The 115343-nt window shown below is 71.1% G+C and carries 102 protein-coding genes and 1 tRNA gene (2 of these 103 cut by a window edge); 58 read left to right on the top strand and 45 right to left on the bottom strand.

What is annotated here, in order from left to right; translation table 11 throughout:
* The 7 genes from AB0D53_RS00735 to ligD all read right to left on the bottom strand — a co-directional run.
* On the bottom strand, positions 1-1191 hold the 5' portion of the coding sequence (locus tag AB0D53_RS00735; protein WP_362437950.1) for a penicillin-binding transpeptidase domain-containing protein. Its footprint begins 267 nt before the window's first position; 1191 of the gene's 1458 nt are visible here — the first part of the coding sequence; its start codon is at positions 1189-1191; the stop codon falls past the left edge of the window.
* The gene (locus AB0D53_RS00730) at positions 1188-2567 is read right to left on the bottom strand and encodes an FtsW/RodA/SpoVE family cell cycle protein (RefSeq protein ID WP_362437947.1); all 1380 of its coding nucleotides are present in this window, start codon (positions 2565-2567) and stop codon (positions 1188-1190) included. The genes AB0D53_RS00735 and AB0D53_RS00730 overlap by 4 nt, the downstream gene beginning before the upstream one ends.
* A gap of 83 nt (positions 2568-2650) precedes the next feature.
* Complete coding sequence (locus AB0D53_RS00725; RefSeq protein WP_362438788.1) at positions 2651-3874, bottom strand: sensor histidine kinase; 1224 nt, start codon at positions 3872-3874, stop codon at positions 2651-2653.
* 98 nt (positions 3875-3972) lie between these two features.
* Positions 3973-4752 (bottom strand): hypothetical protein, encoded by a 780-nt coding sequence (locus AB0D53_RS00720; protein WP_362437944.1) that lies wholly within the window; start codon positions 4750-4752, stop codon positions 3973-3975.
* 182 nt (positions 4753-4934) lie between these two features.
* Positions 4935-5258: a zinc-ribbon domain-containing protein gene (locus AB0D53_RS00715; RefSeq protein WP_362437941.1), complete on the bottom strand. Its 324-nt coding sequence runs from the start codon at positions 5256-5258 to the stop codon at positions 4935-4937.
* A complete protein-coding gene (locus AB0D53_RS00710; RefSeq protein WP_362437938.1) occupies positions 5255-7420 on the bottom strand; it encodes a PBS lyase in 2166 nt (721 codons plus the stop codon). The genes AB0D53_RS00715 and AB0D53_RS00710 overlap by 4 nt, the downstream gene beginning before the upstream one ends.
* Before the next feature lie 203 nt (positions 7421-7623).
* Complete coding sequence (gene ligD, locus AB0D53_RS00705) at positions 7624-8520, bottom strand: non-homologous end-joining DNA ligase (protein ID WP_362437935.1); 897 nt, start codon at positions 8518-8520, stop codon at positions 7624-7626.
* Between the two features lie 61 nt (positions 8521-8581).
* On the opposite strand from ligD, the gene AB0D53_RS00700 reads away from it, so the two are divergent.
* The gene (locus AB0D53_RS00700; RefSeq protein ID WP_362437932.1) at positions 8582-9661 is read left to right on the top strand and encodes a Ku protein; all 1080 of its coding nucleotides are present in this window, start codon (positions 8582-8584) and stop codon (positions 9659-9661) included.
* A gap of 176 nt (positions 9662-9837) precedes the next feature.
* Here the strand turns inward: AB0D53_RS00700 and AB0D53_RS00695 are convergent, their stop codons facing one another.
* Together AB0D53_RS00695 and AB0D53_RS00690 are read right to left on the bottom strand one after the other, a co-directional pair.
* Complete coding sequence (locus AB0D53_RS00695; protein ID WP_362437929.1) at positions 9838-11799, bottom strand: S53 family peptidase; 1962 nt, start codon at positions 11797-11799, stop codon at positions 9838-9840.
* Positions 11800-12011: 212 nt separating this feature from the next.
* The gene (locus AB0D53_RS00690; protein WP_362437926.1) at positions 12012-13499 is read right to left on the bottom strand and encodes a hypothetical protein; all 1488 of its coding nucleotides are present in this window, start codon (positions 13497-13499) and stop codon (positions 12012-12014) included.
* 624 nt (positions 13500-14123) lie between these two features.
* Between AB0D53_RS00690 and AB0D53_RS00685 the strand changes: the two genes are divergently transcribed.
* The gene (locus AB0D53_RS00685) at positions 14124-14504 is read left to right on the top strand and encodes a hypothetical protein (RefSeq protein ID WP_362437923.1); all 381 of its coding nucleotides are present in this window, start codon (positions 14124-14126) and stop codon (positions 14502-14504) included.
* 70 nt (positions 14505-14574) lie between these two features.
* Here AB0D53_RS00685 and AB0D53_RS00680 read toward each other — a convergent pair whose 3' ends face one another.
* The 6 genes from AB0D53_RS00680 to AB0D53_RS00655 all read right to left on the bottom strand — a co-directional run bounded on the left by AB0D53_RS00680 (position 14575) and on the right by AB0D53_RS00655 (position 20625).
* Positions 14575-15972 carry an MFS transporter gene (locus AB0D53_RS00680; RefSeq protein WP_362437920.1) on the bottom strand — a complete coding sequence of 466 codons (1398 nt, stop codon included), beginning with the start codon at positions 15970-15972 and terminating at the stop codon, positions 14575-14577.
* A 3-nt stretch (positions 15973-15975) separates the two neighbouring features.
* The gene (locus tag AB0D53_RS00675; RefSeq protein ID WP_362437917.1) at positions 15976-16833 is read right to left on the bottom strand and encodes an ABC transporter ATP-binding protein; all 858 of its coding nucleotides are present in this window, start codon (positions 16831-16833) and stop codon (positions 15976-15978) included.
* Positions 16823-17953 (bottom strand): iron ABC transporter permease, encoded by a 1131-nt coding sequence (locus AB0D53_RS00670; RefSeq protein WP_362437914.1) that lies wholly within the window; start codon positions 17951-17953, stop codon positions 16823-16825. Before AB0D53_RS00670 ends, AB0D53_RS00675 begins: the two co-directional genes overlap by 11 nt.
* The gene (locus AB0D53_RS00665; RefSeq protein WP_362437911.1) at positions 17950-18978 is read right to left on the bottom strand and encodes an ABC transporter substrate-binding protein; all 1029 of its coding nucleotides are present in this window, start codon (positions 18976-18978) and stop codon (positions 17950-17952) included. Before AB0D53_RS00665 ends, AB0D53_RS00670 begins: the two co-directional genes overlap by 4 nt.
* 175 nt (positions 18979-19153) lie before the next feature.
* The gene (locus AB0D53_RS00660) at positions 19154-20194 is read right to left on the bottom strand and encodes an AraC family transcriptional regulator (protein ID WP_362437908.1); all 1041 of its coding nucleotides are present in this window, start codon (positions 20192-20194) and stop codon (positions 19154-19156) included.
* A 359-nt stretch (positions 20195-20553) separates the two neighbouring features.
* Positions 20554-20625, bottom strand: a tRNA-Arg gene (locus tag AB0D53_RS00655).
* A gap of 239 nt (positions 20626-20864) precedes the next feature.
* Here AB0D53_RS00655 and AB0D53_RS00650 point away from each other — a divergent pair.
* The 25 genes from AB0D53_RS00650 to AB0D53_RS00530 all read left to right on the top strand — a co-directional run bounded on the left by AB0D53_RS00650 (position 20865) and on the right by AB0D53_RS00530 (position 46741).
* The gene (locus AB0D53_RS00650) at positions 20865-21278 is read left to right on the top strand and encodes a response regulator (protein ID WP_362437905.1); all 414 of its coding nucleotides are present in this window, start codon (positions 20865-20867) and stop codon (positions 21276-21278) included.
* Between the two features lie 55 nt (positions 21279-21333).
* Entirely contained in the window at positions 21334-22332 is a 999-nt protein-coding gene (gene nrtL / locus AB0D53_RS00645) for an ArgS-related anticodon-binding protein NrtL (protein WP_362437902.1), read from the top strand.
* 21 nt (positions 22333-22353) lie between these two features.
* Positions 22354-23745, top strand: a complete 1392-nt coding sequence (gene lysA / locus AB0D53_RS00640) for a diaminopimelate decarboxylase (protein ID WP_362437899.1) — start codon at positions 22354-22356, stop codon at positions 23743-23745.
* Positions 23746-23840: 95 nt separating this feature from the next.
* Positions 23841-25190, top strand: coding sequence for a homoserine dehydrogenase (locus tag AB0D53_RS00635; RefSeq protein ID WP_362437896.1), 1350 nt, complete (start codon positions 23841-23843; stop codon positions 25188-25190).
* A 6-nt stretch (positions 25191-25196) separates the two neighbouring features.
* A complete protein-coding gene (gene thrC, locus AB0D53_RS00630) occupies positions 25197-26267 on the top strand; it encodes a threonine synthase (RefSeq protein WP_362437893.1) in 1071 nt (356 codons plus the stop codon).
* Positions 26268-26577: 310 nt separating this feature from the next.
* Complete coding sequence (thrB, locus tag AB0D53_RS00625) at positions 26578-27495, top strand: homoserine kinase (RefSeq protein WP_362437890.1); 918 nt, start codon at positions 26578-26580, stop codon at positions 27493-27495.
* 385 nt (positions 27496-27880) lie between these two features.
* Complete coding sequence (gene rho, locus AB0D53_RS00620; protein ID WP_362437887.1) at positions 27881-29893, top strand: transcription termination factor Rho; 2013 nt, start codon at positions 27881-27883, stop codon at positions 29891-29893.
* A gap of 411 nt (positions 29894-30304) precedes the next feature.
* The gene (locus AB0D53_RS00615) at positions 30305-31408 is read left to right on the top strand and encodes an LCP family protein (RefSeq protein ID WP_362437884.1); all 1104 of its coding nucleotides are present in this window, start codon (positions 30305-30307) and stop codon (positions 31406-31408) included.
* 142 nt (positions 31409-31550) lie between these two features.
* On the top strand, positions 31551-31775 hold the full coding sequence (rpmE, locus tag AB0D53_RS00610) for a 50S ribosomal protein L31 (protein WP_073214489.1): 225 nt from the start codon (positions 31551-31553) through the stop codon (positions 31773-31775).
* A gap of 155 nt (positions 31776-31930) precedes the next feature.
* The gene (gene prfA / locus AB0D53_RS00605) at positions 31931-33007 is read left to right on the top strand and encodes a peptide chain release factor 1 (protein ID WP_362437880.1); all 1077 of its coding nucleotides are present in this window, start codon (positions 31931-31933) and stop codon (positions 33005-33007) included.
* Between the two features lie 40 nt (positions 33008-33047).
* Complete coding sequence (gene prmC, locus AB0D53_RS00600) at positions 33048-33893, top strand: peptide chain release factor N(5)-glutamine methyltransferase (RefSeq protein ID WP_362437877.1); 846 nt, start codon at positions 33048-33050, stop codon at positions 33891-33893.
* Positions 33894-33957: 64 nt separating this feature from the next.
* Complete coding sequence (locus AB0D53_RS00595) at positions 33958-34605, top strand: L-threonylcarbamoyladenylate synthase (RefSeq protein ID WP_327244332.1); 648 nt, start codon at positions 33958-33960, stop codon at positions 34603-34605.
* Positions 34602-35243, top strand: coding sequence for a protein-tyrosine-phosphatase (locus tag AB0D53_RS00590; RefSeq protein WP_329814011.1), 642 nt, complete (start codon positions 34602-34604; stop codon positions 35241-35243). Before AB0D53_RS00595 ends, AB0D53_RS00590 begins: the two co-directional genes overlap by 4 nt.
* Before the next feature lie 133 nt (positions 35244-35376).
* Positions 35377-36642: a serine hydroxymethyltransferase gene (glyA, locus tag AB0D53_RS00585; protein ID WP_362437872.1), complete on the top strand. Its 1266-nt coding sequence runs from the start codon at positions 35377-35379 to the stop codon at positions 36640-36642.
* Positions 36643-36762: 120 nt separating this feature from the next.
* Positions 36763-38148, top strand: coding sequence for an MraY family glycosyltransferase (locus AB0D53_RS00580; protein ID WP_362437869.1), 1386 nt, complete (start codon positions 36763-36765; stop codon positions 38146-38148).
* Between the two features lie 263 nt (positions 38149-38411).
* Positions 38412-38849, top strand: a complete 438-nt coding sequence (locus AB0D53_RS00575) for a hypothetical protein (RefSeq protein WP_259931898.1) — start codon at positions 38412-38414, stop codon at positions 38847-38849.
* A gap of 210 nt (positions 38850-39059) precedes the next feature.
* Entirely contained in the window at positions 39060-39896 is an 837-nt protein-coding gene (atpB, locus tag AB0D53_RS00570; protein WP_362438785.1) for a F0F1 ATP synthase subunit A, read from the top strand.
* Positions 39897-39969: 73 nt separating this feature from the next.
* Entirely contained in the window at positions 39970-40200 is a 231-nt protein-coding gene (gene atpE, locus AB0D53_RS00565; protein WP_250967599.1) for an ATP synthase F0 subunit C, read from the top strand.
* A gap of 42 nt (positions 40201-40242) precedes the next feature.
* Positions 40243-40785, top strand: coding sequence for a F0F1 ATP synthase subunit B (locus tag AB0D53_RS00560; RefSeq protein ID WP_360927007.1), 543 nt, complete (start codon positions 40243-40245; stop codon positions 40783-40785).
* Entirely contained in the window at positions 40782-41597 is an 816-nt protein-coding gene (locus AB0D53_RS00555; protein WP_362437863.1) for a F0F1 ATP synthase subunit delta, read from the top strand. Before AB0D53_RS00560 ends, AB0D53_RS00555 begins: the two co-directional genes overlap by 4 nt.
* Before the next feature lie 138 nt (positions 41598-41735).
* Positions 41736-43307, top strand: a complete 1572-nt coding sequence (gene atpA, locus AB0D53_RS00550; protein ID WP_329814007.1) for a F0F1 ATP synthase subunit alpha — start codon at positions 41736-41738, stop codon at positions 43305-43307.
* A 3-nt stretch (positions 43308-43310) separates the two neighbouring features.
* The gene (locus AB0D53_RS00545) at positions 43311-44225 is read left to right on the top strand and encodes a F0F1 ATP synthase subunit gamma (RefSeq protein ID WP_362437859.1); all 915 of its coding nucleotides are present in this window, start codon (positions 43311-43313) and stop codon (positions 44223-44225) included.
* Entirely contained in the window at positions 44225-45667 is a 1443-nt protein-coding gene (gene atpD / locus AB0D53_RS00540; RefSeq protein ID WP_362437856.1) for a F0F1 ATP synthase subunit beta, read from the top strand. Before AB0D53_RS00545 ends, atpD begins: the two co-directional genes overlap by 1 nt.
* A gap of 111 nt (positions 45668-45778) precedes the next feature.
* The gene (locus AB0D53_RS00535; protein ID WP_329814005.1) at positions 45779-46153 is read left to right on the top strand and encodes a F0F1 ATP synthase subunit epsilon; all 375 of its coding nucleotides are present in this window, start codon (positions 45779-45781) and stop codon (positions 46151-46153) included.
* A 141-nt stretch (positions 46154-46294) separates the two neighbouring features.
* Positions 46295-46741: a DUF2550 domain-containing protein gene (locus AB0D53_RS00530; RefSeq protein WP_362438782.1), complete on the top strand. Its 447-nt coding sequence runs from the start codon at positions 46295-46297 to the stop codon at positions 46739-46741.
* Here the strand turns inward: AB0D53_RS00530 and AB0D53_RS00525 are convergent.
* The 4 genes from AB0D53_RS00525 to AB0D53_RS00510 form a co-directional block, all read right to left on the bottom strand.
* Positions 46738-47169, bottom strand: coding sequence for a nuclear transport factor 2 family protein (locus AB0D53_RS00525; protein WP_362437852.1), 432 nt, complete (start codon positions 47167-47169; stop codon positions 46738-46740). The two genes, AB0D53_RS00530 and AB0D53_RS00525, sit on opposite strands and share 4 nt — an antisense overlap.
* Positions 47170-47327: 158 nt before the next feature.
* Positions 47328-49205 (bottom strand): glycoside hydrolase family 18 chitinase, encoded by a 1878-nt coding sequence (locus AB0D53_RS00520; RefSeq protein WP_362437849.1) that lies wholly within the window; start codon positions 49203-49205, stop codon positions 47328-47330.
* A gap of 169 nt (positions 49206-49374) precedes the next feature.
* Complete coding sequence (locus AB0D53_RS00515) at positions 49375-50025, bottom strand: response regulator transcription factor (protein WP_362437846.1); 651 nt, start codon at positions 50023-50025, stop codon at positions 49375-49377.
* Positions 50022-51215 (bottom strand): histidine kinase, encoded by a 1194-nt coding sequence (locus AB0D53_RS00510; RefSeq protein WP_362437843.1) that lies wholly within the window; start codon positions 51213-51215, stop codon positions 50022-50024. The genes AB0D53_RS00515 and AB0D53_RS00510 overlap by 4 nt, the downstream gene beginning before the upstream one ends.
* 151 nt (positions 51216-51366) lie before the next feature.
* Here AB0D53_RS00510 and AB0D53_RS00505 point away from each other — a divergent pair, with 151 nt between their 5' ends.
* Positions 51367-51909, top strand: coding sequence for a hypothetical protein (locus tag AB0D53_RS00505; RefSeq protein ID WP_362437840.1), 543 nt, complete (start codon positions 51367-51369; stop codon positions 51907-51909).
* 54 nt (positions 51910-51963) lie between these two features.
* Here the strand turns inward: AB0D53_RS00505 and AB0D53_RS00500 are convergent, their stop codons facing one another.
* From AB0D53_RS00500 to AB0D53_RS00490, 3 genes are read right to left on the bottom strand one after another with little or no spacing between them, the layout of a single operon-like run.
* The gene (locus AB0D53_RS00500) at positions 51964-52536 is read right to left on the bottom strand and encodes a cob(I)yrinic acid a,c-diamide adenosyltransferase (RefSeq protein WP_362437837.1); all 573 of its coding nucleotides are present in this window, start codon (positions 52534-52536) and stop codon (positions 51964-51966) included.
* A 9-nt stretch (positions 52537-52545) separates the two neighbouring features.
* Positions 52546-53295, bottom strand: coding sequence for an ABC transporter permease (locus tag AB0D53_RS00495; RefSeq protein WP_362437834.1), 750 nt, complete (start codon positions 53293-53295; stop codon positions 52546-52548).
* Positions 53295-54086, bottom strand: a complete 792-nt coding sequence (locus tag AB0D53_RS00490) for an ATP-binding cassette domain-containing protein (RefSeq protein WP_362437831.1) — start codon at positions 54084-54086, stop codon at positions 53295-53297. The genes AB0D53_RS00495 and AB0D53_RS00490 overlap by 1 nt, the downstream gene beginning before the upstream one ends.
* A gap of 83 nt (positions 54087-54169) precedes the next feature.
* On the opposite strand from AB0D53_RS00490, the gene AB0D53_RS00485 reads away from it, so the two are divergent.
* From AB0D53_RS00485 to AB0D53_RS00470, 4 genes are all read left to right on the top strand, one after another.
* Positions 54170-54811 carry a TetR/AcrR family transcriptional regulator gene (locus AB0D53_RS00485; protein WP_329814951.1) on the top strand — a complete coding sequence of 214 codons (642 nt, stop codon included), beginning with the start codon at positions 54170-54172 and terminating at the stop codon, positions 54809-54811.
* A 165-nt stretch (positions 54812-54976) separates the two neighbouring features.
* Positions 54977-55825 (top strand): 3-hydroxyacyl-CoA dehydrogenase family protein, encoded by an 849-nt coding sequence (locus tag AB0D53_RS00480; RefSeq protein ID WP_266426553.1) that lies wholly within the window; start codon positions 54977-54979, stop codon positions 55823-55825.
* Between the two features lie 236 nt (positions 55826-56061).
* Positions 56062-56385 carry an STAS domain-containing protein gene (locus AB0D53_RS00475; RefSeq protein ID WP_072486732.1) on the top strand — a complete coding sequence of 108 codons (324 nt, stop codon included), beginning with the start codon at positions 56062-56064 and terminating at the stop codon, positions 56383-56385.
* Positions 56386-56599: 214 nt separating this feature from the next.
* Entirely contained in the window at positions 56600-59077 is a 2478-nt protein-coding gene (locus AB0D53_RS00470; RefSeq protein WP_362437826.1) for an ATP-binding protein, read from the top strand.
* A gap of 72 nt (positions 59078-59149) precedes the next feature.
* On the opposite strand, the gene nucS is transcribed toward AB0D53_RS00470, so the two are convergent.
* Positions 59150-59821 (bottom strand): endonuclease NucS, encoded by a 672-nt coding sequence (gene nucS / locus AB0D53_RS00465; protein ID WP_362437823.1) that lies wholly within the window; start codon positions 59819-59821, stop codon positions 59150-59152.
* 270 nt (positions 59822-60091) lie between these two features.
* On the opposite strand from nucS, the gene AB0D53_RS00460 reads away from it, so the two are divergent.
* Complete coding sequence (locus AB0D53_RS00460; RefSeq protein ID WP_072486734.1) at positions 60092-60484, top strand: SCO5389 family protein; 393 nt, start codon at positions 60092-60094, stop codon at positions 60482-60484.
* 101 nt (positions 60485-60585) lie between these two features.
* On the opposite strand, the gene AB0D53_RS00455 is transcribed toward AB0D53_RS00460, so the two are convergent.
* The gene (locus AB0D53_RS00455; protein ID WP_362437820.1) at positions 60586-61629 is read right to left on the bottom strand and encodes an LLM class flavin-dependent oxidoreductase; all 1044 of its coding nucleotides are present in this window, start codon (positions 61627-61629) and stop codon (positions 60586-60588) included.
* Between the two features lie 211 nt (positions 61630-61840).
* Here AB0D53_RS00455 and AB0D53_RS00450 point away from each other — a divergent pair, with 211 nt between their 5' ends.
* Entirely contained in the window at positions 61841-62170 is a 330-nt protein-coding gene (locus tag AB0D53_RS00450; RefSeq protein WP_329814956.1) for an ATP/GTP-binding protein, read from the top strand.
* 36 nt (positions 62171-62206) lie between these two features.
* Here the strand turns inward: AB0D53_RS00450 and AB0D53_RS00445 are convergent, their stop codons facing one another.
* The 7 genes from AB0D53_RS00445 to mce all read right to left on the bottom strand — a co-directional run bounded on the left by AB0D53_RS00445 (position 62207) and on the right by mce (position 71827).
* Positions 62207-63079 (bottom strand): ABC transporter permease subunit, encoded by an 873-nt coding sequence (locus AB0D53_RS00445; RefSeq protein ID WP_362437816.1) that lies wholly within the window; start codon positions 63077-63079, stop codon positions 62207-62209.
* The gene (locus AB0D53_RS00440; protein ID WP_362437813.1) at positions 63076-64203 is read right to left on the bottom strand and encodes an ABC transporter ATP-binding protein; all 1128 of its coding nucleotides are present in this window, start codon (positions 64201-64203) and stop codon (positions 63076-63078) included. The genes AB0D53_RS00445 and AB0D53_RS00440 overlap by 4 nt, the downstream gene beginning before the upstream one ends.
* Before the next feature lie 144 nt (positions 64204-64347).
* A complete protein-coding gene (locus AB0D53_RS00435) occupies positions 64348-65127 on the bottom strand; it encodes an ABC transporter permease (RefSeq protein ID WP_362437810.1) in 780 nt (259 codons plus the stop codon).
* 5 nt (positions 65128-65132) lie between these two features.
* Positions 65133-66125 (bottom strand): ATP-binding cassette domain-containing protein, encoded by a 993-nt coding sequence (locus AB0D53_RS00430; RefSeq protein ID WP_362437807.1) that lies wholly within the window; start codon positions 66123-66125, stop codon positions 65133-65135.
* An 86-nt stretch (positions 66126-66211) separates the two neighbouring features.
* Positions 66212-67150, bottom strand: a complete 939-nt coding sequence (locus AB0D53_RS00425) for a cellulose-binding protein (protein ID WP_072486740.1) — start codon at positions 67148-67150, stop codon at positions 66212-66214.
* A gap of 184 nt (positions 67151-67334) precedes the next feature.
* Positions 67335-71195: a polarized growth protein Scy gene (gene scy, locus AB0D53_RS00420; RefSeq protein ID WP_362437804.1), complete on the bottom strand. Its 3861-nt coding sequence runs from the start codon at positions 71193-71195 to the stop codon at positions 67335-67337.
* Between the two features lie 203 nt (positions 71196-71398).
* On the bottom strand, positions 71399-71827 hold the full coding sequence (mce, locus tag AB0D53_RS00415) for a methylmalonyl-CoA epimerase (RefSeq protein WP_362437801.1): 429 nt from the start codon (positions 71825-71827) through the stop codon (positions 71399-71401).
* A gap of 134 nt (positions 71828-71961) precedes the next feature.
* Here mce and AB0D53_RS00410 point away from each other — a divergent pair, with 134 nt between their 5' ends.
* From AB0D53_RS00410 to AB0D53_RS00395, 4 genes are all read left to right on the top strand, one after another.
* Positions 71962-73164, top strand: a complete 1203-nt coding sequence (locus tag AB0D53_RS00410; RefSeq protein ID WP_362437798.1) for an acetyl-CoA C-acetyltransferase — start codon at positions 71962-71964, stop codon at positions 73162-73164.
* A 50-nt stretch (positions 73165-73214) separates the two neighbouring features.
* Positions 73215-74174, top strand: coding sequence for a methylmalonyl Co-A mutase-associated GTPase MeaB (gene meaB / locus AB0D53_RS00405; RefSeq protein WP_362437795.1), 960 nt, complete (start codon positions 73215-73217; stop codon positions 74172-74174).
* Between the two features lie 312 nt (positions 74175-74486).
* Complete coding sequence (locus AB0D53_RS00400; protein WP_362437792.1) at positions 74487-76985, top strand: protein kinase; 2499 nt, start codon at positions 74487-74489, stop codon at positions 76983-76985.
* Positions 76986-77020: 35 nt separating this feature from the next.
* On the top strand, positions 77021-79315 hold the full coding sequence (locus AB0D53_RS00395) for a serine/threonine-protein kinase (protein WP_362437789.1): 2295 nt from the start codon (positions 77021-77023) through the stop codon (positions 79313-79315).
* Here AB0D53_RS00395 and AB0D53_RS00390 read toward each other — a convergent pair.
* Positions 79303-79926: a PepSY domain-containing protein gene (locus tag AB0D53_RS00390; protein WP_362437786.1), complete on the bottom strand. Its 624-nt coding sequence runs from the start codon at positions 79924-79926 to the stop codon at positions 79303-79305. The genes AB0D53_RS00395 and AB0D53_RS00390 overlap by 13 nt on opposite strands.
* A gap of 119 nt (positions 79927-80045) precedes the next feature.
* On the opposite strand from AB0D53_RS00390, the gene AB0D53_RS00385 reads away from it, so the two are divergent.
* Positions 80046-80708, top strand: coding sequence for a response regulator transcription factor (locus AB0D53_RS00385; protein ID WP_362437783.1), 663 nt, complete (start codon positions 80046-80048; stop codon positions 80706-80708).
* A complete protein-coding gene (locus AB0D53_RS00380; protein WP_362437780.1) occupies positions 80705-82171 on the top strand; it encodes a HAMP domain-containing sensor histidine kinase in 1467 nt (488 codons plus the stop codon). The genes AB0D53_RS00385 and AB0D53_RS00380 overlap by 4 nt, the downstream gene beginning before the upstream one ends.
* Before the next feature lie 60 nt (positions 82172-82231).
* On the opposite strand, the gene AB0D53_RS00375 is transcribed toward AB0D53_RS00380, so the two are convergent.
* The 4 genes from AB0D53_RS00375 to AB0D53_RS00360 form a co-directional block, all read right to left on the bottom strand.
* Positions 82232-82708 (bottom strand): MarR family transcriptional regulator, encoded by a 477-nt coding sequence (locus tag AB0D53_RS00375; protein WP_362437777.1) that lies wholly within the window; start codon positions 82706-82708, stop codon positions 82232-82234.
* Between the two features lie 125 nt (positions 82709-82833).
* Entirely contained in the window at positions 82834-83598 is a 765-nt protein-coding gene (locus tag AB0D53_RS00370; protein WP_362437774.1) for an AIM24 family protein, read from the bottom strand.
* The gene (locus AB0D53_RS00365) at positions 83595-84245 is read right to left on the bottom strand and encodes an AIM24 family protein (protein ID WP_362437771.1); all 651 of its coding nucleotides are present in this window, start codon (positions 84243-84245) and stop codon (positions 83595-83597) included. Before AB0D53_RS00365 ends, AB0D53_RS00370 begins: the two co-directional genes overlap by 4 nt.
* A complete protein-coding gene (locus AB0D53_RS00360) occupies positions 84245-84877 on the bottom strand; it encodes an AIM24 family protein (RefSeq protein ID WP_362438779.1) in 633 nt (210 codons plus the stop codon). The genes AB0D53_RS00365 and AB0D53_RS00360 overlap by 1 nt, the downstream gene beginning before the upstream one ends.
* A 235-nt stretch (positions 84878-85112) precedes the next feature.
* Between AB0D53_RS00360 and AB0D53_RS00355 the strand changes: the two genes are divergently transcribed.
* Positions 85113-85460: a DUF3817 domain-containing protein gene (locus AB0D53_RS00355; protein ID WP_362437768.1), complete on the top strand. Its 348-nt coding sequence runs from the start codon at positions 85113-85115 to the stop codon at positions 85458-85460.
* Entirely contained in the window at positions 85457-85750 is a 294-nt protein-coding gene (locus AB0D53_RS00350) for an MTH1187 family thiamine-binding protein (RefSeq protein ID WP_030971479.1), read from the top strand. Before AB0D53_RS00355 ends, AB0D53_RS00350 begins: the two co-directional genes overlap by 4 nt.
* Before the next feature lie 57 nt (positions 85751-85807).
* On the opposite strand, the gene AB0D53_RS00345 is transcribed toward AB0D53_RS00350, so the two are convergent.
* Complete coding sequence (locus AB0D53_RS00345; protein WP_362437764.1) at positions 85808-86806, bottom strand: DUF5937 family protein; 999 nt, start codon at positions 86804-86806, stop codon at positions 85808-85810.
* A gap of 73 nt (positions 86807-86879) precedes the next feature.
* On the opposite strand from AB0D53_RS00345, the gene AB0D53_RS00340 reads away from it, so the two are divergent.
* The 4 genes from AB0D53_RS00340 (at position 86880) to AB0D53_RS00325 (ending at position 91103) form a co-directional block, all read left to right on the top strand.
* On the top strand, positions 86880-88364 hold the full coding sequence (locus AB0D53_RS00340) for an MFS transporter (RefSeq protein ID WP_362437761.1): 1485 nt from the start codon (positions 86880-86882) through the stop codon (positions 88362-88364).
* Between the two features lie 10 nt (positions 88365-88374).
* On the top strand, positions 88375-88884 hold the full coding sequence (locus AB0D53_RS00335; RefSeq protein ID WP_329815038.1) for a MarR family transcriptional regulator: 510 nt from the start codon (positions 88375-88377) through the stop codon (positions 88882-88884).
* Positions 88885-88969: 85 nt separating this feature from the next.
* A complete protein-coding gene (locus tag AB0D53_RS00330; RefSeq protein ID WP_072486761.1) occupies positions 88970-89302 on the top strand; it encodes a DUF3817 domain-containing protein in 333 nt (110 codons plus the stop codon).
* Positions 89303-89402: 100 nt separating this feature from the next.
* Complete coding sequence (locus AB0D53_RS00325) at positions 89403-91103, top strand: methylmalonyl-CoA mutase family protein (RefSeq protein WP_362437756.1); 1701 nt, start codon at positions 89403-89405, stop codon at positions 91101-91103.
* Between the two features lie 9 nt (positions 91104-91112).
* Here AB0D53_RS00325 and AB0D53_RS00320 read toward each other — a convergent pair whose 3' ends face one another.
* A complete protein-coding gene (locus tag AB0D53_RS00320) occupies positions 91113-91742 on the bottom strand; it encodes a TetR/AcrR family transcriptional regulator (protein WP_362437753.1) in 630 nt (209 codons plus the stop codon).
* A gap of 317 nt (positions 91743-92059) precedes the next feature.
* Here AB0D53_RS00320 and AB0D53_RS00315 point away from each other — a divergent pair, with 317 nt between their 5' ends.
* From AB0D53_RS00315 to AB0D53_RS00300, 4 genes are all read left to right on the top strand, one after another.
* Positions 92060-93034, top strand: a complete 975-nt coding sequence (locus tag AB0D53_RS00315) for a tetratricopeptide repeat protein (RefSeq protein ID WP_362437750.1) — start codon at positions 92060-92062, stop codon at positions 93032-93034.
* Positions 93035-93633: 599 nt separating this feature from the next.
* Positions 93634-94275 carry a DUF6230 family protein gene (locus AB0D53_RS00310; RefSeq protein WP_362437747.1) on the top strand — a complete coding sequence of 214 codons (642 nt, stop codon included), beginning with the start codon at positions 93634-93636 and terminating at the stop codon, positions 94273-94275.
* Between the two features lie 94 nt (positions 94276-94369).
* Positions 94370-94945, top strand: a complete 576-nt coding sequence (locus AB0D53_RS00305) for a DUF6114 domain-containing protein (protein ID WP_362437744.1) — start codon at positions 94370-94372, stop codon at positions 94943-94945.
* Complete coding sequence (locus AB0D53_RS00300) at positions 94935-96197, top strand: hypothetical protein (RefSeq protein ID WP_362437741.1); 1263 nt, start codon at positions 94935-94937, stop codon at positions 96195-96197. The genes AB0D53_RS00305 and AB0D53_RS00300 overlap by 11 nt, the downstream gene beginning before the upstream one ends.
* 83 nt (positions 96198-96280) lie before the next feature.
* On the opposite strand, the gene pyk is transcribed toward AB0D53_RS00300, so the two are convergent.
* The 3 genes from pyk to pta all read right to left on the bottom strand — a co-directional run bounded on the left by pyk (position 96281) and on the right by pta (position 101134).
* Positions 96281-97711, bottom strand: a complete 1431-nt coding sequence (gene pyk, locus AB0D53_RS00295; RefSeq protein ID WP_362437738.1) for a pyruvate kinase — start codon at positions 97709-97711, stop codon at positions 96281-96283.
* A gap of 74 nt (positions 97712-97785) precedes the next feature.
* On the bottom strand, positions 97786-99057 hold the full coding sequence (locus AB0D53_RS00290) for an acetate kinase (protein WP_362437735.1): 1272 nt from the start codon (positions 99055-99057) through the stop codon (positions 97786-97788).
* Positions 99058-99061: 4 nt separating this feature from the next.
* Positions 99062-101134: a phosphate acetyltransferase gene (gene pta, locus AB0D53_RS00285; RefSeq protein WP_362437732.1), complete on the bottom strand. Its 2073-nt coding sequence runs from the start codon at positions 101132-101134 to the stop codon at positions 99062-99064.
* Between the two features lie 220 nt (positions 101135-101354).
* On the opposite strand from pta, the gene AB0D53_RS00280 reads away from it, so the two are divergent.
* Both AB0D53_RS00280 and AB0D53_RS00275 read left to right on the top strand, forming a co-directional pair.
* On the top strand, positions 101355-102380 hold the full coding sequence (locus AB0D53_RS00280) for an ATP-dependent 6-phosphofructokinase (RefSeq protein ID WP_329814985.1): 1026 nt from the start codon (positions 101355-101357) through the stop codon (positions 102378-102380).
* Positions 102381-102608: 228 nt separating this feature from the next.
* Positions 102609-103616, top strand: a complete 1008-nt coding sequence (locus AB0D53_RS00275; RefSeq protein ID WP_362437727.1) for a helix-turn-helix domain-containing protein — start codon at positions 102609-102611, stop codon at positions 103614-103616.
* A 25-nt stretch (positions 103617-103641) separates the two neighbouring features.
* Here AB0D53_RS00275 and AB0D53_RS00270 read toward each other — a convergent pair whose 3' ends face one another.
* Entirely contained in the window at positions 103642-104280 is a 639-nt protein-coding gene (locus AB0D53_RS00270) for a helix-turn-helix domain-containing protein (RefSeq protein WP_362438776.1), read from the bottom strand.
* A gap of 283 nt (positions 104281-104563) precedes the next feature.
* On the opposite strand from AB0D53_RS00270, the gene AB0D53_RS00265 reads away from it, so the two are divergent.
* Together AB0D53_RS00265 and AB0D53_RS00260 are read left to right on the top strand one after the other, a co-directional pair.
* Positions 104564-105145 carry a hypothetical protein gene (locus tag AB0D53_RS00265; RefSeq protein ID WP_362437724.1) on the top strand — a complete coding sequence of 194 codons (582 nt, stop codon included), beginning with the start codon at positions 104564-104566 and terminating at the stop codon, positions 105143-105145.
* 6 nt (positions 105146-105151) lie between these two features.
* Complete coding sequence (locus AB0D53_RS00260; RefSeq protein ID WP_362437721.1) at positions 105152-108070, top strand: M56 family metallopeptidase; 2919 nt, start codon at positions 105152-105154, stop codon at positions 108068-108070.
* Between the two features lie 63 nt (positions 108071-108133).
* On the opposite strand, the gene AB0D53_RS00255 is transcribed toward AB0D53_RS00260, so the two are convergent.
* The gene (locus AB0D53_RS00255) at positions 108134-108808 is read right to left on the bottom strand and encodes a response regulator (RefSeq protein WP_329814989.1); all 675 of its coding nucleotides are present in this window, start codon (positions 108806-108808) and stop codon (positions 108134-108136) included.
* On the bottom strand, positions 108805-110496 hold the full coding sequence (locus AB0D53_RS00250; RefSeq protein ID WP_362437716.1) for a sensor histidine kinase: 1692 nt from the start codon (positions 110494-110496) through the stop codon (positions 108805-108807). The genes AB0D53_RS00255 and AB0D53_RS00250 overlap by 4 nt, the downstream gene beginning before the upstream one ends.
* Positions 110497-110670: 174 nt before the next feature.
* Between AB0D53_RS00250 and AB0D53_RS00245 the strand changes: the two genes are divergently transcribed.
* The 4 genes from AB0D53_RS00245 to AB0D53_RS00230 all read left to right on the top strand — a co-directional run bounded on the left by AB0D53_RS00245 (position 110671) and on the right by AB0D53_RS00230 (position 113612).
* Entirely contained in the window at positions 110671-112023 is a 1353-nt protein-coding gene (locus AB0D53_RS00245) for a cation:dicarboxylase symporter family transporter (RefSeq protein WP_362437713.1), read from the top strand.
* A 98-nt stretch (positions 112024-112121) separates the two neighbouring features.
* Positions 112122-112526, top strand: a complete 405-nt coding sequence (locus AB0D53_RS00240) for a MerR family transcriptional regulator (protein WP_329814992.1) — start codon at positions 112122-112124, stop codon at positions 112524-112526.
* A gap of 3 nt (positions 112527-112529) precedes the next feature.
* Positions 112530-112871 carry a thioredoxin gene (gene trxA, locus AB0D53_RS00235; protein ID WP_362437709.1) on the top strand — a complete coding sequence of 114 codons (342 nt, stop codon included), beginning with the start codon at positions 112530-112532 and terminating at the stop codon, positions 112869-112871.
* Positions 112872-113009: 138 nt separating this feature from the next.
* Entirely contained in the window at positions 113010-113612 is a 603-nt protein-coding gene (locus tag AB0D53_RS00230; RefSeq protein ID WP_362437706.1) for a hypothetical protein, read from the top strand.
* Between the two features lie 55 nt (positions 113613-113667).
* Here AB0D53_RS00230 and glgB read toward each other — a convergent pair whose 3' ends face one another.
* Positions 113668-115343 carry the 3' portion of a 1,4-alpha-glucan branching enzyme gene (glgB, locus tag AB0D53_RS00225; protein WP_362437703.1) on the bottom strand. It continues 658 nt past the right edge of the window, so the window shows 1676 of its 2334 coding nt (coding positions 659-2334); the start codon falls outside the window, past its right edge; it ends in the stop codon at positions 113668-113670.

Raw genomic sequence — 115343 nt, 5'->3', positions numbered from 1 at the left:
GTCGACCATCATCCTCCGCAGCTCCATCGCCGTCCGCTGGTTCATCGCCTGGTGGTAGGTGTGCGAGCCGTTCTGGTGGACGGTCGTACCGCCGTGCGTGGTCGTACGGTCCACCAGATACGGGTACTTGAGGTCGCCACCGTTGGCCACGGCGGACGCCACCATCGCCATCTGGAGCGGTGTCGCCGTCGTGTCGAACTGCCCGATCGACGACAGCGCCAGCTGGTCCTTGCTCATCTCGGTGTCGAAGTTGCTCTTCGCCACCCCCGAGGGGATCTTCAGCCCGGTGTCGTTGAAGCCGAACTTCCGCACCGCGTCCACCATGGAGTCGAGCCCGACCCGCACCCCCAGGTCCGCCATCACCGTGTTGCAGGAGATCCGGATCGCCTCGGCGAGCGAGGCGTTCTCGCAGCCGTGCGCCTCGTTGGGCAGCGTGGTCGACGTACCGGGCAGCACGTACGGGGACGGGGTGCCGGTGTCCGCGTCGGGATCGGTGACGACATCCGCGTCGAGCGCCGCCGCCGCCGTCACGATCTTGAAGGTGGAGCCCGGGGGATAGGTCTGCCGGATCGCCCGGTTGAGCATCGGCTGGCTCTTCGAGGCGTTCAGCCGCGCCCAGGCGTCGGTGACGGACGAACCGGTGCCCGCGAGCAGGCCGGGATCGTACGAGGGGGTCGAGACCAGTGCCAGGATCTTCCCGGTGGACGGTTCGACGGCGGCGACCGCGCCCCGTCGGCCGCCGAGCCCCTCGAAGGCGGCGCGCTGCATCGAGTCCTTGACGGTCGTGACGACATTGCCGCCGGGCTGTCGGCTGCGGGTGATCTCGTTCCACAGCGGGAGCGGGGCGAGCATCGAGTCGGTGCCGGAGAGGATGGAGTCCTCGGCGTTCTCGATCAGCGTCGTGCCGTACGTCTGCGAGGCGTAGCCGGTCACCGGCGCGTACAGCGGGCCGTTGAGGTACGTGCGCTCGTACGCGAGCTGCTCGCCGGTGTCCTTCGAACCGGTCACGGACCTGCCGCCGACCATGATGTTGCCGCGCTTCTGGTCGTAACGGGCGATCGTCAGACGGCGGTTGGCGGGATTGTTGTCCAGGCTGTCGGCTTCCAGGACCTGGATGCGGGCGGCGTTCAGCAGCAGTGCCACGAGCAGCACCAGAAGGAGCGCGGCGGCCCGGCGGATGTAGCGGATCACCGCTCTCCCTCCGTGACCGCCGCGATGATCCCGGTCTCCGCGTGGCCGGGCTGCGGTCTGCGGGCCTGGTCGCTGACCCGGATCAGCAGCGCCACGATGATCCAGTTGGTGACGACGGACGAACCGCCCTGGGCGAGGAACGGCATCGCCATGCCGGTCAGCGGGATAAGCCCCATCACCCCGCCCGCGATCACGAACACCTGGAGCGCCAGGATCGAGGCGAGACCGATCGAGAGCAGCCGCCCGAAGGGGTCGCGCAGGGCGAGGCCGGCCCGGTAGCCGCGGGCCACCAGCAGCGCGTACAGCAGGAAGATCGCGGTCAGACCGGTCAGCCCGAGCTCCTCGCCCGCCGTCGCCAGGATGAAGTCCGACTTGGCGGCGAAGCCGATGAGGATGGAGTGGCCGAGGCCGAGCCCCGTGCCGAGCATCCCGCCCGCGGCGAACGCGAACAGCGACTGGGCGAGCTGTCCGGGGCCCTGACCGGCGGCGATGGAGGCGAACGGGTCGAGCCAGTCCTGGACCCGGCTGTGCACATGCGGTTCGAAGGAGCCGACGACGAACGCGCCGACCGCGGCGAGCAGCAGCCCCACCGCGATCCACCCGGTCCGGCCGGTGGCCACGTACAGCATGATCACGAACAGGCCGAAGAAGAGCAGCGAGGTGCCCAGGTCGCGTTCCAGGACCAGTACGCCGACGCTGAGCAGCCAGATGGCCACGATCGGGCCGAGCACCCGGCCGGTGGGCAGCTGGAGCCTCCAGATCCGGCGGCCGGTGTAGGCGAGCGCGTTGCGGTTCGCGGCGAGGTACGCGGCGAAGAAGACGGCGAGCAGGATCTTGGCGAACTCGCCCGGCTGGAAGGAGAATCCGCCGACCCGGATCCAGATCTTGGCGCCGTTCACCGCGGGGAAGAAGATCGGCACGATCATCAGGACCAGGGCGGTGGCCACCGAGAGGTACGCGTACCGCTGGAGCACCCGGTGGTCGCGCAGGAAGACCACCACCGCGATGAACAGCGCCACACCGAGCGTCGACCAGACCAGCTGGGTGGGGGCCGCCTGGTCCTTCGGCGTCTCCAGGTCGAGCCGGTAGATCAGCACCAGGCCGAGCCCGTTGAGCAGTACGGCGATGGGCAGCAGCAGCGGATCGGCGTACGGGGCGCGGAAGCGGACCGCGAGATGGGCGAGCAGGGCGAGCAGTCCCAGGCCCGCGCCGTAGCCGGCCACATCGGGCGGGACCGCCTGGTTCTTGGCCAGACCGACGGCGGCGTAGCCGTAGACGGGGATGAGGACGGCCCCGATGAGGAGCAACAGCTCGACTCCGCGCCGCTTGGGCAGCCGTAGATCGGGCGGGGGTGCGTCCGCCGTCGTTGCGGTCATGCCAGGCAACGTAGCAAGAGCTGGTGCGTATTTCCCTTATGTCGTAGCAAGTATGTCCGATGGCCTGCCTCGGACGAGAGAGCTCAGGGCGTGGGCTCCGGCTCCCCGTCGTCCGGCTCCGGGTACTCGGGCAGGGTCACCTGGGCCATCGCCCCGCCGTCCGGGGCGTTGCGGAACACCAGTCCGGCGCCGATCATCGCGGCCTGACCGGCGGCGATGGTCAGCCCGAGGCCGTGGCCCCGGCCTCCGCCCTCGGTACGGAACCGCTGCGGACCGTCGGCCGGCAGATAGTCCGGGAACCCCGGTCCGTGGTCGCGCACGGTCACCACCGGCCCGTCGACCGTCAGCACCACCGGGGGCCGGCCGTGCCGGTGCGCGTTGCTGATCAGATTGCCCAGCACCCGCTCCAGACGCCGTCTGTCGGTCTCCACGCGCAGGTGCGCGGTGCGCTCCGGGTGCCCGACCCGGATCGCGGTGGCGGTCCCGGACGCACGCACCACCCGTTCCACGAGCGGCACCAGTTCGTACACGTCGAGATCGGCCGCTTCGCTGCGGGCGTCGAGCCGGGAGATCTCCAGCAGATCCTCCGTCAGCGCCCGCATCGTCCGGACCCGGTCCCGTACCAGCTCGGACGGCCGCCCCGGCGGCAGCAGCTCGGCGGCGGCCGACAGACCGGTCAGCGGGGTGCGGAGCTCGTGCGCCACATCGGCGGTGAAGCGCTGCTCGGTCTGCAGTTTGCGCTGGAGCGTGGACGCCATGGTGTCCAGCGCCCCGGCCACGATCGCGACCTCGTCCTGCGGGCGCGAGGGGTCCGCCGTACGCGGGTCGCGGACCCGGGCGTCGAGATCACCGGCACTGATCCGGCGGGCCACCTGGGCCGTCTGGTGCAGCCGCCGGGTGACCCGGGTGACCGCGAAGGCGCCGACCAGCAGGGTGGCGCCGATGGCCAGCAGGGAGGAGCCGACGATCGCCCCGTCGAGGCTGTCGATGGTGCGGGCGCTCTGGCTGTAGTCCACCTGCGTGGCCAGTGCCCGGCCGTCCGCCGGGGTCGCCGCCCACATGGCCGGACGCCCGTCGTACTCGCCGACGACCGTGCCGCGCCGGCCGCTCGTGGCCAGGGCGCGCAGGGCGGCGGGCAGCCCCGGCGGATCGATCCCGGAACCCGGCGGCAGCGCCTCGCCCGTCTCGTACGCGGTGGTGACGTCCGTCAGCCGGGACAGGGCTTTCTCACGGGCCTGGCCGACGGTCTGGCGGGTCACCTCGCTGTGGACCAGCACGCCCAGCAGGGCGGCGAGGGCACAGCACATCACGGAGATGAAGACGGCCGACTTCCAGGTGAGCGTCGCGGCCCAGGAAGGCACCCGCGGCCGAAGCCCCGACCGGCGTCCGCCCGCGCCGGGCCCGCTCACCGGCGCTCCGCGGAGACACCGGCGGACGGCGTCGCGGTGGGGCCGGTGGGCGCGACGGGCGCCGCGCTCGGCGCGGCGGTCGTGAGCTGCGGGCGCGGCGCCCGGGACGGCGGGATCCGCTGGATCTCGTCCTGGGTCGGCAGCATCGCGCGCTGGCGGGCGTCCCAGGTCCAGGCGGTGCGGTACTCGTACCCCGCGATCGCCGACGGTGCCCGCATGATCAGGTCCCGGCCGGCCAGCTCGACGCTGATCACGGCGTCCGAGGTGGACAGGATCCGGGTCAGCCCGCCCGCCTCCGGCATGTAGACCCGCACGGAGAGCTGGTGGTCGGGGAGCCGGATGCCGAGCACCAGATCGTCCCTGCCGTCGCCGGTCAGATCGCGGTAGTACGGCCGGAGCACGGGGCACGAGGCCGGATCGGTCCGGCAGGCGTTGATCTGGCGTACGGTCTCGGCGGGCAGGTCGGCCGTGCCGCTGGACCGGTTGGGCCGGGCCCGCAGACCGGCCTGCACCACCGCCACCGGATTCAGCCGGTGCACATCGCCGTCCGGTACCTCGATCCCGGGAATGCGCGCGGTCTCGCCCTCGCCGTAGTCGTACGGCGCGGCGGAGGCGGGCGGCAGCTCGGGCCAGAGCCGGGCGGGCCCGACCGCGGTCGGGGTGGGTCCGGCGCTCCGCAGCCCGCCGCCGTTGCCGCAGCCGGTCAGCAGTGCCACGCCGACGGCGGCCCCGAGGGCCGCCGCCGTACGGCGGCGCACCCGGCGAAGCGGACGCATGACTCCCTCCCTTCCGAGGTCCAGACCCTATGAGCCTATTCGGAAGGAAGTCTGTAATGCCTATTTAGTACGGGCAGGGGCGTTCGTTTCGGCGACGACGTCCGCCTCGGCGACGACGTCCGCCTCGGCGACGACGTCCGCCTCGGCGACGACGTCCGTCCCGGTCACGACGGAGGCGCGTGTCAGCTCTGGTAGGGATTCCGGCCCTGCGCGTCCGGCGCGTACCCCGGCTGACCCTGCGGCTGCCCGTACGGGTTGCCCTGCTGCGAGGCCGCGTGCTGCGCCAGCAACTGCTCGGCCTGCTCCTTCGGGATCTGCTGCTCCCCGCCGCAGAAGGTGCACTGGGTCGCGAACTTCGTGGAGAAGGGGAAGAGCGGCACGAAGAACAGCGTGAACTTGGTGACCCTCTTGCGCAGCGTGTGCGCGGCCGGGTTGCCGCACCAGCCGCAGACCAGCGTGAGTATGGCCAGTTGGTACAGGTAGCCTCGCGTACCGAAAATGATCATGGTGTGGGTCCCTTCCCCGTATTCCGCAGAAGCGCCTGGCGGCAGAGCGCCAGCAGCTTTTCGTCCTCGTAGGTGTCGTGGCTGCCGAACACACCGTCCATCGCGTTGTGACGGCGTACGGAGGTGAGTTCGGCGCGCAGAACGCGTGCCGCATCCGACCCTGCACCAGCGGCACCCATCCGCGCCAGGCCTTCCGCCACCCGGACGCGCACATGATGGTTCTTCTCCCAGTCCGCCAGGAGCACGGGCACGGACTCGTCGGCCCGACCGGACACCTCCCACAGCGCGACCGCCGCGTCGATCCGCAGCCACTGCTCCTCGTGCCCCAGCAGCGCCCGCAGCCGCGGTGCGACCACTGCCGCCCGTGACCCGAGCCCGCCCAGCGCGTTCACCGCGGAGCGGACCTCATGGACGCGCTCCGCCCCCAGCCCGTCGATGAGCACCGGCAGCACCGCGCCGGCATCCCCCTCGACCGCCCACAGGGCCTTCGCGACCTCGGTCGCCGAAGCGGCCCCGGGACTCCGCAGCAGCGCCCGCAGCTCCGGCACGGCACCGCGCGCCGCCGGCCCGAACGCACCGAGCGCCCGCAGCGCCGCCGTGCGCACCCACTCGCCCCGGTACTCCGGCACCCCGTGCAGCACCCGCAGCACCTCCGGCACCGCCTCGTCGGCCCGCAGCACGGCCAGGGCGGTGAGCAGCGGGCCCGCCCGGTCGTGCGCCCGCTCGTCGAGCGGGACCTCGCCGAGCCTGCGGCGCAGTACCCCGGAGAGCGGGGCCGCCGCCGCCCCCAGGTACCCGATGGCGAACCCCACGTCGTGCGGTACCTCGGGCCGCTCCAGCGCGGCGGCCAGCGCGGGCACGGCACGGGCGTCGCCCAGCCTGGCCAGCGCCTTCACCGCACTGCCCAGCGCCGGCGGGCCGCTCGGCCAGTCCTGCACCCAGGCCCCGGGATCGGCCGCCACCCGCGCCGCCAGCGCGTCGGCGGCGGGCGCGGCGAGCCCGAACAGCTCCTCCAGCACATGGGAGGCCGCCTCGGCCAACAGCGGATCAGGGGTGGCGAGCTGCTCGCCGACCAGCCGGACGAGCTCCTCGTACGAGCCCCGCCAGACCCGGATCAGCCCACTGCTCATCCGGAGCGCGTCGATCCGCTGCCGGCGGTCCGGGCTGCGCAGCTGGTCCGTCAGCAGCGCCGTCCGCTCGGCGACCCGGTCGTCCAGCCCGACGTGCAGCGTGCGCAGCAGATCCGCCGTCCACGGGGCGGCGGGCGCCGGGACCTCCTCGCCGGACAGTGCCCGCACCTGGCCCACCCGGGTCACCGGCGCGACCCGCTCCTCGGCGGGCGGCTCACCGGCCGCGTCCGGGTACGCCTCGACGGCCGCGACCGCCTCGGCCTGGGCGTCCACCGCCGGGGCCGCCCCGGACCGGCGCGCGGGCACCGAACGCAGCTGCCGCAGCAGCCCCGTCACCACCCGCACCACATCGCCGGGCAGGGCGTCCGGCGCGCACCGGGCCAGCTGGGCCAGCGCCGCCAGCCGCAGCCCCGGCGGGAAGCCCTCGCCCGCCAGCCGGCTCAGCCAGGCCGCAGCCTCCCCGGCCAGCAGCCGGTGGCGCAGGGCGAGCCGCCCCGCCGCCTCGACCAGCGCGAGCCGCACCTCTTCGTCCGGCTCGATCGGCAGCCGCTCCCGCAGCAGCGCGAGAACCCGGTCCGGATGGCCGTGGAGCGCGGCGAGCGCCAGCGGCGCGCAGAGCCGTACCCCCGGGTCCTCGTCGGTCATCAGCTCGAAGAACACCCCGGCGCCCGCGGTGACGGCGGTCGCCGCCATCGCGTAGTTGGCCGCGCCCTCGATCTCGTCCTCGTCGATCTCGTCCTCGTCGTCCTCGTCCAGATCGATGCCGCCGATGCTGGTGAGCAGCTCGACGATGCTGCCCCGGTCCTGGATCCCCGGATCCGCGACCAGCTCGAAGAGGAAAGGAATGCTGGCCAGCGTGCAGGCGTACACATCACCCTGGTGGTGAACCGCCCCGTACATCCCGTCCAGCGCCTGTTCGCGCTCCGCCGGATCGGCGGACGCCAGCCCCCGCAGCATCGCGGGCACATCACCGGCCGGTCCGTAGGCATGCTCCATCGAGGCCCAGTCGACCTCGTCGATCCCAGCGAACACCCCATCGCCTCCCCACGCATTTCAACGAAGCAGTGTCTGCGAGGAGTGTGCACCACGGGTCGGACGATCCGCCCTCCACATGCGGTCTTTTCCTGGCGAGCATGACAAACGCCCATGCCATACGCTATCGGCGGACCGATGCGAAAGGGCCATTCTTCGGTGGCGGAATGTCAGAAAGGCTCCTGCGCAGCCCTGTTGATGGACTAACGCGCCTCCGGCAGGCGCCCGGCCCCGTCCGGATCGGCCAGCGGCCCGAGCAGATCCCCGTACCGCTCCAGCCGCGCCCCCATCCCGTCCGCCAGGAAGACCAGCTCCCCGGGGGCCCGGCACTCCTCGATCTCCGCCCAGGTGACGGGCGCGGAGACGGTCGGCTCGGGCCGGGCCCGCAGGGTGTACGGGGTGGCGGTGGTCTTCGACGCCGCGTTCTGGCTGAAATCGACGAACACCTTCCCCGGCCGCAGCGCCCGTTTCATCCGGTGCACGACCAGGTCCCCGAGTTCCTGCTCCGCCTGGACGGCCAGCCCCTTCGCGTAGGCCGACACCCGGTCGGCGGGGGTCGGCTCCAGCGGAACGAGCAGATGCAGTCCCTTCGACCCGGACGTCTTCCCGTACGCGCACAGCCCGTCCGCCGCCAGCCGCCCGCGCAGCCACAGCGCCACCGCGCAGCACTCCACCACGGTCGCGGGCGCGCCCGGATCCAGGTCGAACACCATCCGGTCGGCGATCCCGGGCGCACCGGCCCGCCACTGCGGGGTGTGGAACTCCACCACCAGATTGGCCGCCCACATCAGCGAGGCCAGATCCCCCACGACCACCTGCCTGGCCTTCCTGTCCTCGTGGTGCGGCACCGGGGTGGTCCGTACCCAGGACGGCGTACCCGGGGGCGGATTCTTGGTGAAGAAGCGCTGCCCGTCCGGCCCGTCCGGATAGCGCAGGAAGGAGACGGGCCGGTTGTCCAGATGGGTCAGCAGGGGCCCCGCGGCGGTGGCCGCGTAGTAGTGCAGCACCTCGCCCTTGGTGGTACCGGTGGCCGGATACAGCACCTTGTCGAGATTGCTGAGCGCCAGCCGCCGCCCCGCCACCTCTGTGATCGGCGTCATACGATAAGAATCACATGATTTACGGACCCATAGGTATCTATGCGGACACAAGGGGTGAACGGTGAGATCCATATGGAACGGCGCCATCTCATTCGGGCTGGTCAGCATCCCGATCAAGCTGGTCAACGCCACCGAGAACCACTCGGTCTCCTTCCGCCAGATCCACCTCGCCGACGGTGGCCGGATCCGCTACCGCAAGGTCTGCGAACTCGACGAGCAGGAGGTCACCGCCGCCGAGATCGGGAAGGCGTACGAGGAGCCCGACGGTTCGATGATCCCCATCACCGACGAGGACCTCGGCTCGCTTCCGCTGCCCACGGCCAGGACGATCGAGATCGTGGCCTTCGTGCCGGCCGCCTCGATCGACCCGCTCCAGATGGACGCGGCGTACTACCTCTCCGCCAACGGGGTCCCGGCGGCCAAGCCGTACATCCTGCTCCGTGAGGCGCTGAAGCGGAGCCGGAAGGTCGCCGTGGCGAAGTACGCGCTGCGCGGCCGCGAACGGCTCGGCATGCTGCGGGTGGTCGACGATGTGATCGCCATGCACGGCCTGCTCTGGCCGGACGAGATCCGCAGCCCCGAGGGCGTCGCCCCTCAGACCGAGGTCAAGGTCCGCGACGCCGAGCTCGACCTGGCCGACGCGCTGATGGACACCCTCGGCGAGGTCGACATGGATTCGCTCCACGACGACTACCGCGAGGCGGTCGAGGAGCTCATCGCCGCGAAGGCGGAGGGCCGGACGCTGGAGCCGGCCGGGCCGGACGACTCCGGCGGCAAGGTCATCGACCTGATCGCGGCCCTGGAGAGCAGCGTCCGGGCGGCGAAGGAGGCCCGGGGCGAGGAGCCGGAGGCCGGCGAGGAGCCGGCGAACGCCCAGGTGGCCGAGGTCACCTCGCTCACCGGCCGCAAGAAGTCCGGCGGCACCGGGGCGAAGAAGAAGGCCGCGGCGTCCGCCAAGAAGGCGGCCGCGGCCAAGAAGTCCGCGTCGAGCCGGGCACCCGCCAAGAAGACCGCCGCCCGGTCGACGAAGAAGCCGGCCGAGAGGACCGGCGCCGGGACAGCGGCGAAGAGGACCACCGCGAAGTCGGACCCGAAACGGGCGGCGAAGAAGACGGCCCCACGCAAGCGCGCCTCGGCGTGAGGCGACGAAGAAGACGGCCTCCGGTGAGCGCGCCTCGGCGTGAGGCGGCGAAGAAGACGGCCTCCGGTAAGCGCGCCTCGGCGTGAGCCGGGGCCCGGCCCCGACGGGCGCGCACACGGCCGACGGCCGCCCCGGAGGCAGGACCCCGGGACGGCCGTCGGCACCGGACCGGTGGCTCAGTGCCTGCGGAACGGGAAGCGGTACGAGTTCACGTAACCGGCCGCCGGAGTCCCGACACCCGTCACGTCGTCGTACCCCTTGACCGCCTTGAGCGAGGCGTCCTTGCCGAGGCTGCGCAGCGACGTCAGCAGGCCGTCCGCCCCGTCCACGCCGTTGGCGTAGTCGACCCGGACCACCGCGAGATCGCGGTTCGGGCCCAGCGGGTGGTCGGTGACGTCGTGGTACGCCTTCGAGCCGTACCGGGCGTAGATCGCCGGGTTGGCGAAGCCGATCGGCAGCCCGTGCCGGGCCTGCTGCGCGAGCGCCTGGACACCGGCGATGACCGGCGCGGCCAGCGACGTACCGCCGATGCGGTACTCGTCGTAACCGAGCGAGCCGTCGGGCAGCGTCTGGGTCTGGCCGACCAGGAAGCCGGTGTTCGGGTCGGCGACGGCCGCGATGTCCGGGGCCGTGCGCATCCGCTGCTTTCCGTTGGCCCGCGCGAGCGAGTCGGGCACGACACCGCGCTGGTAGAACGGCTGCTTCACGGACGAGCTGGTGCCGCCGCCCGCGCCGGAGGTGTACGCGCCCGGGAAGCCGTCCCAGCTCTTCCCGTCCTCGGAGAGGCTCGACTTGAGCGTTCCCCAGCCGGTCTCCCACTGGTACTTGTCGTTCTTGCCGACCGCCAGCGCGGTGCCGCCGACGGAGGTCACCCAGGCGGAGTTGGACGGTACGTCGATCTGCTTCGTGCCGGTCGAGGCGACGTTGTCGCCGTCGTCGCCGGAGGAGAAGTAGAAGCCGATGCCCTCGATCGCGCCCATCTTGAAGATCTGGTCGTACGCGGCCGCGATGTCCGGCGTCTCATTGGCCTCGACGTCGCCCCAGGAGTTGGAGACGATGTCGGCGAGCCGGTGGTCGACGACCTTGTTCAGCGAGTCCAGCAGATCGGCGTCGTAGCAGGAGGCGCCGCCCACGTACACGATGTCGGCCGCGGGGGCGACCGCGTGCACGGCCTCCACGTCGAGGGTCTCCTCGCCGTACCAGCCGGAGGCCCCGCACTCCTCGGTCCTCGTGTAGTCGTCCGGCAGCACCTGGGTGAGCTGACCGCGGCGGTAGGGCGCGTCGCCGTTGCGCCTGGCGTACTCGGCGGCGTCCTTCGCGATGGTCGGCGAGGCGTACGCGTCGGTGATCGCGACGGTGACGCCCTTCCCGGTCCAGCTTCCCGCACCGTAGGCGGCGCGCAGCTGCTTGCCGGTGTACCCCTTGACCGCGTACGGCGCCTGCGTCCCGTAGGCGTTCGGCAGCGTCGACGAGGTCTTCGAGCCGTAGTACGAGGAGAAGGGGCCGGAGTTGCGGAACACCGCGTCCGGCGGCGGCAGCGTCTCGTCGTGGCTCGACTTGTGCGGCGCGTTGTCCAGGCCGGAGACGGCGAGGACGGCGTCGCTCAGGGCGGCGGGGACGGAGGCGGTGGAGGCCGGGGCGCGGTAGGTCCGGTCGCCCTTGCGGTAGTTGCGCAGCTGGGTGCCGAACGCCTTCTCGGCGGCGGCGACCTCACCGGTGGCCGAGACGTAGTGCCGGTTGGTGCCGGTGACGGTCAGCCCGTTCGACTTCAGCCACGTGCTGACCTGGTCGATCTGCTGCTGGGTCGCCCCGAACCGCGCCTGCGCCTGAGCGGCGCTCAGATACTTCCCGTACGAGGCGGACTGCGGGTCGGAGACGGCCGCGGCATAGGCGGCCAGCCCCTTCGCGTCCCGCCCGGCCAGGTGGACCCGGACGCTGACCCTGCCGCTGTCGGACGTGGCCCCCCGGTCCGCCGCGGCGGTCGCCCAGGCGGGTTTGGTGCCCTGCAGTGCGTCCCGCCCGCTCGGCGCGGAGTCGGCGCTGGCGTTCGGTATCCCGAGGGCGAGCGCGCCGGCCAGCAGTGGCAGTGTCGCTGCCATGCTCAGGGCGGCACGACTTCTCGCGCGGCTGGTTCTCATACAACCCCCTGCGATGTGGGTCTACGCGTGTGGATTACATGCGCCGGATGATGTGCACATGTAATGCGCCACTCTGGCGAGGAACACCTCATGTAAGGGGCATGCGATGACCAAGAATCGACCAAGTGCACGAGTCGGCAGGGGAGTTCGCATGCTTTCTGTGCAATTGCCCCTGCCGGCCCGCGTGACCTCCGCCGTCTCTTGCTGAACCCTCAGGTGTGTGTGAGCGAGTCCGACGGACCGATCCCGAACGAGGGCGAAGTGGACACGTACGTACAGCTGGTGTAGCGGTACCCGGGCTGGATCCTCGACCCGTCCGCGTAACTGCTGACAGTCGTCCGGGACGAGCCGCCCCGGTGCTTGTACAGGAAGTGGTACTCGCCCGCCGGCAGCCGGAGCGTCACGTGCGGATAGTTCTTCCCCTTGACCTTGCAGGCCGAGAGGGAGGCGGTCAGCCCGGAGTGCGTCTCGCAGCTGCCGCACCCCTTGATGTCGGCCTTCCCGGTGACCGGCCCGGTGTACAGGATCTCGACCCCGTCCGGGGCGTCGTTGCTGATGACCAGCTCCATCCGGGTCCCGCCGGGACTGCCCGAGGGCGGCAGGTGCTTGCCGGCTGCCGCCCGGGTGCCGGCGATCTCGGCGGCGATGGCGATGTCCCGGGCCCGCGCCCCGCGCCTGTCCTTCTTGTACGACGCGGCGAACTCCGTCAGCGTCTGCTGTGCCTGGCCGAACTTCTTGGCCTTGAACTGGGCGACACCGCAGGCGTACGCGCCGTTCCGGATACCGCCGTCGGTCTTCGGGGCCAGCGCCGAGACGGACTTGTCCGGCAGCGCGAGGGCGGTCGTACGCAGCCGCTGCAGTGTGTCCCTGGCGGCGCAGGGGTCGCTTCCGCGCACGGCCCGGTTCTGCTCCGAGATCTTCCCGGAGACCGCGGGCCCCACCTTCCCGGCCTCGGCCGAGCCGGGGAACGTACGCAGCAGCTCGCCCAGCTCGTCGCCGTCCTTGCCACCGGTCGGCACGGCACCCAGCTTCGACACCCCGCACGCGTACAGCGAGGCGGCGAGCGGACCGTCGGGGTAGCCGGCGAGATCGCCCAGCAGCTTCCCGTCGATCTCCCGGGGCAGGGTCCGCAGGTAGGCCAGCGGCTCGATGGCCTCGCAGAGCTTCTTCTGACGGTACGGTGCCGACACCGCCTTGTAGTACGCGTCGAGCCGCTGCGGCACGAGCTTCCCCGCCCTCGACCCGGAATGCTTCTCCCCGAGATCCCGGTAGACGGCGAGCGCCGCTTCGTAGCCGCCCCGCGCCTCGGCGAAGGACTTGCCGGAAACGGCCTCGACGCTCCGGTCGCCGCTGTCCAGCCGGTCGAGCAGCATCCGCTCCACGGCCTCGTCCTGCGCGGAGCCGTAGCCCACCACACCCCCGGCGGGCACCGCCAGCAGCACCAGACCGGCCCCCGCCGCCACCACCGGCCGCCACGACCCGCCGACCGCCCGGCGCCGTGCGACCCGCGCCCCGTCCGCGGCCGCCAGGACCAGCGCGACGAGATACGCGACGACCACCCCGCCGGCGGCCCCCTCGGGCTCGGCCGGCAACAGGGCCCACACCAGCGCTCCGGTCGCGCCCCAGCACAACGCCGCCCGCACCCAGCACCGCATCAGCGCGTAACCGAGTCCGAACCCGCTCAGATTGAGCAACGCCACGGCCACGGACCGCAGCCCGCCCCCGGGCGGCGGGGGCCCGACCACGGGCGGTCGCGCGGGTGGCGGCGGTGGAGGCGGAGCGAAGCCGGGCGGCGGACCGGACCCCGGCGGCGGTGAGGCGGATCCGGCCCCGCCACTAGAACTCTGATCGTCCCAACTCACGTCGGCCCCCCAACGTTTGAGCAATCCGGGCCTCGAATCGAACCCGGCCGAATCACCATCCACGACGCTCCGAACAGTGTCAATCCGGGGCGTAGCGAGGCCGAATCGCCCCCGTGCCCGAGAGGGCGGGGACTGCCCGAACTCCCTCACGAACGCCTGCCACGCACCTCCGCCCCAACCCGATCACGAATCCGGCGGGGCGTTTTCCGTCGCGGACGGGACGAGGGGGAGGGCCGTTCGGAGGCAGTGGTCTTGGCGACGGTGCGAGTCTGCGGGACGCATTCGGCACGGAGGGGAAGGAGAGGCTTCAGCAGCTCGTGCGGGGCGTGATCGAGGACTGGCGTCCGCAGCCGCGACGAATGCCGGATGCGGCCGGATGAACAGGACCCGGCCGGGCAGCGCGGGTGAGCGGGAAACTCCGATTGATCACCTCCCGCACCGCTCCGCGCCTATGCTCGCCGGATGGAGCAGAGCGAAGTGGTGAAGCGGGTGGTGGGCATCCTCACGGAGGCGGGCGAGATCCGTCGGCTGCTCGAAGAGAATGTCGACCGCGAAGATCTGGAGACCGATCCGAGCGTGGTGACCGTACTCCTCAACGAGACGATGCCCCGGATCTCCGTCCCCGAGGACGCCTCGATCGAGGAGGTCGCGACGCTCGTCGGCCGGGAGGTCGGCGGCGCGGTGGAGCAACTGGTCGGCGCGTTCACCCTGGCCTTCGCGATGCTGGCCCAGGTGCACGACTCAGGGCAGACGGATGTGACCTCCGCCGATGTGCTCCAGGACCTCGCGCTGCGGGCGGAACAGATCGGCTCCGACGGCCCTGACGACGACGCGGGGGCGTAGCCGGTACGGTCCGGACGACGCGAGGGCGTAGCCCGTCCGGCCGGGCGTCCCTGGGCCGGCGGCCGTCGGCCTACGGCCCGGTGACGCCCGGCCGGGAGCCGGTCCGGGGGCGCTCGTCCGCCCGCCGCAGCAGGACGACCGCCGCGACCGCCGCGGCGAGCGCGACCAGTGCCGCGACGGCACCGACCTCGCCGACCGCCGTCGTGTACTCCCGCCGTCCGGGGGCGGAGAGGCCGATGAGCAGCCCGCCGCACACCGCGGTGCCCAGCGCGAGACCCACCTGGCGGGCGGTGTTGGCCACGGCCGCGGCCGTGCCCGCGCGGGACGGGTCGGCGTCCCGCATGGCCGCGGACGGGAGCACCGGCGACACCATGCCCGCACCGGCCCCGGTCAGCAGCAGCGACGGCACGAGTGCCGCCGGCCCGTAGGAGACACCCAGCAGCGCGAAGCCCGCACACCCCGCGGCGCAGAGCGCGGTGCCGACGCCCAGCGGTATCCACAGCCGTACGCGCTGGAGCACCGCCCCGCACGTGGCGGAGACGACGAAGAAGACCGCGGGCTGGAGGGCCAGCAGCAGCAAGGTGTCGACCGCGTCCAGGCCCGCACCGTCCTGGAACCACGACGACAGCACCGTCAGCGGTCCGAACGCGGCGAAGTAGTAACCGAACGCCACCGTGACCACGGCCAGGAACCCGGGGCGGCGGAACAGCGCCGGATCGATGACGGGCTCCGGCGTACGGCGTTCGCACGCGACGAAGGCGAGCACGGCCACAGCCGTCACGAGTGCGGCGACCCCCGGACCCGCCCCCGCCCCGTGCTCGCCGAAGAGGAGCGAGCCGACGACCAGGGCGGCGATGGCCGCACTCAGCAGGACCGACCCCGGTACGTCCATCCGCCCGGCCCCGCGCTCCGGATCACGCGGCAGGAACACGAAGGCGAGCAACAGCCCGGCCGCCCCCACCGGCACGGCGAGCAGAAAGATCCAGCGCCGGCCCAGGGCCTCGGCGAGCAGTCCGCCGCAGACATTGCCGACGGCGGCGGCCGGCCCGGCCACCGCGCCCCAGACGGCGAAGGCCCGATGCTGTTCCCGGCCGCGGTACGACACCCTGATCAGCGGCAGCGTGGTCGCGAACATGGCGGCCCCGCCGACCCCCTGCGCACCCCGGAACACGATGAGCTCCCGCACACCGGGTGCCAGCCCGCAGGCCGGCGAGGACAGCGTGAAGAGAACGAATCCGGCCAGGAAGACCCTGCGCCGGCCGATCACATCGCCCACCGCGCCGCAGACGACGAGGAGCGCCGCGAGCGCGAGCGTGTAGAGGTCCACGACCCACTGCAACGCCGCGAAACCGGTGTGCAGATCAGCGGCGATCGCCGGAATGGCCACGGTCACTACCGTGGCGTACGCGAGCAGCAGGAAGGTGGCCGTGCAGGCGGCGACCAGGGGAGCGAAGCGACGCAGTCCCACGGTTCAGCTCCTTCGGGCCGGCGGGTCGTACGCGTCCAGGCAGCGGTTGTGCTCATCGAGGTAGGCGATGGCGAGCCGGCCCGTCACCGGGTTCCGGTAGGTCTCGCACTCGACCTCGTACACCTCGTGGATGAGATCTCGCGTGAGCACCTCGTCCGGCGGCCCGTGGGTCACCACGGCACCTTCCTTGAGCACGTACAACTCGTCGCAGTAGCTCGCCGCCATCGGCAGGTCGTGCAGCGCGGCGAGTACCCCGATGCCGAGCTCCTTGACGATCGAGAAGATCTCCAACTGGTGCTTGATGTCCAGGTGGTTGGTGGGTTCGTCGAGGATGAGGAAGGCCGGTTCCTGGGCGAGTGCCCGCGCGAGCACCACCCGCTGGCGCTCGCCGCCGGACAGGGTCCGGAAGCTCCGTCGCGCGTACTCGGCCATGTGCACCCGGCGCAGCGCCCGCCGGACGATCTCCCGGTCCCGTTCGCCGGTCGTCTCCAGCATCCGCTTGTGCGGGGTGCGCCCCATCGCGACCATCTCCGCCACCGTGAAGTCGAAGCTCAGGTCGTTGAACTGGGCGACCACCGCGAGCCGGGTGAAGACCGCACCGGGGCGGCTCGCGAGAAGGTCCAGTCCGTCGAGCACCGCCGTCCCGGAGTCGGGGGCGACGACCTTGTAGATGCTCTTGAGGAACGTGGATTTGCCGCACCCGTTCGGCCCGACGACACCGACGAACCGGCCGTCGGCCACCTTCAGGCTCAGGTCGCGCACGACCCGTGCGCCGCCGAGCGTGACCGAGATGTGCTCCGCGCTCAGCCCGCAACGGTCCGGCGCACCGTCATGTGCCCGCGCGACAGGGTTACTTGTCACCGAACCCGTACTCCTTACGGATCAGCATGTGCAGGAAGAGAGGGGCGCCGAGAACGGACGTCACGATGCCGATCGGCAGCTCGGCGTTCGGGACCGCGACGCGTGCGGCCACATCCGCCCAGATCAGGAAGAGCGCGCCGGACAGGACCGCGACGGGGAGCAGCCCGCGATGGTCCGGCCCGATCGCACTGCGGACCACATGCGGGACGATCAGGCCGGCAAAGCCGATGATTCCGCAGGTGGCGACCAGCATCCCGGTGACCACGGCGGCCAGCACCAGATGGATCCGCCGGTGCAGCCCCGGGTCGATGCCCAGGGTGACCGCGGCCTCGTCGCCCATGAGCAAGGCGTTCAGGACCCTGCTCCGGAAGAGGAAGAAGGCCGTGGCGGTCAGCACCACGGTGCTCACGGCGGGCAGCGTGGCCCACTCCGCGGAGGCAAGACTGCCCATGCTCCAGAACGTGACCGAGCGGACCCCCTCGGCGCTGTCGGCGAAGTACACCAGGGCACTGGAGGCCGCGCCGCACAGGGAGTTGACCGCGGTACCGGCGAGGATCAGCTTGACCGGCGACGTACGCGACCCCGCGCTGCCCACCCCCAGTACCAGGGCGGCGGCGGCCAGTGCCCCGACGAACGCCCAGAACGGCACACCGAGTCCGGCGACGGCCCCCGCGGTCCCGGCCGCCCCGAACCCGGCCAGGATCGCGAACGCGGCGCCGAGGGAGGCACCGGAGGAGATGCCGAGGACGAAGGGATCGGCGAGCGGGTTCTGCAGGGTCGCCTGCATGACCGTGCCGCACAGCGCGAGCCCGGCACCGACGACCGCGGCCAGCAGGACCCGTGGGAGGCGGATGTTCCAGATCACGTCCACGAACACGGGGTCACCGTGACCGCCGATCCCGGTCAGCCCGTCGAGCAGGACGCGCGCGGACTCACGCACCGGGACGTCGACCTGACCGATCGAGACCGACACGACGACCGAGCCGGCCAGCAGAAGCAGGAGGGCGGCCACCAGGACGGACGGCGCCGGCCGCCATGCCCTTCCGCCACGGCCTGCCCGCGTCGTCCGCCGTTCGCCCGGCCGTTCCTTCCGCTCCGACGCGGTCACGTCCTGGCTCATGAGGCCGGGAAGAGGTCGGGGTGGACGAACTCCGCGACGTCCTCGCACAGGTCCGCGAGCGCGAGCGAGCCCCGGATCGCGGTCGTGTAGTCGGCGGTCATCACATCGCCGTTCCGGATCGCGGTGACATTCCTCAGACGCGGGTCGCGCAGCAGCCGGTCGCGCGACTTCGCGCCGTCCGACTTCTGGAACTCGGTCACGATGATCTTGTCCGGGTCGGCCGCGACGATCGATTCGAGCGAGAGCTGCGCGTAACTGTCGTCGGTCAGTTCCATGTACGTCCCGCCGGCGCCGTTCACCATCTCGTCCACCAGGCCCAGGGACGGCGCGTAGTAGTCGTAGGTGTCGCGCCCGCCGCCGGCGACCAGAAGAACCTCGGGGGAGTCGGTGGCCTTCTCCGCCCGCCGCCCGATCGCCGCGATCCGGCTCTTCTGGTCCCGGGTGTAGGCCTCGGTCCGCTCCGTCCTGCCGAAGACCTCGCCCACGTGCCGGACGTCCTCGTAGTAGCTGTCCAGATCGCGGCCCGCGGTGTAGTTCACGGCCGGAAGCACCTGCACTCCCCGCTCGTTCCAGAACGGGATCCCGCCGATCTTGTCCGGCTTCAGTGCGAACGACATGGTGAGGACGAGATCGGGCCGCAGGGCGAGGACCGCCTCCCTGGAGGGGAGCTGGTCGGAGATCTTCGGGAGCTTCGCGATCCGGTCCGCGTACTTCGAGTACGAGTTGTCGAGGTAGCCGACGCCCACGATCCGGTCGGCGAGCCCGAACTCGATCATCAGCTCGGCCAGGGACTGCCCGATCACGACGACACGTTTCGGTTCGGTCCCGACGGTCTGCTTCACCTTCTTGCCGGTGTCGTCCATGACGTCCACGGTGACCGGGTAGCGGCCCCGCCCGGAGGCGTCGTCGCCACCGGGCACGGCAGCGGGTCGTGCGGCGCTCGCACAGCCGGCGAGCAGGAGAGCCGAACCGGCGGCGAGAGCCGCGCGGACGCGTATCGGGATCCGGGGCGGGGAGGCGTTCACGATGTCCTTTCGGGGAAGGCGTGGCGTCGGCCACCCGGCCATCCTCGGAAGGGACGCGGCGGAACGTGTACGGAGAGCGCGACCGGGAAATGTGGAGCGGGCGCCCCCGGATCGGGCCCCCGGAGCGGACGCCCCCGGAGAGGACGCCCGTTCAGCACTTCGCGGCACCGCGGGATCAGGAAACGGCCTCCCGGAGACCGGCCACCGCCCGCCCCGCCCGGTACTGCCGGGGCGTCCGCCCGTACCGCTTCTTGAACGCGTGACAGAAGTTGCTGGGACTGGAGTAGCCGCTCCTGAGCGCGACGGCGGCGATGCTGAGATCGGTCTCGACGAGCAGCAGCGAGGCCCGGCGCAGACAGGCGTTGCGATGGTGGTGGAAGACCGTGTCGCCGTAGAGCTGCTTGAACCCTTCGTTCAGCCGCTTGGGAGTCATCCCCAGCGCTCGCGCGAGCGACTCCCCGGTGTGCTGTTCGTGGAGGTTCTCCATCAGCAGCTCCGGGACCTTCCGGATCCGCTCGATCTCGTACTCCGCCATGGGCGGCCGGACCGGTCCGCGCGGGGACTCGGTGCCCGCGACGATCCGGGCGAGGATCTCCATGACCTTCGATTCCAGATACAGTGCGCGGAACCGGGCCGGCAGCGCACATGTGTACAAGTCGGCGAAAGCGGCCGCGAGTTCGGGCGGGGCCTGCCGGCCGAGATAGTGCGCGTCGCGCAGCGCGGCAGGCATCCCCTCGACGCTCTCCTCCCAGGCCGCCGTCCCCAGGCTCCCGAAGAAGACACCGGTCGCTTCCCGGCGGGCCGCGATCGACACCCCCCGGTAGTGCTGCCCGGCCGGCCGGACGAGACGTCCCGCCGAGGCCCGCGAGTGCGATATCGACAGTTCGTTCGCCCCGAAGACCGTGGCTCCGGTCGCACGCTCCTCCAGGTGCATCAGCCCGTCGACGCAGTACTCCAGCTCGAAGTAGTCGCCGGCGAGATCGAAGTCGAGGATCAGCTCGTCGTGGAACGTCAGGTCGTACAACGTGAGCGTGACCCCGTGGAGCAGCTCGTGGACGGTGACGCTCCCGATCCCGGTCTCCGGCCGCAGGTCGTACACCCGGGCCCCCTTCACGCCACCGCCGCGGCAGGTGCCGATCGCCGCGTAGAACTCCCGGTACTGCCGCGCGAGATCCGCGTACCCGCGCGCGGACGTGAGAGAGAAGCGCCTGGTCACACCGCCTCCAGAGGAATCGGAAACAATCCCCGCATCTTCACTTAGGGTAACCTAAGTTCATGTCCGGGGGGGGTGAGGCCGGGCCCCGGTTCGATGGTCGGACGGGCGTGGATCCGAGCCCGAATTCGTGCGCGAACGGGTCGCATTCGCGGGCGATGCCCGTGGTGTGGGGGCGGGGCGCCCGCTTGTTCGGAACGCTCATGTCGGCACCCCCGGAAGGGCGGGGGTCACCCCTTGTCCGCCCGGATCGGTCACGGTGCGGGAAGGGTGCGGGAAGGGTGCGGGCGGGCAGTGCCCGCGCACGCAACGAAACAGACCCTCCGATCAGCGTTTCCGCTGTTCGGAGGGTCTGTCAGAAGTGCCCTCGGCAGGATTCGAACCTGCGCACACGGCTCCGGAGGCCGATGCTCTATCCCCTGAGCTACGAGGGCGTATCGCTGTGTTGCTCGGCGACGGGTGAAACACTACCAGCTTCCGCAGGGTGTCCGTGAACAGGTATTTCCGGGTCGGCCGGGGAGGCTGCGCGGTCCGGTCGGAGGGGGCGTGCGGTGCGTTTCGGATGCATCCGGCCACCCCTCGCGCCACCCGTCCGGGGGCGGAAGTGGGTAAAACCCGGACGCAGCCACGGAGTCGCCCCTACTCTCGGAGTGTGTCAGGCGCGTGTGGCCGCGTGCTTGTTGTCGACGACAACAAGGTCATCCGGCATTTGATCAGGGTCAACCTGGAGCTTGAGGGCTTCGAGGTCGTGACCGCGGCCGATGGTGTCGAGTGTCTGGATCTGGTGCATCGGGTCCGCCCCGATGTGATCACGCTCGATGTCGTCATGCCCAGGCTGGACGGTCTGCAGACCGCGGCCAGACTGCGCTCCGATCCGCGGACCAGACATCTGCCCGTGGCGATCATCAGCGCCTGCACGGCGTACGAGATGGACGGCGGGGTCGCCGCAGGGGTCGACGCCTTCCTCGCGAAGCCCTTCGAGCCGGCCGAGCTGGTGCGGCTCGTACAGCAGTTGATGGAGCGGGACGACCCGCCGTCGCTCGACGGCAGGCAGGGTGCCGGGACGGCGGAGCGTGCCGCGGGGTGACCGCATGGCGAAACCGGGTCGCGGGGTGCCCCCCTTCCTCCCCTACGCTTGTCCTGTGACCCCCGCCGATCTCTCCAGGACCGTGCTGCACGCCGTGCGCCGCGCGGTCGACGAGGACGCCCTGCGCGCGCCCGTGCCCGCGCGCGTGCGGGTGGAGCGGACGCGCCCCGGCGGGCGCGGGGAGTACGCCTGCGCCGTCGCCCTCCAGCTGGCCCGGCCCGCCGCGCTGCCTGCCAGGGACGTGGCGGAGATCCTCCGGGCACGGATGCTGGACGCGCCGGGCATCGGGCACGTCGAGGTCACCGGGCCGGGATTCCTGAACTTCACGCTGCGGGACGGGGCACGCGGCCTCGACCGGCTGGTGCGGGCCGTCGCCACGCAGGGCACGGCGTACGGACACGGCGACGCCCTCGCCGGAGCGGCGGTCTCGTTCGCGCCCGTCGAGGAGCTCCGCGCCCGCGTCGTCACCGGGACCGTCGAGCGACTGCTCCGGACCCAGGGTGCCGAGGTCGGGGAGCGGACGGCGGGCGGGGAGGCGCTGCACGTGATGCCGGTGCCGGCCGCCGACCGTGACCTCTTCGAGCGGCTCGGGAACGACGCCGCCCGCTGGGCCCTGCTGCGCTCCGCCCCGCACGACCGGCCCCGCGGCACGGGCAGCGGCGAACTCCTCGTGCAGCAGGAGGGCAATCCGCTGTTCCGGGTGCGGTACGCACACGCCCGGATCCGCGCGCTGGGGCGCAACGCCCGGCAGCTCGGCTTCGGTGCGGCGTACGAGGAGAGCGTGGACGCTCCCGCGCTCGGCGCGTTGCTCGCCGATCACCCCGGAGTGCTCGCCGCCGCCGCCCGGCACCGCGAGCCGGACCGGGTCGCCCGGCAGCTGGAAGCCCTCGCACTGGCCTTCTTCGACCTCCACGACAGCGCTTCGCCGCTCCCCGCCGGTGACGAGAAACCCTCGGCCGCCCACCGCTCCCGGCTGGCTCTTGCCGAAGCCGCCGGGACGGTGCTTGCGGGCGGCCTGTCCCTGCTCGGCATCAGCGCACCCGAAGTCCTCTGAGAGATCCGAGAGAGCAAGACCATGAGCCGATCCGCACACCCCGCCGGGCCCCGTCACGCCGATGTCATGACGGAGGGGCACTACACCGCCCCGCCCGCCGACCTCAACGCCCTGGACGAGAAGGTCTGGGCCCGTACCGTCACCCGCGACGAGGACGGTGCGATCACCGTCGGCGGGATCGGGGTGACGCGGCTGGCCGAGGAGTTCGGTACCCCCGCCTACTTCCTCGACGAGAGCGACTTCCGGGCCCGCTGCCGCGCCTGGGCCGACGCCTTCGGACCGGGCGCCGACGTGTTCTACGCCGGAAAGGCCTTCCTGTCGCGCGCCGTCGTGCGCTGGCTCCAGGAGGAGGGGCTCAACCTCGACGTCTGCTCCGGCGGTGAGCTGACCACCGCCCTGGACGCCGGGATGCCCGCCGAGCGCATCGCCTTCCACGGCAACAACAAGACCGTCGCCGAGATCGAGCGGGCGGTCACCGCCGGAGTCGGCCGCATCGTGCTCGACTCCTTCCAGGAGATCGCCCGGGTCGCGCACATCGCGCAGCGGCTCGGCAAGCGCCAGCGCGTGCAGATCCGGGTGACCGTCGGCGTCGAGGCGCACACCCACGAGTTCATCGCCACCGCGCACGAGGACCAGAAGTTCGGGATCGCACTGGCCGGGGGACAGGCCGCCGAGGCGGTGCGCCGGGCGCTCACCCTCGACGGCCTGGAGCTCATCGGCATCCACTCGCACATCGGCTCGCAGATCTTCGACATGGCCGGCTTCGAGGTCTCCGCCCGCCGCGTGGTGCAGCTGCTCGCCGAGGTGCGCGACGAGCACGGGGTGGAACTGCCCGAGATCGACCTCGGCGGCGGGCTCGGCATCGCCTACACCTCCGAGGACGACCCGCGCGAGCCGCACGAGATCGCCAAGGCGCTCGGCGACATCGTGACCCGCGAGTGCGAGGCGGCCGGGCTCGCCACCCCGAGGATCTCCGTCGAGCCGGGGCGCGCCATCGTCGGCCCGACCGCCTTCACGCTGTACGAGGTCGGCACCATCAAGCCCCTGGAGGGGCTGCGTACGTACGTCAGCGTCGACGGCGGCATGTCGGACAACATCCGCACCGCGCTGTACGACGCCGAGTACACCGTCGTGCTCGCCTCGCGCACCTCCGACGCCGAGCCGATGCTCGCCCGGGTCGTCGGCAAGCACTGCGAGAGCGGCGACATCGTGGTCAAGGACGCGTTCCTGCCGTCCGACCTCGCCCCCGGCGACCTGATCGCCGTGCCCGCCACCGGCGCGTACTGCCGTTCCATGGCGAGCAACTACAACCACGCCCTGCGTCCGCCGGTCGTCGCCGTGCGCGACGGGCAGGCGCGTGTCATCGTCAGGCGCGAGACGGAGGAAGATCTCCTGCGTCTCGATGTCGGCTGATGAAATAGATGTCTCAGGATCCGGACGAGTGACAGAAACTCCCGTCCGGTGAGTGAGACTGGTCCACACATCAGATGTAAAGGAAACGAGGTCGGATGATGCGTACGCGTCCGCTGAAGGTGGCGCTGCTGGGCTGTGGAGTGGTCGGCTCAGAGGTGGCGCGCATCATGACGACGCACGCCGACGACCTCGCCGCGCGCATCGGTGCGCCGGTCGAGCTCGCCGGTGTCGCCGTGCGCCGGCCCTCCAAGGTGCGCGAGGGCATCGACCCCGCGCTGATCACCACCGATGCGACGGCCCTGGTCAAACGGGGCGACATCGACGTCGTCATCGAGGTCATCGGGGGCATCGAGCCCGCCCGCACGCTCATCACCACCGCCTTCGAGCACGGTGCGAGCGTCGTCTCCGCCAACAAGGCGCTGCTGGCCGAGGACGGCGCCGTGCTGCACGCCGCCGCGGAGCAGCACGGCCGGGACCTCTACTACGAGGCCGCGGTGGCCGGTGCCATCCCGCTCGTACGGCCGCTGCGCGAGTCGCTCGCCGGTGACAAGGTCAACCGGGTCCTCGGCATCGTGAACGGCACGACCAACTTCATCCTCGACAAGATGGACACCAGCGGAGCCGGGTACTCCGAGGCGCTCGACGAGGCCACCGCGCTCGGATACGCCGAGGCCGACCCGACCGCCGACGTCGAGGGCTTCGACGCCGCCGCCAAGGCCGCGATCCTCGCCGGCATCGCCTTCCACACCCGGGTGAGGATCGGCGACGTGCACCGCGAGGGCATCACCGAGGTCACCGCCGCCGACATCGCCTCCGCCCGCCGCATGGGCTGCACCGTCAAGCTCCTCGCCATCTGCGAGCGCGCCGCCGACGGGCAGTCGGTCACCGCCCGCGTCCACCCCGCGATGATCCCGCTGAGCCACCCGCTGGCCTCCGTCCGCGAGGCGTACAACGCGGTCTTCGTCGAGGCGGAGGCGGCCGGGCAGCTCATGTTCTACGGCCCCGGCGCCGGTGGCTCGCCGACCGCGTCCGCGGTCCTAGGCGACCTGGTCGCGGTCTGCCGCAACAAGCTCAACGAGGCCACCGGCCCCGGTGAGTCCGCGTACACGCGTCTGCCGGTCAGCCCCATGGGCGACGTGGTCACGCGGTACCACATCAGTCTCGACGTGGCCGACAAGCCTGGCGTGCTCGCCCAGGTCGCGACGGTCTTCGCCGAAAAGGGCGTATCGATCGATACGGTCCGCCAGCAGGGCAGGAATCCAGGCAGCGGCGACGAAGTCGCCACCGAGCAGGGTGGCGGCGGGCGACGGGCGGGCGGCGAGGCGTCGCTCGTGGTCGTCACCCACCGCGCGTCCGACGCCGCCCTCTCGGCGACCGTCGAGGCGCTGCGCAAGCTCGACACCGTGCGCGGTGTCGCCAGCATCATGCGTGTTGAAGGGGAGTAAGGACCCATGACAAGCAAGGGCACCCACCAGTGGCGCGGCATCATCGAGGAGTACCGGGACCGCCTTCCGGTCACGAGCACGACGCCGGTCGTCACGCTTCGTGAGGGCGGTACGCCGCTCGTCCCCGCTCAGGTTCTCTCCGAGCGCACGGGCTGCGAGGTGCACCTCAAGGTCGAGGGCGCCAACCCCACCGGTTCCTTCAAGGACCGCGGCATGACGATGGCCATCACCCGGGCCAAGGAGGAGGGTGCGAAGGCCGTCATCTGCGCCTCCACCGGCAACACCTCCGCCTCCGCCGCCGCGTACGCGGTGCGGGCGGGCATGGTCTGTGCCGTCCTCGTGCCGCAGGGCAAGATCGCGCTCGGCAAGATGGGTCAGGCGCTGGTGCACGGCGCCAGGATCCTCCAGGTCGACGGCAACTTCGACGACTGTCTGACGCTGGCCCGCTCGCTCTCGGACAACTACCCGGTGGCACTGGTCAATTCGGTCAACCCGGTCCGTATCGAAGGCCAGAAGACCGCCGCGTTCGAGATCGTCGACGCGCTCGGCGACGCCCCGGACATCCACGTCCTCCCGGTCGGCAACGCGGGCAACATCACCGCGTACTGGAAGGGTTACAAGGAGTACGCGGGGGACGCGGTCTCCACGCACACCCCGCGCATGTGGGGCTTCCAGGCCTCCGGCTCCGCGCCCATCGTGCGCGGCGAGATCGTCAAGGACCCGTCGACCATCGCCACCGCGATCCGGATCGGCAACCCGGCCTCCTGGCAGTACGCACTGGACGCCCGGGACGAATCGGGCGGTTTCATCGATGAGGTGACGGACCGCCAGATCCTGGCCGCCTACCGGCTGTTGGCCTCCCAGGAGGGCGTCTTCGTCGAGCCCGCCTCGGCCGCCTCGGTCGCCGGTCTGCTGAAGGCCGCCGAAGAGGGCAAGGTCGACCCCGGCCAGAAGATCGTCTGCACGGTCACCGGAAACGGCCTCAAGGACCCCGACTGGGCCGTCGCGGGCGCCCCGCAGCCGGTCACGGTCCCGGTCGACGCGGCCACCGCCGCCGAGAAGCTGGGCCTGGTCTAGGGCCCGCCCCGGCCCGTCGGTCATGCCCGACGGGCCGGGGAAGAACCCAGCTCAACCGCCTCTTTTCGGGGCGGAGAGCGCAGAGGAGGCGTGCGACACGCATCGTGCGCCTCCTGTGCGCCCTATGTCGCCACAGAACCTTCCTTCGATAAGCTGTACTCAACCTGCCCCGCCGCATCTGCCGCGGTGCATGGGCCGTTGTGGCCGTCGGTTCCCCGGAATCCCACTCCCCGTCACCACGACCTCCCGCCACCACGGAGAAAACGCTTCACCACCCCCCCGCTGCCACACAAGGAGAGTCGTCCAACCGATGGCCGGTCCCGCCTTCCGAGCCGCCGCAGTCCGGGTGCGCGTCCCCGCGACCAGCGCCAACCTGGGCCCGGGTTTCGACGCCTTCGGCCTGTCGCTGGGGCTGTACGACGACGTCGTCGTCCGCGTCGCCGACGCCGGACTGCACATCGACATCGCGGGTGAGGGCGCCGACACGCTGCCCCGCGACGAGAGCCACCTCCTCGTACGCTCCCTGCACACGGCCTTCGACCTGCTCGGCGGTCAGCCCCGGGGCCTGGAGATCGTCTGTGCCAACCGCATCCCGCACGGGCGCGGCCTCGGCTCCTCCTCCGCCGCCATCTGCGCCGGCATCGTCGCCGCCCGCGCCGTGACGACCGGCGGGGACGTCCGGCTCGACGACGCGGCCCTGCTGGAGCTCGCCACCGAGATCGAGGGCCATCCCGACAACGTCGCGGCCTGCCTGCTCGGCGGCTTCACGCTGGCATGGATGGACGGCGGATCGGCGCGCGCGATCAGGATGGATCCCGCAGAATCCATCGTTCCGGTGGTTTTCGTACCCGGCAAGCCGGTGCTCACCGAAACCGCCCGCGGACTGCTCCCGCGCTCGGTCCCGCACGTCGACGCAGCCTTCAACGCCGGCCGTGCCGCACTGCTCGTCGAGGCGCTGACCAGGCACCCCGAGCTGCTGCTCACCGCCACCGAGGACCGGCTGCACCAGGAGTACCGCGCCCCGGCGATGCCGGAGAGCGTGGAACTCGTCAACCGACTGCGCGCGGACGGCGTCCCCGCGGTCATCTCCGGTGCCGGGCCGACCGTGCTCGCACTGGCCGAGGACGGTGCGGCCGACAAGGTCGCACAGCTGGCGGGCGAGGGGTGGGCGGCCAATCGCCTCGCTCTCGACGCCCCGGGCGCGAGTGTGCTGCCGCTCGCCCCGTAGCCGAGAAGTGATTGCCGGTGAGTGAGAGGGGGAATGTTTGTTGGAGCCGGTAGTGTTAACCTCAAGTCTGCAACCGACGTCTATGTGGCGCGTTGCTTCGTGTCCCTTTCCGGGACCACCAATTCTTCCGGGAGCCTCCCCAACTGCCTGAGCAGCCTGCCTGAGCAGTTTCGTGCACGCTCCGGAACCGGCACGACACCCCTCGCTCGTCCAGGAGTGGGCCGAGCAGGGGGATGCTCGCGCCGGGCCCTTGCACACCTCCATCTCTCCGCCGTACCCGGCGGACCACCGCCCCGGCACGGTCCGCAAGAAAAAGACCGCAGTCGGACAGCACAACCGGTCGCCGAGCCAGAAGGCCGACGTCCGCTCCAGGGAAGGACCCTTCGTGAGCGACACCACCGATCTGATGGGCGTGACTGCCGACAAGAGCGTCGACAGCGCCGCGCCCGCCGAAGGTGCTGCCACTGGCACCACCGCACGGCGCCGCCGCTCCGGCACCGGCCTTGACGGCATGGTCCTGGCCGAGCTGCAGCAGGTCGCGTCCGGCCTCGGCATCAAGGGCACTGCGCGGATGCGCAAGGGCCAGCTGATCGAGGTCATCAAGGAGGCGCAGGCCGGTAGCTCCGCCGCGCCCAAGGCCGCCGCGCCCGCCGCGGCGTCCGAGACCAAGCCGAAGCGCCGCGCCACGTCCAAGACGCGTACCGGGGACGAGGCGGCGGCCGCCGCGCCCGCCGAGAAGGCCGCGGCCCAGCAGCAGATCGACATCCCCGGCCAGCCGGCCAGCGACGACCAGCCCGCGGGCGAGCGCCGTCGGCGCCGTGCGACCGCGCAGGCGGGCAGCCCGGAGAGCAAGGCGGAGGGCAAGTCCGCCGAGGCCAAGGCGGAGACGCAGGCCGAGCCCAAGGGCGACGACCGCGCCGAGGCCAAGGCCGAGGCCGCCGCCGACACGGCCGAGGGCCGCCGCGGCGACCGCCAGGACCGCGGCCAGCGCGGTGACCGCCAGGAGCGCGGCGAGCGCGGGGAGCGCCGCGACCGTCAGCGCGATCGCAGGGGCAAGGGCGACGAGCAGGGCGGTGGCCAGGGCCAGCAGGGCGGCCAGCGTCAGCAGCGCCAGGGCCAGCAGCAGGGCGGCGGCCCGCAGGACGACGGTTTCGACGACGAGGGCGGCCGTCGCGGCCGCCGGGGCCGCTACCGCGACCGCCGTGGCCGTCGTGGCCGCGAGGACTTCGCCAGCGAGGTCCCGGTCTCCGACGACGACGTCCTGATCCCCGTCGCGGGCATCCTGGACATCCTCGACAACTACGCGTTCATCCGGACCTCCGGCTACCTGCCGGGCCCGAACGACGTGTACGTCTCGCTCGCCCAGGTCCGCAAGAACGGCCTGCGCAAGGGTGACCACGTCACCGGTGCGGTGCGCCAGCCCAAGGACGGCGAGCGCCGGGAGAAGTTCAACGCCCTGGTCCGCCTCGACTCGGTGAACGGCATGGCGCCCGAAACCGGCCGCGGCCGCCCGGAGTTCCAGAAGCTGACCCCGCTCTACCCGCAGGACCGGCTCCGTCTGGAGACCGACTCCAACGTCCTGACGACGCGGATCATCGACCTGGTCGCTCCCATCGGCAAGGGCCAGCGAGGGCTGATCGTGGCCCCGCCGAAGACCGGCAAGACCATGATCCTGCAGGCGATCGCCAACGCGATCACCGTCAACAGCCCCGAGTGCCACCTGATGGTCGTCCTGGTCGACGAGCGTCCGGAAGAGGTCACCGACATGCAGCGGTCGGTGAAGGGCGAGGTCATCTCCTCGACCTTCGACCGTCCCGCCGAGGACCACACCACCGTCGCCGAGCTGGCCATCGAGCGCGCCAAGCGTCTCGTCGAGCTGGGTCACGACGTGGTCGTCCTGCTGGACTCCATCACCCGCCTCGGCCGTGCGTACAACCTCGCGGCCCCCGCCTCCGGCCGCATCCTGTCCGGTGGTGTCGACTCGACCGCGCTGTACCCGCCGAAGCGCTTCTTCGGTGCCGCGCGCAACATCGAGGACGGCGGTTCGCTGACCATCCTGGCCACCGCGCTCGTCGAGACCGGCTCGCGCATGGACGAGGTGATCTTCGAGGAGTTCAAGGGCACCGGCAACATGGAGCTCAAGCTCGACCGGAAGCTCTCGGACAAGCGCATCTTCCCGGCGGTGGACGTCGACGCGTCCAGCACCCGCAAGGAGGAAATCCTCCTGGGCAGCGAGGAGTTGGCGATCGTCTGGAAGCTGCGCCGGGTGCTGCACGCGCTCGACCAGCAGCAGGCGATCGAGCTCCTCCTGGACCGGATGAAGAAGACCCAGTCCAACGCGGAGTTCCTGCTCCAGATCCAGAAGACGACGCCGGCCCCGGGCAACGGGAACGACTGACGTCGTACCGGACCGGCTGAATCACAGGGCCGCCCCCGTCACTTCGGTGCCGGGGGCGGCCCTGTGCCGTGGGCCGGGCGAAGGTGACGCGGCCGCCCCCGGCATCCGTGGTCGAATCGAGACCTTTGCCACATGCGGGACGCGCCGCCGGGCCCGCCGCGATGCCTGTACCGGACAAGAAACCGCAGGTGAGCGCCGGATCACCGGCTGTTGAACCATGCCGGGTGTCCGTTTCGTCCTCACATGGAAACAACAGGTGGCTGTGCAACCCTTCTTCGTGCCACGGCGTCGTACGCGATACCGACATGTCGATGTTTCAGTGACCGGACACCGCTGCTGGAGGCGGGGCCTGCCCGGCGCATCAGGGCCGGACGGACCCGAGCCGGGAAAGCCGACGACCGAAGGAGACCCATGACCGAGCAGAACGGGAGCGGCGGCCGAATACGCCCCACCGGCAAGCGCCGGAAGAAGCCCTCCCGTCGCAGCAGGGCGACCGTGATCGCCGCCTGGACCCTGGCCGGCGCGGTCGTCGTCGGCGGTGCCGGACTGGGATTCGCCTACTTCAAGCTCAACGGCAACCTCAAGGCCGTCGACATCAACGCCGCGCTGGGCAAGGACCGCCCCGACAACATCGACAACGGCTCCCAGGACATCCTCGTGCTCGGCTCGGACTCCCGGTCGGGCGCGAACTCCGAGTACGGCGCCGACGAGGGAACGGCCCGCTCCGACACCGCGATGGTCCTGCACGTCAACAAGGGCCACAAGACGGCCTCCGTGGTCTCCATCCCGCGCGACACCCTCGTCACCCGCCCCGACTGCACCAGCGACACCACCGGGCAGACCGTCGCGGGCCGGCAGCGCGCGATGTTCAACACGGCGTACGAGGTCGGCGGACCGGCCTGCGCGGTCAAGACCGTCGAGGCGATGTCCGGCATCCGCATGGACCACTACCTCGAAGTCGACTTCACCGGCTTCAAGAAGCTCATCGACGAGCTGGGCGGGGTGAAGATCACCACCACCGAGGCGATCGACGACCCCAAGAGCCATCTGAAGCTCGAACCCGGCACCCACACCCTCGACGGGGAGCAGTCGCTGGGACTGGTCCGTACCCGCAAGAGCGTCGGCGACGGCAGCGACCTCGGCCGCATCCAGCTCCAGCAGGCCTTCATCAAGGCGCTGATGGAACAGGTCAAGACCGTCGGGGTGTTCTCGAACCCGAAGACCCTGTACGACCTCGCGGACACGGCCACCAAGACCGTCACCACCGACTCCGACCTCGGCTCGGTCAAGGAACTCACGTCCTTCGCCAACGGCCTCAAGGGGCTCGGCTCGAAGAACGTCCACATGGTCACGCTGCCCGTGCAGTACGACCCGGCCGACCCGAACCGCGTCGTACCGCTGGACACCGCCGCCCGGCAGGTGTGGACCGCGCTCGCGCAGGACAAGCCGATCCCCGCCTCCGCCACCGAGAAGTCGGCGGGCGACAAGGGCGCCGCGGGCGGCGTCGTACGGTGACCGGGCGGGCCGGGAATAGGTGCGGCCCGCCCCCGGTTTTGGGAGATACGGCCGGTCCTGGCAGACTGGTACGTCGGCCCCGGTTCACGGACGCGCAATCCGTGCGTGCGACCCGGAGCCCTCCCGAACCTAGGAGAAACCCTTGAAGCGCGACATCCACCCCGAGTACGTCGAGACGCAGGTCAGCTGCACCTGTGGCGCGTCGTTCACCACCCGGAGCACCATCGACGGCGGCAGCATCCGCGCCGACGTCTGCTCCGAGTGCCACCCGTTCTACACGGGCAAGCAGAAGATCCTCGACACCGGTGGCCGCGTGGCCCGCTTCGAGGCCCGCTTCGGCAAGGCTGCCGGCTCCGCCAGCAAGTAGCGAGCCACTGCGCCGGTTCTCGGCGCCCTCTTGCGGGGGCGTCGGGACCGGCGTTTTTTCCGGCCGGGGGTACGCGGCCCCGTCACGTATCCCCGCCCGGCCGGCATCACGCCGTCCAGCAGGCACGCACGAGTGAAGAAACCAGGAGCCCGAAGATGTTCGAGGCGGTCGAGGAACTGATCGGCGAGCAGACCGATCTGGAGAAGAAGCTCGCGGACCCCGCGGTCCACGCCGACCAGGCCAACGCGCGCAAGCTCAACAAGCGCTACGCCGAGCTGACCCCGATCGTCGCGACGTACCGCTCCTGGAAGCAGACCGGGGACGACATCGGGACGGCGCGCGAGTTCGCCGCCGACGACCCCGACTTCGCCGCCGAGGTCAAGGACCTGGAGAAGCAGCGCGAGGAGCTCACCGAGAAGCTCCGCCTGCTCCTGGTCCCGCGCGACCCCAGCGACGACAAGGACGTGCTCCTGGAGATCAAGGCGGGCGCGGGCGGCGACGAGTCCGCCCTGTTCGCCGGCGATCTGCTGCGGATGTACCTGCGCTACGCCGAGCGCGTCGGCTGGAAGACCGAGATCATCGACTCCACCGAGTCCGAGCTCGGCGGCTACAAGGACGTCCAGGTCGCCGTGAAGACCAAGGGCGGCAACGGCGCCACCGAGCCCGGCCAGGGCGTGTGGGCCCGGCTGAAGTACGAGGGCGGGGTGCACCGCGTGCAGCGGGTGCCGTCCACCGAGTCGCAGGGCCGCATCCACACCTCCGCCGCCGGTGTGCTCGTCACGCCCGAGGCCGAGGAGGTCGACGTCGAGATCCACGCCAACGATCTCCGTATCGACGTCTACCGCTCCTCGGGCCCCGGCGGCCAGTCCGTCAACACCACGGACTCGGCGGTCCGCATCACCCACCTGCCGACCGGTGTCGTCGCCTCCTGCCAGAACGAGAAGAGCCAGCTCCAGAACAAGGAGCAGGCCATGCGCATCCTGCGCTCGCGGCTGCTCGCCGCCGCCCAGGAGGCCGCCGAGCAGGAGGCCTCGGACGTACGGCGCAGCCAGGTGCGTACGGTCGACCGTTCCGAGAAGATCCGTACGTACAACTTCCCGGAAAACCGGATCTCGGACCACCGCGTCGGATTCAAGGCGTACAACTTGGACCAGGTGCTCGACGGCGACCTGGATTCCGTGATCCAGGCGTGTGTCGACGCCGACTCCGCCGCCAAGCTCGCCGCTGCGTGAGCCAAGCCCGCCCGACCCGTAAACCGTACGGAGAACCGCGATGAACCTGCTGCTCGCCGAGGTGGCCCAGGCCACCCAGCGGCTGGCCGACGCCGGTGTGCCCTCGCCGCGATTCGACGCGGAGGAACTCGCCGCGTTCGTGCACGGCGTCAAGCGGGGCGAGCTGCACCGGGTGCCGGACGCGGACTTCGACGCCCGCTACTGGGAGACCATCGCCCGCCGCGAGGCGCGCGAACCGCTCCAGCACATCACCGGCCGCGCTTTCTTCCGCTACCTGGAGCTCCAGGTCGGCCCCGGCGTCTTCGTCCCCCGCCCGGAGACCGAATCGGTCGTCGGCTGGGCGATAGACGCGGTGCGCGCGATGGACGTCGTCGAGCCGGTCGTCGTCGACCTGTGCAGCGGCTCGGGCGCCATCGCCCTGGCCATGGCCCAGGAGGTGCCGCGCTCCCGCGTGCACGCGGTCGAGCTCTCCGACGACGCCATCGAATGGACCAGGAAGAACGCCGCCGGATCCAGGGTCACCGTCCACCAGGGAGACGCGCTGAGCGCCCTCCCCGAGCTGGACGGCCAGGTCGACCTGGTCATCTCCAACCCGCCGTACATCCCGCTCACCGAGTGGGAGTACGTCGCACCCGAGGCCCGCGACCACGACCCGGAGATGGCCCTCTTCTCCGGCGAGGACGGCCTCGACACCATCCGCGGCATCGAACGCACCGCACACCGCCTGCTCCGCCCCGGCGGCCTCGTCGTCATCGAGCACGCCGACACCCAGGGCGGCCAGGTGCCGTGGATCTTCACCGAGGAGCGCGGCTGGGCGGACGCGGCCGACCACCCCGACCTGAACAACCGGCCGCGGTTCGCCACGGCCCGCAAGGCCATGCCGTGACCGGCGGCCACCACCCGCACGACCCGTACCCGCGACACCCGTACACGCTTGAGGAGGCCGGCTGATGGCACGGCGATACGACTGCAACGACGCGACCGACCGTACGACGGGTCTGCGTGAGGCCGCGTCGGCCGTCCGCCGCGGCGAACTGGTCGTGCTGCCCACCGACACCGTGTACGGCATCGGTGCGGACGCCTTCAGCGCCGAGGGCGTCGCCGATCTGCTGGACGCCAAGGGCCGCGGCCGCAACATGCCGACCCCCGTCCTGATCGGCTCCCCGAACACCCTGCACGGCCTGGTCACCGACTTCTCCGAGCAGGCCTGGGAGCTCGTCGACGCCTTCTGGCCCGGCGCCCTCACGCTCGTCGCCAAGCACCAGCCGTCGCTCCAGTGGGACCTCGGGGACACCCGCGGCACCGTCGCCATCCGGATGCCGCTGCACCCGGTCGCCATCGAACTGCTCACGGAGGTCGGCCCGATGGCCGTCTCCAGCGCCAACCTCACCGGCCACCCGGCCCCCGAGGACTGCGACGCGGCCCAGGAGATGCTCGGCGACTCCGTCTCCGTCTACCTCGACGGCGGCCCGACGCCCGGCATCGTCCCCTCGTCGATCGTGGACGTGACCGGCAAGGTCCCCGTGCTGCTGCGTGCCGGAGCGCTCTCCGTGGAGGAGCTCCGCAAGGTGGTACCCGACCTCGAGGTGGCCAATTGACCGCCCCTGAGGGGCGTGGCATAGCGGGGCGGGCCGACTCCTTCCGCATCCTCCACGTCAGCACCGGCAACGTCTGCCGCTCACCGATCACCGAGCGGCTGACCCGCCATGCCCTGGTGGACCGCCTCGGCGATCCGCTCGGCGGCGGACTGATCGTGGAGAGCGCGGGCACCTGGGGCCACGAAGGGGCCCCCATGGAGGCCAACGCGGAGACCGTCCTCGCCGACTTCGGCGCCGACACCACCGGCTTCGTCGGCCGGGAACTGCTCGACGAGCACGTGATCCGTGCCGACCTGGTGCTCACCGCCACCCGCGACCACCGCGCGCAGGTGATCTCGATGGGTCACTCGGCCGGCCTGCGGACCTTCACCCTCAAGGAATTCACCCGGCTGGTCCGGGCGATAGACCCCGCCACGCTGCCCGACCCGCGGGACGAGGGCGTCGTCGAGCGCGCCCGCGCGCTGGTCCGGGCCGCGGCCGCGCTGCGCGGCTGGCTGCTGGCCCCCACCGCCGAGGCGGACGAGGTGTACGACCCCTACGGCGCCCCGATCACGTTCTTCCGCTCCATCGGCGACGAGATCAACCAGGCCCTCGACCCGGTCGTCACGGCGCTGACGGGCGTGCCCACGCCGCACTGACGGGCGTACGCGCCTGCCGGGACCCCCTGCTCCCAACGGGTGTGCCGCGGCGCTGCACAGCGGGCATGAGGGCCTTCGCGGGCCTACATTTGGAGCTGACGCCAGCACTCCTCCCCAGGCCCGGAGCCCATCGATGCCGGTCACCACTCCAGCCGCACCGTCCTCCGCCCCCGGGGCCGCCCTGCCGCAGGACTTCGACGCCCTGCTCCGGGAGGACCCGGAGATCGCAGCCGTGCTGCTGGAGGAACTGCACCGCCAGTCCAGCACCCTGCAGCTGACCGCCGCCGAGAACTTCACCTCGCCCGCGGTCCTCGCCGCCCTCGGCTCACCCCTCGCGAACAAGTACGCCGAGGGCTATCCCGGCGCCCGCCACCACGGCGGCTGCGAGCAGGCCGACGCCGCCGAACGCATCGCCTGTCTCCGTGCCACCTCGCTCTTCGGCGCCGAGCACGCCAACGTCCAGGCGCACTCCGGCTCCTCGGCGGTCCTCGCCGCGTACGCGGCCCTGCTCCGCCCCGGTGACACGGTGCTCGCGATGGGCCTCTCGTACGGCGGTCACCTCACCCATGGTTCGCCCGCCAACTTCTCCGGCCGCTGGTTCGAGTTCGTCGGCTACGGGGTGGACTCCGAGAGCGGCCTGATCGACTACGAGCAGCTCCGCGCCCTGGCCCGGGCCCACCGCCCCAAGGCGATCGTGAGCGGCTCCATCTCGTACCCCCGCCATCCCGACTACGAGCTGTTCCGGGAGATCGCCGACGAGGTGGGCGCGTATCTGATCGCCGACTCCGCGCACCCGATGGGGCTGATCGCCGGGGGAGCGGCGCCGAACCCGGTGCCGTACGCCGACGTGGTCTGCGCGACCACGCACAAGGTGCTGCGCGGGCCGCGCGGCGGGATGATCCTGTGCGGCGCGGAGCTGGCCGAGCGCATCGACCGGGCGGTCTTCCCGTTCACCCAGGGCGGCGCGCAGATGCACACGGTCGCCGCGAAGGCCGTCGCGTTCGGGGAGGCGGCCACCCCGGCGTTCACGATGTACGCGCACCGCGTGGTCGCCCACGCCCGGGTGCTGGCCGCCGGTCTGGAGGCGGAGGGCTTCGAGGTCACCACGGGCGGCACGGACACCCACCTGATCGTCGCGGACCCGGCCCCGCTGGGCGTCGACGGACCGACGGCCCGCGCCCGGCTGGCGGCGGCCGGGCTGGTGCTGGACACCTGCGCGCTGCCCTACGGGGACGCCCGGGGCATCAGGCTCGGCACCGCGGCGGTCACCACGCAGGGCATGGACGACGCCGACATGGCCAGGCTGGCGGTGCTCTTCGGGACGGCGGTACGTGAGGAGAACGACATCCGCGCGGAGGTGCGGGAGCTGGCGGAGGAGCATCCGCCGTACCCGGTGTAGGCATCCGGGGTGGAACCGATCGGTCCGATGGCTGTGTCCTCGGTCATGAGGCCCGTGCAGCGCGGCCGTCCCCGATGGCCGGACGGTTTAGGGTGTGGGCTGAGATGGCCGGCGAAATCTATGGGGCAGCCCGTGCGTGATTACCTGCTGACGCTCTGTGTCACGGCCGCGGTGACCTATCTGCTGACCGGTCCGGTGCGTAAGTTCGCCATCGCGATCGGGGCGATGCCCGCGATCCGTGCGCGTGACGTCCACCGAGAACCGACACCGAGGCTCGGTGGCATCGCCATGTTCGGCGGGCTGTGTGCCGGACTGATCGTCGCGGCCCATCTCCACAACCTCGACTGGGTCTTCCAGCTCTCCACGGAACCGCGGGCGCTGCTCTCCGGGGCCGCGCTGATCTGGCTGATCGGTGTCCTGGACGACAAGTTCGAGATCGACGCCCTGATCAAGCTCGGCGGGCAGATGATCGCCGCCGCGGTCATGGTCATCCAGGGTCTGACGATCCTGTGGCTGCCGATCCCCGGCGTCGGCACCGTGGCGCTCACCCAGTGGCAGGGCACGCTGCTCACGGTCGCCCTGGTCGTCATCACCATCAACGCGGTCAACTTCGTCGACGGTCTGGACGGCCTCGCGGCGGGCATGGTGTGCATCGCCTCCGCCGCGTTCTTCCTGTACACGTACCGGCTCTGGTACGGGCACATGATCGAGGCCGCGGCTCCGGCGACGCTCTTCATGGCGATCCTGATGGGCATGTGCCTGGGCTTCCTGCCGCACAACATGCACCCCGCGCGGATCTTCATGGGCGACTCGGGTTCGATGCTGATCGGCCTGGTGCTCGCGGCCGGGGCGATCTCGGTGACGGGCCGGGTCGACCCGGACACGATGCGGCTCTTCGCCGGCAGCGAGCGCGAGGCCACCCACGCGATGCTGCCGGTCTTCATCCCGCTGTTGCTGCCGCTGACGATCATCGCGGTGCCGGCCGCCGACCTGGTGCTGGCGATCGTGCGGCGGACGTGGAACGGGCAGTCGCCGTTCGCGGCGGACCGCGGCCATCTGCACCACCGGCTGCTGGAGATCGGCCACTCGCACAGCAGGTCCGTGCTGATCATGTACTTTTGGTCGGCCCTGATCGCCTTCGGGGCGGTCGGCTACTCCGTGCACTCGACGTCCCTGTGGATCGTGCTGGTGATCATGGGGATGAGCACGCTGGGTCTCGTACTGCTGCTGATGCCCCGCTTCACCCCGCGGGCTCCGTACTGGGCGGAACGCTTCGTACCGCCTCGCTATCGCCGCAGGCGGGGCAAGGGCGAGGAGCCCGGGGAGGAAGCCGCGTCGGCGTCCGGTGCCCAACAGGAGCCGCTGGAGGGCGGGATGGGGCGGACGGGGCCCGAGTCGAAGGAGCGCGTTCCGGTCGTCGTGGGGGTCTCCGGCGTCAACGGGGCGACCGCCGTCGGCCCTCGTTCGCGTCTTTCGGACAGAGATCGGGCTGAATCCGCTCGCTGAGAAACGGGCATCAAGGGGCAATATCAGACAACACATTGAGTTGTCTTGCTCACATGCGCGAATTCACACTCACGTGTGACAGTAAGCACACTTTCTTGGTAAAGACCTCATCAAATAGTTTGTGATACCGTTCACGAAGCCCGGTGACGGAGCCGAAGGACCTGAGTAGCACGGTCCATTGGTGCGAGGCATCGACTCGAACCGGGCCCTTACGCTCGTCCATGACGACACACTGCCCACCCCCTGCAAGCGGAGCTGCCGCCATGCCGTCCAACGACGTCCGGACTCTCCTTCAAGCCGCCGTACCCACCGCTGCCGCCGGCGTCGTCGCCGTAGCTGTCAGCGCTGGTGTCGCGGGCGGCAAGGGAGCCCTTGGCGCGGGCGTTGCGACGATCGTGGTGATCCTCTTCATGGGGATCGGGCTGCTGGTCCTGCAACGGACCGCGCGGTCCCTGCCGCACCTGTTCCAGGCGATGGGGCTGATGCTTTATACGGCTCAGCTTCTCCTTCTGTTCATCTTTGTCGCCGCATTCAAGAACACGACGATGTTCAACCCGAAGGCCTTCGCGATCACGCTGGTCGCGATGACCCTCGTGTGGATCGGCGCACAGACGCGTGCGCACATGAAGGCCAAGATCCTTTACGTCGAACCCGAGTCCGACAAGGCGGAAAAGCCCAAGAACACGGGCTCGAAGTCGTGAAGGGTAGGGGCGGGATAAGTGCAGGTTCGAGACCCTGCTATCGTCCGGTTCCAACTGCGGCACTGCGGGCGCGGGCATGTGAGCTGACGCCTGCTCGATCGCGAGGCTCAATGCCTGACTGCCGCTCACACATCCGTAACACCAGTCCAGTGCCGAACCGCGGCTGCGCGCCGCGCCGACACAACGAGGTTGCCGTACCTATGCGCCACGCTGAAGGAGCCCGCGGTGAGTGCTGACCCGACACAGGTGCTCGCCTTCGAGACCGATTGCCACATCTTCGACGGTTGTGGTTTCCCGGCACCCGGCTTGCACTCGTTCCTGTTCGAGCCCCTGTGGGGCGACGCGGACAGCAACCTGTACTTCAACAAGCCGATGCTGCTGGCCCTGCTCGGCTCGATCATCGTCGTCGGCTTCTTCTGGGCGGCCTTCCGTAAGCCGAAGGTCGTCCCGGGCAAGCTGCAGATGGTCGCCGAGACCGGCTACGACTTCATCCGTCGCGGCGTCGTCTACGAGACCATCGGCAAGCGCGAGGGCGAGAAGTACGTCCCGCTCGTTGTCTCGCTGTTCTTCTTCGTCTGGATGATGAACCTCTGGTCGATCATCCCGGTCGCGCAGTTCCCGGTGACGTCCATCATCGCCTACCCGATCGTGCTGGCCCTGATCGTCTACGTGCTCTGGGTCAGCCTGACCTTCAAGCGGCACGGATTCGTCGGCGCCTTCAAGAACTTCACCGGGTACGACAAGTCGCTCGGCCCGGTGCTGCCGCTGGCCATGACGATCGAGTTCTTCTCGAACCTGCTCGTCCGGCCGTTCACCCACGCGGTCCGACTCTTCGCGAACATGTTCGCAGGCCACACGCTGCTGCTGCTGTTCACCATCGCCAGCTGGTACCTGCTCAACGGCATCGGGATCGCCTACGCGGGCGTCTCCTTCGTGATGGTCATCGTGATGACCGCCTTCGAGCTCTTCATCCAGGCGCTGCAGGCGTACGTCTTCGTGCTCCTGACTTGCACCTTCATCCAGGGCGCGCTCGCCAAGCACCACTGAGCATCCCGCACCCGACCCTTATTCGTCCGGTGGCCAACCCCCACCGGTCCGTGAAAGAGAAGGAAGAACTGGCATGTCCCAGACCCTTGCTGCCGTCACCGGCTCCCTCGGCTCCATCGGTTACGGCCTCGCCGCCATCGGTCCCGGCGTCGGCGTCGGCATCATCTTCGGTAACGGCACCCAGGCTCTCGCCCGTCAGCCCGAGGCTGCCGGTCTCATCCGCGCCAACCAGATTCTCGGCTTCGCCTTCTGTGAGGCGCTCGCCCTCATCGGTCTGGTCATGCCGTTCGTCTACGGCCAGTGATCTTCGGATCCACGACCAGCCCACTAGACGAAAGGCAATGACGTGAGCCAGATGCTTACGATCGCGGCTGAGACGGAGAATCCGCTCATCCCGCCGATCCCCGAGCTCGTCATCGGCCTCATCGCCTTCCTCATCGTCTTCGGCTTCCTCGCCAAGAAGCTCCTCCCGAACATCAACAAGGTTCTGGAAGAGCGCCGCGAGGCCATCGAAGGCGGTATCGAAAAGGCCGATGCGGCCCAGACCGAGGCCCAGAGCGTTCTTGAGCAGTACAAGGCTCAGCTCGCCGAGGCCCGTCACGAGGCCGCGCGCCTGCGCCAGGAGGCGCAGGAGCAGGGCGCTGTGATCCTGCAGGAGATGCGGGCGGAAGGCCAGCGGCAGCGCGAGGAGATCATCGCGGCCGGCCACGCCCAGATCGAGGCCGACCGCAAGGCCGCGGCCTCCGCGCTGCGTCAGGACGTGGGCAAGCTCGCCACCGACCTGGCCGGCAAGCTCGTCGGCGAGTCCCTGGAGGACCACGCCCGGCAGAGCGGCACCGTCGACCGTTTCCTCGACGAGCTCGAGGCGAAGGCCGAGGCTGTCCGATGAACGGCGCGAGCCGCGAGGCACTGGCTGCCGCACGCGAGTCCCTCGACGCGCTGACCGACAACACGTCGGTCGACGCGGCGAAGCTCGCCGAGGAGCTGGCCGCCGTAACGGCCCTGCTCCAGCGCGAGGTCTCACTGCGGCGGGTCCTCACCGACCCGTCGCAGGCCGGCGAGGCCAGGGCGGAGCTGGCCGGACGACTGCTGCGCGGTCAGGTGGGCGGCGAGACCGTCGACCTGATCTCCGGCATGGTCCGTTCCCGCTGGTCGCAGTCGCGTGACCTGGTCGACTCGACCGAGGAACTGGCGAACACCGCGGACCTCACCGCCGCCCAGCGCGGCGGAGACCTCGACGACGTCGAGGACGAGCTGTTCCGGTTCGGCCGGATCGTCGCCTCCGACAAGGGGCTGCGCGCCGCGCTCACCGACCGGTCCGCGTCCGCGTCCGCCAAGGGGCAGCTGCTGCACAGCCTGCTCGGCGGCAAGGCACGGCCCGCCACCGAGCGCCTCATCACGCGCCTTGTCACCCAGCCGCGTGGACGTAGCCTGGAAGAGGGACTCGAGTCCCTCTCCAAGCTGGCCGCGGAGCGCCGGGAGCGCATGGTCGCCGTGGTCACCTCGGCAGTGCCGCTCAGTGATCGGCAGAAGCAGCGCCTCGGCGCCGCCCTGGCGAAGATCTACGGCCGCCCGATGCACCTGAACCTCGACGTGGACCCCACGGTCCTCGGCGGGATCGCGGTGCGGGTCGGCGACGAGGTCATCAACGGCACCATCTCGGAGCGCCTCGAAGAGGCGACCCGTCGCATGGCCGGCTGACCGGCGCAACGCAGCAACAGAACAGAGCAAGACCAGCGGCCCGGTTGGGCCGTGCAGAAATTGCAGAAGATTCCTGGGGGTCGGCCCCCAGACCCCCTTAAGAAACTTCGGGCCCAACAAGGAGAGCAGGGAACCCAGATGGCGGAGCTCACGATCCGGCCGGAGGAGATCCGGGACGCGCTGGAGAACTTTGTCCAGTCGTACAAGCCGGACGCGGCCTCGCGCGAGGAGGTCGGTACGGTCAGCGTTGCCGGCGACGGCATCGCGAAGGTCGAGGGTCTTCCCTCGGCCATGGCGAACGAGCTGCTGAAGTTCGAGGACGGCACCCTCGGTCTCGCCCTCAACCTCGAGGAGCGCGAGATCGGTGCGATCGTCCTCGGCGAGTTCAGTGGCATCGAAGAGGGCCAGCCGGTGCAGCGCACCGGTGAGGTGCTCTCCGTCGGCGTCGGCGAGGGTTACCTCGGCCGCGTCGTCGACCCGCTCGGCAACCCGATCGACGGTCTCGGCGAGATCGCGACCGACAGCCGCCGCGCCCTCGAGCTGCAGGCCCCTGGCGTCATGGTCCGTAAGTCGGTGCACGAGCCGATGCAGACCGGCTACAAGGCCGTCGACGCCATGGTGCCGATCGGCCGCGGCCAGCGTCAGCTGATCATTGGTGACCGTCAGACGGGTAAGACCGCTCTGGCCGTCGACACGATCATCAACCAGCGCGACAACTGGCGCTCGGGCGACGTGAACAAGCAGGTGCGCTGCATCTACGTCGCCATCGGTCAGAAGGGCTCCACCATCGCCTCCGTGCGCGGTGCCCTCGAAGAGGCCGGCGCGCTCGAGTACACGACCATCGTCGCCGCCCCGGCGTCCGACCCGGCCGGCTTCAAGTACCTGGCGCCGTACACCGGTTCGGCCATCGGCCAGCACTGGATGTACCAGGGCAAGCACGTCCTGATCATCTTCGACGACCTCTCGAAGCAGGCCGACGCCTACCGCGCCGTGTCGCTGCTGCTGCGCCGTCCGCCGGGCCGTGAGGCCTACCCGGGCGACGTGTTCTACCTCCACTCGCGTCTGCTGGAGCGCTGCGCCAAGCTCTCCGACGACATGGGCGCCGGTTCGATGACGGGCCTCCCGATCGTCGAGACCAAGGCGAACGACGTGTCGGCGTTCATCCCGACCAACGTCATCTCCATCACCGACGGCCAGTGCTTCCTGGAGTCCGACCTCTTCAACGCCGGCCAGCGTCCGGCCCTGAACGTCGGTATCTCGGTCTCCCGCGTCGGTGGCTCCGCCCAGCACAAGGCGATGCGCCAGGTCTCCGGCCGTCTCCGTGTCGACCTCGCCCAGTACCGCGAGCTGGAGGCGTTCGCCGCCTTCGGTTCCGACCTGGACGCGGCCTCGAAGGCGTCGCTGGAGCGCGGTAAGCGCATGGTCGAGCTGCTGAAGCAGCCGCAGTACGCCCCGTTCCCGGTCGAGGAGCAGGTCGTCTCCATCTGGGCCGGCACCAACGGCAAGATGGACGACGTCCCGGTCGAGGACATCCGCCGCTTCGAGACGGAGCTGCTGGAGTACCTGCGCCGCGAGCGCAAGGACCTCCTGACCAGCATCCGCGAGGGCGCCAAGATGTCCGACGACACGCTGCAGGCGATCGCCGACGCCGTCGCCTCCTTCAAGCAGCAGTTCGAGACCTCGGACGGCAAGCTCCTGGGCGAGGGCTGATCGATGGGCGCTCAGCTTCGCGTTTACAAGCGCCGCATTCGCTCCGTCACCGCCACGAAGAAGATCACCAAGGCGATGGAGATGATCGCCGCCTCGCGCATCGTCAAGGCGCAGCGCCAGGTGGCGGCATCGACGCCGTACGCGACCGAGCTCACCCGCGCGGTGACCGCGGTCGCGACCGGCTCCACCACCAAGCACCCGCTGACCACCGAGGCCGACGCTCCGGCGCGGGCCGCGGTCCTGCTCATCACGAGCGACCGCGGTCTGGCCGGCGGTTACTCCTCCAACGCCATCAAGGCCGCGGAGCGACTGACCGAGCGGCTCCGGGGCGAGGGCAAGGAGGTCGTGAGCTATGTGATCGGCCGCAAGGGCGTCGCCTACTACGGATTCCGCGAGCGCAAGATCGAGGATTCGTGGACGGGCTTCACCGACAGCCCGACGTACGCGGATGCGAAGCGGGCCGCGGCCCCGCTGATCGAAGCGGTCACCAAGGAGACCGCCGAGGGCGGCGTGGACGAGCTGCACATCGTCTTCACGGAGTTCGTGTCGATGATGACGCAGAACCCGGTGGACAACCGGATGCTGCCGCTCAGCCTCGACGCCGCGAAGGAGGAGGCCGGCAAGGGCGAGATCCTGCCGCTCTTCGACTTCGAGCCGTCGGCGGAGGACGTCCTCGACGCCCTGCTTCCGCGGTATGTCGAGAGCCGGATCTACAACGCGCTGCTGCAGGCCGCTGCTTCCGAGCACGCCGCCCGCCGTCGTGCGATGAAGTCGGCCACCGACAACGCCGGTGAGCTCATCAAGAGCCTCTCCCGGCTTGCCAACGCGGCCCGCCAGGCCGAAATCACCCAGGAAATCAGCGAGATCGTCGGTGGTGCCAGTGCGCTGGCCGACGCGACCGCGGGGAGTGACAAGTAATGACGACGACAGTTGAGACGGCCGTTGCCACGGGCCGCGTCGCCCGGGTCATCGGCCCGGTCGTCGACGTGGAGTTCCCCGTCGACGCCATGCCGGACATCTACAACGCGCTGACCGTCGAGGTGGCCGACCCGGCCGAGGACGGCAAGCTCAAGACGCTGACGCTCGAGGTCGCCCAGCACCTCGGCGACGGCGTGATCCGTGCGATCTCGATGCAGCCCACCGACGGTCTGGTCCGCCAGGCCGCGGTGACCGACACGGGCACCGGCATCACGGTCCCCGTCGGTGACATCACCAAGGGCAAGGTGTTCAACACCCTCGGTGAGATCCTGAACAAGCCCGAGGCCGAGGCCGAGGTCACCGAGCGCTGGCCGATCCACCGCAAGGCGCCCAACTTCGACCAGCTCGAGTCCAAGACCGAGATGTTCGAGACCGGCGTCAAGGTCATCGACCTCCTCACCCCGTACGTCAAGGGTGGAAAGATCGGTCTGTTCGGTGGTGCCGGTGTCGGCAAGACCGTTCTGATCCAGGAAATGATCTACCGCGTGGCCAACAACCACGACGGTGTGTCGGTGTTCGCCGGTGTCGGTGAGCGCACCCGTGAGGGCAACGACCTCATCGAGGAAATGGCCGACTCGGGCGTCATCGACAAGACGGCGCTCGTCTTCGGTCAGATGGACGAGCCGCCGGGCACGCGTCTGCGCGTCGCGCTGGCCGGTCTGACCATGGCGGAGTACTTCCGCGATGTGCAGAAGCAGGACGTGCTCTTCTTCATCGACAACATCTTCCGGTACACCCAGGCCGGCTCCGAGGTGTCCACCCTGCTCGGCCGTATGCCGTCCGCGGTGGGTTACCAGCCGAACCTGGCCGACGAGATGGGTCTGCTGCAGGAGCGCATCACGTCGACCCGTGGTCACTCGATCACCTCGATGCAGGCGATCTACGTCCCCGCGGACGACCTGACCGACCCGGCCCCGGCCACCACCTTCGCCCACCTCGACGCGACGACGGTTCTCTCCCGTCCGATCTCCGAGAAGGGCATCTACCCGGCCGTGGACCCGCTGGACTCCACGTCCCGGATCCTGGACCCGCGTTACATCGCGCAGGACCACTACGACACCGCCATGCGTGTCAAGGGAATCCTTCAGAAGTACAAGGACCTCCAGGACATTATCGCCATTCTCGGTATGGACGAGCTCGGCGAGGAGGACAAGCTCACGGTCTTCCGCGCCCGTCGCATCGAGCGCTTCCTGTCCCAGAACACCCACGTCGCCAAGCAGTTCACCGGCGTGGACGGTTCGGACGTTCCGCTCGACGAGTCGATCGCCGCGTTCAACGCGATCGCCGACGGTGAGTACGACCACTTCCCGGAGCAGGCGTTCTTCATGTGCGGTGGCATCGAGGACCTCAAGGCCAACGCCAAGGAGCTCGGCGTCTCCTGAGCCCATGGCTCACCGAGGGGGACGGGGTGCGTCCCGTCCCCCTCACCACGCCCCGTAGAATTGACCCAACACCCGGCTCGAACGGCCGGGTGGTGACCCGAGGAGCCACCCTTGGCTGCTGAGCTGCACGTCGAGCTGGTCGCCGCGGACCGCAGTGTCTGGTCCGGCGAGGCCACCCTGGTCGTCGCGCGCACCACGTCCGGCGACATCGGCGTCATGCCCGGTCACCAGCCGCTTCTGGGTGTGCTGGAATCGGGCCCGGTGACGATCCGCACGAGCGACGGCGGCACTGTTGTCGCCGCTGTGCACGGCGGTTTCATGTCGTTCGCGGACGACAAGCTCTCGCTGCTCGCGGAGATCGCGGAGCTGGCGGACGAGATCGATGTCCAGCGCGCCGAGCGTGCGCTGGAGCGCGCGAAGTCGGACACGGACGCTGCTTCCGAGCGGCGCGCCGAAGTGCGACTGCGTGCGGTGGCGGTGCGCTAGCGCCCCGCGACCACGTAGCTTTACCCTCAGCCGCGGCCCGAGCTGGAGACCTCTCCAGACCGTGCCGCGGCTGAGGCGATGCAGGTGCGGTTGTAGTTCTGGTGGTATCCGTTACTCGACGACGCGAGGAGGTCGGTGGAGATGTTCCTCGCGCTGTGGGTGGGCGGGCTGGTCGTCGCACTGGTCCTGATGGGGCTCTTCGTCTTCGGTCTGCGCCGGCGGCTGATTCAGCGCTCCGGCGGGACCTTCGACTGCAGCCTGCGCTGGAACGTTCCGGAGGAGCCCGATCTGTCGGGCAAGGGCTGGGTCTACGGAGTCGCCCGGTACAGCGGGGACCGGATCGACTGGTTCCGGGTCTTCTCCTACGCTCCTCGACCCCGCCGGGTCCTGGAGCGTTCCGCTATCGAGGTGGTCGCCCGGCGGCTGCCCGAGGGCGAGGAGGAGCTCGCGCTGCTGTCCGATGCCGTGGTGCTCGGCTGTCTCCACCGGGAGACCCGCCTGGAGCTGGCCATGAGCGAGGACGCGCTGACCGGGTTCCTCGCCTGGCTGGAGGCGGCGCCGCCCGGCCAGCGGGTCAACGTGGCTTAGCGGTCAGGTGACGACGGACCGTCAACGCCCGGGATCCGCGATGATGTGGCGGCGGGCGGGACGGGCGTGGCCTGGTGGTAGTACATCCGCCATGTCGAGGCCGCACCTTGCTTGCGCCAGAGCGAACTTCGCCGTGCCCGGTTGCCGTCCGACATGGTCTCGTACGTGAGATGCACCAGCCCGGGAGAGAGCAGGACCCCGGTGAAATCAGAGGGCTCGTAGCGCGGGCCGCTTTCCGTGGCACCGTCCAGTTCGGGCAGCGCGGCAATCATCTCCTCATAGGTCCACCGCCGCCCGGAAGCGCCGACCTCCACGAAGTCCGGGTCCATCAGCTGCCGGGCGAGCGAACGCGTGGCACGCACGGCGGGGTCCATGAGGCGCAACTCGCCCGCGATCGCTTCACTTACCTCATCTGTTTCTCGGCTCATGCAGACATCTTCGGCCAGGCGGCCTAACCCTTCGCAACCGAGTTACCGCCCGCCGAGCAGACGGAAAAACCGGGGAGACGGGGGGCGGACCCGTCTCCCCGGCTGCTTTCCGGGGTGGTGCGCGGTGCTGGTGGGGGGGTTGTCCCAGACCGTGAGGGCTACTTCAGGCCGCTGTTGATCGCGCCGACGAGTTCACCGTTGGCGGTGTCGCCGCTGAACTCCCAGAAGAACGCGCCTCCCAGGCCCTGGCTCTTCGCCCAGCTCATCTTGGACGTGATGGTGGCCGGGGTGTCGTAGCTCCACCAGTTGGTGCCGCAGTGGGCGTAGGCGGTGCCGGCGACGGTGCCGGTGGCCGGGCAGCTGTTCTTGAGGACCTTGTAGTCCTCGATGCCCGCCTCGTAGGTGCCGGGTGCGGCGCCGGTTGCGGTGCCGCCGGGGGCGTCCTGGGTGACGCCGGTCCAGCCGCGGCCGTAGAAGCCGATGCCGAGCAGCAGCTTGGCGGCGGGGACGCCCTGGGCCTTCAGCTTGGCGATGGCGTCGGCGGAGTTGAAGCCGGCCTGCGGGATGCCGTTGTACGAGGTCAGCGGGGAGTGCGGGGCGGTCGGACCCTTTGCCGCCCAGGCGCCGAAGAAGTCGTACGTCATCACGTTGTACCAGTCCAGGGACTGGGCGGCGCCGGCGTAGTCGGCGGCGTCGATCTTGCCGCCGTCGGAGCCGTCGGCGGTGATGGCGGCCGTCACGAGGTTGTTGCTGCCGAACTTCGAGCGCAGCGCGGAGGTGAGGCCCTTGAGCGCGGCCGGGCCGCTGGTGTCGCAGGTCAGACCACAGGCGTTGGGGTACTCCCAGTCGATGTCGATGCCGTCGAAGACATCGGCCCAGCGCGGGTCCTCCACCAGCTTGTAGCAGGAGTCGGCGAACGCGGCCGGGTTCTTCGCGGCCTCACCGAAGCCACCGGACCAGGTCCAGCCGCCGAACGACCACAGGACCTTGATGTGGGGGTACTTGGCCTTGAGCTTGCGCAGCTGGTTGAAGCTGCCGCGCAGCGGCTGGTCCCAGGTGTCGGCGACGCCGTCGACGGACTTGTCGGCGGTGTACGCCATGTCGTAGTCGGCGTAGGAGTCACCGATGGTGCACTTGCCGCCCTGGACGTTGCCGAAGGCGTAGTTGATGTGCGTGATCTTCGCGGCGGAACCCGAGGTGTCCAGGTTCTTGACGTGGTAGTTCCGGCCGTAGACGCCCCAGTCGGTGAAGTAACCGAGGTTGACCTTGCCGCCGGTGCCGGGGTCGGGGTTGCCGCCACCGCCGGTGGTGCGGACCTTGACCGCGCCGCTGACCGGGCCGGTCTGGCCGGCGGTGTCACGGGCCTGCACGGTGTACGAGTAGTCGGTTCCGGCCTTGAGGCCGGAGTCGGTGTACGTCGTACCGGTGACCGTCGAGACGACCGTGCCGTCGCGCAGCACGTCGTAGTTCTTGATGCCGTTGTCGTCGGTCGCGGCGGTCCAGCTCAGCTTGGCCGAGGTGTCGGTGACGGCGCTCGCGGTGGGGGTGCCCGGCGCCGAGGGGGCGTTGTCACCGGGGACGCTGCCGCCGTCGCAGGAGGCGCCGTTCAGCTTGCAGCCGGCGGGGGCGCCGGGGCCGGTGCCGTTGAAGCCGAAGCTGACGGAGGCGCCGGGGGCGACCGAACCGTTCCAGCCGAGGTTCTTGGCGGTCCAGTGGGTGCCGGAGCTGGTGACGGTGGCGTCCCAGGCGGAGCCGACGGTGGTGCCGGAGGGGAAGTCCCACTCGATGGTCCAGGAGGACAGGGCGGTGGTGCCGGTGTTCTTCACCGTCCACTGTCCCTCGAAGCCGGAGCCCCAGTCGGACTTCTTGACGAAGGACGCGGTCGCCGAGGTGGCGGCCTCGGCGGGGGAGGCGAGGCCGACCATCGCGGCGAGTGGAAGCAGCAGCGCGGTGATGCCGGCGACCGCTCTGGATCTGGTGGCTCTTCCGGTCCCGAGTCTGAATCGGGTCCGGCGTAGGGGGGTTTCAGTGCTCAACGGTGCTCCTCGGGTGAGGTCCGGACAAACGGGGGTGGTCCGTGGACTGCAAACCCTGCGCCGCCCTGAGCGCGCCTTGTCATGGCGTGCTCACCGCAGTGTGTTCGGTGAGATTAGGAAGGTCTGGACCAATCGTCAAGAGGTCTGGACCAAAGTTCGCTGCTAAACGTCAGATGCCCAACTCCTGTGCGAGCACCGCTGCCTGGACCCGGCTGCGCAGCTCCAGCTTGCCCAGCAACCTGCTCACATGGGTCTTCACCGTCGCCTCCGCCATGGAGAGCCGGACCGCGATCTCGGCGTTCGGCAGCCCCTCGCCGAGGCAGCCCAGAACCTCACGCTCCCTCCGGGTGAGAACATCGAGCACCGAGAGGTCGGGCGCCTTCGCCGGCCGTACGGGAGAGGCCCCGGCGAACTCGGCGATCAGGCGGCGCGTCACGGCCGGGGCGATCAGGCCCTCGCCGCGCGCCACCGTGCGTACCGCGTCCAGCAGTTCGCGCGCTTCGGCGTTCTTCAGCAGGAAGCCCGCGGCACCCGCCCGCAGCGCCCCGAAGACGTACTCGTCGAGATCGAAGGTCGTCAGCACCAGTACGTCGGCGAGCCGTTCGGCCACCACCCGCCCGGTCGCCGACACCCCGTCCAGCCGCGGCATCTGAACATCCATCAGCACCAGATCCGGCCGGAGTTCGCGGGCCAGGCGCACCGCCTCCTCGCCGTCCCCGGCCTCGCCCACGACCTCGATGTCGGGCGCGCTGCGCAGAATGAGCACCAGCCCCGCCCGGACGGCCGACTGGTCCTCGGCGACCACAACCCGGATCGTCATGTCCTCGATACCCCTTCCTCCACGGGCAGTTCGGCCCGTACCCGCCAGATCCTCATGCCGCCGGTGGCCGACGGACCGGCCTCGATCACGCCGCCCAGCAGCGCCACCCGCTCCCGCATCCCCACCAGGCCCGCCCCCGAACCCGGTGCGCGCGGTCCGGGACGGTCCCCGAGCACACTGCTGACCTCCACCGTGAGCAGCCGCCCGGACTGCCCGAGCCGCACCACGACCGGGCCGGGCGCGGCGTGCTTGAGCGCGTTCGTCAGGGACTCCTGGACGATCCGGTACGCGGCCAGCTCGACCGGCGCGGCAAGCGGCCCCCGTTCCTCCCGGGTGTCCTCGAAGGCGCAGGTCAGGCCACTCGGCGCGGCGCTCGTACGGGTCTGCTCGACCAGTGCGTCCAGTGAGGCGAGGGTGGGCGAGGCGGCCGGTTCCAGGGCCCCGCCGCCGGTGCGCAGCAGCCCGATCAGCCGGCGCATCTCGGCGAGGCCGTCGACGCTGTTCTTCCGGATCACGCCGAGTGCCTCGCGCGAGGTGCCGGGGTCGTCGATGGAGAGCGCGGCGGTGGAGTGGATGGCAATCGCCGAGAGGTGGTTGGCCACCATGTCGTGCAGTTCACGGGCCATCCGGGTGCGTTCGGCGGTCACCGCCTGGGTCCGGTCCATCTCGGCCAGCAGCGCGGTCTGGTCGGCGCGCAGCCGGGCGGCCTCGGCGGCGTCCCGGTGGTTGCGGACGCTGACCCCGGTGATGGCGGGCAGGAACGAGACCATGCCGGTGACGACGCCGATGAGCAGCGCCTGGGGGTTGCGGAACCAGGCCAGGAAACCGATGGTGATCCCGACCGTGATCAGGAACGTGGTCACCGGGATGCGGCGGGCGGCGGACGGTTTCCCGTACAGCACGGCCGCGTACATGAGGTCCGTGAACATCAGGACCGTCGCGAGGTTCCCGACGGTGAACTGGTCCGCGACCAGCGCGAGCGTGCCGATGACCAGGGCCGGCTGCGGGGCGGTCCTGCGGACCAGTTCGAGCACCGAGACGACGGCGAGCGGCAGCAGCGAGACCCAGGGGGCGACGAAGTCCCGGTCTCCCTGGAGGCGCAGGCCGAGCGCCCACAGGACGAGGCCGCCGAGGAGTCCGACGGCGGCCATGAGCACGTCGTGGCGGTGTGGCCGGGCGATGGAGAACACCCTCCCATCCAACACGGCGGCCCGCGCCCGGACCTCCCTACCGGGGGTGAGGAGCCAGTACATCGAAGGATGCAGTCGTGGTTCGTCACTGCCGACGACGAATCCTCGCGGCCGGGCCGGGAGGCTGGAGGCAACGGGAAGGGGAAGTGCCGTGATCGTCACGCTGATCGTGCTCTGCGAGGTCGCTTTCTGGGTGCTGCTGGCCGCGGGACTCGCGCTGCGGTACCTGGCGAAGATGCCGCGACTGGGTGCGGGTGTGCTGCTGTGCGAGCCGCTGCTGGAGGTCGTGCTGCTGGTGGTGACGGCCATCGATCTGAAGAACGGGGCGCAGCCCGACTGGAAGCACGGGCTCGCCGCGGTCTACATCGGCTTCACGGTGGGCCTCGGCCACTCCACGATCCGCTGGGTCGACGCCCGGGTCGCCCACCGCTTCGCGGGCGGGCCGCCGCCGGTGCGTCCGCCGAAGTACGGTACGGCGCGCGCGGTGCACGAGTGGAAGGTCGCGGCGCGCTGGACGGTCGCGGCGGTGACCGCGCTGGCGCTGCTCCAGGCGGCCGTCTGGTACGTGGGCGGGGACGGCGACGTCTCCTCGCTCCGGGCGTGGCAGCAGAAGATGCTGTTCGTGATCGGGCTCAACGTGGTCATCGCGGGAAGCTACACGCTGTTCCCGAAACGCGAGCCGGCCGGGCGCTGAGCGGCCGGACGGGCGGGGAGCCCGCATCCGTCCGGCCGCTCCGGCTCGCGGTGGCTACCGCTCCCCGCCCGGCACCCACAGCACGTCGCCGACCTCCTTGTTCGCCGTCCTCGCGAGGATGAACAGCAGGTCGGAGAGGCGGTTGAGGTACGTGGCGGTCAGCGCGTTCATCACGTCGCCGTGCACCTCCAGCGCCGCCCAGGTGGACCGCTCCGCGCGCCGGACCACCGTGCACGCCTGGTGCAGCAGTGCCGCCCCGGGCGTACCGCCGGGCAGGATGAAACTGCGCAGCTTCTCCAGCTGCTCCAGGAAGTGGTCGCAGTCCGCCTCCAGCTTGTCGACGTAGCTCTGCTCCACCCGCAGCGGCGGGTACTTCGGGTCCTCGACGACCGGGGTCGACAGATCGGCGCCCACGTCGAACAGGTCGTTCTGCACACGGACGAGGACCTTCACGACGTCCTCGGAGAGCTGCCCGAGCGCGATCGCGGTACCGATGACGGCGTTGGCCTCATTGGTGTCGGCGTACGCGGAGATCCGCAGATCGGTCTTGGCGGTGCGGCTCATGTCGCCGAGGGCGGTGGTGCCCTGATCGCCGGTGCGCGTGTAGATGCGTGTCAGATTGACCATGTCGCCAGGCTAGTGCCCCACCCGGCGGAAGGCCCGGGCGCCCACCGCCGTGGCCGCGACCGCGAAGGCGACCGCCACCAGTGCCCCGTACAGCATGTGCGGAGTGGCGTACGAGCCCACGTACGCGTCCCGCACCGCGTCCACGAGGTAGCGCAGCAGTGTGAAGTGCGACGTGATGTCCAGCCATGCCGGCCCCAGTGTCATCGGCAGCATCAGGCCGGAGAGCAGCATGGCCGGCATCACCACCGCGTTGATGACGGGCCCGAACTCCTGCGGCGTCGCGACCTTCATGGCCAGCGCGTACGAGAGCGAGGCCAGCGCGACGGCGAGCAGAGCGACGAACACGAAGCCGATCAGCACCCCGGGCAGCGGCGCGCGCAGACCCATCGCCAGGGCGGCCAGGACCAGCAGCACCGCCTGGGCCACGAAGAGCAGGGCGTCCCGCAGGACCCGGCCCAGCAGCAGCGCCAGTCGGCTGACCGGAGTCACCCGCATCCGCTCCACCACCCCGGTGGACTTCTCGACGATGATCGAGAATCCGGCGAACGAGGCCCCGAAGAGCACCAGTTGCAGAAGCAGACCGGGGATCAGGACCTGCCAGGAGTCACCGGACGAACCGAGCGGCAGACCGTCCAGGAGCGGGCCGAAGAAGAGCAGGTACAGCAGCGGCATCAGTACGCCGAAGAGCATCTGGAAGCGGGAGCGCAGGGTCTGGCGGGCGTACCGGCCGAAGACGAGCGCGGTGTCGTGGACCAGCATCAGAGCCCCTGTACGGAGAGAGGTGCGGCGTCGGCGGGCGCGGCGGCGCGGCCGGTGATCGCGAGGAAGGCTTCCTGGAGCGGGGCGGTGGGGGAGCCGGCGTACTCGGCCTTGAGTGCGGCCGGGGTGCCCTCGGCCACGACGACGCCCCGGTCGATGACGATCAGCCGGTCGGCGAGCGCGTCCGCCTCGTCGAGGTAGTGGGTGGTGAGGACGACCGTCGTGCCGTGGACGTCGCGCAGCCCGCGCACCAGGTCCCACAGGTCGAAGCGGCTGCCCGGGTCCAGGCCGGTGGTGGGTTCGTCGAGGAAGAGGACGGGAGGGCGGTGGACGATGCCCATCGCGATGTCCAGGCGCCGGCGCTGACCGCCCGAGAGGGTGGCCGCCTTCCGGTCGAGCAGATCGTCGAGGCCGAGCAGGCGGGCCAGCTCGGCGGCCCGTCCGTCCGCCTCCGCCCTGCTCAGCCGGTACAGCCGCCCCTGGGTGACCAGCTCCTCCCGCACGGTCAGGTGCGGGTCGACCCCGCCCGACTGGGCGACGTATCCGCACTTCGCCCGTGCCCCGGCCGGGTCGCCGGCCAGATCGTGCCCGGCGACGGTGGCCGCGCCGCCGGTGGGGGCGAGCAGGGTGGTCAGCATCCGCAGAGTGGTGGTCTTGCCCGCCCCGTTGGGGCCGAGGAGGCAGACGATCTCGCCCGCCGAGACCGTCAGGTCGACGGACCGCACGGCGTGCACCGGTCCGCTCGCGCTGTCGAAGGTCCGGGCGAGCCCGGCCGTACTGATGATTGGCATAGTGACCACAAAAACAGAGTCGTTGGAAAAATGCAATGACACCAAAATTTCATCGGCTCAGGCCTCGGGCCTACGATGGGTGGATGGCCGAGGGACTCAGGGAACGCAAGAAGCGCCAGGCGAGGCAGCACATCTCGGACCTCGCGACCGGGCTGTTCCTGGAGCACGGTTTCGTGACGGTGACCGTCGCCGAGATCGCCGAGCTGGCGGACGTCTCCGTCAACACGGTCTACAACTACTTCCCCGCCAAGGAGGACCTCTTCCTCGACCGGATGAAGGGCGTCACCCAGCGGGTGGCCCGCTTCGTCCGCGCCCGCGACAAGGGCGAGTCGGCGGCCGAGGCGGTGCTGCGGGAGCTGCGGGCCCTGGTCGTCGCGGTGTCGCCGGAGCTCGGACTGATGGACGGCTTCGCCGACTTCATGCGCGTCATCGAGGAGGCACCCACGCTCCAGGCCAGGCTCTCCCGACTCCAGCAGGAGGTCCTGGAGGCCGTCGTCGCCACCCTGCGCGAGGAGACCGGCGCACCGGCCGACGATCCGCTGCCGGACCTGGTCGGCGGTCAGCTGGCCTGGATCGAGGGAGCCCTCGTCGGCCACATCGGCCGGGAGATGCTGGCCGGGCGCAAGGCGGCCGAGGTCTCGCGCGACGCACTCGTCGTGCTCGACGAGATCGAGGAGCTCCTCGGCGAGAAGGTCCTCAACTACGCCCGACGCGCCGCCGAATGAGCGGTGCCGGTGTGATGTCCGTCATGTGAGACGTGACGCGCATCTCTTCCCGGCCCCAGCGCCCCTCACGGGTACTAATCTCCGCCGGAGAGCATGTGAACAACCGTTAGGACCGGCCGTGCAGGGACCAGCTGCAGAGGCGAACAGAAACCAAGGGGTGCAGACGTGGCCAGGAAGCTCGCCGTCATCGGAGCCGGACTCATGGGGTCGGGCATCGCGCAGGTCTCCGCCCAGGCGGGCTGGGACGTGGTGCTGCGCGACGTCACCGACGAGGCCCTGACCCGTGGACGCGACGGCATCAAGGCCTCGTACGACAAGTTCGTCTCCAAGGGCAAGCTGGACGCGGCCGACGCCGAGGCCGCGCTCGCCCGCATCACGACCACCACCGACCTCGACGCGGTCGCCGACGCGGATGTCGTCGTCGAGGCCGTCTTCGAGAAGCTGGAGGTCAAGCACGAGATCTTCCGGGCCCTCGACAAGATCGTCCGGGACGACGCCGTCCTCGCCTCCAACACCTCCGCCATCCCGATCACCAAGATCGCGGCCGTGACGGAGCGCCCCGAGCGCGTCGTCGGGGTGCACTTCTTCTCGCCGGTCCCGATGATGCAGCTCTGCGAACTCGTCCGGGGCTACAAGACCAGCGACGAAACCCTCGCCACCGCACGGGAGTTCGCCGAGTCCGTCGGCAAGACCTGCATCGTGGTCAACCGTGACGTGGCCGGCTTCGTCACCACCCGGCTGATCTCGGCGCTCGTCGTCGAGGCCGCCAAGCTGTACGAGTCGGGCGTCGCCTCGGCCGAGGACATCGACATCGCCTGCAAGCTCGGCTTCGGCCACGCAATGGGCCCGCTCGCCACGGCCGACCTGACCGGCGTCGACATCCTGCTGCACGCCACGAGCAACATCTACACCGAGTCGCAGGACGAGAAGTTCGCCGCACCGGAGCTGATGCGCCGGATGGTGGATGCAGGTGACATCGGCCGCAAGAGCGGGCAGGGCTTCTACACGTACTGATCGTTTTCGGTCCTCCGGTTGCCTGATCTGCCCGTCGGTCGGGCCCGGAGGACCGGGGGAGTCTCCCGGAAGCAGTGGTTCCGAGTGGGCCCTCGCCGTGCCTCAGTCACTCTGCGGAGTGAATTCGGTATCGGTTCGCTTACAGACGGAAACTTCCCTGTCTCCGCCGCAGTCACTTGTGGGAGAGACAGAACAGACAGACGAACCTTGCTACGGAGCATTCCAGGGGAGCGCATATGCACATCAGGGGCGACCACGCCGAGCTGGTCGTCGGGGGCCGCCTCGACGTCCGAAGCGCGGCGGACGCCCGTACGGCCCTGCACTCGGCCCTCGACGACGGCGTCGGCGACCTGGTGCTCGACCTGACCGAGCTGGATTCCTGGGACGCCACCGGACTCGGCGTCATCATGGGCGCGCACCGCCGGGCCGGACGGGCCGGGCGGCGGCTGGTGCTCCGCGGCGTGCCGCCGCAGATGCAGCGCCTGCTGGTCGCGACCCGGCTGCACCGCATCCTGGCCATCGAGGGCGGAATCGCCGCGGACTCGCTGCCGCGCGTGTAGCGGCGCGCGCCGCGGTCGAAAGCGCGCATTCCGCACGAGAACGTGCGCTTCGGGCGGCGTGGCCCCCCGACTGTGCGCGGACACCGGGCGACGGTCTAGGGTTCGGCCGTCCGCCGATTGACGAACCCACCGGGCGGACACCGGACCAGAAGCGACAGCGGGGCGTGCGAGGCCGGAGGGGCAATCGTGCGCGACGCGTCTGGGGGCTTTGGCGATGGACCCGACACACCGGGGACCGGAAGAGTACGGCCGGGACAACGACGGCTTCGGCGAGGGGCCGGGCCGCAGACGGCCGGCCCGCGACCAGCTGACCCCGGACCCCGGCCACCCGACGCCGCCGCAGGCACGCGTCGTCCGGCTCATAGCGGGCGAGTACCTCCTCACCGTCAACCCGGTCGACGGCAGCGAGGTCGAGCTGTGCCCGCCGGGGGAGCAGCCCGGCGCCCCGGCCCGGCGCACCGCGGCCGGGCGCGCCGATCGCGAACGCGCCACCGCACCGCCCGTACCGCCGGGCCCGCCCGCCCCCCAACTTCCGCTCCTGGAGCGCGCGCAGGAACGCGAACGGCTGGCGCGCCTGCTGGCCCAGGGCCGCTCGGTGCGGCTCACCGGACCGGCCGGATCCGGCCGCACGGCGCTGCTGGACGCCGTCGCGGCCGACTGCGCGGACCTCGCACCCGACGGAGTCGTACGGCTCAATGGCTACAAGCGCACCGCCACCGACCTGCTGTACGGGCTCTTCGAGGCCGTCCACGACTCGCCGCTGCACCGCCCCGACCGCGCCGGGCTGCTCGAAAAGGTCCGGAGCATCGGCGCCGTCGTCCTCCTCGACGACCTGGAGTTCGGCGGGGCCGCGCTGGAGGAGCTGCTCGACGCGACACAGGAGTGCGCCTTCCTGTTCGCGACGGTTCCGGACGTCGCCGCGCCCACCACCGACTCGCACCTCGAAGAGGTCTTCCTCGCGGGCCTCGGCCGCAGCGCCGCGGTCGACCTGCTGGAGCGGGCCGTCGAGCGCCCGCTCACCGAGGAGGAGTCGAACTGGGCGGGGGACCTCTGGTTCGAGTCCGAGGGGCTGCCGCTGCGCTTCGTCCAGGCGGGCGCCCTGCTGCGCCAGCGCGACATCCTGCGTACCGACCCCGAGGCGTACGGCGTCTTCGGCGGCGGCGACGGCCGGCCCGCGGAGGTCCCCTTCGGGCACGACCAGGACGTCGACGGCGTCCACATTCCGCTGCCCAGCCTCGGGGAGGGCGCGGCCCCCGCCCCGCTGCTCGCCTCACGGCTGAGCGCGTCCGCCCGCGACACCCTGCGCTTCGCGGTGGCCCTCGGCGGCGAGGTGCCGCACCAGGCGCACCTGCCGGCGCTCATCGGCGACACCCACGCGGACGCCGCGCTCGGCGAGCTGGCGGGCTGCGGGCTGCTCTCCCCGGCCGGTGCCCGCTACCGGCTGGCCGCCGGTGTGGTGACCCAGCTGGAGGCCGCCGGATACGGCGAGGACGCCACCGACCGGGCGCGGACCGCGGCCCAGCACTACGCCTGGTGGGCCGGTCACCCCTCGGTCACCCCCGAGCGGGTCACGGCCGAGGGCGACGCGGTCGTCGCGGCGATGGCCCAGCTGGTGCCCGGCGACGGGGCGGGGCAGACCAGCGTGGCCGTGCTGCTGGCCCGCAGCGCCTCTCCGGCCTTCGCGGCGGGGCTGCACTGGGGCGCCTGGGAGCGGGCGCTGCGGATCGGCCAGGAGGCGGCCAGGCTCGCCGGAGAGGTCGCCGAAGAGGCGTACTTCCACCACGAGTTGGGCATCCTGGCGCTGCTGGCCGGCAATCCGGACCGGGCCAGGGCCGAGCTGGAGACCTCGATCGGCATGCGCGGGGCGCTCGCCGACAAGTCCGGCGCGGTGGCCGGACGGCGCGCCCTCGCGCTGGTCGCGGACCGTTCCGGCGGCCCGCTGCCCGTGGTCCTCACCCCGCCGGGGGACGAGCTTCCCGTCCCGCGGCCGGAGGAGCCGCCGACATCGCCCGTCCGCGCCACGCCGTCGGTGACGCAGACGCTGTCGGGGCCGTACGAGGCCACCACGGTGATCTCGCCGCAGAGCACCCGAGGGGCCGGCGGGAAGGGGCGCTTCGCGGTGCTCGCCGGGGCCCGGCGCAACCTGGTCGCCACGGCCGCGGGCGTACTCCTGACCGGTGTGCTCGGCACGGTGGTGGCGCTGGGGCTGACCTCCGGCGACGACGACGTCCAGGGGAACCAGGACGTCACCACCGAGCAGTCGCAGAGCCAGGACGACGGCGAGGACGAGGTCCCGGCCGACAGCCCGGCGGACGGTGCGACGCCCGGCGACACGGCAACCGGCGGCAGCGCGTCGACGCCGGGCCCGTCGAGCAGCGCGATCACGCCGAGCGGCAGCGGCACCCCGTCCCCGGACCCCTCGGGACCGAGCGGCAGCCCGTCGTCGGACACCCCGGCCGACAACAAGCCGTCGTCGCGCAAGCCGTCCACGTCGCACAAGCCGTCCCAGTCGCCCACGACGCCGAAGCCGACCGGTCCGACCGGGAGTCCGACGGACACCGGCTCCCCGAGCCCGACGGACACCGCCACCGAACCCGAGCCGTCCTCGCCCGACACCTCCGACTCGGCGAGCGGGCCGTCCTCCTCGTCATCGGCCGCGGAGAGTGCGGAGAGCAGCCCGACGGCGGCCTGAGCGGCCCCGGGAACGGGCGAACGCCGGACGTGACACACACGTCCGGCGTTCGGGGTCGGGGAGCGGAAAGGGTCAGAAGAGCCGCAGCTTGTCGTCCTCGATCCCGCGCAGCGCGTCGTAGTCGAGAACGACACAGCCGATCCCGCGGTCCGTCGCCAGCACCCGCGCCTGCGGCTTGATCTCCTGGGCCGCGAAGATGCCCTTCACCGGGGCGAGATGGGGATCGCGGTTGAGCAGCTCCAGATAGCGGGTCAGCTGCTCCACACCGTCGATGTCGCCGCGCCGCTTCAGCTCCACGGCGACCGTCCCGCCGTCGGCGTCCCGGCACAGGATGTCGACCGGGCCGATGGCGGTGAAGTACTCGCGGCGGATCAGGGTGTAGCCCTCGCCGAGTGTCTCGATCCGGTCGGCGAGCAGCTCCTGCAGATGCGCTTCGACGCCGTCCTTGATGAGACCCGGGTCGACACCCAGCTCATGGGACGAGTCATGGAGGACCTCCTCCATCGTGATGATCAGTTTCTCGCCCGCTTTGTTCACCACGGTCCAGATACCCGCGGTGTCGTCGGTGCCCTCCTTGAGGGTGCAGGGCGGCGACATCCAGTTGAGGGGTTTGTACGCCCTGTCGTCGGCGTGGATCGACACGCTCCCGTCCGCCTTCACCAGGATCAGACGGGGAGCGGAGGGCAGGTGGGCCGTGAGCCGGCCGGCGTAGTCCACGGAGCAGCGGGCGATGACGAGACGCATGGTCGGCAACGCTACTCGACGAGGGGCGCTCCACGCGATTCTCCCCCTGTCGCACCCGTCACCCGGGTTGACTCCGGGGGGCGCCGATCGGGCTTGCCCCTCTTTGCGCCCCTTCGTTATTGGCCGGTTGTGTTCCCAATCTCCTGGTGCGGCCAGGACTGCGCCCTTACCGTGTAATCAGGAGGTCGCCGTCCGTGTACGCTGCGTCGCCGTCCTCCTTCCCAGCCCGTAAGGCCCCGGCCCGGCGTCGGGGTCGCGAGAGGAGAACCCATGTCGCTCGACGTCTCACCGGCGCTGTTGGAACAGGCCGAGCGAGGCGAGGTCGACGAAGCCGACTTCGTCGACTGCGTCCGGACCTCCCTGCCCTACGCATGGGAGATGATCAGCTCGTTGGTGGCTCAGCTGAAGGTCGACGGCGGGGAGTTCGCCGACAACCAGACGCCGCCGCCCAACGAACAGGCACGTGGTCAACTGCTGCGCGCCCTCGCGAGTGATGCGATACGCGGTGCGCTGCAGCGGCACTTCGGGGTGCGCCTGGCATTCCAGAACTGCCACCGTGTCGCGGTGTTCCCGCTGGATGCCTCGGTCGACGAGCGTCTGGCCCGCTTCACCTCGGTGAGGGGCCAGTTGCTCAACCAGTCGCCCGAACTCCGGGACTGCTAGGGCCTGTCCGCCGGAGAGGCTCTTCGCGCTTCTGCTGCCGTTCCGGGCCGGGATCGTGCAACCCGCCCCGGGGCGGCAGCCCCCGTACCTCTTACGACGTGTCAGGTGAGCAGCGGGAGCACTTCGGTGCCCAGCCGCGCCACGTTCTCCTCCGTGGCCGCCAGATCCCCCGATCCCTCCGCCAGGAGCGCGAAGCGGGTGATGCCGGTCCGCTCGGCGGTGGCGGCGAGCCGGTCGGCGGCGAGCCGGGGCGGGCCCACCGGATGCAGGCCGCACAGCAGCTCCGTGTACGCGACCGGATCGCGCATCACCCGGTGCCGGCCGTCGATCGTCACATGTGCGTCCAGCCCCTGCCGCAGCCAGCCCGGCATCGCCTTCACGAGTGTCTCCACCGCCTCCTCGGGGCGGTCGGCGATCTGGACCACCCCTGCGGACACGTGCCCGGCCCCGTGGACGCTCTCGGGGGAGCGGCCCGCGGCGAGCGCGGTGGAGCGCCACAGGGCGACCATGTCCGCCTTCTCCTGGTCCCCGCAGTGCATCCCGAGCAGCATCGGCAGCCCCTTCTCCGCGGCGAGCCTCACCGTCTTCGGGGAGGTGCACGCGACGACCACCTCGGGGCCGCCGGGGCTTTCGCCGCCGTCCCCGGCGAGGAGTTCGTCGGCCCGGGGGACCACGGCGACCTCGCGGAAGCCGTACCGCTTCCCGCGCCCGGCCACCCGCGGTTTGCCCAGCCAGTCGAGCAGCAGCTCCAGGGAGTCCGGGAAGCCCTTCTCGTACGCCTCCAGGCCCGCTCCGAACACCTCCAGGTCCACCCAGGGGCCGCCCCGGCCGACGCCGAGGGTGAACCGGCCGCCGCTGGTGAGGTGGAGCAGCGCGGCCTGTTCGCCGAGCGCCACCGGGTGCTGGGTCGGCAGCACGCTCACCGCCGTGCCGACCCGGATCCTGTGGGTGCGGCCGAGCAGCAGCGCGGCCAGCGTGACGGCGGACGGGCAGACCCCGTACGGCACGAAATGATGCTCTGCCAGCCAGACCGAGTCGAGCCCGGACTCCTCCGCGACCTCGGTGGACCGGATCGCGCGGTGCAGCGCTTCCCCCGGCCCCTGCCCCGGAAACTGGGCTGCCAGTACGAACGTTCCCACACGCATCGCCAATTGCCTCCTTGCGGCCGACGCGGCTCTCCCCTGTGAGCAACAACGTCTGACACGTGCCAAAGGCACGGTCCGCCGGCAGGTTGTTGCGATTTTCCGGTAACTCACTCCCGTCCGGGACCCCGCCCGCGAGGCGTCGGACGCCCGTGTCGGCCAAATGGCCCTACGCTGGACGGGACCTGCCCAGACCGCCCTGTGAGGTGTACACGTGTCCCCGCGCCGCAACCGCCCCCGAGGCGGCGAGAGTCCCCACGACAGCGCCGAGGAGCCGGGGGGCCGGTACGGCGGCGGCGGACGCGCCGAGGAGTGGCAGGGCGAGCAGTGGTCCGTCCGCCCGGTCAGCGGGGCGAGCGCGGCGGGCAAGCGGTACCGCTGCCCCGGCTGCGACCAGGAGATCCCGTCCGGCGTCCCGCACCTGGTGGCCTGGTCCGAGTACGGCGGGATCGACGACCGCAGGCACTGGCACAAGGCCTGCTGGAACGCGAAGGACCGCCGCACCACACAGGTGCAGCGGTCCAGGAACGCGCCTCGCTACTGAGAGCGTCCGGACGGGGTCCGTCCGGACGGGGACGGCTCAGACGTCCCGGCGGTCCAGCGTGACGAACGCGCAGATCATGGCCGCGGCCGTGACGCCGAGCATGATCCACAGCGAGTCCCAGCCGGACGGCCCCGAATCGGCGACCGAAGTGGAGTACAGCGCGCTGAGCTGGCTCGGGATCGAGTACTGGAAGAGTGCCAGCCGCAGGTCGGAGAGCGACTCCGCGAACATGAACATGGCCAGCACCAGCGGCAGCAGCACCACCCCGATCATGATCGTGATCGCACCGGCGGAGTGCCGGATGAGCGCGCCGACCGCGAGGGCGAGCAGACCCAGCAACGCGATGTAGAGACCGACCCCGACCGTCGCGCGCAGCCAGTCGGCGCCACTGGGCGCCGCGCCGTCGATGAACGCCGTCTGCATCACCGCGACCAGCGCGGTCGTCACGGTCGTGATCACGAAGGTGAGCAGGAAGAAGACGATCGCCTTCGCGCCCAGCACCCGGGCACGGCTGGGGCAGGCGGTCAGCGTCGTACGGATCATGCCCGTGCCGTACTCCGACGCGATGGTCATCACACCGAGCGTGATCACACAGATCGAGCCCAGCAGCACCCCGAAGAAGCCGAGGCTGAGCACCGGCGTCGAGCCGAGATCGGAATCGACGGCGTTGACCGCGAGCGTGGCCAGCAGCCCGATCCCGAGCAGCAGCACGATCATGACACCGAGCGTCCACATCGTGGAGCGCACCGAGCGGATCTTGGTCCACTCGGAGGCGATCGCGTCGCCGAGGGTGGCCCGGCGCACCGGGATCGACGAGGTGTAGGGACCGGCCGGTGCGGTCTGCGGGCTGTGCTGCGGGGCCGGGGCCTGCCGCTGGGACGGCGCCTGCGGGGTCGGCGGCGTTGTCATCGGGCGTCCTCGCTGGTGTCGCGCTTGGTCAGGTCTGCGGTGGCCGCGACGGGTCCGGCGGGAACCGGGGCGGACGGGTTCTGTCCGGGCGGCGGCGGGGCGTACCAGTTCTGCTGCGGCGCCTGTGGGACCGGTGGCTGCGGAGGCCCGTACCCCGCCTGCCCGTATCCGTGGTCCGCCGGCTGCTGGAGACCCGCCTTCTGGTCCGCCGTCGAGCGGTAGTCCACGACGGACTGGGTCATCCGCATGTACGCCTCCTCCAGCGAGGCCTGGTGCGGCGAGAGCTCCCACAGCCGGACGTCCGACTCGTGCGCCACCTCGCTGATCCGCGGCAGCGGCAGTCCGGTGACCCGCAGGGCCCCGTCCGGCTCGGACATGACCCGGCCGCCCGCCTCGGTGAGCGAGACGGTCAGCTTCTCGCGCCGCTCCGCGAGGCCGTCGGCGACCCGGACCCGGGCGAAGTCGGCCGAGTTGGCGGAGATGAACTCCTTGACGTTCATGTCGGCGAGCAGCTGCCCCCGGCCGATCACGATCAGATGGTCGGCGGTGAGCGCCATCTCGCTCATCAGATGGCTGGAGACGAAGACCGTACGGCCCTCGGACGCCAGCATCTTCATCAGATTGCGGACCCAGAGGATGCCCTCGGGGTCCAGACCGTTGACCGGCTCGTCGAAGAGCAGCACCTGCGGGTCGCCGAGCAGCGCCGCCGCGATCCCGAGCCGCTGGCCCATGCCGAGCGAGAAGCCCTTGGACCGCTTACGCGCGACGTCCTGGAGACCGACGACGCCGAGCACCTCGTCGACCCGGGCGGCCGGGATTCCCGCGAGCTGGGCGAGCGAGAGGAGGTGGTTACGGGCGCTGCGCCCGCCGTGCACCGCCTTGGCGTCCAGCAGGGCGCCCACCTGGCGCGGGGCGTTCGGCAGGCTGCGGAAGGGGTGGCCGCCGATCGTCACATGACCGGAGGTCGGCTGGTCCAGGCCCAGGATCATGCGCATGGTGGTGGACTTGCCCGACCCGTTGGGACCGAGGAATCCGGTGACGGTGCCCGGCCGCACCTGGAAGGAAAGGTTGGAAACGGCCGTCTGAGCGCCGTAGCGCTTTGTCAGGCCGACTGCCTCGATCATGCTTCAGCCCCATCGACTCACTGCTGTCGTCGGGGCCCAGGCCGTGTGGCCGCACGCCCCCGTAAGACTTAGGAGGATATCCAGGCCTTGACGGTTCCGGCCAAGCCGTTGCGGGCGCGCGTCGTCCCCGGACCGGGCGAGCGGTCAGGCGTCCCGCTTCTTGAGCACCAGATAGCCGCCGATCAGCGCGGCCGCCACCCAGGCGACCAGGATCCCGAGCCCGCCCCACGGCCCGTACGGAGCCGGGGTGCTGTGCATGGCGTCGGGTACCACCTGCATGATCTTGGAGCCCGCCTGGTCGGGGAAGTAGCGGGCCACCTTCTTCGCCCCCGGGACCACCGACAGGATCTGGGAGACCAGGAAGAAGAACGGCATCAGGATGCCGAGCGAGAGCATGGAGCTGCGCAGCATCGTCGCCACGCCCATCGAGAAGATCCCGATCAGGCCCATGTAGATGCCACCGCCGACGACGGCGCGCAGGACGTTCTCCGCGCCGATGCTCGTGCGGTGCTCGCCGAGCAGCGCCTGCCCGAGGAAGAACGAGACGAAGCTGGTCGCGATGCCGACCACCAGAGCCAGCAGACCGGCCACCGCGACCTTGCTGAACATGAAGGAACCACGCTGGGGCACGGCCGCCAGCGAGGTGCGGATCATGCCGGAGCTGTACTCCGTACCGACCACCAGCACACCGAAGACGACCATGGCCAGCTGGCCGAGGACCATGCCGGAGAAGCTGATGAGAGTCGGGTCGAAGGTGGCCCGCTGCGCCATCGGGAGGTCGTCGAACTGGGCGTTCATCAGGGCACAGAGTGCCGCGCCCATCGCGACGGTGACGACGAACGCGGAGATCAGCGTCCAGACGGTCGAGGAGACCGTACGGATCTTGGTCCACTCGGAGGTCAGGACCGCGGGTACCGATGCCATCGTCGTCATACCTCCGTGCCGGCGCTGTCACCGGTGCGCTGGTTCCACTGTTCGCCCCACTGCGGGCCCGCGGGCGGTGGCGCCGCGGCATGGTCCGAGTGCGCGTGGTACTCCACGGAGTCCGCCGTCATCTGCATAAACGCTTCCTCCAGGGAGGCCCGCTGGGCACTCAGCTCATGCAGCACGATCTGGTGCTGCGCGGCGAGCTCGCCCAGTGCCTCGGTCGTGGCGCCGTCGATCTCCAGCGTGCCGTTCCCCGTCTCGATCACGATCAGGCCCGCCTCGTGCAGTACGTCGCGCAGCCGCTCCTGCTGCGGCGAGCGCAGCCGTACGTAACTGCGGGAGTTCTGGTGGATGAAATCGGCCATCGAGGTGTCGGCGAGCAGCCGGCCCTGGCCGATCACGATCAAATGGTCGGCGGTGAGGGCCATTTCGCTCATCAGATGGCTGGAGACGAAGATCGTCCGGCCCTCCGCGGCGAGCGCCTTCATCAGATTGCGGATCCAGTGGATGCCTTCGGGGTCCAGACCGTTGACCGGCTCGTCGAAGAGCAGCACCTGCGGGTCGCCGAGCAGCGCCGCCGCGATCCCGAGCCGCTGGCCCATGCCGAGGGAGAACCCCTTCGACTTCTTCTTCGCCACCGCGGTCAGACCCACGGTGTCCAGGACCTCCGCGACCCGGCTCTCCGGGATGCGATTGCTCTGCGCGAGGCAGAGCAGGTTGTTGTACGCGCTGCGCCCGCCGTGCATCGACTTGGCGTCCAGCAGTGCCCCGATGTACTTCAGGGGTTCTTCGAGGTCGCGGTAGTGCTTGCCGTCGATGCGCACCGAGCCGCTGGTCGGGTTGTCGAGATCGAGCATCATCCGCATCGTCGTGGATTTGCCCGCCCCGTTGGGCCCCAGAAAACCCGTCACCATGCCCGGTCTGACCTGGCAGGAGAGCCGGTCGACGGCAACCTTGTTGCCAAAGCGCTTGGTGAGGCCATCGAGCTCGATCATGCGTTCACGCTAGAACGGCCGCGCGCCCGGCGCCACCACAAGGGGTGGAACCGGGCGCGCAAGAGGTACAGCTGCCGTACTTGGGGTCAGCGGCCCTGCTGGGCCGGGACGCCACGGGTGACCGGCTCGTCGTCGGCGGGGGTGCCGGCGGCGGCGACCGCGGCACCGGTCAGCGTGGCCAGCATCTCGCGGACGTTGGTCAGCTGGGCGTTGATCGAGTCGCGGCGGTTGGTGAGCGCCGCCAGCTCGCGCTCCGATTCGCTGCGGATCCGGTCGGCCTTGGCGTTCGCGTCGGCCACGATGTCCTCGGACTGGCGCTGCGCGGTCTCCACCGTCTGGCGGGCCCGGCGCTCGGCGTCCGTACGGAGCTTCTCGGCCTCCAGGCGGAGCTGCTCGGCGCGGTGCTCGATCTCGGCGAGACGCTTCTCGGCCTTGGCCTGACGGGACGCGAGGTCGCGCTCCGACTGGTCACGGCGCTTGGCGAGGTTGGTCTCGAAGTCCGCGGCGGCCTGGGCGGCCTTGGCACGGGTCTCCTCGAAGAGGGCATCCGCCTCCTCGCGCTTCTGCGCGGCGTCCTTCTGAGCCTCCGTGCGCAGCGAGCCGGCCTCACCCTTGGCCTTCTCGACGATCCGGACGCCCTCGTCCTCGGCCTTCGCCTTGCGCTCGGCGGCGAACGTCTCGGCGTCGTTGCGCACCTGCTGGGCGGCCGACTCGGCGAGCTCGCGGTGCTGCTCGGCGGCGCGACGGGCCTCCTCTCGCAGGTCCTTCGCCTCCTCCTCGGCCAGGCGGAGGATCTTCTCCACACGCGCGCCGAGACCGGCGTACGACGGCTCCGCGTCGTTGACCTGGGCCTGGGCGTTCTGCGTTTCGAGGTGGAGCTCCTCGATGCGCTTCTCCAGAGACGTGATGCGGGTCAGGGCACTATCACGGTCGGCGACGAGCTTGGTAATGCGGTCGTCCACCTGACCGCGGTCGTATCCACGTCGCACGAGCTCGAAGCCGAAGGGGGAGGAAGGGTCGCTCATGGGGTTCCTGTCGAATGAGACCGGTGAGGTGTTAGGGGGAATCCTAGGGGCCGGAACGGCGTGTCATCGAGCGGATGCCCTTTTGATCTGGAGAATGACACCTCTTTTGAGTGGCTAACCCCCGCAGGTCTTGCCACTCGGAGGGTTGAACGTTCCTGTCGAAGCACGGGAACTGACAAGGTGACTACCCCTCGGACGACTTGCCACTCGATCGAGTGCCCGCCGCGGCCCCGGCCTTGACGTTACCGGAGGAACCGCCCGAGCCCTTGCCGCCGGCCGCCGGCGTCTCGAAGGACTCCAGCGCCTCCAACACGTCCTGGACGCGGGAGATCTCGGTGTTGATGTCCTCGCGCCGACGCACCAGCAGATCGAGCTCGCGCTTGCCCTCGTCGACCGTGTGCTTCGCCTCGGCCTCGGCGTCGGCCCGCAGCTTCTCGGCCTCGCGGACCAGCGTGGCCTTCTTCTGCTCGGCCTCCTTCAGCAGCGACTCGGCCCGCTTCACCGCGGCGATCCGGACCTTGCTCGCCTCCGAATTGGCGTCCGCCAGCAGCTCCTTGGCCTTGGCCGCCGCCTCGTCGCGCTGCTCCGTCGCCGCCTTCATCAGGTTGTCGACGCGCTCGCCCGCCGTCTTCATCTGCTCGGAGGTCTCCCGCCGGGCCCGGTCGTGCAGTTCCTCGATCTCGCCCTCGATCCGGGCCCGCAGTTCCTCGGCCCGCTCCCGGATCGCCGTGGCGTCCCGGCGCGCACCGACCAGCAGTTCGTCCGCGTCCGTACGGGCCTGCTCCACCAGGGAGTTGCCCTCGACGGTCGCCTCCGAGGTGATCCGCACGGCCTCCTTGCGGGCCACGCCGACCATCGTGTCGGCCTGCTCCTCGGCCTCGGTGGCGGCGCGCAACGCCTCCTCCTGCGCCTTGCCGACCAGCTGATCGGCCTGCTCCGCGGCATCGGCCCGGCGCTTGGCCGCGGCCTCCCGTGCCTCGTCGAGCAGCCGGTCCGCCTCCTGGCGGGCCTCCGTGCGCAGCTCCTCGGCCGCGGCCTCCGCCTCGGCGCGCACCCGCTCCGCCTCCTCGCGGGTACGGGCCGCGTGCTCCTGCGCCGAGCCGACGGTGGCCGCCGCCTCCGCGCGCAGCCGCTCGGCCTCGTCCACGGCCTCGCCCGAGAGCCGGTCCGCCTGCTGCTTCGCCTCGTCGACCAGCGCGGTGGCCCGCTGCGTCGCCTCCTCCACGCGCTGGTTGGCCTGCTGTGTCGACTCCGTGCCGATCCGCTCGGCCTCGCTCGTCGCCTCGCCCACCAGCCGGTCGGCCTGGGCCGCGGCGTCGGAACGCATCCGGTTGGCGTCCTCGCGGGCCTCGGCGCGGCTGCGCGACGCGTCCTGCTCGGCCGAGGCCAGCGCGTCGGAGGCCTCGGTGCGCATCCGCTGGCTGTACTCGGCGGTGTCCGCCCGCAGCCGCTCCGACTCCGCGATCGCGTCCGCGACGGTCCGCTCGGCCATCGCCTTCGCGGCCTCGGACTCCTCCTGCGCCTCCCGGCGGATCCGGGTCGCGTCCTCGCCGGCCCGCTCCCGCTCCGCGTGCGCGTCGGCGCGGACCCGGTCCGCCTCCTCCTGCGCCTCGGACTTCGTCCGCTCCGCGACGTGCTCGGCGGTCGAACGCAGCCCGGCGATCTCCTCCTCGGCCTGCTCCTGCAGCCCACTGACCGAATCCCGTACCTGCTGGGCGGTCTGCTCGGCCGCGGAGACCAGCTCGGTCGCCCGGCTGTCCGCCTCCTCGACCAGCCGCTGCGCCTCGGCCTGCGCCTGCTCGACCCGCTTGCGGGCGGAGGCGAGCAGCTCCTCGCTCTGCTCGCGGGCCCGCTCGCGCTCCTGATTCGCCTCGGTGCGTGCCGCGTCGAGGGTCTCCTCGGCCTCGCGGCGCCGCCGGGAGGCCTCCTCCTGGGCGGCGGCCAGCGCCTCGGCGGCCTCCGTGCCGACCCGCTCCGCGGCGGCGGCGGCCTCGGAGCGCACCCGGTCGGCGCTCTCCTGTGCCTCGGACTTCAGCCGCTCGGCCTCGGCCGCGGCCTCGGAACGCAGCCGTACGGCGACGGTCTCGCCCTCCGCACGCGACTGCGACGCGTCCGCCGCGGCCTCGTCGCGCAGCCGCTCCGCCTCGGTCTCGGCCTGCCCGCGCAGTGTCCGGATCCGCTCGGCGGCCTCCGCGCGCAGCCGCTCGGACTCCTCGTTCGTCTCGCGCCGGATGCGCTCGGCCTCGGAGCGCGCGTCCGTGAGTTCCTGCTCGGCGGTGGCGACCCTGGTCTCCGCCTCGGTGTGCAGCCGGGTCAGCTCCTCGGCCGCCTCCGCCTGCCGGGCCGCGACCGCGCGCTCGGTCTCCTCGCGCAGCCCGGACGCCGCCTGCTCGGCCGCGGCGGTGGTCGCGCCGGCCTGCTCCTCGGAGTCGGTACGCAGCTGCTCGGCCTCGGCACGGGCGCGCTCCAGGGCCTCCTCGGCCTGCTTGCGCAGCGCACCGGCCCGCTCGGACGCCTCGGTGCGGACCCGCTCGCTCTCGGTGCCCGCGGCGCCGCGCAGCTCCTCCGCGTCCGCCTTCGCCTTGGCCAGCAGCTCCTCGGCGGTCTTCGCGCCCTCCTCGATCTGCTGGACGGCCTCGCGGCGGGCCTCGCCGCGGATCCGCTCGCCCTCGGCGACCGCCTCGGAGCGCAGCTGCTCGGCCTCGCCGCGCAGCCTGCGCGCCTCCTCCTGCAGCTCGACCGTCTTGGCCCGGTACTCCTTGGTGTCGTCCTTGGCCGCGCCCTTGAGCTGATCGGCCTGCTCGGTGGCCTCGCCGCGCAGCCGGTCCGCCTCGGCCTCCGCCTCGCGGCGGATCCGTTCGGCCTCCTCGCCCGCCGCCCTGGTGGTGGACCTGGCGTCCTCGGACGCCTTGGTCAGCACCTCCTCGGCACTCCTGGCGGCCTTGGCGAGCTGGGCCGCGGCGTCCTCGGCGGCGGCCGTGCGGGCCTTCTCGGACGCCTCGGACTTCAGCCGGTCCGCCTCGGCCCGCGCGTCGGCGAGCGCCTGCTCGGCCTCCGCCTTGAGCGTCTCGGCGTCCTTGGTCGCCTCGCCGACCAGCCGGGCGATCTCCGACTTGGCCGTACGGGTGCGCTGCTCGTTCTGCGACTCGGCGGCGGCCAGCCGCTTGACCGCGGCCTCCTTCGCCTCGGCGGTGACCTTCTCGGCCTCCAGCCGGGCCTCGCGCAGCTGGGTCTCGGCCTCCTGCATGCGCTGCTCGGCGGTCCGGTTCAGCTCGGCGGTCCGCTGCCGGGTCTGCTCGGTCTCGGCCGTCGTCGACGTACGCAGCTGCTCGGCGTGGCTGGTGGCCTCCTGCGCCTGGCTGGAGGCGGCGTCCAGCAGCCGTTCGGCGTCCTTGCGGGCGCGCAGCAGGATCGCCTCGGCCTCGGCCCGGGCCGACTCCGCCTCGGAACCGAGCCGCTGCCGGGTCTCCTCCGCCAGCCGGCTCGTTTCGGCGCGCGCGGCCGTCAGGGACTGTTCGGCCTCGGCCCGCGACTCCTCCAGCAGCCGGCGGGCCTGGGACTCCGTCCTGGCCCTGAGCTGCTCGGCCCAGGCGACGTTCTCGTTGACATGGGACTCGACGGTCTGGCGGCGCTCCGCCAGCTCCTGGTCGAGCCGCTGGCGCCGCTGCACCGCCTCGTTGTGCAATTCGGCCTGGAGCCGGGCCTGGTGCTCGGCGTGCTCCTGAAGGATCCGCTGTGTCTGCGCGCGGGCGTCGCGGAGCTCCCGCTCGGCGTCGGTCCGCAGCTGTTCCGCCTGGATCTGGGCGTTACGGAGCAACTGCTCGGCCTGGTAGCCGATGTCCGCGCTGTCGTACGCGGGACGGGTCGCGAGATTGCGCCGAGCCTCGTGCAGCTTGGCGCGCAAGACCTCGACCTGGTAACCGAGGTCCTCGGCGTGCTGGACGGCCTTCTCCCGGTCGGTCTTCAGCCGGTCCATCTCGGCTTCGAACCGCGAGAGATGGTCGTCTTCAGCTCGGTGGCTCTCCTGGCGTTCGTAGCCCCGCACTGCGCGGTCCCATCCTTCCCCGAGCTCTCAACTTCGTTCGAGCAGGGGAGACCCCAACCCTGGTCGCAACTCTCCAGCGAGTACCGTTCACCGGTGAACGGTCCCCCGGGGAATGGTGACAGATCAACGGCTGAGGACGCGGCGCGGCCCCGACCCGGCCCCGGCCCGGAACAGCCCACTCTACCGGGCCAGGTATCCGGAGGTCAGTGCTCCGCTGCGGACGTGACCAGTTCGGTGAGGACTCCGTGGCAGTCCTTGGGGTGCAGGAAGGTGATCCGGGACCCCATCGAACCCGTCCTGGGCTCGTCGTACAGCACCCTGACCCCCTTCTCCCGGATGTCCGCGGAATCGGCGTCGACATCCGCGGTGCCGAAGGCGATGTGGTGGACGCCCTCCCCGTTCTTCGCCAGCCACTTGCCGACGGCCGAATCCTCCCGGGTCGGCTCCAGGAGCTGGAGGTAGGAAGCGCCGCCGTCGGACGTATCGTTGATCTTGAGCATGGCCTCCCGTACGCCCTGCTCCTCGTTGATCTCGGAATGGAACACCTCGAACCCGTAGGTCGAGCGGTAGAACTCGACGGTCCTGTCGAGGTCGAAACAGGCGATCCCGATGTGATCGATTCGCGTCAGCATGGAACCAGTGCAGCGCCACACGGATGGTTACGCAACGTGCGCGCCGTCACACCCGCTGCCGGATGACGGGCGAGGTACCGCTCAGTACATTCAAGTAAACCCTCGTTCACTCCTCATCCCAAGGGGCGCCCCTCATGTCTGGAACGACCGGTACCACCTCAGTGATCGTCGCGGGCGCGCGTACGCCCATGGGCCGCCTCCTCGGCTCGCTGAAGAGCTTCTCCGGCGCCGACCTCGGCGGTTTCGCCATCAAGGCCGCACTGGACCGGGCGGGTATCGGCGGCGACCAGGTCGAGTACGTGATCATGGGCCAGGTGCTGCAGGCCGGCGCGGGCCAGATCCCGGCGCGCCAGGCCGCCGTCAAGGCGGGCATCCCGATGAACGTCCCCGCGCTCACCGTGAACAAGGTGTGCCTCTCCGGGCTCGACGCGATCGCCCTCGCCGACCAGCTGATCCGCGCCGGTGAGTTCGACGTCGTCGTCGCCGGCGGCCAGGAGTCCATGACCAACGCCCCGCACCTGCTCCCCAAGTCCCGCGAGGGCCACAAGTACGGCGCGATCGAGATGCTCGACTCCATGGCGTACGACGGTCTGACCGACGCCTACGAGAACATCCCGATGGGTGAGTCCACCGAGAAGCACAACGCGCGTCTCGGGCTGAGCCGCGCCGACCAGGACGAGATCGGCGCCCTCTCGCACCAGCGCGCCGCCGCGGCCCAGAAGAACGGCCTCTTCGAGGCCGAGATCACCCCGGTCGAGATCCCGCAGCGCAAGGGCGACCCGGTTCTCTTCGCCAAGGACGAGGGCATCCGCCCGGAGACGACCGTGGAGTCCCTCGGCAAGCTGCGCCCCGCGTTCGCCAAGGACGGCACGATCACCGCGGGCACCTCCTCGCAGATCTCCGACGGCGCCGCCGCGGTCGTCGTCATGAGCAAGGCCAAGGCCGAGGAGCTGGGCCTGGACTGGATCGCCGAGATCGGCGCCCACGGCAATGTGGCGGGCCCGGACAACTCGCTCCAGTCGCAGCCGTCCAACGCCATCAGGCACGCCCTCAAGAAGGAGGGGCTGGAGGCGGCGGACCTCGACCTCATCGAGATCAACGAGGCCTTCGCCGCGGTCGCGGTCCAGTCGATGAAGGACCTCGGCGTCACCCCGGAGAAGGTGAACGTCAACGGCGGCGCCATCGCGCTGGGCCACCCCATCGGCATGTCCGGCGCCCGCGTGGTGCTGCACCTGGCGCTGGAGCTGAAGCGGCGCGGCGGCGGCACCGGTGCGGCGGCGCTGTGCGGCGGCGGTGGCCAGGGCGACGCACTGATCATCCGCGTTCCGGGCAAGTAACGGGCAGTACGCGGTACACGTAGAGCAACCGGCGAGTGAACGGAGCGGTGATGGTGGACGTCCCCACCCTGGTCGAGCAGGCACGTGCGGGCCGGCCGCGGGCCGTGGCCCGGCTCATCTCCCTGGTGGAGGGGGCGTCGCCGCAGCTGCGCGAGGTGATGGCGGCCCTGGCGCCGCTGACCGGCAACGCGTACGTCGTCGGCCTGACCGGCTCGCCCGGTGTCGGCAAGTCGACATCGACGTCGGCGCTGGTCTCGGCGTACCGGCGGGCCGGCAAGCGGGTCGGCGTCCTGGCCGTCGACCCGTCCTCGCCGTTCTCCGGCGGGGCGCTCCTCGGTGACCGGGTCCGGATGTCGGAGCATGCCTCCGACCCGGGCGTCTACATCCGGTCCATGGCCACCCGCGGCCATCTGGGCGGCCTCGCCTGGTCGGCACCGCAGGCGATCCGGGTGCTGGACGCGGCGGGCTGCGAGGTGATCCTCGTGGAGACGGTCGGCGTCGGCCAGTCGGAGGTGGAGATCGCCTCCCAGGCCGACACCTCCGTGGTCCTGCTGGCCCCCGGCATGGGCGACGGCATCCAGGCGGCGAAGGCCGGAATCCTGGAGATCGGCGACGTGTACGTCGTCAACAAGGCCGACCGGGACGGCGCGGACGCCACCGCGCGCGAGCTCAACCACATGCTGGGTCTCGGCGAATCGAGGGGCCCGGGCGACTGGCGGCCGCCGATCGTGAAGACGGTCGCCGCCCGGGGCGAGGGCATCGACGAGGTCGTCGAGGCGCTGGAGAAGCACCGGGCGTGGATGGAGGAGCACGGGGTGCTCGCCGAGCGGCGCACGGCCCGTGCGGCCCGCGAGGTCGAGACCATCGCCGTGACCCGGCTGCGCGAGCGGATCGGCGACCTCCACGGCGACCGCCACCTCGGCGCGCTGGCCGAGCGCATCGTGGCGGGCAGCCTCGATCCGTACGCGGCGGCGGACGAACTGGTGGCGGGACTCACCGGCGAGGTGTGAGCCGGAAGGGACGACCGGGCGGGTCCGGAGCGGCGTGCGGGCCGCTTCCGGACCCGCCTGTTGTCCGTCCGGCCTGTCGTTCGTTTTGTCTGTCGTCCGTACCGACCGTCCTGTCCGGTACGGGCCGTCCTGTCCGTACAGGCCGTCCTGTCTTGTACGGGCCGTACAGGCCGCCCCGTCCGTACCGGCCGTCCCGCCAGTGCCAGGCCGTGCCGTCCGTCGCTGCCGGGCATGACGTGTCCGTGGCAGGATTGCCGCCGGATACGCACGGGGTGTCCGCCGATTCATGCGTACCGACGGGGGGAGTGGCGCATGCTGGGTCCGCTGCGGGAGGACTCGCCGAGACGGATCGGTCCGTACGGGATACGGGCCAGGCTCGGCGCGGGCGGCATGGGGGAGGTCTTCCTCGGCGTCCGGGACGGCGGCGGTGAGCCGGTCGCCGTCAAGACCGTCCGCCGTGACGTGGCCAAGGACCCCGGATTCCGCAGCCGATTCCGCCGCGAGATCACCGTCGCCCGGTCCGTCGCCGGACCCCATCTCGCCCCGGTGCTCGACGGGGACGCCGACGCCGAGGTGCCCTGGCTCGCCACCGGATACGTGGCCGGGCCCAACCTGTCCGCCGCCGTCCGCCGGGCGGGCGCGATGGACGAGGCCGAGGTACGGATGCTCGGCGCCGGACTCGCCCGCGCCCTGGCGGCCGTGCACACGGCCGGGATCGTCCATCGCGACGTGAAGCCCAGCAATGTGATGCTCGCGGCGGACGGCCCCCGCCTGATCGACTTCGGGATCGCCCGCGACTCGGGCGCGACCCCGCTCACCACCACCAGCCGCATGGTCGGCAGCCCGTCCTTCATGTCCCCGGAACACGTGGCGGGCAGCGGACGCGTCGTCCCCGCCTCGGACGTCTTCTGCCTCGCCTCCGTGCTCTGCCACGCCGTCACCGGACGCGACCCCTTCGGCGACGGGCCGGTCGCCGCAGTGCTCTACCGGGTCAAGTACGTCGAGGCCGATCTCGACGACGTTCCGGACGCGCTGCGGGCCGTACTGGACCGCTGTCTGGTGGCCGACCCGGCCGCCCGCCCGGCCGCCGCCGAACTCGCGGAGCTGCTCGGCCCCGGCGCGGCGGACCGGTGGCCGGACCCGATGGCGCAGCACATCGCCGAGCACGGGCGCGAACTGGCCCGGGTCGTCGCGCTGGGCAGCCCGCTGCTGCCGGGGTACACGCCGACCGAGGTGACCGCCGACAGCCGCCCCGCGCCGCATCAGCTGCCCACCCAGGGCCCCGGCGCCGTCCAGGCCCCGCCCGTCGCTGCCGACCCGCACAGCGCACCCACCCAGGGCCCCGGTCTCGCCCCGCCCGCCCCGGGCACCACCCAGGCCCCGCCGCCCCGCCGCTCCCGTCGGGCCCTGGCCGTCTCCCTGGCCGCGCTGATCGTGCTGGGCGCGGCGACGGGCGGGATCCTGGCCTGGCGCGACAAGGGCGGCACCCCCGGCGGGGCGGCCCGCGGCGGTGGTTCGACCGGGGGCGCCGAGATCGTGGCGGGCGTGGACGAGAACGGCGGCCCGGACGCCTCGGGCACGGTTCCGTACGGCCGCGACGTCCGCCCGGCGGGGTGGAAGAAGCCCTGGAAGGGGAAGTTCACCGGGTCGCCGATCGGCTGCTCCGCGGGCCGGGACGTGCTCGTCTGCCGGAAGACGGACGGCACCTACGAGGCCCTGTCGGCGGCGGACGGGCACCGGATGTGGACGCTGGACACGGGGGAGACCTCGAAGGTGGCGGGGTGGGGGCCGACCGGACAGTTCTTCATGCCGGCCGGCGCCACCCGCCCCACGGTGTACGGCGACGCCGTGCTGCTCGCCGCCGGTGACCGGTTGCAGTCGCTGGACGCCCGCACCGGCAGAGTCCGCTGGGAGGTCCGGGGCGGCGGAGCGCACGACCTGGAGAGCGCGCCGACGGTCGTCGGCGGTCTGGTCGTCGCCGCCACCACCGGCTCGCCCGAGGGCGCCGAGCTGGCCGCGTACGACCTGCGCAGCGGCACCCGGAAGTGGCACGAGCCGCTGGCCCCGAAGGTTGTCGCCAAGGGCGCGAGGCGCAATTTCTGGCCGGTCGCCACCGACGGCGAGGCGGTGTACGCGGTCAGCGCGGAGGGGCCGAAGGTGTTCCGGGCGAAGGACGGCGTGCTGCTCGGCACGGTGGGCGGCGAGGGCTCGTCCTGCGGGGATCTGCGTCTGCGGGGCGCGTCCGCCTACTGCTCCTTCTACACCGGCAACGAGGACGCCTCCGGTTTCGGCACCGACACCAGCGTGCTCCGGTTCGACGCGGCCACGCTCGCCGAACGGGGGCGGGTCCCGCTGGACTCCGGGCTCGTCGCGCAGGCGACCGTCACCGCGCTCGACGAACGGGTGGTGGTTCTCCGCCGGGGCTACAAGTACGTGCCGGACGTGCCCGACGAGTTGGTCGTCGTCGGCCGTGAGAACGGCCGGGCCCTCGGCCGCTTCCCGCTCGCCGTGAAGGCGGGCGAGGGCATGAGCAACCCGTCCTCCGACGCCCTGATCGTCGACGGCACCATCGTGTGGGCGGACAGCACGACGCTGTACACCGTCCCGGTCCGCCCCGACGGCACACTCGGCGCCCTGGCCAGGACCCGCCTCGTGGGTGCCCCGGGCCCGAGCCGCACACCGGAGTACGACATGGCGGACGGCATCCAGCTGGACAAGGAGCTGAACGACCCGCAGGTGCTGCCGGTCGGCGGCGTCGTCCATGTCGTGTACGACGACGGCACCACGCTCTCCGTACCGCTGCCCGAGTGAACGACGAACGACGAACCGCCTGAGGTGACCGCGCAGTGATCGAGCCGCTTCCACCCGGCAGAGCCCGGCTGATCGGCCCGTACCAGCTTCTCGGACTGCTGGGTGCGGGCGGCATGGGCGAGGTGTACCTGGCCCGTCCCGCCGGTGCCCCGGACCCGTACGACGGGCTGGTCGCGCTGAAGACCGTCCGCGCCGATCTCGACCTCGACGACGGCTTCCGGGTCCGCTTCCGGCGTGAGATCGACGCGGCGGGCGCCGTGCGCAGCCCGCACACCGCCTCTCTCGTCGGCGGCGACGCGAACGGCCGGCTGCCCTGGCTGGCCACCGAGTACGTACCCGGCCCCTCGCTCGCCGAGGCGGTGATCCACGGTGGGCCGATGCCCGAGCAGGTGGTGCGCGAGATGGGCGCCGGACTCGCCCGCGCGCTCGCCGACATGCACGCCGTACGCGTACTCCACCGCGACCTCAAGCCGGGCAACGTGCTGCTCGGAGCGGACGGACCGAAGGTGATCGACTTCGGGATCGCCCAGGCCTTCGACGCCACCCAGCTCACCCGGACCGGGGTGGTGGTCGGCAGCCCCGGCTACATCTCGCCCGAGCACGTCAACGGCTCACGGGCGCTCGTGCCCGCGTCGGACGTCTTCTGCCTCGGTGCGGTGCTCGCCTTCGCGGCGACCGGCCGGGGGCCGTTCGACGACTCCGACATGGCCGCCGTGATCTTCCGGATCGCCCAGGGCCAGGCCGAACTCTCCCGCGTGCCACCGCAGTTGCGCGTGGTGATCGAGGAATGCCTGCGCAGCGAGGCCGAGGCCCGGCCCACTCCGCGGCAACTGGCCGAGCTGCTGCTGCCGGTCGGTGCGTCCCGGGGCGCCTTCCCCTGGACGGAAGCGGTACGGGGGCAGCTCGCCGCGCACGCGGCGGGGGCGCGTGCCGTCGCGGCGGCGGCCGCACCGTCCGCCGCCGCACCGCCCGCCCCGACCGGCGCCCCGCACCCCGGCGGGCCCGCCCTCGCCCCGACGCCCGTCGTGCCGGTGGCCGCACCGGGTGACCGGCGGGGCGACAAGGGGCTGTGGATCGCGTTGGCGGCAGCGGCCACGGTGGTGTGCGTGGTGCTGGGCGCGGTGCTGCTGCCGGGGCTCTTCGAGGGGGACGGCGGCGGCGACGACCACGCGAGTGACGGTGCGCGGCCGACCGCTTCCGCCTCGGACGCCGTACGGACGAAGGCCGGGCCCGCCGTCGTCCCGGGTGCGGACGCCGGTCGCACCGGAGACTTCGGGGCGGCCGCCACGGACGTCTCGGTCAAACCGGCGGGCTGGAAGGCGTGGAAGGCCGAGGTCGAGAACGGATCGGTGGAGTGCGTACTGGCGGACACCTCCCTGGTCTGCGGCGGCCCGCGGCGCATCACCGTGCTGGACGCCGCGAACGGCGAGCAGCGCTGGCGGACCGGGCCGGGCGGGGCGGGCAGCGGACCGGCCTCGGTGGCCGCCGTCATCGGCACCACCGTCTACGCCTTCCAGGACGGTGCCCTGGTGGCGCTGGGCCTCGCCGACGGAGCCGAGCGGTGGCGGGAGCCGCTGGCGGACGGCGTCCGGGTGACCGGCTCCGTCCAGTCCGGCGGAGTCCTGTACTACGCCACGAGGGCCACCGGCACGGGCGCGGCCCGGATCCTCGCCCACCAGCTCACCGGGAAACAGGCCCGTAAGTGGGACAAGCCGTGGGACGACCCGGCCGGCAAGGCGGAACTGCTGTTCGCGGACGGCCGGCTCGTCGCGGTCGGAGACGGTGTCACCGTCCTCAAAGGCGCGGACGGCGCACGGCTGGCAGCCGTCGGTGCCGGTGACACCGCCTGCCGTACGCCGGTCCTGAAGGGCAAGGAGCTCCTCTGCGCGGGCACGAACGGCCTGACGGTCGTCGATGTGACGGCCCCGCAGAACCGCCGCACGCTCGCCGACGGCGTGGACATCGCCTACCGGCCCGCCGTGTCGCGGGACGGCAAGGTCGTGGTGAGCAGCCGGACGCGGGTGTACGCGTTCGGCCTGGCCGACGGAAGGCAGTACTGGGCGTCGTACGACGGTGGCGAGACGATGGGCGACGGGGGCGGGCCGGCCGTGGCCGGTGACATGGCCGTCGTCGTGGAGAACAACGGGATCGTCGCGTTCGCCATGGACTCCGAGGGAGAGGCGGAGGTCGCGGGCTCACGCCTTCCCACGGAGTGGCCCGGCGGGGAGGGAGCCCGGCACGACCCGGCGTCGATCTCGTACGTCGCCCGGGGCGACGCGATGTTCCTGAGCTTCGACGACGGGACGGTCCTCTCCATCTACACGTCCTGAGCCCCCTGGTCGTCGTCCCCGTCACGGTCGTCTTCGTGACCGTCGTCCGACCGGTCCGCCGTCACCTTGCCGGTGCCCGCGTCGACGTTCAGCTCGTGCCGCTTGCCGTCCTTGCCCCGGACGTCGACCTCCCAGTGCGGCGCCGTGCCGCTGCGGTCGTCGTGGTCGTCGTCGAGGTCGACCGAGGTCACCGTCCCCGGGTTCGCCTTCAGCGCGGCGTCGACCGCCGCGTCCGGCGACACGGCGGCCGAGCGGGGCGCGTGCCGGTCGCGGTCGTCGTCATCGTCGGAGACGTGCTTGCCGAGCACCTTGCCGTTGCCCGCGTCCACCGTCACGTCGTGCCAGGCCTTGTCGGAGCCGTACACGTCGAGCTCCCAGACGAGCCCGCCGTCCTCGTCGTCCAGCTCGGCCCCGGTGACCGTGCCGGGGACGGCCCCGACGGCCGCCGTGATCGCTTCCTGCGCACCGACGCGGGCGGTGTCACCGCTCTTCACACTGGACCGGGTCCCGCGGTCGTGGCTGTCGTCGTCCGCGAAGGCGACCGCCGTGGCGGCGCCGCCGCCGGCGAGCACGGCCGCGGTGACGGCGGCGATGACGATCTTGCGCTTCATGAGGGTTCCTCCCCGATCGGGTGGCCGGTTTCGACGAGGACCACATTGCCGGGGTGATGCTGAACGCAGCCTGAAGCCACCTGAAGGCGTCTTCAGCTCCGGTTTGCGACCCTGTGCGCATGCGCCTGTTGATCGTGGAGGACGAGAAGCGGCTCGCGACGGCCCTGGCCGCGGGGCTCACCGCCGAGGGCTTCGCCGTGGACGTGGTGCACGACGGCCTCGAAGGGCTGCACCGGGCCGCCGAGGGCGCGTACGACCTCGTCGTCCTCGACATCATGCTGCCCGGGATGAACGGCTACCGCGTCTGCGCCGCCCTGCGCGCCGCCGGGCACGAGATGCCGATCCTGATGCTGACGGCGAAGGACGGGGAGTACGACGAGGCGGAGGGCCTCGACACCGGGGCCGACGACTACCTGACCAAGCCCTTCTCGTACGTCGTGCTGGTGGCCAGGATCCGGGCGCTGCTGCGGCGCCGGGGCGGCGGCTCCGGTTCGCCGGTGGTCACCGTCGGCGCCCTGCGCATGGACACCGCCGCCCGCCGCGTCCACCTCGGCGAAGCCGAAATCACCCTCACCGCCAAGGAGTTCGCGGTGCTGGAGCAGCTCGCGCTGCGGCCCGGCCAGGTGGTGAGCAAGGCGGACATCCTCGAACACGTCTGGGACTTCGCCTACGACGGCGACCCGAACATCGTCGAGGTGTACGTCAGCACGCTGCGCCGCAAGCTCGGCGCGGCCGCCATCCGCACGGTGCGCGGCGCCGGATACCGGCTGGAGGCGCTGTGAGATCGGTACGGGCCAGGGCCGCGCTCGGCGCCACCGTGGTGGTCGCCCTCGCGCTGATCGGCGCCGGGCTCTCCGTGCTCCTCGTCCTGCGCGCCAACCTCACCGGCCAGGCGGGGCTGCAGGCCGAGGTGGTGGCCCGGGAAGTGGCCGGGCAACTGGCCCTCGACGTGCCCTACGACCGGCTGGAGATGCGCGACGAGGAGGACCATCCGGTCCAGGTGACCGACGAGGACGGGCGGGTGGTCGCCGTCTCCAGGGACCTCCAGGCGATCTCCGGCACCGGCACCGACCGGGTCGCACCGGTCCCGTCACCGACCGCCGGGGGACCCGGCGGCGGAAGCGACGACGACCGCGGGGGCGACGACGGAGGCGATGACGACGACAGCCGCGCCACCCCCGCCCCCGGCCGCGGTGAAGTCGACTCCGACAAACCGGACTTCGGCAACGGCACCGCCACCGTCGACGGCGAGACGGCCGACTACCGTTTTGCGTCCGTGCAGGCGACCACCCCTGCCGGGGTGACCCTGACCGTCCACGCGGGCGCCCCGCTGGCCGCCGAGCAGGAGGCCGTGGGCACCGTGCGCGGCGCGATGCTGATCGGGCTGCCGGTGCTGCTGCTCGTCGTCGCCGGGGTGACCTGGCTGGTGACCCGGCGGGCGCTGCGCCCGGTCGAGGACATCCGGCGCGAGATGGCCGCGATCACCGCCTCGGAGGACCTGAGCCGACGGGTGCCGGAGCCCGGCTCGCGCGACGAGATCGCCCGGCTGGCCCGTACGACCAACGAGACGCTCACCGCCCTGGAGGCCTCCGTCGAGCGGCAGCGGCGGTTCGTCGCGGACGCCTCGCACGAACTGCGCAGCCCGATCGCCTCGCTGCGCACCCAGCTGGAGGTGGGCGCGGCTCATCCGGAGCTGCTGGACGTGCCGGGCGCGGTCGCCGACACCGTACGGCTCCAGGCGCTGGCCGCCGATCTCCTGCTGCTGGCCAGGCTGGACGCGGGGGAGCGGCCGGGTCTCGCGCCGCTGGACCTGGGCGCGCTGGTCCGCGAGGAGGTCTCGCAGCGCACCGGGGACCGGATCGCCGTGACGGTCTCGGTGCCGGACCAGGGGCGGTTCGAAGTGGCCGGTTCGCGCGGGCAGTTGGCGCGGGTGATCGGCAATCTGCTGGACAACGCCGAGCGTCATGCGCGCAGCACGGTGACGGTCTCGGTGCGCGCGGCGGAACGGGGCGGTGTGGTCGTCGCCGTCGGCGACGACGGGGCGGGGGTGCCGCCAAAGGAGCGGGAGCGGATCTTCGAGCGCTTCGTACGGCTCGACGACGCCCGCACCCGGGACGACGGCGGCGCGGGCCTGGGCCTGGCCATCGCCCGGGACGTGGCCGTCCGGCACGGCGGGCGGCTGACGGTGGACGGTGCGCGGGAGGGCGGCGCCCGGTTCGAGCTCTGGCTGCCCGGAGCCCGCTGAACGCTGCCCGGAGCCCGCTGAACGCCGCCCGGAGCCCGCTGAACGCCGCCCGGCGCCGGGTCACACCTTGCCGCGTCGTCCCCGGAGGTGTTCCGCGACCGGGGCCAGCGCCGCGTGCAGGTCCGCCAGCGCCTCCGGTGTCAGCAGGTCCATGAAGTGCTTGCGGACCGAGGCCACATGGTGCGGTGCCACCTTGCGCATCGTCTCCGCGCCGTCCTCGGTGAGGACCGCGTACAGACCCCGCCGGTCGGACTCGCAGTTCTCCCTGCGGACCAGGCCCGCGGTCTCCATGCGGGTGATCTGGTGCGAGAGCCTGCTCTTGGACTGCAGCGTCGCGGCGGCGAGGTCGCTCATCCGCATGCGCTGGTCGTCCGACTCCGAGAGGTTGACCAGGATCTCGTAGTCGTTGTTGGTCAGGCCGAACGGCTGGAGGTCCTTCTCCAGCTGGTGCATCAGCAGCCTGCTGACGTCCAGGTGGGTGCGCCAGGCGCACTGCTCCGCGTCGTTCAGCCAGCGGGTGGCCGTCTCGGTCTCCATATATGGATTCTACCTAAGAAGTTGAAAGCCGGACGAAGTGAGGGAGTGTGACGGTCGGCACCCGTCCGGAGACGGGTCCGGGAGCGGGGTGCGGACGTTCGACGTCACACTCCGCAGACTACCGTTCACAAACCGAAGCGACGCTGGAGGTCCCCGAGCTGGCCGGGCATGCGGGGTGTGGCGCCAGGTTGACTCCCGCCGCCCGGGACCCCGGCCTGGCCCGGCACCGAGCCCGTCGGCTGTTCGGCCATCAGGATCTCCGTCGACTGGAGCAGCACCGTCCCCGCGCCGACGAACTCGAACTGGTGCTCCTCGCCCGAGGTGCCCCCGATACCCGTCAGCGACCGCAGCCCGCCCAGTACGCCCGTCAGGTAGCCGTGGTCGTAGTGGTGGCACGGCGAGGGGCAGTCCGCCCAGCCCACCAGGGCCTGCGGGTCGACCCGCAGCGGCGGCTCCATGAAGACCACCGGACCGTTGGAGGCGGCCACGAACTTCCCCGTACCGATCAGTGTCAGAAAACCCGGCACGATCGACTGCTTGAGTGCCAGCGACGGCTGGTAGGCGAGGAGATTGCCCGACCGGATGGTCAGATTCCCGTCGTCCAGGTCGTAGGAGTTCACATCGAAGGCCCGGTCCGCGAGCAGCATCTTGCCGCTGCCCTCGGCCACCACCCAGTCGCTCGCGTGCAGCGGCGAGTGGAAGCTCGTACGGATCAGCCGCTCGAAGCGGCCGTGACCGATGCCGTTGAAATCGATCCGCCCGTAGTAGGCGATCATCTTGCCCTTCTGCAGGAACCACTGGCTCCCCTTGAGCTCCACGCAGAAGGTGTACGAGTTGACGTTGTCGTCCGACGGCAGCGTCATCGGGTCGAGGACCACGGGCGTGCTCACAGCTTCTCCTCCGAGGCCTGGACGTACACCGCGCCGCTTCCGCTCAGCGCCAGCTGGAACGCCTCGCCGGAGCCGCGCCCCACCATGTCGCGCCAGCCGAGCGCGGTCGAGAGCTTGTTCCGTACGTCGCCGTGGTGCGCGACGTACGCCTGCGGGTCCACATGCACATCGCGGCCCGGGGTGATCGGCAGCTCGATCACCCCGCCGTGGGCCATCACCGCGACCGCGCCGTGGCCCTTGAGCGTGGTGGTGAACAGACCCTGCCCGGTCACCTGACCGCGCACCATGCCCATCACGCCGCCCTGCGAGCCCATGAACATGGTGCCCTGCTGGAGCGTCCCGTCGAAGGCGAGCAGCCGGTCGGCCTCCACGTACAGGGTGTCGCCGCTCAGCTCGATCACCTGGATGTGATGGCCGCCGTGGCCGAACAGCACCGTTCCGCTGCCCTCGACCGTCATCAGCGGGGTCGCCTCGTTCGCCACCCGCCGGCCGATCATCGACATCACGCCGCCCTGGCCGCCCTGGATGTTCGGCGTGAACGACACCTCGCCGCGGTAGGCGAGCATCGCGCCCCGCTGGCTGTACATCTTCTGGCCGGGAACCACCGTCGCCTCGACCATCTTCGAGTTGATCTCGCGGAACGGCATCAGACATCGCCCCCGATGGTGTTCCGCTCGCTCGGCTGGACGTAGACGACGCCCTCGCCCTCGAACCGGATCTGGAAGGACTCCCCGGAACCCTCGCCGATCAGCGTCCGGAAGTTCACCCCGGACTGGAGGTGCTGCTGGAGCTTGCCCTGGTGGGCGATGTAGGCGCCGGGATCGACGAACAGCGGGTACTGGGCCGAGACCCGCAGCGCCACCGCCGAGCCGTCCGACATGATCGCCACCTGGCCGGTGCCCTCGACGGTGGTGGTGAACAGGCCGTTGCCGCTCGCCCCGCCGCGCAGGCCGGTGAAGGTGGTGCCGGTGCGCAGCCCGGCGTCGGTGCACAGCAGATTGCTCGCCTCGACGTAGAGCTTGTCGCCGTGCAGCGAGACGAGGTTGATCTCGCTCGCGCGGTCCGCGAAATAGCAGGTGCCCTGGCCGGTCACCTCCATCACGGACATCTGCTCGCCGGTCAGGCGCCGGGTCACCATGCCGCGCAGCCCGTCACCGCCGCCGGTCATCTTCTTGAACGTCATCCGGCCGTCGTAGGCGACCATCGAGCCGTTCTTCGCCTTGACGGCGTCGCCGGCCAGGTCGACGGCGAGCGTTCTGCTGCCTTGGAGTCGGAACATTGCCACGGATCGACGTTAACGGCAGGCCCCCGGCCGGGACAGGGCCCGAGGAAGGATCAGGCCCCCTGAACCGCCCCTGATACGCATCCGGTACCGGATGCGTACGCAACCGGGACGTATCCCCGCCGGCGCATCCGGCCCCCGGCGCCGAGCACCGCGCGTACCGATGCCACAATGGGGCGAGCTTGTGCCTGTATTCACAAGCTGTCACCGTCCTCCCACCGAAGGTGCCCCCGTGGACATCAAGACCGCTACCGCCCTGCACCGGCTGCGCCTCATCTCGATTCCCGAGGCGCTCTCCTTCCCTGCGCTGATCATCTTCGGCTCGGTCCTCAGCCGGGTCTCCGACATCGACTTCCTGATGATGCCGCTCGGCATCCTGCACGGTGTGCTCTTCGTGATCTACGCCGTCCTGCTGCTCGACGTCTGGTCCAAGACCAAGTGGCCGCTGAAGCGCGTGGCGTTCTTCTTCCTGCTCGCGCTGCTGCCGTTCGGCGGTCTGTACGGCGACAAGCTGCTCAAGCGCTACGAGGCCGACGGCGTCATCGCCGCCCGCGCCCGCCGCGAAGGCGTGGTCGCATGATCGTCGCGTTCTCGGTCAGCCCGCTGGGTGTCGGTGAGGATGTCGGCGAATATGTCGCGGACGCCGTCCGGGTCGTCCGCGAGTCCGGGCTGCCCAACCGCACGGACGCCATGTTCACCTCCATCGAGGGCGAATGGGACGAGGTCATGGACGTCGTCAAGCGGGCCGTCGCCGCCGTCGAGGCCCGTGCCGGACGCGTCTCCCTCGTACTGAAGGCCGACATCCGCCCCGGTGTCACCGACGGACTGACCTCCAAGGTCGAGACGGTCGAGCGGTACCTCGCGGACTGACGCCCCGCCCCGCGACGCCCCCGTGACGAGCCCCCGGCCCCCGGCCCGGGGCTCGTCTCATTCCCCCTGGCCGCGCTCCGGCACGGCCAGGGCGATCCCGAGCGGAGTCCGCTCGTACAGCACCTGATGCCCGTACCGGCGCGACGTCAGCAGCCCCGCCGCGCGCAGCACCGACAGATGCTCCGACACCGAGGAGGGCGCGAGGCCCAGCCGGTGCGCGAGCGCGCTCGTCCCGGCCGGTTCGTCGAGCGCGCACAGGACATCGGCCCGCCCGCGCCCCAGCAGCCGGGCGAGCGCCTGCGGGGTGCGGTCGGCGGGTTCCGTCCACAGGCCGCCGATCCCTCGCGCCGGATAGATCACCGCGGGCAGCCAGGGCGGTTCGTACCCGCTGACCACATCCGGCCAGGCGAACACGCTCGGCATCAGGACGAGCCCCTGCCCGCCGAGCACCCGGGAGTGCCGGCCCTTCATCCCGACCAGCGTGAGGGTCGAGTCCGTCCACCTGAGCTGGTGGCTCAGCTCACCGAGCAGCCGTGCGAAGCCGACTTCGGCGAGCCGCCGCGAGTGGTACGCGATGTCCGCCTCCAGCAACGCGCGCAGCCGCGGCCAGTCCGGCTCCACCAGGGTCCGCCAGGCCTGTTCCAGCAAGGCGGCCAACTCGTGCAGCGCCCGTGCGGGATCGGCGAGCAGCGCCTGTCCGGCGGGGGAGTCCAGCGCGCCCGGCTGGTCGGCGAGCGTCAGGGCCAGGTCCTCGCGGATGAGCCGGGGGTCGATGGCGCGTACGCCGGCGATCTCCTCCTCGAACGAGGCGTAGGGCCCCAGCGGCGGCGGGCAGAGGAAGTCCGGGTTGTGTCCGCCCTCCGGCATCACGGACCACAGCGGCCGCAGATCGAGACCCGCGGCGGCGTCCCGGATGCGCCGCAGCCACGGCTGGTGGTAGCCGTGCCGCCCCGGGCGCAGAAGGGTGCGCACCGCGGCCTGGGTCTCCCAGAGCGGGGAGAGCGCGAACCTGCAGCGAAGCAGATCGCTCTCGTCGAAATGCAGATGGAACGACATGGGAGGCCTCGCGAAGATTCGGCGTCGGCCGAAAGTCTACGGAGCGGGGCCCCCGCTCCTCCAAGCTGCGGCCATGCCGAGCAACAGCCCCACCCCGGCGGGCGGCCCCCGCGACGCGGCGGACACCCCGCACGGTCCGACGGGCCCCTCACCCCGCGACCCGTCAGCCGCGCCCCGCGCCGCGAGCGCCCACCCCGCCGGACCGGTGCCCCACTCGGCCCCCGCCCCGGAGCGCGCCGACCCCCTTGACCCGAAGCCGTCGCCCGCGCTCCGGGAGCGGGCCCGCACCGCGTCCGCGGAGCCCGCCCCCCGCGGCTACCGCGCCGTCTTCGCCGTACGGGAGTTCCGGGCCGTCTTCGCCGCCCATCTGCTCTCCCTCCTCGGCGTCGTGGTCAGTGAGCTCGCGCTCACCGTCCTCGTCTACGACCTCACCGGCTCGCCCCTGCTCAGCGCCCTCACCTTCGCGCTCGGCCTCCTGCCGTACCTCGTCGGCGGCACGCTCCTCGCCGGGGTCGCCGACCGCTACCCGGCCCGCCGGGTTCTCGTCACCTGCGATCTGATCTGTGCGGGCTGCGTCGCCGTCATGGTGCTGCCGGGCACCCCGGTCGGCGGGCTCCTCGCGCTGCGCTGTCTCGTCGCCTCCGTGTCGCCCGTCTTCACCGGGACGCGGATGGCCGCGCTCACCGACATCCTCGGCGAGGGCGACCTCTACGTACTGGGCCGCTCGCTGCTGCGGATCGTCTCGCAGAGCGCGCTGCTGGCCGGTTTCGGCGTGGGCGGTGTGCTGCTTGCCGCGTTGTCCGCCCGCGGGGCGATCACGATCACCGTCGGGACGTTCCTCTGCTCGGCGGCCCTGCTCCGCTTCGGCACCCGCAGCCGGCCCGCCAGGGCCGGCGGTGACCGCGGCGGCGCGCTGCTCAAGGAATCGCTGGCCGGTGCCCGCATCGTCTTCGCCGACCGCAGGATCCGCGCGCTGATGCTGCTCTTCTGGGTACCCGCGCTGTTCGTCGTCGCGCCGGAGGCGCTCGCCGCCCCGTACGCGGACGAGGCCGGCCTCGGCCCGGCTGCGCTGGGGCTGCTGATGTGCGCGATGCCGGTCGGGCACATCGCCGCCGAGCTGTACGCGGGAGCCGTCCTGGCCCCGCGCGTCCGCTCCCGGATCGTGCTGCCCGTCGCCGCCGTCGGGCTGCTGCCGCTCCTGCTGTACGGGCTCCGCCCCGGCATGGTCCTGACCCTGGTGGCGCTCGCGCTCGCGGGGGCGGGGGCGGCGTACATCATCGGCCTCGACCAGTGGTTCGTCGACGCCGTCCCGGAGGAACTGCGGGGCCGGGCCATGACCCTGCTCACCGCGGGACTGATGACGGGGCAGGGCATCGGCATGGCACTCGCCGGTCTCGCCGCCGAGTTCCTCCCGGTCCATCAGGTGGTGGCCGGCGCCGGCGCGGTCGGGACCCTCTGCGTGCTCCCGCTCGTCCTGGAGGTCAGGAGGACCGCCCCGGCCCACCGTATTCGGACCGAAGTTCGAGACGGGGCTGACCAGCATATGACCAGTGGGTAAGGTCGGTGCCGTGCCGAAGCCGCTCAGTCTCCCCTTCGATCCCATCGCCCGCGCCGACGAACTCTGGCAGCAGCGCTGGGGCCCCGTGCCCTCGATGGGGGCGATCACCTCGATCATGCGCGCCCAGCAGATCCTGCTCGCCGAGGTCGACGCGGTCGTCAAACCGTACGGACTGACCTTCGCGCGGTACGAGGCGCTGGTGCTGCTCACCTTCTCCAAGGCCGGTGAGCTGCCGATGTCCAAGATCGGCGAGCGGCTCATGGTCCACCCCACCTCCGTCACCAACACCGTGGACCGGCTGGTGCGCTCCGGCCTGGTTGCCAAGCGCCCCAACCCCAACGACGGCCGGGGCACCCTCGCCTCCATCACCGAGAAGGGCCGCGAGGTCGTCGAGGCGGCGACCGAGGACCTGGTCGGCATGGAGTTCGGGCTCGGTGTGTACGACGCCGAGGAATGCGCGGAGATCTTCGCCATGCTGCGCCCGCTGCGGATCGCCGCCCAGGATTTCGAAGAGGCGTGACGGAGGGGGCACGGGGCGTAGAACGGCGTTTCGAGAGCCCGGCCCGCTGCAAGATCGCCCCGGCCGTCCGGTTACGCTCGATGCCATGAAACGCAGTGTGCTGACCCGGTACCGGGTGATGGCCTACGTCACCGCCGTCATGTTGCTGGTGCTCTGCACCTGCATGGTCTTCAAGTACGGCTTCGACAAGGGCGAGGGCCTGACGCTCGTCGTCTCCCAGATCCACGGTGTGCTCTACATCATCTACCTGATCTTCGCCTTCGACCTCGGCTCCAAGGCGAAGTGGCCGATGGGCAAGCTGCTCTGGGTGCTGGTCTCCGGCACCATCCCGACGGCCGCGTTCTTCGTCGAGCGCAAGGTCGTCCGCGAGGTCGAGCCGCTGATCGTCGACGGCGCCCCCGCGACCGCCAAGGCCTGACCCGGCCGGACCCCGGTCCGAGCCGCCCGAACCGCCCCGTGCGAAGCACCGGGCGGTTTCCCATCGACATTTACTAGGACGTCCTAGTAAATTCGATGGTATGGACGCTGACGCGATCGAGGAAGGCCGCCGCCGCTGGCAGGCCCGTTACGACAAGGCCCGCAAGCGTGACGCGGACTTCACCACACTCTCCGGGGATCCGGTGGAGCCCGTGTACGGCCCCCGCCCCGGGGACACGTACGAGGGATTCGAGCGGATCGGCTGGCCCGGCGAGTACCCCTTCACCCGGGGGCTCCACCCCACCGGCTACCGCGGCCGGACCTGGACCATCCGCCAGTTCGCCGGCTTCGGCAACGCCGAGCAGACCAACGAGCGCTACAAGATGATCCTCGCCGCGGGCGGCGGCGGGCTCAGCGTCGCCTTCGACATGCCGACGCTGATGGGCCGCGACTCCGACGACCCCCGTTCGCTCGGCGAGGTCGGGCACTGCGGCGTGGCCATCGACTCCGCCGCCGACATGGAGGTCCTCTTCAAGGACATCCCGCTCGGCGACGTCACGACGTCCATGACGATCAGCGGTCCGGCCGTGCCCGTCTTCTGCATGTACCTGGTCGCCGCCGAGCGCCAGGGGGTCGACCCGGGGGTGCTCAACGGCACGCTCCAGACCGACATCTTCAAGGAGTACATCGCGCAGAAGGAGTGGCTCTTCCAGCCCGAGCCCCATCTGCGCCTCATCGGCGACCTGATGGAGCACTGCGCCCGCGACATCCCCGCCTACAAGCCGCTCTCCGTCTCCGGCTACCACATCCGCGAAGCCGGGGCGACGGCCGCGCAGGAGCTCGCGTACACCCTCGCCGACGGCTTCGGCTACGTGGAGCTCGGCCTCTCCCGCGGTCTGGACGTCGACACCTTCGCGCCCGGCCTCTCCTTCTTCTTCGACGCGCACCTCGACTTCTTCGAGGAGATCGCCAAGTTCCGCGCGGCCCGCCGGATCTGGGCCCGCTGGATGAAGGAGACCTACGGCGCGAAGACCGACAAGGCGCAGTGGCTCCGCTTCCACACCCAGACCGCCGGTGTCTCGCTCACCGCCCAGCAGCCGTACAACAACGTCGTACGCACCGCGGTCGAGGCGCTCTCCGCGGTCCTCGGCGGCACCAACTCGCTGCACACCAACGCCCTCGACGAGACCCTCGCGCTCCCCTCCGAGCAGGCCGCCGAGATCGCGCTACGCACCCAGCAGGTGCTGATGGAGGAGACCGGCGTCGCCAACGTGGCCGACCCGCTGGGCGGTTCCTGGTACGTCGAGCAGCTCACCGACCGGATCGAGGCCGACGCCGAGAAGATCTTCGAGCAGATCAAGGAGCGCGGCACCCGGGCCCACCCGGACGGGCAGCACCCCATCGGGCCCATCACCTCCGGCATCCTGCGCGGCATCGAGGACGGCTGGTTCACCGGCGAGATCGCCGAGTCCGCGTTCCGGTACCAGCAGTCGCTGGAGAAGGGCGACAAGCGGGTCGTCGGCGTCAACGTCCACCACGGCTCGGTCACCGGCGACCTGGAGATCCTGCGGGTCAGCCACGAGGTCGAGCGCGAGCAGGTCCGGGAGCTCGGCGGCCGCAAGGACGCCCGGGACGACGCCCGGGTGAAGTCGGCGCTGGACGCGATGCTGGCCGCCGCCCGCGACGGCTCCAACATGATCGCGCCGATGCTCGACGCGGTGCGGGCCGAGGCGACCCTGGGTGAGATCTGCGGCGTCCTGCGCGAGGAGTGGGGCACCTACACGGAGCCGCCCGGCTTCTGACGGAAGGACCTACGCGGAGGCCGCCGCCGCCAGCCCCGCGAGCAGCAGGGCGGTGAAGCGCCGGGCCCAGTCGGCATCGACGGGCTCGGCGCTCACCAGCACCCGGTGCACGACCGCGCCGGCGATCACGTCGAAGATCAGATCGGCGGTCGCCGACGCCGCCTCCTCGTCCTCCTCGACGGGCAACTCCCCGCGCTCCTGGGCCCGTCGGCGGCCCTGGAGCACCAGCCGCTTCTGCCGGTCCACGATCGAGTCGCGGATCCGGGTCCGCAGCGCCTCGTCGCGCGTCGACTCCGCCACCACCGCCATCAGCGCCGTCCGGGTCTCCGGCCGTTCCAGCAGCGCGGCGAACTGCAGCACCACCGCCTGCACATCGGCCGACAGGCTGCCCAGATCGGGCATCTCCAGCTCGTCGAAGAGGACCGAGACGGCGTCCACGACCAGCTCGTTCTTGCCCGCCCACCGCCGGTACAGGGTCGTCTTGGCCACACCGGCCCGCGTCGCCACATCGCCCATCGTCAGCTTCGACCAGCCGAGGTCGACCAGGGAGGCCCTGGTCGCCTCCAGGATCGCTTCATCGGCCGCGGCACTGCGCGGGCGTCCCGTTCGAAGGGGTTTGGGGTGGCTGCGGCTCAGCATGCCGTGACCATACCGGTCAGTAAGTAGAACGGACCGGTCCCGATCGCCGTGAGACAGATCACCGAACACACCTGTGCGCAAGGGGTGCCGGGCAGTTACGCTACGGGTCGTAGCGTAAGGACGACGGCCGTGCCGTCGTGACGCCGCAACCGATTGACAGCCACAGGCACCGGGTGGGGACCCGGCGCCGAAACGGGTCTTTCAGGGGCCCTCGGACCGTGTCTGTCCGTGCACCTCGCACTCCGGCGGGGGCAGCGGACGGGCGCGGTTCCCGTATCGCTTTCCGGATCGGTGCGCCAAGGGGGGAGGATGTACGTATGCAGCCTAGGAACATGTCCATGAGCGGCGTCGTCGACCTCGCCGCGGTGAAGGCGGCCGGCGAGGCCAAGGTGAAGGCGGAGCAGGCCCGCGCCGAGACCGCCCGGCAGGGTGGCGGCGGTGCCGTACCGCCCTCCGCCCTGGTGATCGACGTCGATGAGGCGGGCTTCGAGAACGAGGTCCTCCAGCGCTCCGCCGAGGTCCCGGTCGTCATCGACTTCTGGGCCGAGTGGTGCGAACCGTGCAAGCAACTGGGCCCGCTCCTGGAGCGCCTGGCCCTGGAGTACAAGGGCCGCTTCGTGCTGGCCAAGGTCGATGTCGACGCCAACCAGATGCTGATGCAGCAGTTCGGCATCCAGGGCATCCCGGCGGTCTTCGCCGTCGTCGCCGGGCAGGCCCTCCCGCTCTTCCAGGGCGCGGCCCCCGAGGCCCAGATCCGGCAGACGCTGGACCAGCTGATCCAGGTCGGCGAGGAGCGGTTCGGGCTCACCGGGATCGTGGTCGACCAGGATGCCGCCGAGGGGGCCGACCAGGCTCCGGCCGAGGCGCCCGCGGGGCCGTACGACGCCCTGCTCGAAGCGGCCGTCCTGGCGCTGGACGCCGACGACTTCGCCGGTGCCGTCCAGGCCTACAAGAACGTCCTGTCCGACGACCCGGCCAACACGGAGGCCAAGCTCGGCCTCGCCCAGGCCGAACTCCTCTCCCGCGTCAAGGAGATGGACGCGCAGCGGGTCCGCGAGGACGCCGCCGCGAACCCGGCCGACGTCACCGCGCAGCTCGCCGCCGCCGACCTGGACCTGGTGGGCGGTCATGTCGAGGACGCCTTCGGCCGGCTCGTCGAGACGGTGCGGCGCAACTTCGGTGACGACCGGGACACCGCGCGGGTGCGGCTGCTGGAGCTGTTCGAGGTGATCGGCCCCGACGATCCGCGGGTCGGCGCCGCACGTACGGCGCTGGCGCGAGTCTTGTTCTGATATGACAAGCGGCCGCGATGCCCTTCGGGGGAACGCGGCCGTTTTCGCGATCAGGCGATAAGAGGCGCCTCTGCTTTACCAAATCTTGATAAAGCAGAGGCCTGTTACTCGCAGTAAATCGCGCCTTGGGATCTGTCCGTATTGACGACCCGATCCGCCCATTCGTCCTTCGACTCGGCACCACCCTGTGTGGCCGGGCGGTACCAGCCGGTCGCGCATCGGTTATCGGGCCGTTACTAGCGAGTAACGAACCCCCTTGTGCCACGGGCGGGAATGCACCACGATCGGCCACGCTCGGTCCAATAACGCCAGCCCGGCCGCCAGTCGGTGCGGCGGCCCCGTTGGGTCCCCACCGAGTGGGCCGGCGGCAGTGGCGCCGGCTCCGGACAGGGGGGTTCCTGCCGTCCGGCAGGGCCTGTCCGAACAGGCCGCGCGCACGCGTGGCCAGTGGTTGTCGCTCGGGGGTGATCGCCGGTGATTCGGACGCGGTACATGCCTCCATCCACAGGCGCTCTCCTTGCCGAGGACGTAGCACTTCTCCCATCCCAGGACGGGCCCAGGCCCGGACCGGAGATGTACGTCCGAGAAGGAGGAAAAATATGAGTTCCCAGGTTCGTGGTGGCACCAGATGGAAGCGTTTCGCTCTGGTCATGGTGCCGAGCGTCGTCGCGACCGCGGCGGTGGGTGTCGGTCTCGCGCAGGGTGCCCTCGCGGCGTCCTTCAGCGTGTCCGGCCAGAGCTTCAAGGTGCGTGCGGACAAGCTCGTCGGCCATGACTTCGTCCAGTACGGCAGCGTTGCTACCGGCAAGGACCTCAAGGGCGACGACGCGGCGCACGCCGTGGCCGTGTCCGGCTTCAGCGATGCCACGATCACCAACATGTGCCAGTCGGTGGTCACTCCGAACCTTCCGTTCGGCCTCGGCAACGTCACGCTGCAGCTGAAGGCGGGTACGAACCCTGACAAGCCGGTCGAGGCGACCAACCTGTACCTCGACATCGCCGAGCTCGACGCCGACGCGTACTTCGAGCACATCGACATCGGTGTCGCCGCGGGAGAGGTCGGCAAGCCCGGCATCCAGTCCGGTACCGAGAAGAAGGTCAACCCGAACGGCTTCGCGCAGCGCGCCGAGACGGCGACGCTGACCAATGTGAAGCAGACGGCATGGGCGACCACCGCCGGCACCTTCAAGCTCAGCAACCTGAGCCTGCGGCTGCACAGTGGCGTCAAGGAGTGCTACTAAGCACCCGCCGGGTGGCCGGAGCGCTCCCGAGGGGACTCCGGCCGCCCACCTTTTCTCTTCTCACAGCAGTACCGGTTCCAGGGAGCTGTTTTCCATGAGCCCCGAGTCCACAGGGCAGAACGAGCACTACCTCCGCGTCTTCCGGCGGAGATTCCGCACCTGGCGGGGTAACCGGCCGTTCTGGGCGGGCCTGTTCACCATGGTGGGTGGTCTACCCATCGCGTATTTTCCGTACGCCAACATGCACCTCGGCAACGTCACACTGGCGATGTCCACGACCGCCGGTGCCGGTTCCCTGATCATCGGGATCCTGCTCGTCACGCTGGGCCTCACCATGTGGTTCCACCACATCGTGAGAGTGTTCGCCGGAGTCGCCGCGATCCTGCTGGCGCTGATCTCGATACCGGTCGCCAACATCGGCGGATTCCTGGTCGGTTTCCTGTTCGCCCTGCTGGGCGGAGCGCTCTCCGTCTCCTGGGCCCCGGGTGAACCGGCGTCCGAGCCCGAGTTCGGGCCGTCCGGCGCGGCGGGGGAGAAGCCGGCGCAGACCGGCCCCGGGACGCAGGAGCCCGGACCCGAGTTCCACAGCACGGCAGCCGTGCCCCAGCAGCAGCCGGAGCAGTACGACACGACAGTTGAGGTCGACGGCGGGAGGCACCGTGCGGGGTGACGAGACGGAGCGGAACTCGGCCGGTGAGGGTCTCGGTACGAGAAGCGGGCCGCGCCACGCGGCCCCCAGGAAGTCGTTGCTGACGAAGCTGCACATCCCCGCGGGCAAGGCGTTCGCGCTCGCCGCGATGCCGACGGCCGTCTTCGTGGGCATGGGGCTCACCCCCAAGCTCGCGCTGGCCGACGACAGTTCGGACATCCCCTTCGCGCCCGGTCCCTGTGTGACCCGCTCCGACGAGCCGAGCGAGGAGCCCTCGCCGTCCGCGTCGAAGTCGCCGAGCCCGTCCCCGTCCGCCACCGACTCCGGTGACAAGGGCGACACGGCGAGCCCGAAGCCCTCGACGACCCCGTCCGCGAGCGACACGGCCGAGCCCGGCACGAAGGCCGCCGCGGCCGACGCCCCCGCCGCCGCCCCGAGTGCCTCGCCCACTCCCACGAAGACGAGGAACCCGCTCGACCCGCTCGGCGTGGGCGACGCGCTCAAGGACCTCTTCGACGGACCGGACAAGGAGACGGCGAGCCCGTCCCCGAGCGCGAGCACCGCGGCCCCGAAGCCTTCGGCGACCGGCACGGCCGAGAAGCCCGCCGAGAAGGCCGCCGAGAAGGCGACGGACGCGGCGAAGGAGACGGCCGACAAGACCGCCTCCGCGATCCGGGAGGCCGCGGGCAAGGCCGGCAAGTCGGTCGAGGAGCTCGACGACAGCGTCAAGGGACTCGACGCCAAGAAGGACGAGGACATCCCGGACGGCGCCAAGGAGCGCTTCCCGTGTCCGACCGCCGACCCGGAGGCGCTCGCCGCGGCCGATCTGGAGACGGGCGTCCCGCTGCTCCCGAACGATCCGTGGATCCTGGAGAGCTCGATGCTCACCCTCAACGGGCTCGACTACAAGGGCATCGTCGAGGTGAAGACATACGGCGGCACCGTCAAGAAGGTGCTGAAGTTCACCGCGAGCTCCATCGACATCGACAACCTCCACCAGAAGACCGTCGGTCCGGCCGGTACGACGGGCCATGTCGAGGCGCGGAAGGGCTCCAAGTCCACCATCCGCAACGGCACGGTGACGATGTACACGGAGGAGCTGAAGGGCAACCTCTTCGGCCTCATCCCGGTGACGTTCAGCCCGGAGACACCGCCTCCGCTGAACGTGCCCTTCGCCTTCTTCACCAAGGTCAAGGTGACCCAGGCCGGCCAGTTCGGCGGCTCGCTCAAGGTCCCCGGGCTGCACAACTACTTCACCGGCGGCAACGGCTAGAGCCTGTCCGGGAGCCGCACAGGACTGTGGGCCGCACTCCTCGGGAGTGCGGCCCACAGTCGTGCTCACGGGTGCCGGGGGCGTCAGTCGCGCGCGCCGCCGCCGACGTGGTGCACCCGGACCATGTTGGTCGTGCCCGGGATGCCGGGGGGCGAGCCGGCCGTGATGACCATGGTGTCGCCCTCGTTGTAGCGGCCCAGCTTCAGCAGCTCGCCGTCGACCAGGTCGACCATCGCGTCCGTGTTGTCCACGTGCGGCACGACATGGGCCTCGACGCCCCAGCTCAGCGCGAGCTGGTTGCGGGTGGACTCGTCCGTGGTGAAGGCCAGGATGGGCTGCGCCGCGCGGTAGCGCGAGAGCCGGCGGGCCGTGTCACCGGACTTGGTGAAGGCGACCAGCGCCCTGCCGTTCAGGAAGTCCGCGATCTCGCAGGCCGCGCGGGCCACCGAACCGCCCTGGGTGCGCGGCTTCTTGCCCGGCACCAGCGGCTGCAGCCCCTTGGAGAGCAGCTCCTCCTCGGCGGCGACGACGATCTTCGACATCGTCTTGACCGTCTCGATCGGGTACGCGCCCACGCTGGACTCGGCCGACAGCATGACCGCGTCCGCGCCGTCCAGGATCGCGTTGGCGACATCGGACGCCTCGGCGCGCGTCGGGCGCGAGTTGGTGATCATCGACTCCATCATCTGGGTCGCGACGATCACCGGCTTGGCGTTCCGCCGGCAGAGCTCCACCAGGCGCTTCTGCACCATCGGGACCTTCTCCAGGGGGTACTCGACGGCCAGGTCGCCACGGGCGACCATCACACCGTCGAACGCCATGACGACGCCCTCCATGTGCTCGACGGCCTGCGGCTTCTCGACCTTGGCGATGACGGGGACCCGGCGGCCCTCCTCGTCCATCACCTTGTGGACGTCCTTGACGTCGTCGGCGTCCCGCACGAAGGAGAGCGCCACCAGGTCGCAGCCCATCCGCAGGGCGAACCGCAGGTCGTCGACGTCCTTCTCGGACAGGGCCGGGACGTTGACCGCCGCGCCGGGCAGGTTGATGCCCTTGTGGTCGGAGATGACACCGCCCTCGATGACGATGGTCTTCACCCGGGGGCCCTCGACCGCGACGACCTTCAGCTCGACGTTGCCGTCGTTGATCAGGATCGGGTCGCCCTTGACGACGTCGCCGGGCAGGCCCTTGTAGGTCGTACCGCAGATCGACTTGTCACCGGGGACGTCCTCCGCGGTGATCGTGAACTCGTCCCCGCGGACCAGCTCGACCGGGCCCTCGGCGAACTTGGCCAGGCGGATCTTCGGGCCCTGGAGGTCGGCGAGCACACCGATCGCACGGCCGGTCTCGGCGGCGGCCTTGCGGACCCGGTCGTAACGACCCTGGTGCTCCTCGTGGCTGCCGTGACTGAAGTTGAAGCGGGCCACGCTCATGCCGGCCTCGATCAGAGCGACGAGCTGCTCGTGGGAGTCGACGGCGGGACCGAGTGTGCAGACGATTTTGGAACGGCGCATGAGGCGGATCCTATCGGTTTGTTTCGCTACGGAATATTCCGTCTGGTGGAAGGTACAAAGGGGCGCGGGGGTGCTCAGTTGTGGGCCTGTCCCAGGGCATCGCGGGCCCGTCCGACGAGCGCGAAGGTCTGGACGGCGATCTCCAGCTCCTCGTCCGTCGGCACCACGGCGACCGCGACCCGTGCGTAGTCGGGCGAGATCAGCCGGGGCTCGTCGGACCGCACGCCGTTCAGGTCCGCGTCCACCGCCAGGCCGAGCTCTTCGAGACCGGCGACGGCAGCCTCCCGCACCGGTGCCGAGTTCTCCCCGACCCCCGCCGTGAACACCACGGCATCCACCCGGCCGAGGACCGCCGAATAGGCGCCGATGTACTTCTTCAGCCGGTGCACATAGATGTCGAAGGCCAGCGCCGCGCGCTCGTCGCCCTCGTCGATCCGGCGCCGGATCTCCCGCATGTCGTTGTCGCCGCAGAGGCCGACCAGACCGGACTTCTTGTTGAGCAGCGCGTCGACCTCGTCCGCCGACATGCCCGCGACCCGCATGAGGTGGAAGGTGACGGCCGGATCGATGTCCCCGGAGCGGGTGCCCATCACCAGCCCCTCCAGGGGTGTCAGCCCCATCGAGGTCTCCACGCACCGGCCGCCGGCCACCGCCGAGGCCGAGGCGCCGTTGCCCAGGTGCAGCACGATGACATTGACCTCCTCGGGGGTGCGCCCGAGGAGCTCGGCGGCCTTGCGGGAGACGTACGCGTGCGAGGTGCCGTGGAATCCGTAGCGCCGGATGCGGTGCGCGTCGGCGGTCTCCGTGTCGATCGCGTACCGCGCCGCGTACTCCGGCATCGTCGTGTGGAAGGCCGTGTCGAAGACCGCCACCTGCGGAAGGTCCGGCCGCAGCGCCCGGGCGGTACGGATACCGGTGATGTTCGCCGGATTGTGCAGCGGGGCCACCGGGACCAGGCGCTCGATCTCCGTCAGCACCTCGTCGTCGATCACCACGGGCTCGGTGAACCGCAGCCCGCCGTGCACCACCCGGTGGCCGATCGCCGCGAGCTGCGGGGAGTCCAGGCCGAGCCCGTCGGCCGCCAGTTCCGCCGCCGCCGCCTTCAGCGCCGCCTCGTGGTCGGCGATCGGACCGATGCGCTCGCGCCGCTCGGCGCCCCCGCAGGCCAGCGGGGTGTGCACCAGCCGGGAGGTCTCCTCGCCGATCCGCTCGACCAGCCCCACCGCGAGCCGGGTGCGGTCGCTCATGTCCAGCAGCTGGTACTTCACCGACGAGGAACCGGAGTTGAGGACCAGCACGCGGTACGCGTCCGTCCCGGCGGCGCCCTCGGTGGTCGGGTCGGTCATCCGTTCACTCCTTGCCCTGGGCCTGGATCGCCGTGATGGCCACGGTGTTGACGATGTCCTGGACGAGCGCGCCCCGGGACAGGTCGTTGACGGGCTTCCGCAGCCCCTGGAGCACCGGCCCGACGGCCACCGCGCCCGCCGAGCGCTGCACGGCCTTGTAGGTGTTGTTGCCGGTGTTCAGGTCCGGGAAGACCAGCACCGTCGCCTGGCCCGCCACCTCGGAGCCGGGCAGCTTCGTCGCGGCGACGCTCGGCTCCACCGCGGCGTCGTACTGGATCGGGCCCTCGATCCTGAGGTCCGGCCGGCTCGCCCGGACCCGGTCCGTCGCCTCGCGCACCTTGTCGACGTCCGCGCCCGAGCCGGAGGTGCCCGTCGAGTACGACAGCATCGCGATCCGCGGCTCCACCCCGAAGCGGGCGGCGGTGGCGGCCGACTGGACCGCGATGTCGGCGAGCTGCTCCGCGTCCGGGTCCGGATTGACCGCGCAGTCGCCGTACACCAGCACCTTGTCGGCGAGGCACATGAAGAAGACGGAGGAGACGATCGAGGCGTCCGGCTTGGTCTTGATGATCTCGAACGCCGGGCGGATCGTCGCCGCGGTCGAGTGTACGGCTCCGGAGACCATCCCGTCCGCCAGGCCCTCCTGGACCATCAGGGTGCCGAAGTAGTTGACGTCCGCGACGACGTCGTACGCCAGCTCCACCGTGACCCCGCGGTGCGCCCGCACCTGCGCGTACCGCTCGGCGAAGGTCTGGCGCAGCTCGGAGGTCTGCGGGTCGATGAGCTGGGTGCCGGCGAGGTCGATGCCGAGGTCTGCGGCCTTCTTGCGGATGACGTCGGGGTCGCCGAGCAGGGTGAGGTCGCAGACGTCGCGGCGCAGCAGTACGTCGGCGGCGCGCAGCACCCGCTCCTCGGTGCCCTCCGGCAGGACGACGCGGCGCCGGCCGGCGCGGGCCTGCTCCAGCAGCTCGTGCTCGAACATCATCGGGGTGACCCGGCCGCTGCGGGCGACCGAGATCCGCTCCAGTAGGGCGCCGGTGTCCACATGGCGTTCGAAGAGGCCCAGCGCGGTCTCCGCCTTGCGGGGTGTCGCGGCGTTCAGCTTGCCTTCCAGGGCGAAGAGCCGGGCCGCGGTGGGGAAGGATCCGCCGGCCACCGACACGACCGGGGTGCCCGGTGCGAGTCGCGCGGCCAGCCTGAGTATCTCCTCGCCGGGGCGCTCGTCCAGGGTCAGCAGCACCCCCGCGATGGGCGGGGTGCCGGCGCTGTGCGCGGCCAGCGAGCCGACCACCAGGTCCGCCCGGTCCCCGGGCGTGACCACCAGGCAGCCCGGCGTCAGCGCGTTCAGCATGTTCGGCAGCATCGCGCCGCCGAAGACGAAGTCCAGGGCGTCCCGCGCCAGCCCGGAGTCGTCGCCGAGCAGGACCGTTCCGCCGAGCGCCGAGGTGATCTGGGCGACGGTCGGCGCGGAGAGCGCCGCGTCGTCGGGCAGCACCGAACAGGGGACGGGGAGGGTGGCCGTCAGCCGCTCCGCGATGACGTCGCGGTCCTCGGACGCCACCCGGTTCACGATCACCGAGACGACGTCGCAGCCCAGTCCGGCGTACGCGCGGTAGGCGTTGCGGGCCTCGGCCCGCACCGACTCCGCGGTCTGGCCCTTCCCGCCGACCACCGCGACCACCGAGGCGCCGAACTCGTTGGCCAGGCGGGCGTTGAGCGCCAGCTCGTCGGGCAGCTGGGTGGCGGCGAAGTCGGTGCCGAGGACCAGTACCACCTCGTACTTCTGTGCCACCTGGTGGAACCGGTCGACGAGCCGGGAGACCAGCTCGTCCGTGCCCTGCTCCGCCTGGAGTGCGGACGCCTCGTGGTAGTCCAGCCCGTAGGCCGAATCGGGGTCCTGGGGGAGCCGGTAGCGGGCCCGCAGCAGTTCGAACAGGCGATCGGGTCCGTCGTGCACGAGCGGCCGGAAGACCCCGACCCGGTCCACCTGACGCGTCAGGAGCTCCATGACTCCCAGATCGACGACCTGACGGCCGTCTCCCCGGTCGATCCCGGTCACGTACACGCTCCGCGTCACGCGTGCTCTCCCGTCCACTTTCGGTTTGGGATGGTATTGCCATGTTGACGATACCCGCGGGGGTCGAGACGTCGCCCGCCGGGCGCGGCCCCGGTACCGGGACGGAAGGGGAGCGCGAGGTCCAGACCTGGCGTGCCACAATCGTGGTGGCTCACGGCAAGGGGGAATCGGTTGACATCCCCCGAATTGCACGGCACTAGCGAGCAGGAGACACAGCACGATGCGCATCGGAATTCTCACCGCAGGCGGCGACTGTCCGGGCCTGAACGCAGTGATCCGGTCGGTCGTGCACCGCGCCGTCGTGGGGCACGGCGATGAAGTCATCGGCTTCGAGGACGGGTTCAAGGGACTCCTCGACGGCCACTTCCGCCCCCTCGACCTCAACGCGGTCAGCGGCATCCTCGCCCGGGGCGGCACCATCCTCGGCTCGGCCAGACTGGAGCGCGACCGGCTGCGCGAGGCCGCCGAGAACTGCGCCGAGCTGAGCCGCCGTTACGGCATGGACGCCCTCATCCCGATCGGCGGCGAGGGCACCCTCACCGCGGCCCGGATGCTGGCGGACGCCGGGATGCCGGTCGTCGGCGTCCCCAAGACCATCGACAACGACATCTCCGCCACCGACCGGACCTTCGGCTTCGACACCGCGGTGGGTGTCGCCACCGACGCCATAGACCGCCTGAAGACCACCGCCGAATCGCACCAGCGGGTCATGGTCGTCGAGGTCATGGGCCGGCACGCGGGCTGGATCGCGCTGGAGTCCGGGATGGCGGGCGGCGCGCACGGCATCTGCCTGCCCGAGCGCCGCTTCCAGGTCAAGGACCTGGTGAAGATGGTCGAGGAACGCTTCGCCCGCGGCAAGAAGTTCGCGGTCATCTGCGTGGCCGAGGGGGCGCACCCGGCCGAGGGCTCCATGCCGTACGCCAAGGGCGAGATCGACCAGTACGGCCACGAGCGCTTCCAGGGCATCGGCAACCGGCTGGCCATCGAGCTGGAGACCAGGCTCGGCAAGGAGGCCCGGCCGGTCATTCTCGGCCATGTGCAGCGGGGCGGCACGCCGACCGCGTACGACCGGGTGCTCGCCACCCGCTTCGGCTGGCACGCGGTCGAGGCGGCGCACCGGGGCGACTTCGGCCGGATGACGGCGCTGCGCGGCACGGACATCGTGATGGTTCCGCTCGCCGACGCGATCACACAGCTCAAGACGGTGCCGAAGGACCGGATGGACGAGGCCGAGTCGGTCTTCTGAGGCAGTCGCCGGACAAGACCTTGCGGCCCCGACCGTCCCCCCGTGGAAGGTCGGGGCCGCTTGCCGTTCCCCCGGCGCCCGGGACCGTTCCGGACGGTCGGATCCGGAAACGGGCCGCGGTGCCGGAAACCACTCTTGAGCCCGCGGACCCGATCAACAAGGCTTGCCCCCGTCCCGGACATGTCCCAGCCTCGTCCGGGCGTGGAATCCAGGGGAGGGGCACAGCGCATGGTGGTCGAGGACAGGGCTCCGGATCCTCGTGAGGCACGCAGTGCGGCCGAGTACGTCGCCCTCTTGCGGGGGCTCAAGGACGCGTCGGGTCTGACCTTCCGGGAACTGGCCCAGCGGGCCGACGCGGTGGGGGACGTGCTGCCGCGCTCCACCATCGCCAACATGCTGGCGCGTACGTCGGTCCCGCGCGAGGAACTCCTCGCCGCCTTCGTACGGGCCTGCGGCTGCGGCCCCACGGAGGTGGATGCCTGGCTCGCCGTACGCAAGGAGCTCGCCGTGCACGGTCGGCGGGCCGGGGGAGAGAGGGCGCCAGGGGCGGCGGCGGACGCGGGCGCCGGGCTCCCGGAGCAGTCCCCGGGGAGCCCGGCCGAGCCGCCCGCCGTTCCGGATCCCGAACCGTCCGCCGCCCGGCGCCGCCGGTCCCGGACCCTTCTGGCGGCCGCCGTGTCGCTGGTGGTGCTCGCCGCCGCCGCGGTGACCGTCACCCTTCTCGTACGGGACGACGAGGACCGGCCCGAATCCCGCCCGGCGACCGGCCCCGTGGCGGGGCGGACGGTGCAGATCCGGTCCCTGCACTCCGGGTTCTGCCTCTCCGAGGAGCAGGGCAGCGAGTCCGGGCGGCTGTACCAGGTGCCGTGCGAACAGGAGACGATCCCGAGTTTCTCCCTTGAGCCGCTGGACGGCGGCGCCTGGCGGATCGTGACCGACCACCCGGTCTACTCGAAGGGCTGCACCGGCGTGTGGGACGGGATACGGGATACCGGAGCCCCGTTGCAGGACCAGGAGTGCGGCAAGCGCGGCGACGCGGAGAAGTTCTTGATCGAGCCGGTGGGCCGTCCCGTCGAGGGGTACCGCATCCGCCCCACCCACACCCGTCTGTGCGCGGGTGCAGAGAGGAACAGCAAGGCGCGGGGCGCCACGTTGGTGCAGACGAGCTGCGACGGGGCGGACCGGGGAAACCTGTTCTCCTTCGACCCGGTGGCCACGGAACCGGCCGGCGGCTGAGCGCGTACGGGGGAGGCAGGGCGGCTCAGCCGTCCGGCCCCGGCACCCCCGCCGCCCGCCAGAACCGCCCCAGGATCTCCGCCAGGAACACCCGCCCCGCGTCACCCGTCGAACCGGCCCGCTCCGTACCCGTGCTGCTCCAGCTCAGCGTCGACACCATCAGCGACTGGTAGTCGGCGTGCAGCTGTTCCAGTACGTCCTGGAGGAACCCGCGCTCCAGCGGCACCAGCTTCGCCACGGCCCGCAGCTGGGCCTGCCAGCGCGTCGTCACCGCGCTCCGCAGCAGCTCCGCCAGCTCCTCGTCCCGGCCGCAGACCGTCACGAACCCGGCGGGCGTCAGCCCCAGCACCTCGGCGAGCGCCGCGGACTGGCGCTCGTTGCCGCGCCAGCGCCCCGACTCCTCCATCCGCAGATAGGCGGAGGGGCTCAGCCCCAGCAGCCGCGCCAGCTCCTCCACGGCCAGTTCCCTGGCCACCCGGTGTTCCCTGAGCGTCCGTGCGGCGGTGAGCAGGTCGCCCGGTGAACACCACAACACCCCTGCCAGCGCCGTGAGTTCGTACTCGCTCGGGCAGGCGAGGCCGCGCTCCCAGGCGACCACCGTCTCGGTGCTGATCCGGAGCCCGTACTGGGCCCCGAGTCCGTAGGCGACATGGCCGGGAAGCATCCCCAGGGCCTCGCGCAGGCGGCGCGCGGCGGGGGCGTTGAACGGCGGGGTGGGGTGCACGGCCCCACGGTAGGAGTCAAGGCATGGAATGACTACGGTGTGTTCCACCGATATCCACGCCTCGTAGGAACGTCCTAGGCCGCCTCCCCGGCCGTGAGGTCCCCCTCCGGGTCCGACCGCCTCGGGACGTCAGGAACCGCGCCCGGCCGGAAGCTCGGCCGGAATCCCCCTCTCTGCAGTAGCGTCTGCGAAGCGAGACTGTGGTCACACGGGGGTGGTCGGTATGAGCTCTGACGCATCGGTTCGCGGCACCGTACGGGTACGGGTGCGTGATGTCGTGCGTGACGTGGTGGCCGAGGTGGCTCCGGAGGAGTCGTCCGTGATCGCCGGGCTGGCCCAGTTCGACGACGCGGCCGTGGTGCGGCTGCTCGGACGAAAGGGCAGCCGTCGCGAGCAGCTCGGCTTCGGTCCCGGAGAGATCGCGGTGGTGGTCACGCCGGTGGTGTGGCTGGTGGTGGACCAGGCGGCGCGGCAGCTCGGGAGTGCCGCTGCGGACGGCGCGACCGCCGGTGCGAGGTCGCTCCTGCGCCGGGTCCTGCGGCGGCGGAGCGCCGAGGTGACGGTTCCCTCGTTGACTCCTGATCAACTCGTCGAGGTCCACCGGCAGGTGCTGGACGCGGCCACCGGGCGCGGTTTCGAACGAGAGCGCGCGGAGGTCCTCGCGAACGCGGTGATGGCCAGGCTGATGCTCTCTTCGGCGCAGACGCAGACGCAGACGCAGACGCAGGCACAGACGGACGAGTCGGCGGACGGGGGCAGAACCGGCGACGCCTCGCCCCGGGGTGACAACTCCCCCGAGGAATAGCGGGAGATGGCCGCCATGAAGTCGTCGGATGCACGGGGAGGCCGGGCGGTCGGCGCCGGTACGACCGTGCGGTTCGTCCTGCTGGCGGTTCTGGTGCTGGTCACCAGCGGTCTGATGCTGTTGTACATGGCCTTCTGGTGGCTGTCGGGGGCCGATGCGTACAGCTGCGACCTCGCCGCAGGTGTGGACATCGACCACATGTCCGATCTGCAGCTGCTGATCACGCGCTCCACCCAGTGGGTGGCGTATCGGAACTGCCAGCTTCGGCATGCCCAGCCGCCGTCGTGGTGGGTCCCCGTCCTGTGGCTGGCCCTGCTGGCCGTCGCTGCCGTCGTGCTGTTCTTCTGGCTGCCGGTGTGGAAGGCGCGGCGCGGCAGGGTGGTCCCGCTGGCGTCGGTCGATCACGATCGCGCGGTCCACGGTGTGCTGGAGGAGGTCGCGGCGGTGGCCGGGGTGACGCGACTGCCGCGCGTCGTGGTCGATCCCGCGGCGGCATCCGTCGGCGCCGTGGTCTTCGGCCGCAATGGACGGCCGGTGCTCTGCCTGTACGGAGGACTGCTCGCCCTCGGGGCCCGTGACGCCGCGGGGTTCAGGGCGGTGCTGCTGCACGAGTTCGCCCATCTCCGCAATGGAGATGTGACCCTCACCTACGCGACGGTCGCGCTGTGGCGGGTGTTCCTCTTCCTGGTCGCGCCGCCCTATCTGGTGGGCGTGGTCATGTACCTGGTCCGCGAGATGCAGTCGGGCAACTCCTTGTGGGCGGTCCCGATCCGGAGCATTCTCCAGTTCCTCTTCTTCGTGGCGCTGATGTACCTGGCGCGCTCGGACGTACTGCGCAGCCGGGAGATCCACGCCGATCGTGCCGCGGTGCGCTGGGGTGCGGATTCCGGGGGCTGGCAGGTGTCCGCCCCGCCGGCTCCCGAGGGCGTGCTGCGCCGCAGGCTCGCCTCGTTCGCCGCCCTGTGGCGTCCCCACCCGCGGTGGGACCTGCGCCGGGGCGCTCTGACCGACTCCGGTCCGGTGTACGCGGTTCCGGCGCTGCCCATGTTCCTGACCGGTGCCGCCGCCATTCTGATCAACTCCCAGCTGGCACTGGCCCTGCGGCCGTACATCCAGTCGCCCGGCGCGCTGATATCGCAGGCGGTGGCCCTGGCCGCGGCGGGCCTGGTCGCCGGGGTGGTCGGTGTCACGTTGTGGCGTGCGGTGATCCATGCCGTGCTGACCGGGCGCCGCCCGCCCTCGGGTCTGCGGGCGGGGCTGTGGCTGGGGGCCGGGATGGCGGCCGGCACACTGACCGCCGGTCAGGGGACGATCGAGCAGTTCTTTCCCAGCCGGAACACACTGCTCCTGCTGTTCCTGCTCGGCGGCCCCGCCTTCACCTGGTGGACCGCGCAGGTCGCCCGGCTGTGGGTCACGACCTGGCGGGGGCGGACGATCCGGCCGGCTCTGGTGGCGAGCCTGGTGGCAGGGGGCCTGGCACTGGCGCAGTGGTTCACATGGTGGCACGGCAGCGCCACGGCGGTCGCGACCGGCTGGTGGTACGACACCGAGGGGATCCGGCAGCGGCTGGAGCAGTCGTATCCCGGCCCGGCCGCGGACCATCCCACGATGCTGTCGGGGATCGGCGCCGTTTTCCCCATGGTCCTCAACACGAACGCGCTGCCGCTCTCCGCCGCCGCGATCGCCGCTCTCTGGATCGTGCCGCTGGCGGCCTGGATACCGCGTCCGATCCCCGCCGTACGGCCGTGGACGCGACACGCGGCGGCCGACATCGAGGGCGCGGTGGAGCCGCCCGCGCACAGCCCGCCACGGCTGGGAGGAGCGCTGCTGGCGGGGCTGTCGTGCGGGGTGGGGTGCTGGGTGGTCGTCGTGGCCGCTCTGGCGTATCCCGGTGCGGGGCTGTCGGGAGCACCCGCCCGGGGCGCCAGCCTCCAAGGACTGCTCTTCCTCGCGTGGACGTATCTCGCCCTGACCGTGTCAGCGGTGACGGCCGGAGCGATCGCATCCGTACGGGCACGCCGGCACAGGCTGCTCGTCACCCTCATCGCCGCTCAGATCGCGGTCCTGGTGGGCTCGGCCGGACCACTGATGCTGCTTCTCTCCGACGGTTGCGTCGATGAGCTGACTCTCTTCCGCCGGTCCTCCTGCAACTGGCGGCCGGCTCTGCTGACGGACTGGCTCGATCTGCACATCACGTGGGACTTCGCGCTGATGACCGTCACCGTCGCCGCCATCGCCGTGGCCGCGGTCGTGTCGCTGGTGCGCAGAGCACACGTGCCCGGGCCACCGCGGCAGCGCGAAGCCGGCCCGCGGCGACGCGGCGGAGCGGCCTGCCGTCGCGGTCTTCTCGTGGTGGTGTGCGTCGTGGCGCTGACCGTGTCCGTGGCCGAGTCGGCGTACCGGCAGGACCGGATTCCGCCGGAGGTCACCGATTTCCGTGCTCTCCAGGAAGAGTTCCGGCAGGTGTCGCCCCGGCTCGGAGCCGGTGTGGTCGCTCCGCTGACCAGGGCGCGGCAGGTGACTGCCTGGAACGACCTCGAAGGGAAGGAGCTGCTGGACCGGTTCCGCCGCGAACGGGACGGACTCCTCACGATCGAGCGGACCTTCGTCGAGCGGAAAAAGTCCCCGGCGTACCTGTTCGGCCTCCGCCCGGCCTGCGAGCGCATCGGGCGCACGGCCGTCGACGCCCATGCGTACTTCCGTGTCCCGGATGCGCAGGGGCAGGTCCTCTGGGAGCAGTTCATCCTCGATGCGGCGAACTCCACCCTTGAGTGCCGCAAGGCCCTGGACCACCTGAAGGCCCACCGCTACAAACAGGCCGGCGCCACCTTCGTCACCTCGTTCGAGAAGGTCAACGCGGCCTACCGGAGCAGCAATGCGATCGACTCCCGCATCGATCGGATCAGGCGTGCGGGCGGCCTGTGAAACCCCCGCGGGGGTCGGCGCCCTCCCGCGGGCGCGCGCACCGGGCTCCGTCCGGACACGGCGTCAGTGGTTCCGGCTCACCCATCGGTAGTGCAGCTCCGGGCGCCCGATCTGCCCGTACTGCGGACTGCGCACCGCACGCCCCACCGCCACCAGATGCTCCAGATAACGGCGGGCGGTGATCCGTGAGATGCCCAGCTCCTCCCCGGCCGCCGCCGCCGTCACCCCGTCGGGGGCTCCTCGCAGGGCGCGGGTGACGGCCTCCAGCGTCGGGCCGCTCAGCCCCTTCGGCAGCCGGGCCGGCTGCGGTGCGCGCAGTGCGCCGAGCGCCCGGTCCACCTCGTCCTGGCCGCTCGCCTCCCCGGCCGCCGCGCGGAACTCCGCGTAGCGCACGAGCCGGTCGCGCAGGGTGGCGAAGGTGAACGGCTTCAGCACGTACTGGACGACACCGAGCGACACGCCCTCCCGCACCACCGTCAGATCGCGGGCCGACGTCACCGCGATGACATCCGCCGAGTGCCCGGCCGCACGCAGCGACCGCAGCAGTTGCAGACCGTGCCCGTCGGGCAGATACAGATCCAGGAGCAGCAGATCGACCGGGGTACGGTCCAGCGCCCGCACCGCCTCCGCACGCGAATGCGCGACGGCCGCCACCGTGAACCCGGGGACGCGGCCCACGTACAGCCGGTGGGCGTCCGCGGCGACGGGATCGTCCTCGACGACCAGCACCTGGATCATGCCGTGGCCTCCTTCGTGGTGTGTGCCGGCCGGCCGGCGACGGTCAGCGGGAGCCGTACCGTGAACCGCGCCCCGCCGTCCGGGCCGCCGTCCAGCGTCACCGTCCCGCCGTTGCGGTGCACCGCCTGCTGGACGAGCGCCAGCCCGATCCCGCGGCCGGCGCCATGGGTCGACCAGCCGCGCTCGAAGACCTCGGCGGCGTCCCCCGGATCGATCCCGGCCCCCGTGTCGATGACCCGCAGCAGCAGTTCGCCCTCCCCGGCGAGCGCGGTGACCGTCACCCGGGCGCGGGCGGCCCGGCCGCTTTCCGCACCCCGCTGGGCGGGCACGGAACCGGGGCCCGGCACACCGGCCACCGCCTCCGACGCCGCGTCCACCGCGTTGTCGATCAGATTGCCGAGGATCGTCACCAGATCCCGGTGCGGCAGCGTCGCGGGCAGGTCGCCGTCGTCGATCAGGCTGTCGTCCGCGAGCACCAGCTCCACCCCCCGTTCGTTCGCCTGCGCCGCCTTGCCGAGCAGCAGCGCGGCCAGCACCGGTTCGGCGACCGCGCCCACCACCCGGTCGGTGAGGGCCTGGGCCAGCTCCAGCTCGGCGGTGGCGAAGCCCACCGCCTCCTCCGCCCGCCCCAGCTCGATCAGCGAGACGACGGTGTGCAGCCGGTTCGCCGCCTCGTGCGCCTGCGAGCGCAGGGCCTGGGTGAACCCGCGCTCGGAGTCCAACTCGCCGGACAGCGCCTGGAGTTCGGTGTGATCGCGCAGGGTCACGACCGTGCCGCGCTGCTCCCCGCCGACCACCGGACGGGTGTTGACCACGATCACCCGGTCCGCCGTCAGATGCAGTTCGTCGACCCGCTCCTCGGAGGCGAGCAGCGCCCCGGTCAACGGCGCCGGCAGGTCCAGCTCGGCGACCCGGCGCCCCACCGCACCCGGCTCCAGGCCGAGCAACTCCCGGCCCGCGTCGTTGATCAGCGCGATCCGCCGCCGCCCGTCGAGCATCAGCAGCCCCTCGCGCACCGCGTGCAGCGTGGCCTGGTGGTAGTCGTGCATCCGGCTCAGCTCGGCGGCGTTCATGCCGTGCGTGTGCCGCCGCAGCCGGGCGTTGATCACGTACGTGCCGATGCCGCCGAGCGCGAGCGCCCCGCCCGCCGCGAGCCCCAGCGCCCCGAGCTGCGCCCGCACCTGCGAGGAGACCCGCTCGACCGTGATGCCCGCACTGACCAGGCCGGTGATCCTGCCGCCGTCCCGGATCGGGGTGACCACCCGGATCGAGGGGCCGAGCGTGCCGGTGTACGTCTCCGAGAACGTCTCGCCGCGCAGCGCCCGCGCGGTGTGCCCGAGGAACTCCTCGCCGATCCGCTGGGAGTCCGGGTGCGTCCAGCGGACCCGCTGCGGGGACATGATCGTGACGAAGGCGATCCCGGTGTCCTTGCGGACCTTCTCCGCGTACGGCTGGAGCACCGCGGACGGGTCCGGGGTACGGATCGCCTCCCGTACCGACGGAGCGTCCGCGATCGCCAGCGCGGCCGCCGTGACCTGCCGGGTCGCGGTCTCCTTCGCCTGCGCGCTGCCGGAGACATAGGCGAAGAACGCGCACCCCGCCACCACGGCCGCCACCAGCACCACCTGCATGGCGAAGAGCTGACCGGCCAGGCTGCGCGGGCGGGTACGGGGACGGGGGAGACGCATGGACCCAGTCTGCCTGGCCGAAAACACATGAACGAAATGCACGCAACGGTGACCGGTGTCACAGGGAGCGAGATATTCGCCAAGGGTTTTTTCGTCCGACGGCTCCGATCCGCCGGACAGCCCTTGCACCCCCAGGGACGGGGGAGCGACCCGGACGAGCCGAGGAGAAACCCCGTGGGAGTGGCAGCCGCCAAGCGGGACCGCACGCATTACCTGTATCTGGCCGTGATCGCCGCGGTGGGGCTCGGCATTCTCGTGGGCTTCGTGGCCCCGGGCGTCGCAGTCGAGCTCAAGCCGATCGGCACCGGCTTCGTGAACCTGATCAAGATGATGATCTCGCCCATCATCTTCTGCACGATCGTGCTGGGCGTCGGCTCGGTGCGCAAGGCCGCCAAGGTCGGCGCGGTCGGCGGCCTCGCCCTCGGCTACTTCCTGGTGATGTCGACCGTCGCACTGGCCATCGGCCTGCTCGTCGGCAACCTCCTTGAGCCCGGTCAGGGCCTCCACCTCACCGAGGCCGTACGCGCCGCCGGTGAGAAGCAGGCCGCCGGGGCGAGCGAGTCCACCGCCGACTTCCTGCTCGGCATCATCCCGACGACGATCGTCTCCGCCTTCACCGAGGGCCAGGTGCTCCAGACCCTGCTCGTCGCCCTGCTCGCGGGCTTCGCGCTCCAGGCCATGGGCTCGGCGGGCGAACCGGTGCTGCGCGGCATCGGCCACATCCAGCGCCTCGTCTTCCGGATCCTCGCCATGATCATGTGGGCGGCCCCGGTCGGCGCGTTCGGCGCGATGGCGGCGGTGGTCGGCGAGACCGGCGTCGACGCGCTGAAGTCCCTCGCGATCATCATGATCGGCTTCTACCTCACCTGCGCGATCTTCGTCTTCGTCGTGCTCGGCGCGATCCTGCGGCTGGTCGCCGGGGTCAACCTGATCTCCCTGCTGAAGTACCTGGGCCGCGAGTTCCTGCTGATCCTCTCCACCTCCTCCTCCGAGTCCGCCCTGCCGCGGCTCATCGCCAAGATGGAGCACCTCGGGGTCAGCCGCCCCGTCGTCGGCATCACCGTGCCGACCGGCTACTCCTTCAACCTCGACGGCACCGCGATCTACCTCACGATGTCCTCGCTCTTCATCGCCAACGCGATGGGCGACCCGCTGAGCGCCGGTGAGCAGGTCTCGCTGCTGCTCTTCATGATCGTCGCCTCGAAGGGCGCCGCCGGAGTCACCGGCGCCGGCCTGGCCACCCTCGCGGGCGGCCTCCAGTCGCACCGCCCCGGACTGGTCGACGGCGTCGGCCTGATCGTCGGCATCGACCGCTTCATGAGCGAGGCCCGCGCCATGACGAACTTCGCGGGCAACGCGGTCGCCACCGTCCTGGTCGGCACCTGGACCAAGGAGATCGACAAGGAGCGGGTGGACCAGGTCCTCTCCGGCGCGCTCCCGTGGAACGAGCAGATGCTCAACCAGGACGCCGACGCGCACGGCGTCCCGGGGCCCCGGGACGAGCAGCCCGCCATGGCGAAGGCATAGCCACCCACGGAACACGGTCGAAAGGGCCGTCGCGGGAGTTCCCGCGGCGGCCCTTCGCGCTTGCCCTGACGTCCGCGTCAAGGTCTACCGTCGAACGCATGCGAATCGGGGAGCTGGCCGAACGGGCCGGGACGACCACGCGGACCCTGCGGTACTACGAGTCACGCGGGCTGCTGTCCGCGCGGCGGGCCGACAACGGCTACCGCGCGTACGACGAGGACGATCTGCGGCTGGTCCAGCAGATCCGGACCCTGCAGGACTTCGGGTTCGAGCTGGAGGAGACCCGGCCGTTCGTCGAGTGTCTGCGGGCCGGTCACCCGGCCGGTGACGCCTGCCCCGCCTCGCTCGCCGTCTACCGGCGCAAACTCGGCGAGCTCGACTCGCTCGTCGAACAGCTCCAGGCCGTCCGCGCCCAGGTGGGCGCCCAGCTCGCCAGGGCCGAGCTGGAGGCGGGGGCAGCGCTCCCCGGCGGTCCGGAACCACGTTGTGAACTGGGAGGATGACAGATGATTCATGCAGAGGGCGTGGCCGAGGTCACCGACACCACCTTCGACACGGAGGTGCTCGCGGCGAACGGCCCGGTGCTGGTCGAGTTCACCGCCGACTGGTGCGGCCCGTGCCGCCAGCTCGCCCCCGTGCTCAGCGCCGTCGCCGCCGAGCTGACCGGGCGCATGGAGGTGGTCCAGCTGGACATCGACAACAACCCCGGCATCGCGAGCCGGTACGCGGTGCTGTCCGCGCCGACCCTGATGGTCTTCCGGGGCGGCGAACCCGTGAAGTCGATGGTGGGCGCCCGTCCCAAGCGCAAGCTGCTCCAGGAACTGGAGGAGGTCTTCGAGACGGTGTGAGGCGGGCCGCCCGGCCGCAGGCCGGTGCCGAGCCCCCGTCGCCCATCCGACGGGGGCTCGGCACCGGACTCGTGCATGGCCGGAAGCCGTTCCGCACCCCGCACCCGGGTCCGGTCGGCGAAACCATAGGGTGCGCTGATGGACGAGGAGCGAGGCCGTACCGGCCGGCTGACGCGATCGGACCTCTGCACGTTCATCGCCACGGGGTGCCTGCTCCTTGCCGCCGCCGCGGGCTGGAGCAGTGCGCTGCTCGTCGTCCTCGGGCGCGTGGTCCCCGGTTGGGCCGTGGGCGCGGTGCTGCTCCTCGTGTCGTTGATCGCCATGCGGACCGCCGCCGCGCCGGCCCGGCCGGAGACCGAGGGGGCGGCACCGCGGCGGGCAGCGCTGCCGCGATGCGTACGCGGCCTCCTGGCGGTCGTGGCCGGACTGGGCTGCGCGGTCGGTGTGCTGGGCGACCTCGGCGCGGAGTACCACATCCTTCGCCCCACGGGCCCGCACGGGTGCACGGCCGTGGTGCGGGAGACCTCGTTCCTGCTCGCGGGCAGCGGCGACGTGTACGCGGTGGGGCCGTCCGGCGTCGCCTGGCGGCCGTCGGGTTCCTGGCAGGCCGATGACGGCTATCGCCCCATTGCCGAGGGCACGTACGAGCTGCACTGGGGCCGGGACGACGGCGCCCTGCTGGTACGCGGCACCGAGGTCGATCCGGTCATGGACGGACTGCACGGCGTGGACTGCGACTGACGCACGGTCCGGGACCGTGCGCCGCTCCTGCCGCACGGCCCGGGCCGCGCCCCGCTCAGACCGGCCGGAACCACACCGTCGCCAGCGGCGGCAGTGTCAGCAGCAGGCTGCCGGGCCTGCCGTGCGCGGCCACCGGCTGCGGCTTCAGCGGATCGGGGTGGCCCACACCGCTGCCGCCGTACCGCGCCGCGTCGGTGTTGAGGACCTCCGCCCACGCCACCCGGTCACCAAGCACCTCCGGCACCCCCAGCCGGTAGTCGTGCCGCACCACCGGGGAGAAGTTGCTGACGGCCAGGAGCGGCGAGCCGTGCGCGTCGTAGCGCAGGAAGGCGAAGACATTGTCCTCGGCGGCGCCGCCGTCCACCCAGTCGAATCCCTCCGGAACGGTGTCGCGCTGCCAGAGCGCGGGGGTCTCGCCGTACACCGCGTTCAGATCGCCCACCAGGGTGCGCACGCCCCGGTGGTCGCTCTCCGCCGCGTACGAGGGGTCCAGCAGCCACCAGTCCGGGCCGTGCCCCTCCGACCACTCCGCTCCCTGGGCGAACTCCTGTCCCATGAAAAGGAGTTGCTTGCCGGGGTGGGCCCACATGAAGCCCAGGTAGGCCCGGTGGTTGGCGCGCTGCTGCCACCAGTCGCCGGGCATCTTGGAGACCAGCGACCGTTTGCCGTGCACCACCTCGTCGTGCGAGATCGGCAGGACGTAGTTCTCGCTGTACGCGTACACCATCGAGAACGTCATCTCGTTGTGGTGGTACTTGCGGTGCACCGGCTCCTTCGACACGTACTCCAGGGAGTCGTGCATCCAGCCCATGTTCCACTTCAGTCCGAAGCCGAGTCCCCCGAAACCGCCGGGGCCGACATGGTGGGTGGCGCGGGTGACGCCGTCCCAGGCGGTGGACTCCTCCGCGATGGTCACCACACCCGGATTGCGGCGGTAGACCGTGGCGTTCATCTCCTGGAGGAAGGCGACGGCGTCCAGATTCTCCCGCCCGCCGTGCTCGTTCGGGGACCACTCGCCCTCCTGGCGCGAGTAGTCGAGATAGAGCATCGAGGCGACCGCGTCGACCCGCAGTCCGTCGATATGGAACTCCTCGCACCAGTAAGTGGCGTTGGCCACGAGGAAGTTGCGCACCTCGGTACGGCCGAAGTCGAACTCCAGCGTGCCCCAGTCCGGATGCGCCGCCCGCGAAGGATCGGAGTGCTCGTACAGCGGCCGGCCGTCGAACTCCGCCAGCGCCCAGTCGTCGCGTGGGAAGTGCGCGGGCACCCAGTCCACGATCACACCGATCCCGGCCCGGTGCAGGGAATCGACGAGGAAACGGAAGTCGTCGGGTGTGCCCATGCGTGACGTGGGGGCGTAGAAGCCGGTGACCTGATACCCCCACGAGCCGCCGAAGGGGTGCTCGGAGATCGGCATCAGTTCCACATGCGTGAACCCCAGATCCCTTACGTACGCGGGGAGTTGTTCGGCCAGCTGGCGGTAGGTGAGCCCCGGGCGCCAGGACGGCAGATGGACCTCGTACGCCGACAGCGGCGCCTCGTGCACCGGGACGTCCCCGCGGTGCGCCATCCACTCCTGGTCCCGCCACTCGTGGTGCGAGGCCGTCACGATCGAGGCGTTGGCGGGCGGCACCTCGGCGTACCGGGCCATCGGGTCGGCGCGCACCGTGTGCGAACCGTCCGGGCGGCACACGTCGAACTTGTACAGCGCGCCCTCCCCGATCCCGGGCA

Origin of the sequence: Streptomyces sp. NPDC048295, from assembly GCF_040652135.1 — a bacterium.
GTDB lineage: Bacteria > Actinomycetota > Actinomycetes > Streptomycetales > Streptomycetaceae > Streptomyces.
Note: the sequence above shows the minus strand (reverse complement) of the source record. Positions and strands in the feature narration are given on the sequence as shown.

Excerpts from the sequence above, each read along its gene's own strand:
- AB0D53_RS00575 (WP_259931898.1), top strand. The coding sequence starts at position 38,412 with ATGCCGTCCAACGACGTCCGGACTCTCCTTCAAGCCGCCGTACCCACC.
- prmC (WP_362437877.1), top strand. The coding sequence starts at position 33,048 with ATGAACCTGCTGCTCGCCGAGGTGGCCCAGGCCACCCAGCGGCTGGCC.
- pyk (WP_362437738.1), bottom strand. The coding sequence starts at position 97,711 with ATGCGCCGTTCCAAAATCGTCTGCACACTCGGTCCCGCCGTCGACTCC.
- AB0D53_RS00595 (WP_327244332.1), top strand. The coding sequence starts at position 33,958 with ATGGCACGGCGATACGACTGCAACGACGCGACCGACCGTACGACGGGT.
- AB0D53_RS00330 (WP_072486761.1), top strand. The coding sequence starts at position 88,970 with ATGAAACGCAGTGTGCTGACCCGGTACCGGGTGATGGCCTACGTCACC.
- lysA (WP_362437899.1), top strand. The coding sequence starts at position 22,354 with ATGAGCCGATCCGCACACCCCGCCGGGCCCCGTCACGCCGATGTCATG.
- AB0D53_RS00525 (WP_362437852.1), bottom strand. The coding sequence starts at position 47,169 with ATGAGCCGAGAAACAGATGAGGTAAGTGAAGCGATCGCGGGCGAGTTG.
- atpE (WP_250967599.1), top strand. The coding sequence starts at position 39,970 with ATGTCCCAGACCCTTGCTGCCGTCACCGGCTCCCTCGGCTCCATCGGT.
- AB0D53_RS00515 (WP_362437846.1), bottom strand. The coding sequence starts at position 50,025 with ATGACGATCCGGGTTGTGGTCGCCGAGGACCAGTCGGCCGTCCGGGCG.
- ligD (WP_362437935.1), bottom strand. The coding sequence starts at position 8,520 with ATGACGCCGATCACAGAGGTGGCGGGGCGGCGGCTGGCGCTCAGCAAT.
- nucS (WP_362437823.1), bottom strand. The coding sequence starts at position 59,821 with ATGCGTCTCGTCATCGCCCGCTGCTCCGTGGACTACGCCGGCCGGCTC.
- AB0D53_RS00255 (WP_329814989.1), bottom strand. The coding sequence starts at position 108,808 with ATGATCCAGGTGCTGGTCGTCGAGGACGATCCCGTCGCCGCGGACGCC.
- AB0D53_RS00315 (WP_362437750.1), top strand. The coding sequence starts at position 92,060 with ATGCAGCCTAGGAACATGTCCATGAGCGGCGTCGTCGACCTCGCCGCG.
- AB0D53_RS00435 (WP_362437810.1), bottom strand. The coding sequence starts at position 65,127 with ATGGCATCGGTACCCGCGGTCCTGACCTCCGAGTGGACCAAGATCCGT.
- AB0D53_RS00730 (WP_362437947.1), bottom strand. The coding sequence starts at position 2,567 with ATGACCGCAACGACGGCGGACGCACCCCCGCCCGATCTACGGCTGCCC.
- AB0D53_RS00265 (WP_362437724.1), top strand. The coding sequence starts at position 104,564 with ATGAGCTCTGACGCATCGGTTCGCGGCACCGTACGGGTACGGGTGCGT.
- thrC (WP_362437893.1), top strand. The coding sequence starts at position 25,197 with ATGACAAGCAAGGGCACCCACCAGTGGCGCGGCATCATCGAGGAGTAC.
- AB0D53_RS00325 (WP_362437756.1), top strand. The coding sequence starts at position 89,403 with ATGGACGCTGACGCGATCGAGGAAGGCCGCCGCCGCTGGCAGGCCCGT.
- thrB (WP_362437890.1), top strand. The coding sequence starts at position 26,578 with ATGGCCGGTCCCGCCTTCCGAGCCGCCGCAGTCCGGGTGCGCGTCCCC.
- trxA (WP_362437709.1), top strand. The coding sequence starts at position 112,530 with ATGATTCATGCAGAGGGCGTGGCCGAGGTCACCGACACCACCTTCGAC.
- AB0D53_RS00580 (WP_362437869.1), top strand. The coding sequence starts at position 36,763 with ATGGGGCAGCCCGTGCGTGATTACCTGCTGACGCTCTGTGTCACGGCC.
- AB0D53_RS00635 (WP_362437896.1), top strand. The coding sequence starts at position 23,841 with ATGATGCGTACGCGTCCGCTGAAGGTGGCGCTGCTGGGCTGTGGAGTG.
- glyA (WP_362437872.1), top strand. The coding sequence starts at position 35,377 with ATGCCGGTCACCACTCCAGCCGCACCGTCCTCCGCCCCCGGGGCCGCC.
- atpA (WP_329814007.1), top strand. The coding sequence starts at position 41,736 with ATGGCGGAGCTCACGATCCGGCCGGAGGAGATCCGGGACGCGCTGGAG.
- AB0D53_RS00250 (WP_362437716.1), bottom strand. The coding sequence starts at position 110,496 with ATGCGTCTCCCCCGTCCCCGTACCCGCCCGCGCAGCCTGGCCGGTCAG.
- AB0D53_RS00530 (WP_362438782.1), top strand. The coding sequence starts at position 46,295 with ATGTTCCTCGCGCTGTGGGTGGGCGGGCTGGTCGTCGCACTGGTCCTG.
- AB0D53_RS00410 (WP_362437798.1), top strand. The coding sequence starts at position 71,962 with ATGTCTGGAACGACCGGTACCACCTCAGTGATCGTCGCGGGCGCGCGT.
- AB0D53_RS00485 (WP_329814951.1), top strand. The coding sequence starts at position 54,170 with ATGGCCGAGGGACTCAGGGAACGCAAGAAGCGCCAGGCGAGGCAGCAC.
- AB0D53_RS00390 (WP_362437786.1), bottom strand. The coding sequence starts at position 79,926 with ATGAAGCGCAAGATCGTCATCGCCGCCGTCACCGCGGCCGTGCTCGCC.
- AB0D53_RS00365 (WP_362437771.1), bottom strand. The coding sequence starts at position 84,245 with ATGCCGTTCCGCGAGATCAACTCGAAGATGGTCGAGGCGACGGTGGTT.
- AB0D53_RS00320 (WP_362437753.1), bottom strand. The coding sequence starts at position 91,742 with ATGCTGAGCCGCAGCCACCCCAAACCCCTTCGAACGGGACGCCCGCGC.
- AB0D53_RS00440 (WP_362437813.1), bottom strand. The coding sequence starts at position 64,203 with ATGATCGAGGCAGTCGGCCTGACAAAGCGCTACGGCGCTCAGACGGCC.
- AB0D53_RS00695 (WP_362437929.1), bottom strand. The coding sequence starts at position 11,799 with ATGAGAACCAGCCGCGCGAGAAGTCGTGCCGCCCTGAGCATGGCAGCG.
- AB0D53_RS00490 (WP_362437831.1), bottom strand. The coding sequence starts at position 54,086 with ATGCCAATCATCAGTACGGCCGGGCTCGCCCGGACCTTCGACAGCGCG.
- AB0D53_RS00720 (WP_362437944.1), bottom strand. The coding sequence starts at position 4,752 with ATGCGTCCGCTTCGCCGGGTGCGCCGCCGTACGGCGGCGGCCCTCGGG.
- AB0D53_RS00470 (WP_362437826.1), top strand. The coding sequence starts at position 56,600 with ATGGACCCGACACACCGGGGACCGGAAGAGTACGGCCGGGACAACGAC.
- AB0D53_RS00460 (WP_072486734.1), top strand. The coding sequence starts at position 60,092 with ATGTCGCTCGACGTCTCACCGGCGCTGTTGGAACAGGCCGAGCGAGGC.
- AB0D53_RS00455 (WP_362437820.1), bottom strand. The coding sequence starts at position 61,629 with ATGCGTGTGGGAACGTTCGTACTGGCAGCCCAGTTTCCGGGGCAGGGG.
- AB0D53_RS00555 (WP_362437863.1), top strand. The coding sequence starts at position 40,782 with ATGAACGGCGCGAGCCGCGAGGCACTGGCTGCCGCACGCGAGTCCCTC.
- AB0D53_RS00670 (WP_362437914.1), bottom strand. The coding sequence starts at position 17,953 with ATGAGCCAGGACGTGACCGCGTCGGAGCGGAAGGAACGGCCGGGCGAA.
- AB0D53_RS00385 (WP_362437783.1), top strand. The coding sequence starts at position 80,046 with ATGCGCCTGTTGATCGTGGAGGACGAGAAGCGGCTCGCGACGGCCCTG.
- AB0D53_RS00280 (WP_329814985.1), top strand. The coding sequence starts at position 101,355 with ATGCGCATCGGAATTCTCACCGCAGGCGGCGACTGTCCGGGCCTGAAC.
- AB0D53_RS00445 (WP_362437816.1), bottom strand. The coding sequence starts at position 63,079 with ATGACAACGCCGCCGACCCCGCAGGCGCCGTCCCAGCGGCAGGCCCCG.
- AB0D53_RS00350 (WP_030971479.1), top strand. The coding sequence starts at position 85,457 with ATGATCGTCGCGTTCTCGGTCAGCCCGCTGGGTGTCGGTGAGGATGTC.
- meaB (WP_362437795.1), top strand. The coding sequence starts at position 73,215 with ATGGTGGACGTCCCCACCCTGGTCGAGCAGGCACGTGCGGGCCGGCCG.
- AB0D53_RS00240 (WP_329814992.1), top strand. The coding sequence starts at position 112,122 with ATGCGAATCGGGGAGCTGGCCGAACGGGCCGGGACGACCACGCGGACC.
- AB0D53_RS00425 (WP_072486740.1), bottom strand. The coding sequence starts at position 67,150 with ATGAGCGACCCTTCCTCCCCCTTCGGCTTCGAGCTCGTGCGACGTGGA.
- AB0D53_RS00545 (WP_362437859.1), top strand. The coding sequence starts at position 43,311 with ATGGGCGCTCAGCTTCGCGTTTACAAGCGCCGCATTCGCTCCGTCACC.
- AB0D53_RS00430 (WP_362437807.1), bottom strand. The coding sequence starts at position 66,125 with ATGATCGAGCTCGATGGCCTCACCAAGCGCTTTGGCAACAAGGTTGCC.
- AB0D53_RS00275 (WP_362437727.1), top strand. The coding sequence starts at position 102,609 with ATGGTGGTCGAGGACAGGGCTCCGGATCCTCGTGAGGCACGCAGTGCG.
- mce (WP_362437801.1), bottom strand. The coding sequence starts at position 71,827 with ATGCTGACGCGAATCGATCACATCGGGATCGCCTGTTTCGACCTCGAC.
- AB0D53_RS00400 (WP_362437792.1), top strand. The coding sequence starts at position 74,487 with ATGCTGGGTCCGCTGCGGGAGGACTCGCCGAGACGGATCGGTCCGTAC.
- AB0D53_RS00310 (WP_362437747.1), top strand. The coding sequence starts at position 93,634 with ATGAGTTCCCAGGTTCGTGGTGGCACCAGATGGAAGCGTTTCGCTCTG.
- prfA (WP_362437880.1), top strand. The coding sequence starts at position 31,931 with ATGTTCGAGGCGGTCGAGGAACTGATCGGCGAGCAGACCGATCTGGAG.
- AB0D53_RS00615 (WP_362437884.1), top strand. The coding sequence starts at position 30,305 with ATGACCGAGCAGAACGGGAGCGGCGGCCGAATACGCCCCACCGGCAAG.
- AB0D53_RS00260 (WP_362437721.1), top strand. The coding sequence starts at position 105,152 with ATGGCCGCCATGAAGTCGTCGGATGCACGGGGAGGCCGGGCGGTCGGC.
- atpD (WP_362437856.1), top strand. The coding sequence starts at position 44,225 with ATGACGACGACAGTTGAGACGGCCGTTGCCACGGGCCGCGTCGCCCGG.
- AB0D53_RS00685 (WP_362437923.1), top strand. The coding sequence starts at position 14,124 with ATGGAGCAGAGCGAAGTGGTGAAGCGGGTGGTGGGCATCCTCACGGAG.
- AB0D53_RS00340 (WP_362437761.1), top strand. The coding sequence starts at position 86,880 with ATGCCGAGCAACAGCCCCACCCCGGCGGGCGGCCCCCGCGACGCGGCG.
- AB0D53_RS00725 (WP_362438788.1), bottom strand. The coding sequence starts at position 3,874 with ATGTGCTGTGCCCTCGCCGCCCTGCTGGGCGTGCTGGTCCACAGCGAG.
- AB0D53_RS00270 (WP_362438776.1), bottom strand. The coding sequence starts at position 104,280 with ATGCTTCCCGGCCATGTCGCCTACGGACTCGGGGCCCAGTACGGGCTC.
- AB0D53_RS00345 (WP_362437764.1), bottom strand. The coding sequence starts at position 86,806 with ATGTCGTTCCATCTGCATTTCGACGAGAGCGATCTGCTTCGCTGCAGG.
- AB0D53_RS00230 (WP_362437706.1), top strand. The coding sequence starts at position 113,010 with ATGGACGAGGAGCGAGGCCGTACCGGCCGGCTGACGCGATCGGACCTC.
- AB0D53_RS00475 (WP_072486732.1), top strand. The coding sequence starts at position 56,062 with ATGCACATCAGGGGCGACCACGCCGAGCTGGTCGTCGGGGGCCGCCTC.
- AB0D53_RS00290 (WP_362437735.1), bottom strand. The coding sequence starts at position 99,057 with ATGACCGACCCGACCACCGAGGGCGCCGCCGGGACGGACGCGTACCGC.
- AB0D53_RS00500 (WP_362437837.1), bottom strand. The coding sequence starts at position 52,536 with ATGGTCAATCTGACACGCATCTACACGCGCACCGGCGATCAGGGCACC.
- AB0D53_RS00715 (WP_362437941.1), bottom strand. The coding sequence starts at position 5,258 with ATGATCATTTTCGGTACGCGAGGCTACCTGTACCAACTGGCCATACTC.
- AB0D53_RS00495 (WP_362437834.1), bottom strand. The coding sequence starts at position 53,295 with ATGCTGGTCCACGACACCGCGCTCGTCTTCGGCCGGTACGCCCGCCAG.
- AB0D53_RS00360 (WP_362438779.1), bottom strand. The coding sequence starts at position 84,877 with ATGTTCCGACTCCAAGGCAGCAGAACGCTCGCCGTCGACCTGGCCGGC.
- AB0D53_RS00305 (WP_362437744.1), top strand. The coding sequence starts at position 94,370 with ATGAGCCCCGAGTCCACAGGGCAGAACGAGCACTACCTCCGCGTCTTC.
- AB0D53_RS00375 (WP_362437777.1), bottom strand. The coding sequence starts at position 82,708 with ATGGAGACCGAGACGGCCACCCGCTGGCTGAACGACGCGGAGCAGTGC.